The following is a 115343-nucleotide window of genomic DNA, read 5'->3' as shown; positions in this document are numbered from 1 at the left end:
TAGTCATCCAGACTGTTTGTACCGGTGGAACCTGCAAACTCTTTGCTGTATCCGGTTGTATTTTCCGCGCCATCATTTCCACTATCGGCGCCCATGGCGGCCCACATCCATTCCATTTCGGTCGGCAGGCGGTAACCGTCCGCGTCCCAGTCGGCCGTAACGGCGTCCCAGTCGGCGTCATTCTGGATAGAATCGGAAGGCAAAGGCAGCCAATCGTCAGGATCGGTCGAGTTTTTTATGGTATACACAGGGGTCTTATTCTCAAGCAAACTCAGTCTGTTGCAGAATCTAAGGGTATCATACCAGCTCACCTGTTCAACCGGGGCATTCTCAATCTTGACCAAACTGGGATTGGTCCCCTGCCCCATGACTGCTTCCCACTGTTTCTGGGTTACTTCGGTTTTTCCCATTCTGAAAGAGCTGGTAATCCGGGTGATGTTTTCAGAAGCGGAATCGCGCTGGAAACTGCCTGCGGGGACAGTTACCAGACCGAGATATTCACGGGTAATTGTCAGGGTATATGTCTTTTGTGAAACCTGTCCGGCCCGTATTGTTATTGCGGTCTGCCCTTCTTCGAGAGTGATGGTATACATATTATTGGAGCCTTCAATTTCATTGAAATATACGGAATCAGAAGAATCAGCGGGAGAAGCGGAAATTATAAGGGTCGAAACATCGGCGGGTATGGTCAGGGTATAGTCCGTCAATTCAGAATTAAAGGCCGGCGTATATGCATAAGACGTGGTGGAACCCAAAACGGTCAGATTTCCGAGGAGTCCGCCGGAGGAGGTCCCGCTGATGTTAATATCAATCCAATAGGTATTTATGTATCCATCTGCGGACGTCAGTTTTATGTAGACCGTTCCATCGGAGGGACTCACAGTCTGTCCGGGTTCATAGATAACGGTGGTGTCTGTCTTTTCAGGGGTTCCTGACACCAGGATTCCGTTCACGCCGGAAGGCACGGTTATTGTATAGCGGGTTATATAGGGATCAAACGGAGGAACAAGCGTAAAAGAATCCCCCGAACTGCCCACCGCGGAAGCTTCAAGAGCAGTAAGGCGGGGCGCATCAGGAGAAATATATTTTTCCATTTTCAGGCTTACCAGGTTTGTTCCCTGCATAACGGTAAACAGTCCTGTTTCCGCGGAATAGGAGTCCTGGGTTATTTCGTCCCATATTGAAGCATATATCATGATACGGTCGCCGGCCTCAACGCCGTCGATGGTAACGGACATTGTTGTTTTTCCCGCCGGCCAGGTATAGGTATATTCCTTAAACCGCTCGGCGTTCCCCTGTCCGTCCCAGAGCACGCTTATGAACAGGGTATAATCATATTCCGCGGGGTCCACCGCCCTGCCCGACAGGTCCCGTACAAGGCCCTCGGGCAGATCAATATTCATCTCCATAGAATTGCCGCGGGGCGGAGGGAGCAATCCCGAACAGGACGCGGCCATTATAACAAGCATTATGGCTGAAAGAAGCGAAATTCCCGGAATAATCTTTTTGAACGGATTTATCATATTCATACTGTACCCCCCGGCCGGCGCCGGAAACAAGTATTGTTTAGCCAAATAATTCAGATTATTCGGCTATTTCCGATTGTACGTGTTTCTGATATAACGAACCAGCTGATTCTTTATATCAGAAATGTAACTTAAAGGAGTATAACCGGAAAAATCAATTCCCGGCAATCAAGATTGTGCCATAAAACCATAGTGTATGCAAGAAAGGATTTCCGCCGGTCTTTTTAATTATAGCACATATATGACTGATTTTCCCGCATTCAGTGAAAAAAAATACACAGCTGCTTTCGCCTGGCCAGAGAAAATCGGCGGGGAAGGAAAACAGATACTATTTTTCCGGAAACAGTACAGAAGCAGACAGGCAGGGTAACGCTTGTTAACCTGTATATTAACGACTGTTCATATATAAACCGCGGAACGGCACTATTTACAGGTGCAGTTTGTATCCCACAGAAGGCATAAAGCGGATAAGATGTCCTATGCGGACAGTTTCCCAGCCGTAAAGGAATTGTCTGTTCAGAAAGTCAAAGGTAAGTCTGAGATCAGCCACTATGCTGCCCGGTCCTATTCGCCAGCAATAGTCAGCGCCGGCAGTGATTCCGACATTGACAACAGGCCGGAGGAAATCACTTTCCTGTGATTCCGAATCATCTTCATATTTCTGCCCGGCAAGGAACATGGTAATATGGGGGCCTATGAATAAGTGAGCGTTTCCCTGGCCAAGTAAAAATGAAAAACGGGCCAGGACAGGAATGGAAAGGGTCATGGCTGAAAAAGCTGCGGAGCCTTTCCCGTACAGATCGGATATGGGAGTGTAGGAATACTTTTCCGCGCTGAATTCCACCTCAGCCTGAAGGGCTATCAGATCGGTAAAAGTATAGGCGCCGAACAATGTCCCGCCGAAGCCGATGCTTGCCTTTGTTTCCTTAACCTCTTTTCCTCCGGCGGCTGTGATAAGACTGAAATTACCTCTGAGTCCGACTTCAAAATTTTCCGCAGTACCGGCCTGGAATATAAAAAATACCAGTAATAATATGACTGCCGTTTTTTTCATAGTTCCTCCAGATGTTGACGGAATTATAATATATCCGTCTTATTCCTTCCGCCATTTGATGGTGACCGAGCAGAATTCAAGTTCGGGAGAACGGATAGTATGGAATGAAGACAGATTTTCGCCGGGAGAATCGGGAAACAGAGACAGCAGTTCGGCGGTCATACCAGCCAGCATTTCCTTCTTATACTGCACGACAAGCTGGTCCGGCACATATCCCTTAAAAATATTTTCGGGAACGCTGTTAAAGGCCCAGCTGATGTACCGGATATTATTGACATGACGGTTTGTATCTATATCCCCGTAACCGACAGTAATGGGCTGGCTGATCAGTGAAAAGTCAGCAGGTATGTCATCCCTGCTGACAGCGGGAACGTCATCTATGGTAACAAAGGAAGCCGCCGTTTCGGGAGAAACATCATAGTTTGCGGCTATTTCTTCGGACACGGAGATAGGCCGTCTTTTTTCAGTATCAAAATAAAGCCAGTTTGAACGGCCTTCGGCCAGAAGAGTACCGTCAGCCGAGGTCATGGAAAAAACGCGGTCCGACATAAAACGCTTCATCGCGTTGACCCGGGTGGAAACCTTTACAGTATCGCCAAAAACGGGAAAACGGTGGATTCTGATGTCCCATTTGAGCATAATCCATACGGAGTGATTTGTTTCATAAAAATCGAGCGAATATCCCCGCTGTTCACTGTCCAGAATCGCAACATCTTCAAAGTATTGCACAACTCCGGTCAGCGGGAGCCGCTGTTTTATATCCGCTTCATAATAATGCACAAAATAATCACGCGAAAAAGGCATATATTAAACTCCTGTTTTTTATACTCCGTTAAGTTCCGTTTCTGATATAAAGAATTAGCTAATTATTTATATCAGAAACACGTACAATCGGAAATAGTCAAATAATGCGAGATTATTTGACTATAAAAATATACGGAAGAACAGGCGGAAAACAAAACCGCCTGTGTAAAACGTACCATAATAGAGAAAAAAAGTACAGGGAAGGACCGTATCAGTAAAAGTATCCGGAGATTTTTTCAGCTGCTCCCGGGATATCAGCGTGAACGGTCAATTATACACTGTTTTTTCAACCGGAGTATTTTCCTTTATTTCAAGCAGGGCCCGTTCAGTCAGGAACCCCCTGCCGCCTCCCTTTTCGCCGATTTTATAGGAAGCAAAAACAATTGCGTTTTCCATAGCTGTATAGGGATTTTTGTCTTTGTTATAAAAATATAAAAAGGCTGAAAACAGGGCGTCGCCGGCGCCGACCGTGCTCTGTATTTCACGGACCCGGACGGAGGAATAGAGAACCTGCTTATCGTCACTTCTGGAATACAGGAGCGCACCCCGCTCACCCATACCGACAACAATAATGGCGCAGCCGAAAGCCTTGCCCAGTTCCCGCAAAAACGCGGATTCCCTGCCCTGAATATATTCATTGCTCAAAAAGAGGATATCGGCCGCGGCCATAAAATCCCTGTTAAAATCATCTTCGATACTGCTGACCACATGGACATCTGTCGCAATAAGTTTTCCCTGGTCCTTTGCGATACGCAAAAGTCCCCGTGAAAAATTGATGTTGCATAAAACCGCTATATCGCAGGGTTTTAAAACCCTGACAAAGATTTCCTCAGGATACAGATTTTCCTGTATATCTTTTAAATCAAGTATGATTTTCCTTTTTCCTTCGGAATCGAACATTACCACCGAGCAGGGAGTATTATTAATCTGTTTCAGAATGGCGTCGGTTTGAATATCGAGCGCATTTACTTCACTTTCTATTATATCGCCATACATATCGCTGTTTCCTATAAGCGAACACAGGCGGGGCTCCGCGCCAAGGGTTTTCAGGGCCTTTGCCACATTGTATCCGACGCCGGACACGGACGCGTCTATTCCGTTAAACTGGAAATCAATCGGCGCATATTCTATGGGAAACTGCCGCACAAAAACGCTTGTTTCCACATTTATCATTCCCGAAACCAGTATCTCTTTCATTATCATTCCTCCTTGTTTCCGGAAAAAGAGGATGTTCCCAATGTATTCCGGACGCGCGTATTCAGTATACTCCTTTAACTTAGAATCGGAAATAGTCAAATAGTTCAGATTATCTGACTTTATATCAGCTTTTCAGCAAAAAAGGGAGTTTTTCGCCGCGAACCCGATTACATTTGCGCTTTTTACCAAAAAGGTTTATATTAATATTATGCAGGATGAAACAATTATTTCGACAAGCAAAATCGGGCAGCGGCTGGACGCGATTTCAAAGAACGAGCAGGTTTCCTACCTTATGTTTGAATCAAAAAAAGTTCCTCTTGTAAGCAAGATAAAAATAGGCAGGGCGCCTGATAATGATGTGGTAATTGACAGCAAGCTTGCGAGCCGGTATCACGCGGTTATCCAGAAAATCAAGGATGATTATTTTATCAGCGACCTTGACAGCACCAACGGGACTTTTTTGAACGGACAGGCAATTCCCAAGGGGAAATATGTAAAGCTCGGTCCGAATGACAGGATAACAATCGGAAAAACCAATCTGAGCATTACCTGAGTTTGTCTACAATGGATACGGTCCGCCAGCAGATTTCTTCAATTTATTCCAGAAGCGCGATCCCCGACGGAACGCAGTATATGGACCTGGCCGGAAAAACCGCGGAAATACTCCGGTCCGAAGATGAAAGGCTCCGTCCGCAGGACCGCGGCGGTGAATCCGGCGGACTCCTTCTTCTGGGAGCCATCATATCTGATATTCCCACAATTATTGTTCCCGATCTTCACGCGCGGATGGAATTTATAACCGCGCTCCTCGATTACTGTCCGGAAGAAGAAAGCGTGCTTTCTTCTCTTTCCGGAAACAGTATTCGCATTGTTTTTCTCGGAGACGGGTTTCATTCGGAACGCAGGGGGATAAAACGCTGGAACAGGGCCTACAGGGAATTCCTGGCCGGCAATATTCTCAGCCCCGGCATGCATGATGAAATGAGGGAAAGCCTGGGACTCATGGAAATGGTGATGGTCCTGAAATGCTCTTTTCCGCAGCAGGTCCATTTTCTCAAGGGAAATCATGAAAACATAAAAAATGAAGAAGGCGGAGGAAACCATCCCTTTTATAAATTTGCCGATGAAGGAGAGATGGTCAGGGATTATATACTGGAACAGTACGGCCCGGAATTTCTTGATACCTATTCCATGTTTGAAAAGGCCCTTCCTCTCTGCGCGATTGGAGAACGGTTTATGGCCTCCCATGCCGAACCGCGTTTTTTTTATGATGAAAAAAAACTGGTAAACTGCCGTTTTTTCCCCGAAGTTGTCGAAGGCCTGACATGGACAGGAAATGATGAGGCTGAACCCGGAAGCGTGCAGCGAATGCTTGAATATTATCTGCCCGGTGTGGCGGACTCGCTGTATTTCGGGGGACACCGGACCGTTGACGCCTGCTACGCGCTGAGGGCGGAGGACCGTTTTGTCCAGATACATGATCCGAACGCTTACAGAATCGCAATTGTTCCGTCAGACAGAAGTTTTGATTTAAAAACTGATATCAGGAGTGTCCGATAATGGCGAATTTACCGGAAAAAATCGGAAAGTACAAAATTGTTTCCCTTGTTGCAAAGGGAGGGATGGGAGCCGTTTACAAGGCCATACATCCGGAACTGAAACGGTATGTAATTATAAAAAAACTGTCCATACGCGCAAACCCTGCAATCATTGAACGGTTCAAGCGCGAAGCAAAAATCATGCTGGATTTGAACAATCCCCATATTGTACATTTTTATGATTATTTCAGGGAAGGAACATCCCATTATATTGTACTTGAATTTGTCGACGGCATGTCTCTTGATATTCTCCTCAAGCGGAAAAAAAAGTTTTCCGGCGAAATGGCCCTGCTGATCCTGCTCGATATAAGTCTTGCGCTGAAATACGCCCATGACCATGGTATTGTACACCGCGATGTAAAGCCGGGAAATATTCTCATTTCAAAAAGAGGCGAGATAAAACTCGCCGATTTCGGAATTGCCGCGACTGAATACGGGAACGGGGATGATGTTCCCGAAGGAAGCGGACTTGCCGCGCGCGCAGCCGCGGCAGCGGGAAATGAAGATTTAACTCTCGCTGGTTCAACGCTCGGGACCCCGTCCTATATGCCGCCGGAACAGTTCGATGACAGCAGTACAGTCGATAAGCGGGCTGATATCTATGCGGCAGGTGTTATGCTGTATGAGATGGTGACCGGAAAAAAACCGTACCCCGGAGGTTTTAATCCTGAAACGCTGGCGCGGATCCGCAGGGGCAGATATCCTTCACCAAAAAAAAGCAATCCCAAACTGCCCTCTCTTGTATGCCGCCTGATTCATAAAATGATGAGGCCGGACAGAAAAAAGCGCTATCAGGATATGTCCCCTGTAATAAAAAAATAAAAGCCTTTCTCAGACATTACCCGGTCCATGATATACGCGTGACCATGGTAAGGAATATGCTTACATCCAATGTTGAAGAGCCGGTGTTTTCCCAGAAAAAAAATCCCTTACAGCGGGCCATACTCATTTTTTTCCTTGCGGTTTTTATCGCGGTATCCGGCTGGTTTTTATGGGACGCGGGTATCATACACCGGATATTTTTGTGGCCCTGGTTCTCTCCGGTGACTGTTTCCATGCAGCTCCCTCCGGCGATCCAGGACCCGGAAGATATGCAGTTCCGTGTTTTTTATTTTATTGACGATGAAAATACGATTCCTGAAATCGACAAGGCGGCGAGATTACTCATATTACGGAATAACCCGAAAGACAGAAAAAGGCAGGACACTTCACCGCCGGAACGTCTCGTGTTCTCCAGCAAGCCGCTCTGGCTGCGCCCGGGAAAATACCGGATAAAAATTGTTTCAGGGCCGCGGATATGGTGGCATTCCTTTGTTCTGGGAAAGGAAGGAATGACAATCCAGCCCGATTTCGGCGGGATAACAAAACGTACTCTGGGTGTACGGATACATACGGCGGACGCCCTGACCGGAAAAGATATCACGGCAAAATCCCGGTACAGTATTTTATATAATGGCAGATGGGTACAGCCGGAAACCATACCGGCTGAACGCCTGCTGACTGACGCGGTATGGAAGTTCAGGCTTGAAGCCGACGGGTATGTTCCCAGTGTGTTTTCACTGAAAATAGGCTGGTTCCAGGATGAACTTGCCATTGAGGCGTCCCTTACACCGGAACAGGAGTAAGTCCGTCTTCAAAAAAACTAACAGACAACAGCTGCAAAAACTGAAGCATGTGTATGATATTGCGGTTTTATGTGTATAAGCTTACACAATAGTATGTGTAAGCTTATATCTGATATATGACGGATACAAATATCGGAAAAATATCTATTACAGCACATCAGGCCTCCCGAAGGATAACACCGTTTTTTTTCTTCCCTGTTTACATTTGGAATTCAGATGTTTATTTACAGAAGCGGGATGCCCGTTTTTTCACATTCCTCTTTCATGCTGTCAGGCCATACAGATACCTGGGTTTCGCCTATATGGGCCTTTCTGAGAAAAAACATACAAAGCCGGGACTGGCCTATACCGCCGCCGACAGTCTGCTTCAATTTTCCGTCAAGCAGTTTTTTATGAAAGTACAGGGAAGCGCGTTCCGGACAGCCTCTGTATTCAAGCTGTTCCTTAAGGGTCTGAGGACTTACGCGGATACCCATTGAAGAAAGTTCAAAAGCCTGTCCGAGAATATTGTTCCATACAACAAGATCGCCATTAAGGCCATGATAGCCGTTTCCTGTATCGGTTATCCAGTCGTCATAATCCGGAGCCCTTCCGTCATGCAGGGTTCCGTCGGGCAGGGGATATCCGATGCCAATAATGAAAATTGCTCCGTATTTTTCAGCGGCGGCGGTTTCCCTGGCTTTCGGGCTTAAATCCGGATATTCGCGGTAGAGGTCTTCGGCATGGATAAAGGTTATATTTTCCGGGAGAACAGGGGCGATCTGCGGATAATTATCATAAATGAAAAATTCAGTCCGTTTGAGTGTTCCGTAAATACGTTCTACTACTGTTTTCAGAAAAGCAAGATTGCGGCTGGTTTCTTCCATGGCCAGTTCCCAGTCCCACTGATCCACATACAGGGAATGGATATTATCCAGTTCCTCATCAGCCCTGATTGCATTCATATCAGTATAGATTCCGAAACCTGAGGCAAGCTGGAGTTCCGCGACCTTGAGACGCTTCCATTTTGCGAGGGAATGAACTATTTCAAGTTCCTGCTCATTCATGTCTTTTACGGGAAAATGGACCGGCCTCTCAATACCGTTCAGGTCGTCATTAATACCCTTGCCCCTCGGCACAAAAAGCGGAGCGGTAACGCGGGTAAGATTTAATTCAGTAGACAGTGCAAGCTGAAAAAACTCCTTTATACGGATAATAGCCTGCTCCGTTTCTTTGACGGTCAATATCGGTTTATAATTCGGCGGGATAAAAAGCTGGGACATCAGTTACCTCTTTACATTGCGGATAATTACGCCGACAGTTTACTGTTTTTTGCCTGTATAAGTCCAGCAGGTAAGAAAAAAATGATTTAAAATTCCGCCGGGATTTTTAACCTTCCGGTTTTGAAAAACAGTTCACTGTTTTTTTCTGAGGGTTTTTGCCATTCCATAGGCAAGAAGGCTCAGAACAAGCACAGCCAGAATGAGTACAGACCATAAAATGATCTGCTGATAATCCGGTCCGCTGTGTCCGGAGAGTTTTTCAGGACGGTAAATTTCTTCACCTATAATCACGGAGGGAAGCGGGTCACGGTCTGCAAGCGGACCAAGGTAGGAATTTTGCACAGGTTCATAATCGCTGTTTCCGTATGCCAGAATCCAGGGCCCCTCTCCCCGGGCAAAGAAAACCAGACGGTAAGGCTCCCACTCAAGCAGCATATCCGGAACAACGGCAAAGGGAATATCAGCCATCGAGCTGATCTGCCAGAATGGGGCATTTGATGAAATTTCAAAGGGTTTGTTTTTTTGTTCAACACCGGAAGCGTCCGCCTTTAAATAGTAGATAGTGCCTTCCCGCCGGTATGCCCAGGGATCTTTTTCAGAAAATCTGTTTTTTATTATGATACCCATTGAATCAGGGGCCGGAAGAAGAAAGTCTATATGCGTCACCGGAAAGTATCCGTCTGAATCATATTGTATTGACAGGCTGTCTCCGCTTTTTATTCCGTGGACCATGGTTTTTCTGAGATTTCCGGCATCTTTAACAGGGGCAAATACGGCTCTGACTTCTTTCAGAGGCGGGGTGTTTGCTCCGAATTTTAAAATAAGATACTTTGAGTTTTCAGGAATTTCAACAGTATTGCGGCTTGATGAAGGGGAATTTTTATAACGGGCTATTGTCTGGCGTTTATCGGTTTTCCGCCATGAATCAAGATCATTGCTGTACTGTATTTCGATAAAACTGTTAAACTGTTCTTCTCCTGTGCCGGTTTCAAGAATCAATGAAGTAACCGGCGCGGGAAGCCCGGTAAGATCAATAAGATAGGAGTTATCCTGCCCCGCTGAAAATGACGACTGGATACCGCTTCCTGTCACCCGTACTACGGTACCTTCCGCATCAACCTGTATATCGGTTTTTCCCGGCAAATTATTTTTCTGCTCAGGGAGCCAGGAGAAAAAGGGGACGGGCGCCGGCGGATGGAGAATTGTTTTTTCTTCGGATTTCAAAAGCTCGAAAGGTACCATAACGCCGCCGGAATCAAAAACCCTGATATCTCCAAGATCGCTTCTTTCAACATGCCGATATATATTTTCGGGAAGCTCAAGGAACATAAATTCTCCCGCAGTTCCGTCTATCAGCATTTGTCCCGCAAAATTCTCAGGAGACTGCGCCGTCTCCGCAGAAAAAAGTGGAAAAGCGAATATAATAAAAAGGATATATAAAAGACGTTTAAAGTTTTTTTCATTTTGTTCTTTCTCCAACTGCTGTTTTTTTGCCGAAGGCGGCAGAGGGGCTGCCCAGCCGATAAAAAGCAGTAATAAGCCTGCGGCAAAGAAGGAAATAATTCTGGTTACTGTTCCGGTGTGGGCAAGATCGACCACAAGAAGTTTTATAATATCCGCAACGGTCAGCACCGCGCCAGCCAGCCATATCCCCCGGATTTTCTTTTTATGACCTGCAAGAATATGAATGATACCGTACACGCCCCAGACTATTAAAAGTATCAGATGAAAAGTCCCTGAAGCAGGAATTCTGTAAAATGGTACATGGAACAGGTAGTGGCAGGAACGCGCGGCCATTGCCGTCAGCCACAGAAAAACCATGCCGTCAACAATTGCAAACAGTGTCCATTTTCCGAATGAAACGGAAACCCCGCTCTTCCGGACTGAAAGCTGCCACAATGCTATAATTACAATGCAAAAAGCCTGCATAAGTTCAAGCGGATTCAGAACCGGTATATATAAAGGAAGAGGACTCGGATTGCCCGCAGAAAAAAGCGTACCGATAAACCAGCATGAGGTCGCGGCGCATAATATGCCGGGCAATACGACAAAGAGCAATCGCCTGCGGTATTCGGAAGCTGCTGCCAGATATTTTGCGGTCACGGAAATGGCTGCAACACAAAGCCAGGAAGGAAGAATGCCCATCAGACTTGTCCATGATTCGGAGAGCTTCCACATCTGTGTATATGAACGGCCTGTGCAGGTAAATACAATCACTGATAACAGAATGATGAGCAGCATCCAGACTGAATGAATGCGGACTGGTAATTCTTTTACAGTAAAAACCAGCATAAAAATCTGGCCTGCAAAAAACAAAAGCCAGCCCCACACATATATATGCGTAAAAAAATTGAAAGTCAGTATTTCCAGCGGTTCGCGGAAAAGATAATGGCCTATACGCCAGAGTAAAATTCCGGATACTCTGAATACCGCGAAAGCAAGCGGGCCAATAGCCGCGAATCCGAGAGGAGGAAACCGGAACAGTTTTCCCAGCCCGAAAGCCGCAAGCGCCGACACGGAAGCAACTATAAAGAAAACTTCAGCGGCTTCTGTTTTTGAGGATGAACCGAAAACAGAATGAAGTTCCGCGTACCAGATAATAAACCACCATAAAAGTCCCCAGCAAAGGAGTACTCTCTCCCAGAAAACTTTCCCTGATATGCTGTTAGGTTTTTCCGTATTGTCCGGCTTATCTTTGAGCGCTTCGGGCAGTGTAGTTGACGCAGTTGTCTTACCCGATATAACAGCCATAAACAGGGCTGATACTGAAATAATCAGGCCCCCGATAAACAGCGGATTTCTGAAATAAGCCGCATTTCCCGGCGTATATGTATGGCCGGAAATAAAAAACAGAGCCGCGATAATATGAAGAATAATTCCGGTTACAGTGACCTTCCGGCTGCTGAAGCGGACCCCGTAATAAAAAACCAGAGCTCCTTCAGCGGCCCATATTGCGCCGGTTATTTCCGGAGACAGCTCAAGGGGAATCGCCAGGTTCCCGAGGAATACGGAGATTCCCAGATATACTTCAGCAAGACGGCGTATACCGGGACCCTTGATTTTCCAGATTATAAAGGTAAACAGGAGATACAGCGCTGAAAATATAATGGAAATAATGGTCAATCCATGATCAAAGCGGGAAAAAATCTGCCAGTGCAGTATCGCCCCGACAAGAGGAGTTCCAAGTGTCAAAGGTAAATCAATATATTTTTTTACATCCAGTTCATTATGTTTTGCCGACCGGATTCCAAGAAAGGTAAACAATAACATATAGGCAAACATAAAAGGTTCAACACTGAAAAACAGCGGAGCGGTATAATAACGTATAACCCAGAACAGCGACATCCCGAATGTACAGATAAAGGCAAGAAGATTCAGTCCTTTCCAGTGGCGGAAGCGGCTTATTACAAGGACGGCAATGTCGAGTATCAGATAATATGAAAATAATGCTATATGACTGCCGCTGCCGTCTGAGATGAGGACAGGGGCAAGGAAACCGCCAAGCAAACCGAAGACCGCAAGAGGCTGCGCGTTCTGCAAAAGCGCAAGTATAATGGTAGGAGGAATAAGGAGGCTTATTAAAACAAGCGCCGCAGGGGACGATAAAAGGGATGTCAATTTAAATGCCGCGAAAAAAGACAGATATAAAATGCCGATTCCCCCGCCCTGCATAACAAGGGCGTACACCGGTTTTCGCAAGCGGAAACGCCAGCCGAAAACAAGCATCAGCAAACCTGCAATAACTGCCAGGGCTATGCGCATTTCAACTGAAAAAAGTCCGCGGCTCGCCATGTAAGTCAAAAAGAGGACAAAAGCTATAAAAAGCAGAATGACTCCGCCCGCCACCCACAAATTTCCGCCCCTGATAAAAGAACGCAATGATTTCAGTAAAGAAGACTCGTTTTGTTTTTTTTCTGCCTTAACCGCAGCCACAGCAGGGAGAGCCTTTGTTACAGGAACCTGCGTTTCAGGCTGCACCGGGGCGGCTGCAGATATGGGATCCCCCGTTTTCGCAGCTTCGACTTTTTCCGCAGCAGGAAGCGGGCTGTTTTGCTCCGCCCGGGCCTCCTTTACATCCTGTCGCGGTAACTCAGGCACAGGTTCATTATTCTCTGCGGCGGGGCCTGCTATAATATCCGTTAAATACTGTATTTTAGCAGCCTGTTCTTTAAACAGTTTTTGGAGCCGTTCTATTTCCCTGCGGTTTGAAATACTCCTGCTGTAATTTCCTTCGGCTCTGATTATGAGGCATATAACGCCAATAAAAATAAAGAGGAATATTCCTATTGCTATAAACAGTATAATTTCCATGTATTGTCCTAAAATTGAGACTGTGATGTCACCGCCTCATTGACCACGGCGGCCCGCCCTTCAGTATAAAGTATCTCATTTTTACTGTACCCTCACTATCCGGAATCGTCAAGTTTTCTTTTCAGGAAGTTCTGACGGGCAATATTGATTTTAAGATAAAACTGTACTATAAATTAAAAAATTAAAAGTTATGGGATATAATAGTGAGAAAGTTATTTTTTTATTTTTTTGATATCAGGTGTATACGCATATTCCCTTGATTTGATACAGCAGGAGTCCGGAGGTGGAACCATTTCACTAAACCGGTTATCACTTTTTTCGTCCCTTCTTTCTTATGTGTCACCGCCCGAAAAAGCACGGAATGTGTGGTTTATATTGATGCCATTAGGGTTCAATATTGATTCACGCGGAAATATCGGCGCGGAAATTAATATTGCAATGGTAAATATAACGCCATTCCCCTATTCCTCCCTGGGCATTGCGGGACATTTGACTTTGTCAAACCCAAAAGCTCAAATGATGGTGAAGGTTTCGGTTTTTTTGCCGGAGTAACAGCAAGCATAGGAGGACTGTATCCGGTAACAAACAGTATACGGCTGTTTGCGGATTTTCTGATTGGATTCGGAGCCGGTACGTCGCCGTGGCGAAAAGATATGGCTGTTTTCCGGCCCGGTTTTGACGCCGGAATATCTTTCAGGTTAGGACGAGTTATAATTGAATTGAAATATGCAGGGAAATGGCTTGAAAAGGACTGGTACATGAATACCATTTCTGCAGGAATCGGCGGAACAATGTAGCCCGGAAATTTTCTATCCGGCTTTTATAGCTTCAATTATTTCCTGTACAATTAAATCGTTTTCCTGTGAACCGTCAATTATAATTTTCGCTGCTGATATCAGCGTGTTTTGCATATGAAGATAGACGCTTCTCCCGCCCGAGAGATATTCCTGCAGTTCAATGAGAATCTCTCCTACACTTTCTTCTTTATCATATTCGTGAAGAATGCGCCGCGCCATGGCAATATCGAACGGAGTATCAATAAAAACATTCAGATCAATAAGTTTCTTGAGTTCGCTGTTTTCCCCGCCGAAAGGATATTCAATAAGAAGATATTCACAGTCGTTATTTTCATCCGCAATAATTTTCCTGATATCCTCCGCTAAAGGTCCGGTATCCCATTCATCATAATTACTGCCGCGCAACATCCATTCGGTAAGATTCTCCGGCCCATTAAATGTATAATCGGCGGCGAACAGAGCCTTTGAATTTTCCAGAGAGTTATTCAAAAGTCCGGTTATTTCCGTTTTTCCCCCGCCGGGAATTGATGACAGGGAAATAGTCCGGGTTTTCTTCATATAGGAATCCTCCCGTTTCAGTACTTAAGAAGTCGGATATTTTCTATGAATAATATACATCTATCAGATTAGCATAAGCAAATTTTCATACGGATTTTTTCAGGCTTTATGGAAACTATTTTTTTTCCTTGCCTGAAAAAGAATTCACCTGTAAGCGAAGCACCGTGGTTTGTTCCAGTATTCTGTTTTCATAATTATACGGCCCGGCCTCTCCCGCATAATGTTCCATCAGCAAATTCATTCCCCTGATTTTCTCATCAGGATCAGCCACGAGTTCCAGCAGTCCTGTTCCTACAAGGCTTTTATATTTCATACTCCAGCCGCAGGCATGCTTCGCTGAAACAAGTTCATGACCGGTATCAATCGAAAAGCATACCATGGGGTGTTCCGGAATAATGTCTATTTTTCTTCCTTCCTTCGCACTGTGAAAGTACAGGGACAGTTTTTCATCCCAGAAAAAACCGTAATTCATGGTTACTATATAAGGTTCTGTGCCGTCAAAAAATGCAAGATGACAAACATCACCTTCTAAAAGAATTTTTTTTATTTCATTTTTATCTGTAACCTCACGATCATGTCTCCGCACTTTTGCGCCTCCTTATTCAGAATTATTCATATACCTGTTATCAGGACTGTTATATAATATTGCCGGTCAATATACAATTGCCTTTCCATTTTTTGTTCCGGTGAAATCAGCATAAACGCAGATAACCGCCAAGGCATTTTCATCGACTTACAGAATTACATCATTTTCCCTAGTGTTAAGCCCCAGGAATTTTCTTTCAGGATTATGAAATCTTTTTTTCTGTAAAATTCAAGTGCGGCAGCATTCGCAAAGTCAACATTGAGATGTACGCCGGGACATTTTTTTTCGCGTAAAGTATTGAATACTGTATTAATAAGAACAGTACCGTACCCCCTGCCCTGAATATCGGGAAGCAAATCGATATGCAGATGCGCAGGATAGTCCGGAAACCAGAGGTCTTCGGGCGCTTTTTTTGTCCGGTGAATATTTTGAACATGCGCATGTTCGGCATCCGATTTTGTTTTCATACCGGCAGGATACCTCTTTCTGAGCGGAGGCAGCCATTCGGTTTCAAACCACTGTCTGAAGCCCGCGGTATCCGCCGCAGCAACAATATAACCCTTTGGGATCAGTGAATCTTCCGCAATAAAACACAGCTTCCGGTCAAAAAAAGATAGGGCGCCGCATAATATTGCCCTAAAATATAAGGGTCCGAAAAAAGATGAGAAGCATCCTTTCCATTATTACCTGTTTTAAGGCAAATACCATATAAATACGGAATATCGGACAGAAGAGCTGGTCTGATTATTATAGACATGAGATTTCCCCTTTTTTATTTTATTCCCTGTTTCTGAATAAAACAAGCGTCTGCATAATATCCGGGGACAACAAAAAAAAAGCAAGAAATGTTCAATTTCAGTTTGGTTTATGTGCAGAATATATATGGTATTGAGGAGGCTTCAAATGAAACAGAAATTATATGTGATTATGGCTGTAAGTCTTGCGCTATTTCTGGGATGCACGTCAGCGCCGGATAAACAAGTCAGGCAGGAAAATCCTGAATCGCGGCTGGAAAGATGGGCATATGATTTTACATCTCTTAAATCAAACAGGATCGGTGACCGTTCCATAAAAAATGTTAAAGTATATCTCCCGCCTTCATATTACACATCCGATAAATCCTATCCTGTTGTGTATTTTCTTCATGGATATAATGAAGTTCCGGGAGAGCTCGTGCGTTCGCTTGAATTTGCGGACGAGGCTTTTTCAGGGCAGGATGCAAAAGAAATGATTATTGTTGAACCGGAAGGAAGCAATTTGTACAGGGGATCATTTTACGTTAATTCGCCGGCAACAGGCAACTATGAAGATTATATCGCAAAGGAACTTGTTGCGCTGATTGATTCGAAATACCGGACTATAGCAAAAAAAGAAGCAAGAGGAATCGCAGGTTTTTCTATGGGCGGTTTCGGGACTCTGAATCTTGCCCTGAAACATCCCGATGTTTTTTCATGTGTCCAGGCCCTCGGCCCCGGAGTTTTTCCGAATTCAGAATTGACACCGGCTATTATGCGGACATGGGACTCAGGCTTTCTGACAGCATATGGCATTGTATTTTCTCCTGACATGACTGGTGAAAAACCCAAAGCTGAAATCCCAGTACTCGATGGATCGGAAATAGATAATGAAATTCTTGCCCGCTGGAACAAAGGTTTCGGTGACTGGGATAAAAAAATAGATGATTATAAATCCGGAGGAATCTCACTGAAAGCAATTATGATAATGTATGGGACCAGGGACTATTATCCCTGGATCAGGGAGGGCAGCGAATATCTTCACAAACTTCTGGATTCTTACGGAACTGAAAATACACTGAAAACTTTTGAAGGCGGACATCTGATTCCTCATACCTTTTTGAAAGAAGACTTCGTTCCTTTTTTCAGCAGGAACTTAAGTATCAATTAGTTATCTGTCCGTGTTTCACACAGTATACCGGAACCACTGAAAAGCTGAATATCAGAAAACAGATATTCAGCTTTTTAATGCCCGTTATATAATGGGATAATGAATTCCCATTTCACAATATGGTTCATACGCGGGCGGGACTTCCATTTGTTCAAAATGAATTTTGCTGAGGCTGCGGTCAATTTTGTCCGCCCATTCGCCTTCTATGAATCCGTATAGTTCCGCAAGTTTCTTCATATCAACCTCGGCGGCGCTGTGGAAGCCTATATACACAAATTTCGCATATTGTCCGGCAGGCAGATATACGGTTTCCCATTTTCCAGACACAGTCTTGCCGGCTGTAATATGAACGGCAGGCATATAGGTATTATAAACATAGGTTTCTTCGGAATCCTCCACATAGCCATAATAATCCGTATCCTGCAAATCAGGAAAGTCAGCCAGCAGTTCTTCATAAGTTTGTCTGCCAACGATATTTGCGGTACCTTCATTATAGTTTTCATCACTGTAAATAATAAACCGTTTACCTGCGAGGGTTATGGCAGGAAGTCTTACGAACTGGGGCATAAAAAGAATTCCATTTTTGAATTCAAAGTGCCTCAGACAGTCGTATTGTGTAATAATGCGCAGAGGAACCGGATTTGCCCTGTAAGCAGAGGGTGTCATGCCGAACTGGGATTTAAAGGCCCGTATATAACTCTGTTCAAAACCGTATCCATATTCGCAGGCGATATCGACTACTCCGAGATTTGTATCAGACAGATCTTTTAAGCTTTCGGTCAGCTTTCTGCCCCGGACATATTCAATCAAAGGCAAGCCTGTCGCCAATTTAAACGCGTGGTGCAGATAATATTTATTCCAGCCGCTCTTTTTTTCAAGTCGCGCAAGGTCAAGCGGACCCCGGAGATGCTTTTCAATAGTTTCAATAATATCATTCAGCATTTCCATACAGAGTTTCCCCGATTTCCGAATAGACTAAAACATAATATGTTGAAAATTTCTGCCATGTCTTTTACATATCACGTACTTTACCAGCAGTCAACCGGATTCATTCTCTGCACACAAACTCCATAAAATTATTCTTCCCGTATTCGTAAAGCTTTTACAGGCTGTCATATCCCATAATCTTTTATGATTGTTTTTTACTTTTTTCATTCATGTTTATAATTACAGGTCTTAGTATTCGCAGATAATCATAAACATGAATGGCAATAGCCCTATACGAAGGCGATATGCTTACTCGCTCTGCTTCTTTTTATTTCTGCTGAAAAGTCGCATGCACAGCTTGACCAGTTCAACAATCGGAATAATCATAAATGCGAGCCCATTAGCAATAAGCAAGTGAGAAACAGACAGGGGCGTAAGGGCAAACAGGTCATTCAAGCCGGGAACATAAATAACAGTCAGCGTCAATACAAAGGATAAAATCATTGCGCCAAGAAGATATTTATTATGGCCTTTCAGAACAAAAAGGGATTTTTCCCTTGACCGCATATTGATTGAATGGAAAATTTCACACATGGAAAGGGTTAAAAAAGCCATTGTCATTCCGGTAAGATGAGATGTCCTGACCCCTACAAAAAAGGAACCGAGTGTCAGCAATGCAATAATTATACCCTGGTAGATAACAGCGATGCCGAGTCCGTCCGCGAATATTGTCTCCTTCGGATTACGGGGAGGTTTTCCCATGCTGTCCGGTTCAGCATTTTCCATCCCCAAAGCCATCGCGGGGAAGGTATCGGTAATAAGGTTAATCCAAAGAATATGAATAGGCGCGAACAGGCGGAATCCGGCGACTGTTGCAACAAAGATTGATATTACCTCACTGAGATTGGCGGAGAGCAAAAACTGAATGGCTTTGCGGATATTTTCATATATACGCCTGCCTTCCTCAACTGCATATACAATAGTAGCAAAATTATCATCAGCAAGGACCATGTCGGCCACATTCTTGGTAACATCCGTGCCGGTGATTCCCATACCGATGCCGATATCAGCCGACTTAAGGGCAGGCGCATCATTAACCCCGTCGCCTGTCATCGCAGTAATCTTACCCTTTTTCCTCCAGGTCATTACAATCCGGACCTTGTGTTCCGGCTGTACGCGGGCATAAACGGAAATATGTTCTATGCGCTCTTCGAATTCCGTATCCGAAAGCAGCGACAGTTCAGACCCTGTAATTGCCTGGCTTTCATCAGTCAGAATACCGAGTTCCCTGGCTATTGCGACCGCCGTATCCCGGTGGTCACCTGTAATCATTACAGCCCGCATTCCGGCGTTGTAACATTTTTCTACCGCCGCTTTCACCTCCGGACGGATCGGATCAATCATGCCGGCGAGGCCGATAAAAATCATATCCCTCTCCAGTTTTTCAGGCGAAAGCTCCAGGGGTTTCTTGTCGTAATCCTTCCATGCCGCGGCCAGGACTCTGAGAGCCTTTCCCGCCATATTTCTGTTTTCAGAGGCTACCTGATCCCGGAGTTCAGGGGTAAGCGGAATCACTTTTCCGTTAACGAAAATTCCTGAACATCTTGCGAGGATTTCATCAGGAGCGCCTTTCGTATATTGCCGTACTGTTCCGTCAGGCATGGAATGAATGGTTGACATCATTTTGCGTATTGAATCAAAAGGAGCTTCTCCGATTCGGGGACAGTCTTTTTCCATATCCCTTTTATCCAAATGCAGACGGACGGCATATTCAACCAAGGCCATTTCTGTAGGTTCCCCCAGCAGATTTCCGGAATCATCAACCTGCACATCCCCGCAGAGCGCCATAGCAGTCGCAAGCAGTTTTTCATCTCCGGTGTTGTCCACAACAGTCATTTTATTCTGGGTAATGGTCCCTGTTTTATCGGAGCAGATAACCTGCGTACTGCCGAGTGTTTCTACGGCTGTCAGCCGCCTGATAATTGCATTCCGTTCCGACATTTTGGTAACGCCAATAGAAAGAAGAACAGTAACCACAACAACCAGTCCTTCGGGGATGGCGGCTACCGCAAGGCTGACCGCAGTTAAAAGCATTTCAAAAACATGACCGCCGTGGAACCCGCCGTTTTTGAATACACTGAAGAAAAAAATGAAGATACAGATAGCCAGCACCGCAATGCTGAGGACCTTGCTGAGCGTCGCAAGTTTTTGCTGCAGGGGGGTTTTTTCTACCTTGGTATCGGCAAGAATTTCCGCTATTTTTCCCATTTCAGTTGACATGCCTGTGGCAATCACAAGTCCTTCACAGCGGCCGTATACAACGTTTGTTCCCATATAAGCCATATTTAGCCGGTCGCCCAGAGGAATATCCGTTTCCGATTGAGGGAGGGCTTCCGCAGTTTTTTCGGCGGGAACCGATTCGCCGGTCAGCGCGGCCTCTTCTATTTTGAGACTTGCCGCTTCTATAATACGCATGTCGGCAGGTACGGAGTCTCCGGCCTCAAGCAGAACAATATCACCAGGGACAACCTCTTCCGATTTTATTTCAATAACCGCGCCGTCTCTTTTCACCCGGGTATGCGGAGCGGACATTTTCTGCAAGGCTTCGATAGCCTTTTCCGCCTTGCTTTCCTGAAAAATACCGAGAACTGCATTCAGAACAACTACAATCAGAATAATAACCATATCCGCGATTTCGCCGAAGGCGCCTGACAGGATAGCGGCGCCAATGAGTACTATAATCATGGGGTCCCTGATCTGTTCCAGAAAACGGACAAAAAGGCTTTTATGTTTTGCAGCCGCAAGTTTATTCGCGCCGGCCCTTTGCAGACGCTGGAAAGCTTCATCAGCGCTCAATCCATCCCAAGATGTTTTCATTTCATTCATAACATCTTTCGTACTCTGCGAATAATATTTCATTTTTACTCCTCTATAGATTGCCTGGATGCCGGCAGAACTGATGACACTTACAGTTTACAGCTGTGAAATTTCATAAACTGCGCAGCCTGCTGTTAAAAAAGACTGTTTCGCAAACAGTACATGATAAAAGCATCCCTCCGTTTTTATCATGTTCCTTCCATAGTTTTAATATATACATAGTTTCCGTCAGCGTAACCTGCCAAAAGAAATAAAATCGAATATTCGGTTATTTTTTTGACGGGCCGAAGATAAAGTGAAACAGAAAAAATTTGCCAGTTGTATCATTTTTCTATCATTGGTATCCTTTCCCGGACACACAAACCAATGGGGCTTCAGGTATGTTCAGGATAGGAGAATTTTCAAAACTCATGCAGGTTTCAATCAGGATGCTGCGTTATTATGATGAAGAGGGGTTATTAAAACCAGCGCGTACTGATTATTATACCGGATACCGCTATTATTCTACGGACCAAATTGTGACTCTGCAGAAAATACTCTTTTTGAAGGACACAGGCTTCACTGTTTCCGAAATAACGGAGGCGCTGCATAACTGGAACGGAACTTTTATTTCGGCAAAGATGGAAAATAAAAAGGAAGAAATCAGGAAAACAATTGAAGCGGAAACATGGAAACTGAAAAGAATAGAAACGGTCATGGAAACCATTACCGATGATACCGTCTCGGTCCGGCACGATTTTATTATAAAGAAAATACCTGCATATCAGGTTCTTTCGTTGCGGAAAATTATCCCTGATTATTTCTCAGAGGAGTTGCTTTGGAAAGAACTGGGAGAATCCGTTAAAAAAGAAAAGATAAGGCTGCCCCAGAATACTGAAAATTTCGCTATTTACCATGATGAAGAATACAAGGAACAGAATGTTGATGTGGAAATCTGCGTCAGGGTAGACCGAAGGGAAGCGGACAGGCCGGGCATAGTCTGGAGAACAACTGAAGCCGTAGAATCAATGGCAAGTACATTGGTATACGGGCCTTTTGAAAATATCGCAGGAGTTTACCTGTCCTTCGCGCATTGGCTTTCAGCGCATACAAATTTCAGTATGGAAGGAAAAAACAGGCAGATTTGCCACCGAGGTCCATGGAACGAAACCAGTCCCGAAAAATATATTACTGAAATTCAAATTCCGGTAAAAAAATACTGTAATTTCTTGACCCTCACATGATGTCAGACTCTACACTGAATACGCTTCTTGATAAATCTATATACGGAGGTAGGAAATGAAGCAGTATTGTGTAAAGCCTATAGGCTGGATAAGGGTAACCGAAACAGGTATGAGTATTGAACTTGAAAAAGCATACCGGCCTGCTCTTGAGGCGATTGACGGATTCAGTCATTTGAATGTCATCTGGTGGTTCAGTGATTTTGATACGGAAGAAGCCAGATCAGTACTGACAGTTCCCCGCCCGTACCGGAAGGCGCCGGAGCAAATGGGTATTCTGGCAACACGTTCACCGGTCAGGCCAAACCCGATAGCCCTGTCGACAGTCCAGGTTTGCGGCCTGGATCACAGTACGGGGACCATAGAAATTGCGTGGATAGATGCGCATGACGGCTCTCCTGTTATTGATATTAAACCCTATACGCCCAGTATGGACAGGGTTGAATCTCCGGGGGTCCCGGATTGGTGCGCCCACTGGCCCGGAAACATAGAAACATCGGGTGAATTTGACTGGTCGGACGAATTCGAGTTCTAGTATCTGCTCAGGTAAAGTGTCCAGGGCCGGCCTGTTTCCGGCCCTGAACGGCGGAAATTCCGGAAGGGTTGGTTCCGGCAGTTTTAGGTGTTCGGAACGGTCCGCTTTGAGGCCGGTCCCGAACAGGCGGGATAAAATAGATTTTCACAGAAAGGATGAATCAGACAATGCAGACTCTGTACCGACCGGTCGGTATATTTTTGTCCTGTGAACCCGTATACCAACCGGGAATCCCTGAAACGAACAGATAATTTGCATTTACTGTCCATTATAATGGACAATATCAAGATAAAGTAATAAAATTTTTTGTCGAAAACCACTAAAGAAATCCATAATTTGCCGGTAGGCCCGGCAAATCACTTAAAACAGAGCAAAATTTGATATATTGAGTTTAAAACTGTCCATTATAATAGACAATACGAAGCAGAATTTTAGTAATATACGTTCTGTGCATAAACCAGCATATAATCGTCCATAAGAAATGAATACGATATCGTATATATCTATACAGAACGGTCGGTATAATGGTTTTCAGCACTATCAGAATATCAGAACCCGGCGATACTTTTTCCCATACAAATTGTTATCAAATATGATCATATCTTCTTATTAGGGATATTTACCCTAAAAACAAGCCGAAATAACTGAACCCTCTAGTTATTTTGCCGATTATAAAAGCGGGGGATTTTATGACTGAAAAAATGTTACGAAAATCTGTTTTGTTATTAACAATTATTATTGCAGTATATGCGGTATCATCATGTACAACAACACCGGCTCCGGAAAAAACTGATTCCAGCCTTATCGACCTTATTTCCAGCGGAAGATCAGCCGAGGCAAAAAGAAGGCTGACCGGGTCCGAATCCGTCGATCAGAAAAACGCCCAGGGACAAAGCCTGTTGCACATAGCGGCGCTGAGAAATGACGCTGAAATGGTTCAGTTTCTTTTAAGTATGAATGCATCGAAAGAAACAATGGATAATGAAGGTGACACGCCCCTTGCGGCCGCGGTTGACGCAGGATGTCTTGACGCTGCCAGAGTTCTGGCTATGGCCGGATCCAATGTTTTTTCCGTAAACCTGCATGGTGTGGCTGTTTACAGAATGGCCCTTGACAGGGGAACTGATACATTTAATTCCATTATTACACAAAATACCGTGAACCAGAGAGACAGTAACGGCAAGACCCTCCTTCATTATGCGGTGGCTGATCTTAACGAAGACGCAGTGACACTTATTCTGCGGTCTGACGGAAATGTTTCGGCGGCCGATTCCACGGGGATGACGCCCCTTGCGGTTGCATACACAGACCCCTTTAATGACGCAAGCGCCCGTATAGCCGCGGCGCTTCTGATCGCCGGAGCGGAACCTCTGCTGGGTGAATTTGCATATTTTGAAACAGCTGTCCTCAAGAGAAACCCCGGTATGCGCTTTGAGGAGGGAAAAACACCCCTTCACATTGCCTCCGCAAACGGCCACACGGGTTTTGTGAACTATCTGATTGAGAGAAGGGTACAGGTAAACGTAAAGGACGTTTCCAGCGCGACGCCCCTGCATGAAGCAGTCCGGAATGGCCATATCCAGTGTACCTTCATTCTCCTGAAGGCTGGGGCAGACCCCAATCAGCAGGACTCAGCCGGAAATACCCCGCTCCATCTGGTTATGCCTGCCGGCTCCCGGTCTGAAATATTTTCAGCCCTTCTGAATGCCGGGGCCGATCCCAATAAAAAAGACAGTTACGGAGAAACCCCGCTCCATATAGCGGCCCGTCTCGGAATGAGTGAAAACATTATCCGTACCTTGATTTCCCATGGCGCGGATACAAATGAAAGAAACAAAAAGGGAGTAACCCCTCTTTCCCTCGCCATAGAACGGAATCAGATTGCGCAGGCGAATCTGTTTGTCAGACTGGGGGCAGATATTCACGCCGAAGACATTGATGAAAATACGGCCCTGATTAAGGCCCTTAAAAGCGGTCTGGTAATGACACAGGCCGTAATAATTGATTCAAACGTACAGTCACGGGATTCACGCGGAAGGACCCCTCTTCATATTGCAATTATAAATCAGAGTGAACCGGATATTATAAACTATCTTATAGAAAAGAAAGCTGATGTGAATGCCAGGGACAAAAACGGCGATACACCCCTTCATATAGCGGTAAGAAATAACACAAGGGATACCGGAGAAATCCTGCTCGCCTATGGGGCCGATGTATTCAATCCCAATGTCGCAGGTGAATCAGCCCTGAGGGCCGCGCTTTCCCGCATGGGAGGCAGGCAGGACTGGGTTCTCAATTCAAATGTTATAAAATCATCCGACGGAGCGGGAAATACTCCGCTCCATTTGGCCGCCGAATGGCAGCTTAACAGCGTGGTTTCCCTTATTGTGGAAAAAGGAGGCGATTTAAACGCCAGAAATTCAAACGGCGAGACTCCTCTTTTCAATGCGGTAAAGGCAGATTCAAGCGCCACTGTCAGAACTCTTCTGTCGCAGAATACTGCGGAACGGGCGGCAGATATAAACGCAAGGGATTTTCTCGGAAATACGGCGCTCCATGCCTGTATCAACTGGTCCGCGGAAAACGCGGCGAATATGCTGCTTTCATATGACGCGAGAACAAACGGACGCCGCCTTATAAATGCCCGAAACCTTGCGGGGAAAACAACCCTTCACGAAGCAGCAAGAACAGAAAATATCACCTTCCTTCAAATGCTCCTTGCAAACGGCGCCGACATAAATGCGGTTGATGAAACAGGAAAAACTCCGCTGACTGACGCCATTCAGGGAAACAGGCCCGATTCGGTACGGCTTCTTCTTGAAAAAGGAGCTTCTCCGGTCATGCAGGATATGTACGGACGGAACGCCTTCCATGAAGCCGTAGAATATTCCGCGCCGGAAATCATTTCCCTGATCCGAAAGGCCGGAGGAAACCCCATGGCCCGCGATTCATACGGAAGAACTCCTCTTTCCCTGGCCTTCCGCAAAAACAGGGAAACTGTTATGGCTGTAATCGGCACAAACACGAACCTGGTCGATTCCGACGGAAACACTCCTCTTCATATCGCGGTAATGGAACACAGCAGCACGGAAATACTTCAGTCACTTATAGACGCAAAAATTCCGGTCAATAACCGGAACAGGACAGGGACAACGGCCCTTCTGCTCGCAGTAAAAAACAATGATGAGACCGCGGCCCGGATTCTGCTTGCGTCGGGAGCGGACCCCTTTGCTTCGGATAACTCAGGTGAAAATGTGGTAAGTCTTGTACTTACCAAAATACCGGCTTTTATTCCCCTTCTGGCTGAATATGCGGCGGGGAAAACAGATACAATTGGCGACGGACTGCTTCACTATGCAGCCCGGCTGGGAACCGCGGACAGCGTAAAAGAACTCCTGAATATGCCCAGAATTGACCGCAGGGCGCGGAATATTGCGGGAGAAACCCCTTATGATATTGCTGTCCGCTGGCAGCGGCCTCAGATCGCTCAATTGCTGGAATAGCCGGCAGGTACAATCAAACAGAGATGGCCCGGGTTTTGCACCCGGGCCTTTTTATATTCGGGCAAGGTATATCGAATACGGGGGTAATCCTCTGAAAATAAAACCCGGATATCCCGGGAAACTATGTTTTTGACAGCCGTATCATCTGCCGGAAAGCCGAATTTTCCTTTTTAAGCTCTCTCGAACCCCTGGTTATTTTACACAGACTCAAACCCAGCTTTCGCGCAATCTCCCGCTGGGTAACGCCGTCTTCCAGTTCCCTCACCAGGGCCCAGCGCAAAGCCATTTCCTTCAGTTCTGTCGGAGTAAACAGTTCTTCCAGGAATTCCCCGATCAGCTCGGGATCAGAGGCCTTGCTGAGCGCATAGCTTAATTCTTTGAAGGAATCATTTATAATGATATCCATTTCTTCTTTTCGAGTATCTTCTTCCATAATATAATAAAATACCCCTCCGCAGAGCAGGCAGGCCTTCGGTCTGGAGTATTTTGCTCTCCCGTGGAATTGGTCTCGGGTATAAAACCCTCACCTCTAATAAAAATTATACTTGATAGTCATCAAAAAAACTACTATATTTTTACTAATGTGTGAGACAACCAGTGCATTTGACGAAAAATACCGGCAGATTTTTGAAGAAGAAACCAGAGGTCTGCACCGACGGAAAAATCATGATCCCGAATGTACTATTGAAGATATTGAAGGCATTTTGCGCAGTCTGTACATAATCGATGGAAATGATGTAGAAGGACGAGGCCAGCTTCAGGATACCGCCGTCTCGGCGACCATAGCGGCCTACGAACACTTTCTGGCGGAATGGAAAAAGGAATTAACCGTATGAGAAAAGTTTTTTACCTGGCGTTGACTGTATTCACAGTAATACTTGTTTCGGGCTGTTCAATCAAAAAACTGGCGTTTAATTCCATAGCCGATATGCTCGCGCCCTCTTCGGAGAAGGCAGCCGGAATAAATGAGGAATCAAATCCCATGATAGCCCTTACCGGCGAAAACGACCCCCAGCTTGTCAGGGATTTTTTCCCGACCGCGCTCAAATTATATGAAATCATGCATTTGCAGAACCCCGGACATGAGGGACTGGCCATAATGACCGGCCAGCTGTATATCATGTATGCGAATGTGTTTGTCCAGCAGCCGGCTTCCCGGCTCCCCTATGACAAATTTGATGAGCAGGATGCGGCCTATCTCAGGGCCCAGAATTTCTATGTCAGGGGAAAGGACTATGTCCTGGTCGGCCTGAATCACCGGTACCCGGCGTTTACCGAGGCCGTCTTCGGAAAGAATGAAACGAATGCGCAAAAAATGCTCGCAAAATGTAACAAAAATGATGTTGCGGCATTATATTGGGCAGGAAGCGGCACGCTGGCGGCATTTTCCCTTAATCCTGTTGAACCGATATATCTGGAAAACGTGCCGGGAGGGCTTGCCATGCTGGAACGGGCAGTGGAACTTGATCCTGCCTTTAATAACGGCGCGATATGGGAAGTCCTGACAGCATTTTACGCAGCAGCCCCAGAATCGCTTGGCGGCGGTTTTGAAAAAGCCGAAGACGCCTACCGGAACGCATTGGAGTACTCCAGGGGGTTAAGTCCCTCAACCTATCTGGCCTATGTACAGAATTTCTGCATCCCCACTCAGGACAGCGCCGGATTTGATGAATATATTGACAAGGCTCTGGCTATTGATCCGGACCTGCAGCCTGAAAACAGACTAGCCATTATCCTTTCCCAGGAGCAGGCGTACTGGATGAAACAAAATAAAGAATATTTTATTCTTGAGTAAGGAAACCATTATGAATATGAAAAAGATTGTCAGCATCACTTTTTTCTGCAGCGTCCTGTTTTTTTCTGTTTCGGCACAGGCTAAGGTCCATTTGAAAATCGCGTCGGTGGCGCCGAGCAGGTCGCCCTGGGATATTGAACAGAGGGCGCTCGCTCAGGAATGGGCAAAAATTACCAACGGCGAAGTACAGATAACCTTTTATGACGCGAACTCCCTCGGAGGAGAAAAAAGCGTTATACAGAAATTCCGTTCCGCCCGTCCCGGTCAAAAGGCACCTCTGGACGGGGCTATTCTGACCACCATAGGATTATATGAAGTAGTGCCTTCAGCCTCGATCTATACTTTTTCAATTCCCTTTCTTATCCAGAACCAGAAAGAACTGAATGCTGTTCTGGATACAGTGGGTCCCGAGCTTGAAAAAGAATATGAAAAAAACGGCTTTCAGATGATAGCCTGGACAAATGTCGGATGGCTTTCCTTTTATACAAAGGACAAATTTTCAGATCTGAGCGAGCTGAAAAAGATAAAAATTGCATCTGCGGGAATTGACAGCCCCATTCTCGGCGACGCCTTCAGGACAGCGGGCTTTACAATTGAAGACATGCAGTCGGCAAAGGTTTTACAGTCGCTGAAAAGTAACGGCGGAGTCCGGGGTTTTTTCGGGGTTCATATGTATGCATATGTAACCGGCTTCTCAAAGGCAATCAGTTACGCGCTGGACACAAAATTGTGTCCGGTTATGGCCGGCTTCGTTATTTCAAATGAATCGTGGGCGCAGGTGCCTGATAAATATAAACCGGCCATGCTGGAAGCCGTGGATAAAATGAGAAAGCGCCTTGATGTTTCGCTTGATGACGCAGACAACTATTACATTGAAAAAATGGAAGCCGACGGCGTAACCATGATTCAGCCGACGGCGGCGGAATTAAAACAGTGGGAAGCTGAATTTGATAAAGATGTGGAAAACATTTCAAAAACAATTCCGGGAGCAGTCAGTGTTCCGCTTTACCATAAGATACAGGAAACCGTAAAAGGACTCCGGAACTAATTTATGCTGCGCAAACTTGCAGAAGCTACCGGGGTAATTCTTCTTATTTTATTGGCACTTTTCCCCTTTGTGTTTAAAATGCTGTCGTTAAACGACAGCATTACACTGCGTTCTTCCGACATGGTTATTGTTCACCTGGTTTTTATATTCGCCAATATAGCGGGTATTCTTACCTGGGCGGAAAACAAACATATCAGTCTGGATGTGATTAACAGGATACTTCCCGATAAAATGCGGCGTTTTACGGAACCGGTAATATCGGGGCTGACGACCGCAATTCTGACAGCCCTCTTTTTTACTGCCTTCTCCGAACTGTTTATGGCTTTTCAGCCCGGTGACAGACTATGGGGGATACCCTACCCTGTCATTTTCCTGTCGCTTCCGCTCATGTATTTTGCCATGCTGTTTATGGCGGTAAAACGCCGGCCGAAAAAAATCGCGTCAATACTTGGTATTATTTTCGGCATACTCATTTCGACCGGACCTCTTTCGGGAATTTTATATTACCTGCATCTGCCCAGTCCGGAATTCTTACAGACGATATTCAATGCCTGGATTTCTGCAACGGATATTCTGGTCTGGCCTCTGGTCATTATTCTTATTATCGGCGCGCTGTTTGGTATGCCTATTTTTCTTGTCTTCTCCGGAATAGCATACGTTGCGTTCAGTAAAAACGGCGGGTATGTGGAAGTTATTGCGCTTGAATCATATAACATGCTGATAGACAAAAACATTGCAACCATTCCCCTTTTTACGCTGGCGGGATATTTGCTGGCGGAAGGAAGCGCGGGAAAACGGCTGCTGGAAGTCGTTAAAAGCAGTGTGGGCTGGATAAAGGGTGGACCGGTAATTGCCACAGTTATTGTAGCGACATTTTTCACTACCTTTACCGGGGCTTCGGGAGTAACAATTCTTGCACTAGGCTCCCTTCTCACGATTATATTAACCGGCAGCGGTTATAAGCAGGAAAAGGCGGAATCTCTGGTAACCGCCTCGGGTTCCATTGGGCTGCTTTTTCCTCCCAGCCTTGCGATAATTATTTACGGTTCGACCAATATTTATTCCGTTGAAATGTTTGATTTATTCAAGGGAGGTATTATTCCGGGAATTCTGCTGGCCCTTTCGATGATCATTATCGGGATAGTTCAGGGAAAATCTACTGTCGAGAGGACCAGATTTTCCGGCAGGCAGCTCTGGGATTCCCTGAAAGGCGGGTTTGCCGAGCTGCTGATGCCTATCGGCATTGTTATTCTGTATTTCTCCGGGATATTTTCTCTTATTGAAACTGCCGCGTTCGCGGCTCTGTACGCGTTTATTCTTGAAGTTGTAATCAGGAAGGATCTCACGCTTAAGGCATCTCTTCAGGTTATATTAAAAAGCATACCGGTCGCGGGAGGGGTGCTGATAATTATCGGCGCGGCCAAGGGCCTTGCCTACTTTATGATTGACGCCGGAATCCCCTATATGCTTACAGAATTTGTTATTTCTTTTGTTCACTCAAAGTATCTGTTTCTTTTCCTGCTTAACATTCTTCTTCTGGTGGTCGGCTGCATCATGGACCTTTACTCGGCCATTCTTGTAGTGTCGCCTCTGATAATACCTATTGCGGAATCTTTCGGAATTAATTCCGTTCATTTGGGAATAATTTTTCTGTCAAACCTTGCCCTGGGATTTTTGACACCCCCGGTTGGACTGAACCTTTTTATCGCAAGTTATACCTTTGACAAACCGGTTATGAAAATTGCAAAAAATATCCTGCCCTATCTTCTCGTACAGTTTGTAATTCTCATGCTAATTACGTATGTTCCCTGGTTCAGTACAGCTCTGCTTTAAAAACAGGCCGCAGGCATTTTCATATACAATATCCGCGAGCCTTTCTATTGTTATACCGAGAATATCGGCGGCGCAGGCATATGTATATCTGATTAACAGAGGCGTATTCGGTTTACCCCGGAAGGGGTTCGGCGTGAGATATGGAGCATCGGTTTCGAGGAGAAGCCTGTCGCGGGGAACAAACCTGAGCAGGGAAGAAACCCGGCCTTTGTCAGCTTCTTTTTTTGGCCAGGTAATATTCCCTGGAAAAGAAATATACCAGCCCCGATCAAGGAAGGCCCTCGCCTCGGCAACCCCATAACTGAAACAGTGTATTACCCCGCAGTCATAGCCTGCGTTTTTATTATTTCATATGTCGGCTCAAAGGCGTCCCGGGAATGGATAATCACTGGGATATCATATTTACGAGCCAAATCAAGCTGGCGTCCGAAAAGATCTTCCTCTCCTTTTATATCGGTTGTCCCGGGACCGTCATCGTCCGGAGAAGTTCCGCCGCTATTCCGCAGGGCGGCGATTCTTTCAGCTGCCGGAGGACCGTTCCAGTAACGGTCAAGTCCGCATTCACCGAGAACCGCAGCCTTCTGTTTTCCGGTCAGAATCTTTATATCCTCTTCAAGAAGAAAAAGTGAATTGTCACGGTCCGCAATTATATCCGCGGCAGGCCAGAGTCCGCAGGAAAAATGCAGAAACCCGGGAATTTCCCCCGCTTCATTAATAACGGTTTCGATCCGCGGCTGCAGATCTCCCGGCTTTGTTCCTATGTCCTGAACAAAACGGAAAGATTCCTTTTTCATTTCCGATATGTGCGGAGAAATATTTTCGCCCCTGTCTTTTATATAGGTAAGATGGCAGTGCGTGTCACTGAACATTGTTGACCTCCGTGAAATAATCGGATAATATACTATCATAATTGCCGGAGTGGTGGAATTGGTAGACACCAGGGACTTAAAATCCCTTGCTGAGTGATCGGCGTGACAGTTCAAGTCTGTTCTCCGGCAATAGCTCTTAAGTTTCACCTGAAATACATCAGGTATATCAAATATAGTTCAGGGCTTTTCAAAAGGTTTATTCCACGGAACTGAGGAGAAATAAATGCCTGTAAAAATAAAGCTCAGCACGGTAATTTTCTGGACTCTTATTATAGCATTTCTTGTCGGCGGATTTATTTACTGGTCAAAGGGCGGTTATGAAGCCAGAGTCCAGAGAAGTATGGAAAATCTTTTGGACCTTCCCCATGACGATACCCCGGTAAGCCCGCCTGTTGATACGGAAATTTTTCCGGAAAACGAACAGGTGGTCCCGGAAGGTGAAGAATTTTATCAGGAACCTTTTTAAGAAATATACAAAAAACGGTACTGCCTGCAGTATAGCAGAACAGTACCGTTTTTTGTATGCAGGGCGCTCAGACCCGGCAAATAGATTTTCCTGTTTTCAGTTAACGCTAACGCGCAGAACCTTTCCCGACATTTTAAAAGTCTTGACCTGTGAACCGTTCAGCGCTATTGAATAACTTGAACCGGACACGAGCTGAAGTTCACTTATCAGAATGGAGTTATACGCCCGCGCTGCGGTATAGTTTACAAGGGTTGTTCCGCCCGCATTTTTAAGTTCAAGAACATCGCCCGCGTTTACCGCGGTATTAAATGTAACAAGTACGCTCGGCTGTTCCGAATTCTTTGCCGGAATAATAACGTTTCCTTCCGGACCGGGAGCGGCAAGTGTACCGCCGTTAATAACCAGGCCCGCAACTGAAAGCGGCTCATCCGCCGGATCAACAGGAGCGTGGACAGACACCTTTCCCCCGGCGATTTGCAGAACGCCCGGAGAATAAAAGGATTCCTGGACGGCATTGACTGAAACATCTCCGCCGGAAATAACGGTAAAGCTCGTAGTGTTTTCGGGGTCCGCCACGTTTGCCCCCGTATTATATATTCCGTATCCGGATGAAATTATGTTTGCGTCACCGTCATTCATGACAATTTTCTTTGCCCTGAATCCGCCCGTTGATTTGGTAATGGTAATATCCGCGCCGTCTATCAGCAGGAGGTCTTCCGCGCGGACAGCGGCATTGGCTGAAGACAAATTCATCGTGCCGCCGGAGAGAACCATTGATCCCTTGGAACGGAGCGCATCTTCATAGGCATTAATATTGAAAGTCCCGCCTTCAATGAGCATGTCCATATCGCTTTTTATTGCCTTTCTGCTGTCATCGTCGGCATGGACAGCATTGCTGCCGCCGCCTGTGGTAATATCAAAAACGCCGCCCGCAATGCGCACCGAGCGGAACGCATCTATGCCGTCATTTACCGCGGTTATGGTTACGGAAGAATTATCAATATAAACATATCCGAGGCCGTCGTCGTCACTGTCGGATTTCATGCCGTCGGCATCCGATGTGAGGGTAACATCCGCGTCCTTTATTATAATCGAATCATTTCCCTTCAGGGCGTTATTGGGAGAAGATGCTATAACGGTCGCGTTGAGTATTACAAGGTTGTCCTTACAGGATATACCGTTATTAAAGTTACCGTTAACATACAGGGTTCCCGTACCATTTATGGTAAGCGCCTTTTTTGCAAAGAGGGTTCCGTTCGGTTCATCATTTTTGCTGTTATAAAATACGGTATAGACGCTTCCGTCGGTTAAATAATTGGTGGTTCCGGGGGCAAGAGTTACTACCTTTTTCTTGCTCCCGAAAATGGCGAGGGGAGCGCTGTTTGAGCAGGTTATATTAGCGCCGTTAAGTATCAGATAAACATTGTCGCCAACATCATTAACATGAACCTGTCCGTCGGTCAGGGTCCCGCTCAGCATATAGGTTCCCGGATCTGAAATAGTAATCAGGTCGCCTGCGACTGTTGCCCCGGTTCCGGTTATCACCGTAGCGCCGTCCGCCAGAGCTATATCGGTGTATGTTGTCCATGTTTCCGTTGTATCGACTCCGGAAAGGGAAACTTTCAGGGCCGTTATGGTATCAAGAATATCGGCCGCGTCGGGAACCTGGGAAACCGAGGGAACGGTATCACCTCCCTTATTATTCACAGGATTCTCTCCGGAATCACCGCCGGTATTGCAGGACGCCAGAAAAACAATACCCAAAGCACATAGCAGCATTTGAATGAACCTGTTTGTTTTCATAAAACTTACTCCTTCCATCATACATTTTCCGCTGTTCATACAGGATACAGTATAGCACATAAAGCGTAAAAAACGTGTAAATTCAGGTAAAAACCGGTGTTTTCTCATGACATATCCTCTCCTGCTATACCAGGCCCCTTGAATATTGCCGGGCCGCGGGTGTATATTATAATCAGGTTGAAAGGGAGTAGTTGAAACGCACAAGTCAACATACTGGCGGAAGGCCTGGCTGTGCGGCTTACGGAAGAGCAAAAGACAATCTTCCGGGTAACGAGACTTTTAACAAAGCGGATAATCCGTTTTGTTAAAAGTCTTTTTTATTACCCCTTAATGCCGGGATAAAATAATCCAAAGGAGGATTCCAATGCTGGAATTAAAGAATATTTCATTTACGGTCACTGTTTCAGGTGAGAAAAAAAATATTCTGGAAAATATTAATCTGCTTCTTCCCGACAGTATGTTTGCGGTTATTACGGGACCGAATGGGAGCGGCAAGTCGACTCTGGCAAAAATCATAGCCGGGATTGAATCACCTACAGAAGGAAGTATTCTGTTCAATGGAAAAGACATAACCAAGATGAGTATAGCGGAACGCGCAAAGGAAGGTATCGGTTTTGCGTTCCAGCAGCCGGTACGATTCAAGGGAATCACTATCAAGGATTTAATTGAACTCGCGGCCGGGAAAAAACTAAATACTGAAGAGGCATGCGCCTATCTGTCAGAAGTCGGCTTATGCGCGGCGGAATACGTAACCCGTGAAATGGATTCAAGCCTTTCCGGCGGAGAACTTAAGCGAATAGAGATAGCCATGCTCCTCGCGCGGAATGTACAGCTTTCCATATTTGATGAACCGGAGGCCGGGATTGATTTATGGAGCTTTCAGAACCTGACAGGTGTTTTTGAAAAAATGAAACAAAAAAAGGGGACTGTAATTATTATTTCCCATCAGGAGAGAATTCTCAATATAGCGGATACAATCATTGTGGTGACATCAGGAAAAATAACCGCGCAGGGACAGAAAAACGATATACTCCCGGCGCTGCTGAAGGATATTGATACCTGTAAATTTTTCAAATGAGATGATGTATTCCTGTCTTCATCAGGAATGACGGGAATTCCAATTCTAAGTACCGTCAGGCAAGGAAGTATAATAAACCTGCCTGACAGGCAATGCTGATTCAACCTTGATGGCTTAAATCAGTATTGTACCAAGTCTACGGAGTATATATGAATGACATACAGAAAAAAATATTGCAAAAGATTTCCGGTATAATGAATATACCGAAGGGCGCCTATAACATCAGAATAAACGGAAGCAGTATAGGTTCAGGCAGTACGGAAGATATTTCAATCGTGCCGAAAGAAAATAATGCGGGCATGGATATTTATATAAAACCGGGAACAAAACACGAACATGTACATATTCCCGTTATTATCAGCCAGGGCGGGATCGGTGAAACCGTGTACAATGATTTTCATATCGGTGAAAATGCGGATGTTACGATAATAGCCGGATGCGGAATCCATAATAATGAAAAAGCTGCCTCCCGGCATGATGGCATCCATACTTTCCATATTGCGGAAAATGCGCGGGTTGTATACAGGGAAAAACATTATGGTGAGGGAAGCGGCCAGCGCATACTCAATCCCGTAACAAATGTATATATGGAACCCGGAAGCTATATGGAAATGGATACCGTCCAGATAGAAGGCGTTGATTCAACAAAAAGAATAACAAGGGCCGAGCTTAAGGACGGAGCAAAACTTGTTATAAAAGAAAAACTGATGACCCATGAACGCCAGACTGCGGAAACTGAATTTCTGATTAATCTGGACGGAAAGGAATCAGCCACAACAGTCAGTTCACGCTCCGTTGCAAAAGGGGATTCCAGGCAGATTTTTCTCTCAAAGATAAACGGGAACGCCTCCTGTATGGGGCATTCCGAATGTGATGCAATAATCATGGATAATGCAGGCGTACAGGCCATTCCCGAAATAACCGCGAACCACAGCGAGGCGTCCCTGATCCATGAAGCCGCTATCGGAAAGATTGCGGGAGAACAGATTATCAAACTTATGACATTAGGCCTGGATGAGGAAGAGTCCATCGAACAGATTATAAACGGATTTTTAAAATAAAATACTCCGCCGCAGAGCAGTCAGCTCGAAGAGCTGCAGACCTTCGGCCTGGGGTATTCGCAGGCCGCGGAAGCGGCCATTACATACCTTACAGACCCAGCCGCAGGCTGATTAAACCCTCGCCTTGAATAAGGATTATTTTTTCTTTTGCCTGAACAGGGCAATAGATTTATAGCCCTGTTCAAGAATATCTACCATTTCCGCAAACCGTTTTTTTCTGGTCGCGTCTGTCCGGGCGCTGTAAATGTACCGCGCCCAATCCTTTTGGTATCCGGGCGCGAGGTTTTCATACAAAGCCAGAACGCCGGTATTGCCCCTCAGTTTTTCCGCGATCCCGGGGACCTTACCGGCGTAATCAGCGGACCGCTGGCTTGGTCTTTGCTTTATGGTCACACTCCGGTCCGTATATTTTAAACCTACTATGGTAAATACATTATCAAGGCTGACCATGATATTAAACTTATATAAAGTATTTTCAAAATAGCCGTCATCATCGACTGAGAGATTTTCCATAATATTGTCCCGCTCAATATAATCGGAATAGACCCCATTACCTTTCTTGGGATATGCGAAACAGATACGTCCGTTTTTTTTCAGCAATAGTATTCCCGACGACCATTTGATTTTTTCCGCCATTTCTGTTACTGAAAAAACAAAGGCAAGCACAAAATCATAGGGCAGGTTCGCAGGAGTTACATCATAACTGACTCCGTTAAAGGCCTGTACAAAATCAGGTTTTTCAAGAATCAGAATATTTCCGCCGTCCGGAATTCTCAGTTTGGCTAGAAGCTTTTCATCCATATTCTTTTCGCTTAACATCTCTTAAATGCAGGAACACATCCGGCATGTTATTGATTTCTTTTCGCTTTCATAAAACTAAAAGAACCCGGTTTAACGTCCAAAGATAATTCAAGCATATTCTGGATTGCCAAAAGACGGCGTATGTTCTTTTTCCCTGAACAGGGAAAAAGAACTTCATCCAGAAGAAAATTTGAAGCAAGCATCGATATCTCCGCGACTTCCGCCGGATAGTCAGTGTGAAAAATATTCTCGGCTATTCCCTGTTTTATAATCAGGGTAAGGAGCGGTGAAAGAAGTTCACAGGAACGCTGATGAATTTTATACAAAATGAGTTCATCCATCGGTCCGATAACTTTAAATAGTTTATACCCGTTTGATACTGAATATTTGTACAATAGAAAAAACATCTTTTCCAGCTTTCTGATCGCATTGGTTTTTTCCTGTAAAATAGGATTTACCAGCTCAATGCTTTCATCTGAAACTTTTTTCAGAATCACATCAAACAATTCCTCTTTACTTTTAAAATAGTAGTAAAAAGTACCTTTTGCGATACCGCAAGCTTTTACAATAATATCAACAGAAGTCTGCGCGTATCCCTGTTCCGCGAACAGCTGAAGGGCAGTCTGTATAATATTACTTTTTGTTTTATCACCTTGTTTTTCTTCAGTCATATATTTATACCCCTTCAATAAATGACTGTCCATTATGTCAAATCCAGTATCCTCCGAAAACACTTCTTTTGTCAAGATTTTTTTCACTGCACGGAAACGCCGGAAGAAATAGCGGGAAAAACTGCGCGCCTATAATGGGCATACGAAACAGGAAATATTCCGGTTATAATAATTTAACACCGTGTACTTTTTGTTTTCCGTACCACTCCGTGGTACAGTATAAAACTATCGAAACGTGTATAACAACGATACAACGGATAAAGATGAATGACTGTGTCACATGACCTCTGAGTATTCATGAGGCTGTAATTCCCTGACTGTTTTTCTTCAGCGCGTCCGGCGGTCAAGCCTGTTCAAGGTTCGGATCACGGTAGTTACCATTCCAGTGCATATCCTTTGTCGTAATATACTCATCCTTGCCAAATTCTTTTTCCGTATGCGTACCTGATGTTATATTGCCGCACTGCCTGCAGCTATATGTGTCATTATAGGTAGCTTCAAAAATATCGTACTCATAAACCTTGTATGTTGTCGATTTCAGAGTGCTTTTTTCTTTGGCCCCGGTACTTCTTGATATAGTGTCTATATACACATTCTTTATGGGAACATACTTTTTCTTTCTGTCGGTTTTAACCCTGTTTATTTTAACCGAACTGGTTGTCTTGAGAATATCCACACCGGCCCAGCCGCACTCATCACAGTAGCACCGGGCGTCCGTAAAAGTCTCAATATTGTACGCTGTTGTTTCATCTCTTCTTCTGAAGAACGTAATAAAAGGAACTATAATGCCGAGAAACAGTATTCCGGAAAGAATCGCGTTAAACAGATTAGAGGTAAAACCGGAAATCTCATGACTGCTTCTGAATGTTTTATGCAGAAAATCAATGACCATTGCCACCGGATTTCCGGGTCTGTACAATCCTGTTAAAGTATCCAGAACAGGCCCTCTGAACAAAACAAGCGAAATATAGTAGACCACTATCAGCATAATGGAGGTGAACAAAAAAGAGGTTTTCGCTTTGCGTTCATAAGCCTTGTTATCTCTTGCATCCTGCATGCTCTTTTCATACTGGGGGTCCGATTCAAGCAGTTTATAAAACTGTGATTTATCAAAGTTGACATCCATCGGTGTATAGAATCTTGATGGAATTTTTACATTGATTACGGTGGGAATTATATATTTTCGGAACAATCCCAAAAAAAGAAGCAGCAGGGATATAAAACACAGAAACTGGAAATGTACGGGATTAAGGAGTATTTTTTCCGCAAGCAGCCTGTCTGCCTCGTCTGTTGAAATTGTACCGGCCTGTTTCAGCAGCTCAAAAAAAGAGGCAGCGCGGGAGCAAATGATATTATCATATATACCGCTTCAGCTATAAGAAGGCATAAGGCCGCCCTGAAAATAAACTTATTATACTTTAGTGAAAAACTCTGGTCCCTGCTCATTGAAGATACTCCTGTGTATGGTTAGATACTGATAAAACCTTTTTCAAATTATACACCTTATACATGAAAAAACAATGTCTTTTCAAAAAAACATATCTATTCATGCTGTGGAAGTATATTCGGACAGCCGGAAAAGAAAACAAGCGGAAAAAGGAGTCACAATATAAAACTGATATTATAGGCCTTCATTCAGGACTGCACAAAGACTTCATCAGACCAGTCCGGAAACTTGACGGGATCGTCTGTTTCTGTCCCGGACTGGTTCCTGTTTATCCCGGAACCGGAACTCAAAAGACAAGTCTGTTTCCGGTCATTTTAAAGAAACTGACCGCCGGTCAGTCGATTGGACCGGCAAGCCCCGATTTATGAATTCTTTCCCTGGATTTGTTTTTCCATAGCCATGCCTACATACTGAATGGGATCTTTTACAATTGAATAGGGAGGGGAATAGGCAAGGTCAAGATGAAACAGGTCTTCGACGCGGGCCCTGTAAGTAATGGCTGTAGCCAGCACATCGATACGTTTATCCACCCCTGCCCTTCCGGTAATCTGGGCGCCGAGAACAAGGCCGGATTTTTTATCCGCGATAATTTTTACCACCATATTTTCGCCGCCCAGATAGGGAGCGTGATCGGGATAGGTATCGCGTTTGCTGATACAGTCATAACCGTGGTCAGCAGCCTCACGTTCATTCAGTCCGGTAAACGCAACAGTAATGCCGAACACACGGACAATTGCGGTACCCAGTACCCCCCGGTGTTTGAGACCGCCGCCTGTCACAGCATCCCCTGCTATCCGTCCTGTTTTATTGGCCGTTGTTCCGAGGGGACGGTAAACAGCCTTGCCCGTGATAACCGAAAAACTCTCCGCTACATCACCGGCAGCATAAATATCCGGAACAGTTGTTCTCATATACGCGTCAACTTTTACGGCACCAGTCACACCTGTCTTAATGCCGGTGCCTACGGTCAGTTCCGTATTCGGACGAACTCCCGCGGCGAGAAGGACCATGTCTGCTTCCAGTTTTTCTCCCCCGGCCGTTTCCAGAATATGTATATTATTGCCCGGGCCCCGCTGAAATCCGGTCACTTCAGTCGCGAGTTTCAGATGAACGCCATGCTGTTCAAGCTCATACTGCACGGGCAGGATCATATCTTCATCCATCTGATATAATATATGAGGGTGCCACTGTACCAGAGTGACATCAATATCCAGTTTTCTCAGCTGCTCCGCCATTTCGAGTCCTATCAGTCCGCCCCGATTATAACGGCGCGTTCCGGTTTTGACTCCGTTATGAAAGTCCGTATTTTTACCGCGTCCCTGATCGTTCTGACCGTAAATATGTTTCCGGCGTCAAGCGCCGTTGCGAACGGAGCGGGAATGACCGGCAGGGCTCCGGTTGAAAAAATGAGTTTATCATACGAAACCGTACTGCTTTCACCGGTCTTAAGATTAAGAACCTCAACCGTTTTTTTATCGGGATGTATTGCGGTCACACGGTGAAAAATACGGACATCAATATTATATTTGTCCTTAAACCATGCGGGACCCCGGGGAGTCAGGGATTCGGCTTTGGGGATTTCTCCCCCACATAATACGGTATGCCGCAGGCTGAATATGAAATATCCCCATCCTGTTCGAAAAGAATAATTTCAGCGGACTTGTCATTCCGCCTTATCTTTGTCGCGGCAGTCGTGCCGCCCGCGACTGCGCCGATAATTACTACTTTCATTTCAGCCTCCCTGTCCTGCGGTTATTCTCAGGCAATCTGTTTCAGCCGGTTACCGGAATTTAAAACGGAGCTTCATCAGGATTCATGCCGTCTCCGCCATGGTTCGGCATATTAGTCAGTATGTCCATTTCGGCGGGCGACAGCGTAAAATCAAAAATATCGGCATTTTCCTTAATCCGGGAAGCGGTAACCGATTTCGGGAGAGGAAGAAATCCCATCTGCAGACTCCAGCGGAGACATATCCGGGCGGGAGATTTTGAATATTTTTCCGCTATTGGAACAAGTTCAGGAGCGTCAAGCAGCTTCCCAGTCCCCAGAGGACTGTACGCTTCAATAAGAATATTTTTCTCCCGGCAGTAACTTACTGTTTCCTTCTGGGTATACCCGGGAAACAGTCGGATCTGGTTGACCATCGGCATAATCCTCGCCGTCTTCAGCAATGATTCAAGATGATGCGGAAGATAGTTGCTCACACCGATAGCCTTTACCTTTCCCGCCTGGTATAATTCTTCCATTGCCTGCCAGGTTTCGGCATTTGTCCGCTCGAAGCTGCCGCGGAATTTTATCGGATTGGGCCAGTGAATCAGATACAGATCGATAATATCGACGCCGAGCCTTTCCAGTGAAACGTCACAGGCTTTTAACGCGGCTTCATATCCATGCTCATCATTCCATAATTTTGTTGTGATAAAGATATCATCCCGGGATACCGTACCGGCGCGGACAGCCTTCCCCACACTTTCCTCATTTCCGTAAACCGCGGCGGTATCAATATGCCGGTAACCGCATTCAATTGCGCTTTTGACCGCGTTAACAGCGACCTCTCCGTCCGGGGTCTGCCAGGTGCCAAAACCGACACAGGGTATTTTAAGCCCGTTGTTCAATTCATATGTATCGGATAGTTTTTTGACCATACTATCCCTCCTTTTGTATTTATTGATAATTAATTACGATACTAGTACTAAAGTACGCAAGTTTTTGTGAAAAAGCCACTTCTGGGGGAGTTTTTTTACAGACATTGAAAATCACCGGCGGATACCGGATGAGTTACAAAAGCATGGAAACAAAAAGCCATTGTTTGCATAAACATACCGGTCAGGCGACCGGCTGATTGTATGCATACCGGGTTTTATGGAATGTCCCTGCTTATAAAGGAATTCCACGACTTTGACTCCCTGATTTCCGTTCTGAGCATATCAAGTGTTTTCAGGTCCGCCGAAACAGTATTCAGCAGATGCTTTGTATTCATCAGAAGTGTAAAGTTGGCGCGGCTGCCCGTCTCCATATGATGGATCCGTTTTCGGAGAACAGCTTCCTTTTTTTTCAGCTCCGTATATTTTTCACCCAAAAGCTGGGAAACATCCCGTTTCGGCAGATGACAGAGAAAAAGTGTTGCGGTAGATAAAGAGGAATAATCATCCGAATCTCCGGAAAGGAGCAGACGGAGGTTTTCCAGAAAAACAGCTTCACCTTCGGCTGTACTGCTGTATATAACTCTGGTCCGGTCGCTTTCCGCTTTTTCCTGTTTTCCGGCAATATAGCCTTTTTTTACAAGGGCGTTTACCGCGGCGTAAATTGATGAATTGGCCCCGGTCAGCCATTCGGAAAGCCTGAGTTCTTCAAAAATTTTCAGTATCCGGTATGGATTTACCGGATTTTCCCGTACTATGCCAAGGACCAGAAAATGCAGTTTCGTAAGCATTTGTTTCTCCGTTTTATATGCTATGAGTATATAGTATATTATTATAGTAATATATCAGTATAGTAGTATAACGTTATAGTAATGTCAATATTGTTTACAGAAAACAGCATATTTTATTTCCGTCAAAATAAAATATACACCGTGAAAAAGACATGGTATACTGATCAGCAAATATATATGAATCTGTTTATCCGGCACAGTGGCTGCTGCAGGACAATAAAACAATAGCCGGTTCAGGAGGCTGATATTGAAAATGAAAAAGGCTGTTATCAGGCAGCAGGAACATTATATTGCCGGTTTGAAAAAGAAAACGGAAATATTTCTTTCGAATATTGATAAAAGCGGCATAGAAACCATTCTGCTTTCCGGGAGTGCGGCCCGCGGAGATTTCTGGCCGGGAAAATTTGGCGGCATGATTGACCTGACCGTTTTTAAAAAGCAGGGTTCAGGAATAACACCGGAAGAAATTTTTGGCGGGAATGAGGAGCCTGAAATCCCCTTCCATTGTGTGCGGAGGGGAAATGAATGGTTCCAGATCCTTTTCCAGGATAAAATGGATGCGCAGGTTTTCAGAAATTCCGGTGAACCTGCCAAGTCCGCGCTCATGGAATCCGTTGTTCTGTATGATCCGGAAAAACGCTATGAAAAAACCCTCGCGGAAATATATGAGTTTGCCGGGGAAGACCTGCCGATGGCGCTGGCCAATGCGCTTGGGTATATCAATTTTCTGCTCTCCGAATATAAAACAGACCGCTGGGAAAGGCGGGAAGCGTATCCCCAGCTCCATCAGAACCTGGACTCGGCTCTCAGGGAAGGGATAAAAAGCCTGTATTACCTGAACGGAAAATACGCGCCCGCCGAGGACAGAAGACTGTATTACAGTTATGATCTTGAAAAACTTCCCGTCAACTATGAAAAACTCATGAAGAAATTGTACAGACAGAACATTGCTTCACTGAAAGATTACAGGCGCCGGGAGAAAATTTTCAGAAAAGAATTTCTGGGGTTTATCATGTATAAAGCCGGAGCAGATACTGCCGGGGATGGACCGGAAGGGAAAACGCAATCAGGCTGAAACGAAGGAATATATTGACTGTTCCCGTCGCCTTCAATACCATAAAGAAAGTCCTGTTCACGCGTTTCTTTCGGAAATGCCTGTCGGATACATAAACCTAAAAGGCCGGGGAAAAGAATGAATGAACATCCGGAAACGCTGGAATACCGGGAAGAACTGAAAAAGGACTTCACAAAGAATTATATCCGGATAGTCTATGACGGAAAAACCGGGGTGTTCACGGAAATATATTTGTACAATTATGAATACGGAACAGTAACTGTCAGCGGCGGAAAAAAGTCAGTCCACAGATGGGAAGATGAGGATGAAGCGAAATCCCTTTCCGGGATAAACCGGAGATATACCGGTATATTTTTGAATGGTCCGGCAAATGACGGCATGACTGAACAAAAGATTATCAGTGCCGCCAGCGGTTTTCTTAAAGCGGTAAAGCCGGGAAAAAGTGAAATGGAAATCATACGGAAGGCAATTGACGCAATCCGTTCGGCGGCGGAAGAAAAACCTGAATAGCAGTCTTTTCCGTTCCGCGCTTATGCCTCTCCGCTCACCTGCTCTATTTCCTCCGCGGCGGAAAATTCCGGCAATGACTGTTTTTCCGGGCGCCAGGTTTTCATAAGCAGAAGATGGATGGTAACGCCCGTACCGACAGCGGCAAACATGATGGTTGACCAGACCTTTGCCATCGCGAACGCTGACACGGCCAGGAGCAGCCACAGAGAAACAATCCCTCTTACCTTCGCAGCCACCGGGACTCCTTTTTTTGTCCGGTAATTTTCGATGTATGGACCAAAGAACCGGCTTTTCAGGAGCAGATTATAGGCTTTCTGCGAACTGAAGGAAAAGCAAATCCCGGCGAGAAGCACAAATGGCGTGGTCGGCAGAATCGGAAGAAATATCCCGACAGTCCCGAGCAAAAGCGCGAGGACTCCCGCAGCAAGTAGCAGTATTTTTCTCATAATATATTTTTTATCCCCTTTTGTTTTTCAGGCAAAATAAAGCAGATCCGGGCATAACGCCCGGATCTTTGTTATTCATGTTCTTTTGCCTTAGTTGCGTCCATTAATGCCGCGTGATCCAGCTTTGAAAGCTGTTCAGCTTTGGCGGCGTCAAGTTCCATGGCCTTGCATATCCGTTTACCGTAATCAGGATCGGCAAGGAAACAGTGGGCCGCGTGCCGGTATTTTACGTTATCCGTGCAGCCTCCCATGTTGCGCATGGTGTTCTCGGCAAGGACCTGCTTCTGGTCTTCGCTCATAAGCCTGTACAGGTTGCCGGCCTGATAAAAACAGTTATCGGTTTTATCATCCTTCGGTTCATAATGGTCTATGGGACCGTCAGGATCATGGGGAGGCTCACGGAAAGCGTCCTGCTGTGCCCACTCTCCGTAGCTGTTAGGCTCATATCCGATGGTTGACCCGTAATTTCCGTCCACCCGCATCTGGCCGTCACGGTGGTAAGCATGGACAGGGATCTTTGGTTTGTTGACCGGAATAAGGTCGTTATTGACCCCGAGCCGGTAGCGCTGCGCGTCTCCGTATGAAAAAAGCCTGCCCTGGAGAAGTTTGTCCGGCGAAAAACCGATGCCGGGAACAATATGCGCGGGATTGAACGCGGCCTGTTCAACATCGGCAAAATAATTTTCAGGGTTCCTGTTCAGCTCAAGAAGCCCGACTTCAATCAGCGGAAATTCCTTCTGGCTCCACACCTTGGTAATATCGAAGGGATTTTCCTTATGGTTCTTTGCCTGCTCTTCCGTCATAATCTGGAAATACATTTTCCACTGGGGGAAACTTCCTTCATCAATCGCGTGGAAGAGGTCCTTCTGGTGGCTCTCCCGGTCTATGCCGACGAGTTCCGCCGCTTCCTGATCGGTTATAGTTAAAATTCCCTGCTGTGTGCGGAAGTGGAATTTTACCCATACCCGTTCATTCTTCGCGTTGTACAGACTGTAGGCATGGCTTCCGTAGCCGTGCATATGCCGGTAGGACGCGGGAATACCCCGGTCGCTCATGGTTATGGTCACCTGATGAAAAGCCTCAGGCAGGGAAGACCAGAAGTCCCAGTTGTTCTGGGGCGAGCGCATATTGGTTTGCGGGTCACGTTTTATGGCGTGGTTCAGATCGGGGAAACGGAGAGGATCACGGAGGAAAAAGACGGGAGTGTTATTTCCGACAAGGTCCCAGTTACCCTCTTCAGTATAGAATTTTATGGCAAAACCGCGGATATCCCGCTCCGCATCGGCCGCGCCCCGTTCTCCGGCGACGGTTGAAAAACGGACAAATACCTCTGTCTTTTTATTAATTCCGGAAAATACTTTTGCCTTGCTATACTTTGTAACATCGTGGGTAACTGTAAAGGTCCCGAAAGCTCCGCTCCCCTTGGCGTGCATCCGCCGCTCGGGAATAACTTCCCGGTCAAAGTGGGCCAGTTTTTCGAGGAACCATACATCCTGGAGCATCATGGGTCCGCGGGCGCCGGCTGTCAGCGAATTGGTATTATCCGCGACAGGAGCCCCGTTCTCATGAGTCAGTTTCTTGTCCTTCATGAAATTTCTCCTTCTTTCCGTATTTTTGGGGTGTGATCCTGTTTTCCCCTATATATAGTATAAGAAATGCTTTTGCCGGGGAGCAAGTTAAATCCGGCCTGGGGCGCTTTTTTTATGTTTTTTTGTATTTTTTCAGGCCGACGGACGGAGAAGCCGCTTTACTTTGCGGCAGTCTGCGCGGTTTTCTCCGGGCGCGGTAAAAAATGAAGCAGGCACGGGATAAATATCCCTTATCATTTATTCGGGCGCGGAATCAGCAGGGGAAGCAATTCGACTACATTGGAAATTATCGCGTCAGGGACAGCGGAAGAAATTTCGGGAAGGCCCTTTTTCGCGTAATCGTTCCATACTGAAAAGATTCCCAGTTTTTGCGGGGTTTCAATGTCCCAGACAAGATTATCACCGACCATCCAGACTTCTTCGGGCCGCAGCCTGAGCATCTGAAGGGCTTTTTCAAATATCCTCACATCAGGTTTTCCGTAGCCGACTTCGCCTTCTATCAGTATTACTTCAAAAAAACCGGCCAGATTAAACCGGCCCAGCTTTGCCCGCTGTTCGCCGGTAGTTCCGTTGGAAACAAGGCCGAGGCGGAAGCCTTTATTTTTCAGGACGGAAAGCGTTTCAATTGATCCGGGAAATACGCACAAAAGAGTGTCCTTGTACGCGCTGAAATTATCAGCCAGTTCATTTACCAGTTTTTCATCGGAAACGCCAAAGTGATTCAGGGCAAGGGCTGTAATCTCGCGCCGGGCTTTTTTCAGGTCTTTTCTTCCGGCAAGGTGCCGGTCCGCGTCATTCCAGTACCAGTTCCTGGTTTCATGGACTTTTTCAAAAAGTTCTTCGGCGGAAAAATCAAGATCATAATCTTCCGTAAAGTCGCCGCAGCTTTTCCGCCAGGCGTGGCCCGATACATCTTCAAAAGATATGAGCGTATCATCCAAATCAAATAAAACAGCTTTGGGAATTTGAGATATATTTGGTTTCACTGCTATAAGCATAACACATAATGACCCGGATATCAAAGAAATATATAAAAAAGAATAAAATACTCCGCCGCAGAACAGGGCAGACCTTCGGTCCGGGGTATTAGCAGGTCGCGGAAGCTGCCATTACATACCTTACAGAACCAGCCGAAGGCTGATTAAACCCTCGCCTCGAATAAACATGAGGTAAAACCATATATTTTCCTGTATGACTTCCCGGATTTTACGCATCAGCTCAATATTTATTTAATTTTTTTTTAAAAAAAATATTGACATATTGTACTAGTGCATTTATGATTGTACTAGATGAATAGTACAATCATAAACAGAGAAATTACATTTACTCTGGACCCGTCAAACGGGGTGCCGATATACCGGCAGATTATTCAGCAGATCGAACACGCTATCCTGTCCGAACGGCTGAAAACCGGGGACAGGCTCCCCACCATCCGGGCGCTGGCTATCGAACTGAAGATCAATCCGAATACTATCGCAAAAGCGTACGGGGAACTGGAGATCAGGGGAATTCTGGAAACCCAGGTCGGCAGCGGCACCTACATTTCAGATAAACGGCCCGTGCTTGAAGATGACGGAAGAAACCGGCGGATAAGGGAAATTGTCGCCCGGTTTGTCACAGACATGGAAGAACTTGGCGTTGAACGCGCGGAAGCGGTCAGCCTTATAAAAAACTTTAAGGAGGAATAGTATGGAACCACAGAAAAAAAATAATGATAAACCGCGAATCAAGGATTCAAAATATACAAAACGGCGGAGCGATTTTTCAATCAATGCCGCTGGAATAATCCTGTTTATACTGTTTATCAGTTTTTCCGTTATTGTTCTGCTTTTGACAGGGGCCTTGCCGCCGTTAATAGATTTCGGATTACTGCTGGGGGTCCCTGTCGCGGCCCTTCTCCTGATGGTGCTTTTTTCACGCTGGGCGGCCGCGATAAAAATATGCATTATTGCGGCCTGTGTGCTTGCAGTATGCGCGGTCCCGCAGCTGGCGCTTACCCTCCTCTTCGCGGCGGCGGCTGTTCTTATTGCTCCATCCATACAGAAGATGGAAGAATGGGAACGGGCCATTGTACTCCGGTTCGGACGCTTTCACCGCATACAAGGCCCCGGCCTGTTTTTTCTTATTCCGGTTGCGGACCGTGTCGCGAAAATTGTTGACCTCCGCATACGTGTAACTGATTTCTCTGCGCAGGAAACCCTGACCCGGGATTCGGTTACAGTAACTGTTGACGCGATATGCTTCTGGCTGGTATGGGATCCGGAAAAGGCGGTCTGCGAAGTACAGAATTACGAGGAAGCTGTAATTCTCTCTTCAAAAACAGCCCTCCGCAATGCCATCAGCAGTCACGATCTTTCCACCTTTCTGGAACGGGGAGATGTAATTGAAAAACAGATCAGAACCGATGTTGACGGAAAAACAACTGAATGGGGTATTACCGTGCAGCATATTGAAATTACCGATATCCAGATACCGGAACATTTGCAGGATTCCCTGAGCAGGCTGGCCCAGGCGGAACGGGAGAAAAACAGCCGCATCCTGCTCGCGGAAGCCGAAATCCAGATAGCGAACAGACTAGAGGAAGCTGTCAAAATATATTCGAAGAACGAACCAGCCATGAAACTGAAGATTCTTTCAATACTGAATGAGGGACTGAAAGCAGGCAATTCCATGATGCTGGTACCCAATTCAATTACCGAGGAACTGCAGGCAAATGATATTTTCGGCCTCCAGGCTCTTTCGGAACTGAAAAAAGAAAAGGAAAAGAAAGGAGAACAGGAATGACTGTTGTAAAAACGAATAATCTGGTCAAGGATTACAGTCTGAATGGAATAACCGTACACGCGCTGAGGGGAGTAAATCTCGGTTTTGAAGCGGGAGAATTTTCCGCAATCGCCGGCCCTCAGGAAGCGGAAAGTCAACTTTTCTGCACCTCGTCGGATGCCTTGATGCGCTCAGTTCAGGTTCCATTCTCATTGAGGAAACGGATATAGCCTCGCTCAGTAAAAAGGAACTTGCGCTGATACGGCGGAACAATATCGGTTTTATCTTTCAGGCTTATAACCTGATTCCCGTTTTGTCTGTTCTGGAAAACATATCCTTCCCGCTTGTTTTGCTTGGGTTTGATAAACATGAAATCAGAGAACGCTCCATGGCAGCGCTCAGGGATGTCGGACTAGAAGGAATGGAAAACCGGCGGCCAAAGGAAATGTCGGGCGGGCAGCAGCAGCGTGTCGCTATTGCGCGGGCACTGGTAAAAAAGCCGGCGCTCATTCTCGCGGATGAGCCGACCGCAAATCTTGATTCAACAACAGGAAAGGAAATCCTTGAACTCATGCTTAATCTAAACCGCAGCGCGGGGACCACCTTTATATTTTCCACCCATGATCAGATGGTTATGGATTACGCCCGGCGTATTATTATGCTCAGGGACGGACAAGTCGAGTCGGAGACAGTCAGGTAATGAAAACATCATTTTTTTCCATTGCAGGAATGGCTTTCCGTAATCTTTCCCGTCACCGGGTTAAAACGGTTATTACCACTCTGGCAATAGCAATCAGTGTATCCATGTATATTTTTGTGGACGGCTGGCTTTTGGGGATCAATCTTGACTCGGAACGCAATATTGTGAGTTATGAAATCGGGGCCGATAAAATACAAACCCATTTGTATTTTGAAAAAAAGGATGATCTTCCCATGTATGAAAATTTTTCAGGCTGGGAAACCTATGCCGAAGTCCTGAATGAAAAAGGTTACGATTCCGCGCCCCGGTTTGTATTCACCGGAACCCTTTATTCGGCGACCGGGTCCGCGCCGATGGAATTCAACGCGGTCGATCCGGAAGCGGAGATAAGACTTTTACGTTACGCAAACTATATGGAATCCGGACGTTTTATCGAGCCGGACGGTTTTGAAATTGCGCTCGGAACAATGGCCGCCGAAAAACTGAAAACAGGAATTCCCCAGCGTCCGGCGGAAAGTGAACTGAAAACGGATATTCTGAATTACGCGAGGGATCAGGAAGAACGCGATTTTATCCTGTCGCTCTATGAGCCTGCGTCTTCAAGAAAAAAAGGCATGGAATTTTTTGCGCAAAAAGAAGATCCGTCTGAAAACATTGAAGAACGCTTTATCCTGAAGGAGACGGTTTCCGCCGCCGATCTCAACCGCTTCTGGAATATACTCGCGGAAGGCGGACGGATGGATGTACGGATTTCAACCGTCATTGATATAAAAGCGGCGCCGGAAGTCCTGCGCAGTGAAAAAATAGAAAACGATCTTTCGGAAATAGTAACGCCGGATGAATTACGCACAATTTTATCCGCATATGAACAGGACCCGCTGACCGGGGATTTTTATCTTGTAAATGAAGATGAGGCCTTCCTGAAAAAATCCTCGATATAATGATCAGGGCTGATTATTCCGGGGCGGTCAGGCATGTCAATCAGCTGGTCGATGCGGTTGTTGTCGGGGTCATAAATTCACCGAACCCGAAAAACAACGCCAATGTCGGATATCTTCCGCTTAATGTGTTGCAGGATGAGGCCGGCCTCATGCTTGAAGGGCATATCACTGAATTGCTCATCCGTGAAAAAGGGGCAAACGACGCATCCCTCCCCGGTAAAAAGGAGTCCCCTGGGGCTGTGCAGGCGGCCCTTGTCTCCGGACTCGCTGACAGAGGGCGGACACTTCCTTCCGAACTCGGCGTTTACGGCTGGAAGGATTACGCGGCGGATTATCTCGCGGTATCAAATGCCGACGCGGTTTCCACACAGCTTATGATTATTCTTCTGTTCATTCTCTCCTTTATCGGAATAGCGAATACCATGCTCATGGCTATACTGGAACGGACCAGGGAAATCGGGATGCTGAGAGCCCTTGGAATGACTGACGGTCAGCTTCTCCTTTCTTATATGCTTGAGGCGGGGGCCGCAGGATTACTCGGATCGATCGCCGGAGTAATTATAGGCTGTCTGATTAATATACCAATGGTCAAATACGGTCTGGACTTTTCTTCGATTACGATGGAAGCCGGCGGAGATTTCGGTTACCGGGTAGCGTCCTATTTCAGGGCGGCGTGGAATGTCCCCGTCATTATCGGTACGGGTATAGTAGCGACGCTGCTGTCATCTGCTATGGCGTTTTTCCCGACCAGGCGGGCGTTAAAAATGCCGGTCACGGACAGTCTGCGGTTTGACTGATATATCAGGAGTATAGTATGGAACTTTCAAAAAAAAGAGAGGCGGGTTTCTGACCCTGAAAAAAATAGCATACAGAAATATCTGGAGGAACCTCCGCCGGACTATTCTCTGCATCGCTGCCGTTGGTATCGCTGTTTTCTTCAATATATTTATGCAATCGATGATGGACGGAATGATAAAAGGAATTGAAGATGTTGTCCGTGTTTTTGACACAGGCCATGTGAATGTAGTATCATCGCTGTTCGAAGAAGACAAGGAATACTATCCTGTCCAGTTTCCGGTAGCTGACGGAAGGAGTACCGGAGAATTGATCCGGGAAATAGAAGCTGTTCCCGGAGTAAAAGCAGTTCTTCCGAGAATCAACGCCTACGCTACCCTGTCCGACAGTTTAATCAAACACGCGTTTTTATGGGGAATCGATATAGACCGCGAAAAAGAAATCAATAATTTCAATCTGACTGACAGGAGCGATGGTCTTGTGACCGGAAGATACCCGCAAAAAGGAAGCAATGAATGCGCGATTGGTGTTTATATGGCAAAAAAAGCGGGGCTCGCCATAGGCGACAGAATCCCGCTCAAAGTAGTGTCCGCCCAGTTTTCCGATAAATACTGGAGCCCTGAAATTGTGGGGATTTTTGAATACGATTACCGCAAATATGACGAACAGGTAATCATGGTATCCTTTGACCGTCTTCAGAAACTTCTTGTTCTTGATGAAGGTACCCAGCAGCTTTTCATATATGCCGACAATGAAAAGGATACAAGAAATATTGCCGGAAAGGTAAAAGCCCTGCTGGGGGACGGCAATGTTATAAGGGAATGGCAGGATAATTACTGGGTTGTCGTAATGCAGCAGAGTACAATTATTTTTGTTATCATCTTCCTGGTATTTCAGATTGTCGCAAGTTTCCTGATAATAAATACGGTGGTTATGATAATCCATGAACGGATCAAGGAAATTGGAATGATGGGAGCCCTCGGGATGACACGATCGGAAATTGTTATGGTATTCTTTTTTGAAGCTGTGTTTCTCAGTATAATAGGTTCTCTGGCCGGCTGTATTGTCGGGGGTCTTTCTACCTGGATCGGGTCATTCTTCCCGATCAGTTTTGACACGTTCACCGGCGGAGGCTTAAAGGAATTCCCGATGGCGGGAACTATCTTTCTCAATTTTTCGCCGGTATATATTGTACAGGGATTTCTTTTCGGTGTGATTATTTCAGCGATATGTACAATAATCCCCTCCCTGAAAAGCGCCTTTATTGAACCGGTGGAAGCCCTGAGGCGCTGAATTGTTTAATCGGAGCGAACTATGAAAAATCGAAAATCGGAATTATTCTGCCGGAGAAAATTATTTATTGCCTTTCTGATTGTCCTGCAGGCGCTTTTTCTCGTGTACGCAATAATCAGCACAAGCAGAAGTTCCGAACTCATCGGATGGGCTCTCTCTCTACTCAGTGTTCTGGTCGCGCTGTATATAATAAACAAAAGGGACAAGGACGCATACAAACTGACCTGGGTTTTCCTCATCCTGCTTTTTCCGATATTCGGCGGGCTGTTTTATCTTTTTTTTACCGCGCAGACTTCTACAAAAAAGTTTGAAAAGAAGCTCGCTGTCATCGAATCGCAAAGCAGGGACCGCTTTCTGCTTCCGGGCAACCATTTTGAAACAGCCTGCAGGGACGCCCCCGAGCATATTCCCCAGATACGGTACCTGCAGGATTTTGCCGGCTTTCCCATATACAGCCGCACCGCGACAAAATATCTGACGCCGGGTGAAATGAAATTTGAATATCTGCTCGAAGAATTGAAAAAGGCTGAAAAATATATTTTCCTTGAATACTTTATTATCAGGGAAGGCATCATGTGGAACGCGATCCTTGATATACTTAAGGAAAAGGCCGCGAACGGCGTGGAAGTCAGGGTAATGTATGATGACGTCGGAGTTTTTTTTGATCTTCCTCATAAGTACCCGCAAAAACTGCAGAGCCTGGGAATACAGTGCATCGCGTTCAACCCATTCAAACCTTTTCTGACAACCAAGCAGAATAACAGGGACCACAGAAAAATCGCGTCAATCGACGGAAAGGTGGCTTTTACCGGAGGCATAAACATTGCCGATGAATATATAAACGCGATAGACAAACACGGCCACTGGAAAGACGCCTCAATAATGATAACGGGCGAAGCCGCGTGGAGCCTAACTCTCATGTTCCTGCAAATGTGGGACTTAAGCACACCTGATACGGAAGATTATTCAAAATACTATCCCTGGAAGGAAGAAGAATGTACGGTTTCCGCTGATGGCCTTGTCCAGCCTTACGCTGACAGTCCGATGGACACGGAAAATGTCGGCGAACACGTATATCTGCAGATCATAAACACGGCAAAAAAGTATGTGTATATAAACACACCCTACCTCATAATAGATAACAGTATGCTCTCGGCCCTGCGGCTTGCGGCAAAGAGCGGTGTCGATGTGAGGATTGTTACGCCCCACCGCTGGGACAAACGCATTGTTCATATCACAACACGGTCTTACTACAGGGACCTTATTGAGGCGGGCGTCAAAATATATGAATACACGGACGGGTTCATTCATTCAAAAACTTTTGTTTCAGATGATACTGTTGCGACAGTAGGAACGACAAATCTTGATTTCAGGAGTCTGTATCTGCATTTTGAATGCGGAGTATGGATGTATAAAACTTCATCGGTAATGGAAGTAAAGGATGATTTTCTGCTGACTCTTGAAAAATGCCATCAGATTACCGAACAGGACTGCAAAAGCAGTTTTTTTCCGCGGCTGCTTCAGGATGTACTGCGCATCTTCGCGCCCCTGATGTAAGCGGACAGACCGCTGAATACGCAGGGAATACAATTCAGAAGACAGGTGTCTTTGAACTATTGCATTATATAATACGGGAATTAAAACTCCCTGCAGAAAAATACAGGAGGTATTTTCAATGAAAAAAAACATCTGCATTGCAGTATTACTCTCTCTCGCCGCCGTTTCAGTTTTTCACCTTTTTGGACAGCAGAATTTATCAGCGCCGGATATTCTCAAAAAATTGATGATAATGAAGTATATGACACTATTCAGTATGAAGGCGAGATGATAATTGAATATCAGAATAAAACCTATGTAAAAAAAATGAAGGCATCAGCAAAGGGTAATTCCGACAGCTTTATCGAATTCACAAACCCGGAAGACAGGGGCACCAAATATCTCAAAAAGGGCGGGCGCCTGTATGTATACTCGCCGGATAATGAGCAGGTTATGCTCATATCGGGACACATGCTCAAGGAATCAATGATGGGCTCAGACCTCTCCTATGAGGATACGATCAATAATGAAAAACTCTCGGACCGCTATACTCCCGTTTTAAGCGGAAGCGAAACATGGAACGGGAGGGAAGTCTGGGTACTTGATCTGACCGCGAAGAAAAAAACGGAGAGTTATCCCAAACAGAAGCTTTGGGTTGACAAGGAAAATTTTGATCTCCTGCATTATGAACTGTACGCGCTCTCGGGAGCAAAGCTGAAAGAATATACACTGATCCGGGCGGAAAACTTCGGCGGCCGCCGGTTCCCGGTAGAATCTGAAATGCGCGACCTTCTCCGCAAGGGGAGCAAAACAACCTTTGTCATGAACAGCATTCTTCTTGATGAACCCATTTCCGATTCCGTTTTCAGCATGAGGAATCTTGAACGATGAAAAAAACGCCGCTTCTGCTCTTGCTGCTTCTCTGTCTGTCCGCGGAGGTTTTCGCTCAGGCGCCTGTCCTGTCAGGCTTGCTTGATACAAAACTCACGCTTGCCGGCGGAAGCGATCCGTCCGAGATCAGATTCGGCGCTGAAGAATATGCGAATCTCCGCCTGAAGGTGAATGTCGGCGAGCGCGCCTCGGTTTTCACTTCATTCAATCTGACCGCAGCGGCGGGCAGCACGGCCCTTGTCGCTTCAATGCTGAATAACTCGCCGGCGCACTCTTTGCCCCTCACGGCGTTCAGCGGAGGAGAAAACTATATTGCCGCGCTCGAGCTGGAACGCCTCTACTTCAGAATAAACAGCGAACTGCTTGATGTCGAGGCAGGCCTCATGCGGCTTGCCTTCGGATACGGACAGGTATGGGGTCCGTCTGATTTTCTGAATCCGAGAAATCCGCTCCACCCGGACGCGCGGCCGCGCGCAATCCTCGGAAGCTCAGTTTCGCTGTATCCTTCCGATACTTCAAAAATACAGGCCTTTGCAGCCGCCCCGAAGAACGCGTTTGAACAGGACGGCAACGGAGCGCTGTTCGGCCTGTCCGGCGACAAACACTGGGACAGGGCAAGTGTTCAGCTGCTATACACTTATGAAATTCCAAAAGCGGAAACTCCGGACGGACTGCATTACGCGGGCCTTTCGGTAAAGGCGGAAGTGGAACTTGGCCTCACCGCGGAAGTTTTCTATATGTACGATAACCGCGACCGCGCGGGCTTTGACGGAATCGCGGCAAGCGCGGGCTTTGATTATTCCTTTTTTGACGGCAGCCTGTATATTCTGGCTGAATATTTTTTCAGCGGAAAAAAATCATTTTCATCAGCCGTTTATGAAAAAAGAAATTACCTGTACGCGATGCTGATGTACCGGTTTAATGATTATACGAACGCCAGCCTTTCCTGCGTAGCGGGGCTCGATGATATTTCCTTTTCGCCTGTTATCGGGTTTGAGCATGATCTTTTTCAGGGAGCGACCCTGAGCTTTACGGGACGCGTACCGCTTGACCGTGACACCTTTTCCGGGAACGAAAAACACGGGGAACTCGGACCTGATTCGACCGATACCAGCTTTGAAATCACCGCGAAACTCAGAATGAGGTTCTGAAACTGTGTCCGCAAATGGAACCGACTGTCAGTCGGTTCCACCGCTTCCGCTTTCTTACTAACTGACCGCAAGTCGGTTCAGTCCTTCAGGACTATGTTTCTTATTCCGCTGAATCATCCTTTCCGTCATCCTTTTTCTTCTGGCCCGACACGCCTGTAATGCGTTCCCATATAAAGGTTATACCCAGGCCTGCGAAGCCAAGCGCCAGAACAAAAACAAGGGCAATAAGATAAAACGAGACGGTCCATTCAAGGGCATACCACGCGCGGCTCAGTATAAATGAAAGCGATATTCCGCCCGTCTTTTTCTGTTCCTGTGTTTCCCGCAGGGTAAACTCAACCGTACACAGGGACAGGCTTTCATCAAAGACGCCCAGGGACACGTCGGCCAGCATAATCTGTTCCTCGGTTTCCAGGATCATGCTTTCAAGGGCGAGAAAGTCCGATATGTCCCCGCCCCTGGTTTTAAGGGCGCTGTAAGCGTCCTTTGTTTTTATCAGAAAATCCCGGTGGGAAAGCAGAAACCGGAAATCTTCCGTTTTATCGGTTTTTGTGACGGAAAAACCGGTGGGCGTCCCGATTTCCTTAAGGCCCTCTACCAGCTCGTCAAATTTCGCGGGAGAAACACCGGCTGAAATCCACAGACTCCGGTAGCCTTCCAGTCCCTGGGACCTTTCCGTCTGAATAATTCCGCTGAAACCGGCGATTCTCTCTCTGATGAGGTTTTCATCGTTTTCAAAATCAGTACTGTCTGAAGTCATATTTGAAACCATTTCATACTTCTGGTCGTAGTTGACCGACGCCCCAGCCGCGCCCTCAATCTTTTGCCTGGCGGTTGCGTAATTCTGGGTCTTTCCTGTCATGTTTGACATATCATAGTATGAAGCGGTGCTGTATGATGATTCATAACTTGTTGCGCCCGAATACCGGCTTCCGTAAAGTTCGTAGATAAACCTCAGAATGAAAACAGCGGCAAAAATGACAATCAGAATCAGAAAAACACGCTTTAATAACTTGACTTTCATATGTATACTCCAGTAAAAATATTGCTGTCCGGAAAGAACCGGATACTTCAGTATACAGCAGGAAAAACACCGGCGCAATAAAATACTCCGCCGCAGAGCAGGCCTTCGGTCTGGGGTATTCGCAGGTCGCGGAAGCGGCCATTAAATCATTTCCTTACAGAACCAGCCGAAGGCTGATTAAACCCTCGCCCCGAATAAATATGGAGTTTATTCTTTATAAAAGGAAAGGATAGACTTGCGGATCGGCAAAAATGGGTTATAATTACAGAAACTGCGATAAAATACCCCGCCGCGGAGCAGGGCAGACCTTCGGTCTGGGGTATTCGCAGGCCGCGCAAGCGGCCGTTAAATCATTACCTTCGCCCCGAATAAAAGGATCCGACATGAGCAAGATAACAAACGAACCGAAAAACAGGAATGTCCTGATCCGCAAGGTCCGGGAACTGCTGGAACACCGCGCCCTGTGGATGTATTTTCTGTGTGATGAGGCTGAAAAAAAAGGCCTCAATCCCGATGAATATGCCTCCGAGGCAATCCGGCGGTGCGGTCTGTACCAGGGAAAGGGGCTGATTGAAAAGGGAAAAACAACCAGTCTCAAAGGCCTGAAAAAGAAACAGTTCTCAAAACCGGCGCGAATGATCTTTGAAATGAAAATTCTCAGAAGTACGGATGATAATCTCGATGTTGATTTTCATTACTGCCCGCTGGTTAAAGCCTGGCAAAAACAGGGCTGCGGCGATGAACAGATCAGCAAACTCTGTGATTTCGCAATGTACGGTGACCGCGGAATCGCCGAGAGCTACGGCTGCGAGCTGGAACTTCCAAAGACTATTGCCCGCGGCGATGAGGCCTGCGAAATACGGTTTATCCGGAAAAAATAATTTTTTGCGCGGCCCCCTCTATCAGAAAATTCTCCGGGGGCTGTCCAATAAGTAACAAACTTACTGGACAGCCCTGTGCTTATCTTTTTTCTTCCGGCATGATATACTTATATAATGAAATGCAGCAATGGAATACATACGGAATCGGTATCAATGGAGTCTTATGACAGAATGGCAAAGTATTACGCGGGCTTTGTTGACACCAAGGCTTACAATGCCTATTACGAACGCCCCGCGATGCTTTCGCTTATGCCTGATGTTAACGAAAAAAAAGCGCTCGACGCGGGATGCGCCGGCGGGTGGTATACGGAATGGCTCCTCAATCACGGCGCCGAGGTAACAGCGCTGGACTTCAATGAAACAATGATTGAAATAACCCGGGAAAGAACAGGGAACAGGGCTGCTCTGTTCAGGGCCGATTTAAATAACCCCCTGCCCTTTCTTGAAAACGAATCAATGGACCTGATTGTGGCTTCCCTTGTGCTTCATTATCTGAAAGACTGGACAACCGCGCTTGGAGAATTTTTCAGGATTCTGAAAAAAAACGGCCGTCTGCTTTTTTCCGTCCATCATCCCTTTGCCGATTATCTGTTATTCAACCGTGAAAATTATTTTACCACCGAGTTAATCACCGACACCTGGTCAATGGGTGAAGAAAGCATAGAAGTAGAGTTTTTCGCGAGGCCGCTGAACAGGGTTCTGCAGCCCGTCGCCGACGCGGGCTTTACGATCGAAACGGTAGCGGAACCCTTTCCAACGGAAGATTTCAAAAAAAGCAGCAGTGAAGCCTACGAGCGGCTGCTGAAAAAGCCCCAGTTCCTTTTTATCAGCGCCGCGAAAAAATCATGCTGAAATAATCACAGATGTATTGCCACCTTGAAACCATACTGGTCAGGCATGATGACCGGTTCGATCCCAATAGTGATTTTTGCTTTTTGGGAAAGGGCGCTGTTTAATGTTGAGTTCCATTTGCTGGCGTGTGTCCATGGTTTTACGCTCCCAAAAATCCGTGAGGCAAGCATTAAAACACCTCCGGCAATAAATAAACCGCTGTATTTTGCCGCGTCATCAACCGCCGCAGAAAAATCTTTTGCCAAATCACTGTCAGGGTCCGCCATGGCAATTACCGGGAGGATCAGGAAATAGGCAAAAAACCTGCCCATATGCACCACAAAAGGAATCATCATGGCAATACTCGCGATATCGGCGCCGAGCATGATAAACCCGCCTACAAGGTCTTTCTGGACAAAAGAACCGATCCCGAAACCGAGGAAAAAATTGAGAAAGAAAGGACCCACGCCGCTTTTTTTGTTATCCGCGATCAGAGACAGCTGGTCTTTTTCCTGAAGAAACTGGGCCTTTTCAGCTATCGCGTCCTTATTCTTGAAAAGCCCTTTTTTTATCAGCTGGTTAATATCAAAAACTATGTCGGATGAACTTCCGTCCGTGGCGGCCGCGTCAACGGCGGCATCTTCGCCGAGCAATGGAAAAAAACACATGCCGGCCAGAATGACCGCAAGACAAAACTGTTTCATATACCCCTCCTGTATCTGCATATAATTTACTATAACACAGATACGGGAAAAAGCAATATTATTATGTTCCTATCAGGTCGCGGGCGGTTCGCCGGGGGCCGTGTCAGGCCCCGCTTCCGTTTCAGTGTCTTTTTTTATTTCTTCACGGTACAGTTTTATGCTCCCGTTTTTATGCAGGGCTATGAGTATCTGGGCGAGCATAGGGAAAAAAATCATACCAAGCACACCGAATAGCCGGTAACCGACATAGATGGCCATAAGTGAAACAACCGGGTTCAGGCCAAGCTGGTCGCCGACTATTTTCGGCTCGATAATATTTCTTACAACAGTTACAATCCCGTATACAATGGCGAGGGCCAGCGCGTAGGAAAAATTCATTTGAATCAGTTCAAAAATTATCCAGGGAATCATAATACCGCCGGTCCCGAAAATCGGCAGGGCGTCAAAGAGGGCGATTCCGGCCGCGACCCCGATAGAACCCGGGGTCCGGATTATTGTCAGCCCGATGGACAGCTCAATGAAAGTTATAGACATTAAAATGAGATAGGCCCTGATATATTTGACTACCGTATCTTTCATCAGTTTTTTCAGGTCTTTCAGATAAACCGTGGTCTTTTCAGGGAGCTGGGCTTTTATAAAGACAACTATCTTTTCATAATGCACGCTCACAAAAAATGAAAACAGAATAACAAATATCAGGCTGATAAGAAATCCGGGAATACCATTAATAAAGTTGGTAAGAAAAGAAACCCCTTTCTGTGATACTGACAGGATAAAATTCTGGAGACCGTCCATGATGCTTGACTGAACGGTCTGGGCGGCTGAAGCCCAGGACTCGGGGACCTTGTTAATCAGCCCGCTCATCCAGTCATACAGTTTTGTCAAAGCAGGGGCAATTGTCTCCCTGTAATATGCAGGCAGAGTGGTAAACACGTCCTTCAGCAGAAAAACAAGCTGTGTAACAATAAAGAAAATAAGACCTCCCGCAAGTATATACAAAAGGGCCATAAAAACAATTGAAAGAAATTTCTTATTTATTTTGAGCTTCCGGTGGATAAACATTATCATAGGGTGCAGCAGACGGACGAGAAGGAGGGCAACGATAAAGGGAAAGATCAATCCGATAAGTCTGAAGCTGGCGTAAGCGATGCCGATAATGAACAGCACATAAACAACACTGATGATAAAATTCATTCTCTTCTGGATTTTTTCAGTCACATCTGTACTCCGTTAATTTTTTTCATACAATTTTGCAAACTGCTCGGTATGCGATTTCAGTTTCCTCTGCAGCATACGCCCATCGCCGCCGGTGTCATAATCGGAGCAGAAAAGAAAAACAGGAGAGTAAAACTGAACGGCCGCCGTTTCAGGGTCACACGGGACAAAATATCCGGTCTTTACAAAATCCGCAAAAAGCTGTTTCTGTTCTTTTATGACGCCGCCGACAAAATAACCCCGGTACAGGTTTCCTGCCTCGGGATCGGCGAACTGTTCGATTGTCAGGAGTTTCCTGAATTTTGATATAAAATCGTCCTGGGTATAAAACAGGAATAATTCAAGGGCAAGCCGCGAATAACTTTCCCGGATACCTGGAGTGTTTTTTTTCTCCGGATGCCGGACAGCGCGCCTGTGGAGAGACTGCGAAAACTCGGCAATTTTTTTTACCGCTTCCGCGGCAAGACTCTCCATGATATTGCGTTTATTTGTAAAATGATTGTATACGGCGCTTTCCCTTATTCCAACAGCGGAGGCGATTTCGCGAATTGAAACGGCCCTGTATCCCCGTACTGAAAATAAATCGAGAGAGGCGTTCAGCAGTTTTTCCCTTGTTGTCATTCAGGACTCCCTGTCAGGAATATGCGGAACTAACAATTGTTAACACGCATAATCCATCTATTTTCACAGCATATTAACACTTGTTACTATTGTCAACCTGGTCCGGGGAAAACGCATTTATCCTGCGCAGGATAAACGCCTGCTTTGAAAGTATTTTACTTCTGCCAGCCGGCCAATGTTAACAGTCGTTCATATACCGGTTAACAGTTGTTCACATATATATGAACACTTGTTAATATGCATAAAGGAATCTCCAGCCGATCGGAAGAAAACATCCGGAGGAATCCTTCAGCGGCCCGGCTATTTTTTCTTTTTCAGGCCGGCCGCCTTTTCCCTGAACACGGCGGCCATATCGGGGACATTTTTCTTTTCATAAACCAGGGCTATTTCTTCCCAGCCCCGTATGTCTTTGGGCCAGGTGTCAATTATTTTTCTAAACACCGCGAGGGCCCGGTCAAAATCACCTGAGCGTGAATGAAGCCTGCCCTCAATCAGAAGCCCGTCCGCGTCCGGCTTCAGGACCCGGTTAGCTTCCTGTATGAGCAGGCGGGCGGATTCCTCCTCCCCATCCGGTCAAGGCAGAATACAAGGTTCGCGAGAATGGCGCGGTCATCGGGCTTCTTTCTCAGTATGTCGCGGTACAGAACGGCGGCCGTCCGGTACTGCCCCGCCCGCCTCCGGTACAGGGCAAGTTTTCTGATATTCGCCGAAGAAGTATTATAGGCTTCCAGCTTTTCAAGCTGGTCCGCGGCCTCGCCCCAGCCGCCGGTGTTTTCAAGGAAAGAAATAAATTCCCTGCGGATATCCGAATTGTCTTCCCAGCCGTCCAGATAGTTCCGGTAAGCTTCGGAAAGTTCTTCATTCATTGCCTGGTCCTCGCAGCAGGCAATATAGCCCAGCCAGGCTTCCTCGAGGTCTTCGGCTCCGAGTTCGTTTTTCTGCCCGAACCCGATTACTTTCCGGTACCAGCCGATCGCCAGCTCTGAAAGACCCATCCGGAAATAGGTCCGGGCCAGGGCAAGCAATAAGGGAGGAGCTGCGCCGTAGGTTTTAACCTGTTCCTGGACAGCGGGCAAAATCTCAGCGGGATCGGAATCGAGGTTTGCCTCGGCAAGCACCCGGTAAAACTGTATTGCGGAAGGATCACAGCCGGCCCGGTCGGCCCTGGCCAGAGCGGCCTTCAGCTCCTTCCAGTTCCGGGCGGAAGCGTACACCATCAGGATTCCGTAATAGGGCGCGGGGTTCTGCCGGTCCAGTTCGATGGCCCGGTTAAAATGGTTTACCGCTATATCATTATTTCCGAGATTTCTCTGGGCTTCGCCCATAAGGGCGTGCGACAGTCCGTCGCTGCCATAGTTTTTTATGTAAGCCCGGGCCGCCTGTGCGGCGCCCGTCCAGTTTTCATTTTCAAGGCTGGTTTTAATAATCTGCAGATCAACAAAACGCTGCGAGATAGCTTCAGGGTTAAAGGACTCGTCAAGTGAGGCAAGAAGAGCGACAGCTTCTTCGGTATTTCCCATCATCAGGTATATTGATACAAAATACCACAGCAGGGAGGTATCGTCAGGGGCGAACTGGACAGCGGCCTCATACTGGGTGAGGGCCTCGGGCAGATAGCCGAGGTCCCTGAGCGCGTGGGCAAGATACAGCCGGGGCGCCACGCCGTCTATTCCATTGTTGATAAGAAAGGTAAGCATCTGCCTCGCTTCTTCGGCACCGCCTCGTTTGTAAGTCCGGACAGCGTCGATAAAAAGAGCGTTCAGATATCCCTGGTTCAGACGGGGGTCGTCAGGCGCAATGGAAAGGGCGTCCTCAAATACCGAACGCGCGAGCCGGAACCTCTTCTGTTTTAAATACAGGGCGCCCAGCAAGCCCCTCGCGTCCGCGGAATCAGGGTTCAGCTCAAGGCTTTTTTTTATGGCGTACAGGGCCCGGTCATACAGCCCGCCTGAAAAATAGGACCTGGCAAGAAAAAACCAGCCGGACGCGTCCGAAGACCGCCGCCGGAGAAAGGCCCTTGCGTAAGCGGCCGCCCTCGCGTATTTTTTCTGGGCGTGCCATGAACGGGCCAGATATAAAAAGATTTCGGGATGGGACTGGCCGCCGTCCTGCAGGGAGGGGTCACCTTCCGCGAAACCACAGGCCGCGAGATACTCGAGAATGCGTATAGCCTGCCGGTAATCCCGCTTCTGACCGGCCCGGAGGGCAGCCTTAAACTGTCTTTCAAATTCGCCTTTTGCCATAACTATCCCTGTATTATACCACAGTTTTCCGCAAAAGGAAATAAAGGATCAGAGTAATACAGCAGGCGGGACTCCGGAAATAAAAAAAGCCGGACAGGCCGGCCGGGTGTACAGGATACATACAGCGGAGGGCGGGAATATTATTCTGTCCGGCTCCGGCCAGGCGCGTTTCTTCCTGATACCGGACCTCGGCGTATTTTCCTATATCTGTTTGAGGTACCCGCTGGCTGTCAGCTCGGTCAGAATCTCGACGGCAAGTTTTTCTCCCCACTTCTGTCCGATCGCGTACGAATCCTGGGTAATATAGGGGCCATTTCAGTCATCTTTTTCCCGGAGGGGCTTTCATAAAAAATGATAATGTCCCTGATTTCATCATGCGTAAAATAGGTATCATACACAGGAACAAAAAGTTCGGTAAATTCATCCAGGTCAAGTTTATTTTCAAAAGCTGCCCAGAAACTCATGGGGGCGTCGGGAGCTATTTTTATCAGATCAGGCAGCATTAAATTGAACATCTGGGCGGCCTGTTTTTTCGCGCCGGAAAGTTCGAGCAGGCGCCTGATGTCATCAGACTTGGTCTGCGCGAAACCGTTTCCCGCCAGCGCGGCCAGGCTAATGATGACAAAAAATAATTTTTTCATACGGGGTCTCCTTGTCTTCCATATTATATACGGAGACAGGGTAAAAGCAACAGGCCTTTCTTTCCGCCGGACAGGTCAACAGGCCGGGCCGTTTGACCTTATATAAAAAAGAATCTATATTATTCTTTAGGCGGGGAGGAATTCGCGTCACGCCGGCCGCAAAAGGAGATGTTATGAATAAAAAGGCTGCAATCCTGAAAAATGTTTTTTTACCGGCGGCCCTGCTTGTGCTGTTTTTTTCCTGCGCGACCTCGGTCCGGGTCCAGGTCACAAAGCCTCCCCTGACCGACATGAGCGGGGTCCAGCGTATCGCGGTCGCCCCCTTTGATCTGGCCTATAATAAAACGGACAGCGGCCAGCTAAACACAGTGTATCAGCGTTTTTTTTCTCCGGCGAATAAATACAACACCCGCCTTGAAGAGCAGGCGGCCCAGGCCCTGACAACTGCAGTCACGGACAAACTGCTTGCCTCAAACGCCTTTGTTGTTATCAGCCAGGACCAGCTGGCCAGAGCGGGAAATACGCAGGGCGGTTACGCCTCGGTAGTCGACGCCTACCTCACCGGCGAAATCAATCTTCTTTCGGCCCGTACTCTGGAAAACGTCAGCGAAGTTTCCTCCTCGAATGATTCCCTCACAAAAATCTATACCGCGGAGCGGGTCGTTACCCTTGACTTCACCTACCGCTTTATCAGAGCCGACAACGGCAGGATCATAAGCCAGGTAACAAAATCGGGAACTGCCTCCGACCGGAAGGAAGACACGGACATTCTGAATGTCAGGACCTCCCTCATGTCAGAACTCGATCTGGTCAGGATGATTATAAATGACGAACTCGCCCTGTTCAGCAGGGAAATCGCGCCCTGGACAGCAGTCGAACACAGGTATTTTGAAAAAGACAAAACAAAAGACCCCAGAATGAAGGAAGCCGACACTCTGGTAAAGAACGGTTCCTACGCGGACGCCCGCGAAATATTCAGCGAGGTATACGCCGAAAACGGAAACTTCGCGGCAGGCTATAACGCGGCGCTCCTGACGGAACTGCTCGGAAACACCGGAGGCGCAATCGCCCTCATGCAGGACCTGTATACTTCGACAGGAGATTCAAAGGCAAAAAGCGAACTTGACCGCATGACCGAAAGCCTCAAGGACGAGGAAACCCTCCGCAGGGAATATTCCCCGGGAACACAGGACGGGGAATAGGAAAAGATGGCGTGCCCGGACACAGCGCTTTGCCGGACACGCCTTTTTTATTTTAAAGGGGGAACGCCTTCCAGCCGGAACAGCCGGCCGTCAGGCTCCGGACAGGAGCACCGCAGACGCGGCACCCCCTCGCTCCTATGATTATTGTCAAGCGATTTTTGACTCCCATCCCTCATAATGTATGTGATAATAACGAAACTTCCGTTTGAGTTGTTCCGTTGATATATCTGCATAGAATTCTTTCCGCCGTACCAATATCCACATAAGGGTAACCATCCTTCGCGCAATCGCAACAGCACTTTTCGTCTTTCCCATCCGTTCATTAAGCGCGAAAAATTTTGCTTGTAATCGGCCGCCGCCTTCTTTACATCGTACTAATGACCATACCGATTGTAATATCACCCTTCGTAAGGCCCGGCATCCTTCTTTAGTAATATTGCCATACCGATTCGTTTCTCCCGAACAATCTATTCGGGGCACCAGTCCTACATAATTGGCTATTTCACTTGCTTTTGAAAACCGACTCCCATCCCCCACATAGGCAAGAAATGCTGCCGCTACACCAATTCCTACCCCAGGAATCGACATCACATACGGCGCCAATTCATGGCCTTTTACGTTATTTTCTATGATTCTCTCTAACTCTTTTAATTGCTCTTCGGTCGTTTTTAATTCTTTTTCTAATAGTTCCGCAAATATCACCAGTATTTCCGGTCATCCTTCCTTTTGTTTCATTCTTCCTTCGGGTGTATGTAAATGACTCTTTTTTATGGTCGTTATTCCTGCTTGGACATATACTACATGTAACCGATTAAGGACACTGGTCCGCAGTTTGGTCAAATAACTTTTCATTGATACGTATTTCCGCAGCATTTCCTCTTCTTCACTTGGCATTACTACTATCGGTAATTCTTCTTTCGGATATCTTTGAATAAATGAAGCTATTTTACGTGCGTCTTCCTTGTCTGTTTTTCGTGTCGAGCGCCATATCATTTGTAACTTCCCTGGGTTTAGAATATATACCGTACACCCAACAGCTTGTTCTATATATCTCCCCAGTACAAATGCATACGCACAGGCTTCCATTCCCACAATATCTGTTTGTTTCAAGATGTTTGCCAATTGGCTCCTTCCGGTTTCGTCAGTCTTTACCCCGCTTTTACTCAGCTCTGTTTTTCCGCAGTCATTAAGAATACATACTTCCATTGTTCGTTTGGCTAAATCTAAACCAACATACCGTTTTGCCTCTTCTTTCATACTTTTCTCCCATTCTTATAAAATAAGGGATGGAAGTCTTCCCTGCTTTTTCGGGGTACACCGAGCTCCTATTCGCGATAATAGCCATAAAAACTATTTCGCATTCGTTTATTCGGCGGCCGGTATTGTTTCTCTCCGAACCGAGGTCTTTCTTTTCAGAATGTTCCCTCTCCGCGAGGGGCCAACCGGTCCCGGCTTCCAATTCCCGTCGGATTCAGATTACCCTTTCCTTCAATAATCATAAAGTCTCCAGCCTCCTGACTTTGGCTAATAGCCAAAGTCAGGGGTCTTACGCTGCCCCCTCGTCCTTATTCCTGACGAAAGTTTTAGTGTATAGCGATACGGTAAAACCAGGCCTGATACGATGGGCTATCGTATTTGAGGCAAAAAATTATGTAACGCTATGTTTTTGCGGCGGGATATGGTTTCAGGTATTTTTCAAGAAGAAAAAAGATTACACAATGCAGTGTGTAGAAAAAGGAAAGCTTACACAATAGTGTGTGTAAGAAAGGGAAAGTTTACACATTGGGATGTGTAGGAAGTAATTTGGTTTGGAACTGCCGCGTGGATATGGAAGGCTGTTATAGCGGGTTTCTTTCTCTTGGTGACTGGCGCGCTTGCCCGACAGTCAGCGTCTATGGAAAAACAGAGGCTATCTTACACACCGATATGTGTAAAACTGTCCCGGGCTACACGCGGTAATGTGTAAGGTACAAACTGCCGTAGTTTGGCAAAAAACAAAGCCCATCAGAGAACTTCCAGATTAACCTGCTCAGCGACAAATTCCTGAACGGCTTTCCGGTAGAATTTCTCTAAAATCCAGTGTGCCGTGTCGTTACTCCGCCTTACTCCTCTGGAGACAAGTTAGGCAAGTCGAAGAATCAAGTAGGGAACGACTTGCACAGCAACTCGTTCCCCTTTAGAATGCCAGTATTTACTGCTTAAGCCAAGGCATAAATCATAGTAAAAAAACATTTTGACCGCCTGCCAAGCCTCCGCGGTTCAAACATTTAATAGTTAAAAAGCCCGGCAGGCCCGTACGTAAAATGAAATATTCCTGTTGTCCATCTGGTCTCCACTGTTGAAGTACTGACTCCACGCTACGCCGTATTCATTAGGAGAGTACTGAGACGACGACCAGTACCCATGGTTCGTAAAACTGCCCAGGCTGTTCTTGTGCAGATTACTGTACATCAGATTAAGCTCGTCTTTGCTCGGCATATACCAGTCAGTCCTCCCAGCGCCGCTGTATGCATCACACAGCAGTGCTGCCCGTCCGCTTTCTCCCGCTGCCGTAAGCGCACTCACCAGTATCCCTGTGTTTCCCTTTCCGCTTCCTATACTTGTCACCGTTTCGCTTATGCGTACTCCGGATAAGCCCCATTCCGCCGTACCTGCATCCGCAGTCGCAGCCTCAAGGTATTGCCAGCCTCCGGTGCTATTTCCTTTGTCGTAGAATACAAGGCCTGCCTCGCCCGTGTAGCCGACAAGCATACAGGTCACCGTGTATATGCAAGTTTCGCTTCCGTTTGTTACCGTTATCTCAAGCGCTTGAGGGTTCCCGCGACTTATTCCACTTACGACTCCTCCGGCAAGCGAATAGCTCACCGTTCCGCTGGCAGATGTCGCGTTTATCGTTACGCTCTTCGTTTCACCGCTTGTTCCAGCTATCCCCACTATATAGTCAAGTGCTGCCGATGCAAATCCAGTAGTTGCGAAATTCGTTTCCGACGACGCCAGAGTCAGCTGACCCGCACTGGCTGTCAATGCACTCAGGCTCGCGCTGCCCTGCCGCGTCACCGTTACGGTGTAGGTCTTTGTTGTCACACCGTCCTCGGCGGTCACCGTTATTGTTTTGGGCGTTGCCGTCCCGACCGTAAGCGTGTCAGTTGAGCCGCTGCCACTCACAACAGCCCCACTGTCCGCCGCTATCCCCGTTATCCTGACGCCGCTCACGCTGTTAGCCAGGCGTACCGTATAATTAAGTACATCGGATGTAAACACAGGGCTCAGGGTTCCCGAAGTTAACGATATGCCACTAAGGTTTGCGTTGGTACTGGGTACCGATCTCGTCACCGTTACCGTGTATACCTTGGTTGTTCCGTCCTGCGCGGTCACTGTTATGGATATGGGATTCGTTCCCAAGGAAAGCGTTTGAACCTCTCCGTTGTTAGAACTCAGACCTGCGGTGCTGTCGGCTTTTGTACCGGTTACCGTTATACTGGTCACGCTGTTCGCCACGCTCACCGTGTAGCTTGTCGTGTTCGTGTCAAAGACAGGGGTCAGGGTTCCGTTGCTCACCGTCAGGGCGCTTAAGTTCGCGTTATTGCTCAGCACGGTCACGGAGAAAGTTTTTGTCACGGACGTACCCGTCACGGTTACCGTCACCGTTTTTTCACCCGTCGTCGCGCTATTGAAGCCTGTAAAGTCGCATGAGGAGGCAGGTATTGCCACACTGTTCCCTGCGCTGTCCGTCCCCGTAATTACCAGTCCCGAGGTGTCAAGACTTTCACCAATTTTATATTGAGTCTTGTATGCGCCGCTCAGAGTTATCGACACAAGGGAGGCGACGCTCACCGTTACCGTATAGATCTGCGCACTGCTGTCAGCTGCGGTCACCGTGTATGTTACCGGGTTTGTAAAGTCCTCCGCTTCGCCGGACGCGGGACTCACGCTCACACCGGTGTGCGTTATATCGGGTACGAGGCCTGTTACAGCCGTCCCGTACGGCGCTGTGAGCGTGACCGTTTTTTCATTTTCATTTATATTGCCTTCCGCAAGTCCGGTAAAACTGAAACCCGTTATGGTTTTCGCGGTGTCGAGCCGGACTATGGTTACCGTGTAGTCCTTTATGCTTCCGTCCGCCGCGGTCACCCGTATTGTTACCGGAGTGCTGTCTCCGCTCAGTGTTTGGGGCGCTCCGCTGTTCGCGCTGAGTTCCGCCCCGCTGTCCGCCGCGGCGCCTGTCACCGTCAGGCTGTCCGTGGTGTCGGGTACTTCCACCGTGTAAGATATGACGCCAGGGTCAAAGGCAGGGGACAGGGCCCCTTCACTTACCGTCAGATTGCTTAAATCAGCGTTGCCGCTCACCCACCGGGCATATAATGTAACAGGACCGTCCCAGTCAGCCGTCACGCCCGTCCCCGCGGGGTACGGTGTCCCGCTCCCGTCAGGTTCCGTGTTCCAGCCCGCGAAACTGTGGCCGGTTTTTTCGAGACCGCCCGGCCCGGCAAGGCTGTGGCTTTCCCCGTACACCGAGTCAGCCGAGGCCGGGACCGCGCCTCCCGTGTGGCCGTTTCCGTCATAGGTTACCGTGTAACTGTTCCCGGCCCACTGGGCGTAGAGTTTCAGGTTTCCCGTTATCTTTATCTTTGAGCCCGCCGCATAGGAGACGCCGGTCCCGTCGGCCTTTGTGTTCCAGCCCGCAAAGCCCATGCCTGTTTTCGACAACCCGGTTCCGTCCGGAGCGGTTATCACATCATCTTTTTCAGCCTCAGCCGCCCTAGGGACGGCGCCCGCGCCCCCGTTCGCGTCTCAGGTAACGGTAACCGGTTTTTTGAGGAAGTCCCGGTAAAAGGGGTTTTCACAGGAAACGGCCAGAAGCACGCCCGCGAGGACAGCCGGCAGAAACAGGGCGCAAGACAGTCTCTTTTTCACTTTTTTTCTCCTTATTATCAGCAGTAAAACGCCGGGATCTTTCCGTCACGCGAAATACTTACACATGACCATGTGTAAAGTTTTTTTCCTTACACACGGCAATGTGTAAACTTTTTCCGTCTCACACAGCACTTTGTGTAAACCCGCTTTCCGCCCGCTCCCGGGAACAGGGCACTTTACCTGGATAATGCGGGTACAAAAAAAACACTGATACGGGATGAGGAACAGTGCCTCATCCCGGCTTTGGAAGATACATATTTTCGCGGTTTTTCGCGGATTTTCAGCCGGAGCGGGTGTACAACAGGTTGTACTGATAATTCAAGTATGTACCGGAAAGTCCGGTTTGTAAAGGAAAAACCGCGGGGAAAATGACTTTTTTATTGGGGAAGGAACGGCCCTTCCAATGGAAAAATAAGGAGTGTAGTTCCGGCACCAAAAACAGGCTTCAAAAAAGAATGTGAGAAAGCCTGCGGGCCGCACCTATTCCGGGCAGAAAAACAGAAATCCGGTATGATGCGAAGGGGCCTGGTTCCCGTGAAAAGAAAACCGCATACCCCATATTCCGGATTTTTTCAGGACATTTTGAGCAGATGGCAGTCACATCAGAGGTTTCCGTATGGACTGCCGCGGCCCTCTCCGTTTTTCATGAAAACATCAGAACCCTGTCCTGAAAGGCAGCAGATAACGCTGTCTTTCAGGTATATCAGGGAGCGGCTGCTATAATACCATTACCGTCAGCGTTAAGTTCAATTTTGTAATCTGATACCGGATCGCCGTTCTCATCACATAACACGAATTTTGCGACATCACTTGCTGCCAGTGTATAACCATCGGTTCCCTGGAGGACAGTTTCCCCTACGAATGGGGCATACTCATAATAATTAGTGGTATCTGGAAGCTCCCCTATCCTGTAAGAACTAAAGGCTCTTATTTTTATGGTGCTGCCAACGGATGGCAAAGTGACTGTACCTGCCATGCAAATAGGAATCAAGTTACTGGCAGCAATGAGAGGATCAGAAGACAAGGTTATCATATCAATATCTATTTCTCCGCTGAGTTTAATAGTAACACTATTACGGTCCCAGTCACTTACAGTCCAAACTGATATTCCTCCAAGACGTCCGAGAGTACCAGTAGCGGTAGCTGCCCCTGATATTGTGCCACCAGTCATAATAAAAGTACCGGTACCGCCGAAGCCCATCCCTCCATAAGTTGATTCTGAAATACATCCATCAACTAAAGTAAAGGTCCCTCCATTTATATATACACCTCCAATTTGATTATTTGTAGTGTTCGCAGTAATATCTCCGCCTGTCATGGTAAATACCCCGTTATTCTGAACTGCAACGGCGCCATTAATTGAATAATTTCCGGTAATTTTCCCTCCGCTCATTTCCATTCTACCATTAATTATATCGACAGCACCCCCATATGATGAATCTGTACGATTATTATTCTGCAACGTCACTCCGTCATTAATAGTCAGAGTTCCATTGTTTACAATGACTAAGGGAGCGTCAGCGGAAATATTATTTCCGTCCATGGTCAGTGTATTCATACTGCCGATCTCGCCCAGCGTCAGGGAAGCGCCGCCGTCAACCGTAAAGAAGGAACCGGTGAAACCGGAAGGCCTGCTCAGGGTAAAATTTCCGGAGCTGAGGATGGTTATATTTTTGAATCACTGATTGCGATGGTATCTTCCATTTCGAATGTACCGACGATGAGCAGAATAGCGGTTCCGCCAATGTTGGTAGTGTTTATTGCATTTTTGAGATCATCAAAGTTAGTAATGGACTGACTTTGAATCTTGTCCAGCTTCCCTTCCGTGTCCACCTGCCAGTATATCGTGTCAATCCCGTCAATCTGCGGGGTAACGCCGAACTTCGAGGCGTTTGCCGTTATCAGCCCTGTGTCACCGTCCAGCACCTGAACAGTGTCCGTTCCGCTGGGGTAACTTGCCGGCGTAATGACTGCGGCCTTTGAAGCGGTGAGATTACCGCCGACCGTTAGCATGGCTCGGTAGTTTCCGGTGCCACCAAGTGACAGATATACGTCATTATCTGCAGTCACCTGGGCAGGACCGCTCATGGAGAATATAGCAGGGAAATTCAGCTGGGGCGCTTCGACATACACACCCGCGCCGGGTTCGGAATAGGATGTATTTGTAAGCAGATTTCCTGTTATTGTCCCGCCGTTCATATTGAAGGTTGAACAATAAATATTCACACCGCCGCCCTGTCTGTTTGCCTTATTGTTTCTGATTACCGCGGTCCCGCTCATGGTAAACTGCGATCCACTGTCCAGGTATACTCCTCCGCCGAAGCTATTAGAGAGATTGACGGCATTATTATCTTCTATGCTTCCGGCAGTCATGGTAAACTCAGTTTGCTGCGTAAAAAGCCCGCCTCCCTGACTGTTCGCGGTATTACCGCGGACAGCTCCGCCGTTCATCGTAAATTTGTTTTGGCCCTGCAGATACATCCCGCCGCCGCAACCGCCACCGCCCAGCGCTTCATTTTCACTTATTTCCGCGGCTTCACTCAGGATAATGGTTCCGCCGTATGCGTAAATTCCGCCGCCAAAACCGTCAGTTGCAGTATTATGGTGTATCTGTGCGGAACCGGACAGATTGACGGCTGTATTGGCGTCTGCCTCAATATAAATGCCGCCGCCTGCATATAATGATGCGTTTGCCTCATTATAGCAAATTTCCCCGCCGCTCATGTTAAACCTGTGGCCTGTTCCGGTTATATACACCCCGCCGCCGGAATCCGCGGTATTGTAACTGATTTTTCCATCGGTCATTGCAGCGGTGACGCCTCCGGCAGCATTATTGATATACACGCCGCCGCCTTCCTCCGCTTCATTATAACTGATTTCCCCGCCGGTCAGGGTAAAGACAGCGTCATCATACAGGACTATGCCGCCGCCGTATACCGCTTTGTTGGCATCAGATGTTGAACTGCCGCCAATGGTTCCGCCGCTCATATTGAAGGTCCCGCCCATAACCAGTACACCGCCGCCGTTCAGTTCCGACTCGTTTTGTGTTATTTGTCCCGCTTCAAGGTTAAAGCTCCCTCCGGTATATACCAGCACACCCGCGCCGGCGCCTGTGAGCAGAGAAGAGCCGTCATAAACAGCGGTGTTTCGGGTGATAATTCCGCCCTGGAAGATATTGTCCTTCATTGTAAAAACGGCGTTATTCAGGACCAGCACGCCGCCGCCCTTGGCGGCCTCATTGTCAGTGACGGTTCCGTTGGTCATCTCAAGGGCCGTTCCGCTTCCCGTAACATACAGGCCGCCTCCGTTTACCGCCTCATTTTCGCTGACGGTGCCTCCTGTCATAAACACCTTAGCGCCGTTTCCGGCGTATATGCCTCCGCCGCCGTTTGCATCGGCGGAACCGGTTGATTCATTTTCCGAAATTTCCCCGCCGGACACCGTGAATTTCGCGTTTGGTCCGGTCACGTACACGCCGCCGCCGCTTTCCGCGCTACCGCCTTTCAATGTAAGGTTTTCGCCCAGGGTAACGTCAGCGTTGTTTATATACAGCACGCGGGCCTCTCCATCCGCGTCCAGGGCGCCCGGGTATGAAACGCCTTTGCCGCTGAGCAGTATGGGAGGATATGAACCGGCGGCATTGTCGATAACAATGAAACCATTGGGATTGGCGTCATCTGCAGTTGGAGTAAGGTCACCGTTGATCCGGATTTCGGCGGTTTTTTGACCAACAGATTCATTATTAACAAAATCATGCGGCCATGTATCGGGATCATACAATGCGGCTATGCGGGAAAGTGCCGCGCTGACACTGGCAAGAGGATATGTAGCCGTTCCGGTGTTGTCATCATCCCCTATGGTTTCATCCACATACCAAATCGGAGGAGTTGTATATATCAGATTATACGTTTTTGTTGTTTGTTTGTCGGGTGCTGTTACAGTTAGCACAAATTTATTCGGACCGGGAAAAAGGGAAATATTTGAAACACTGAAAACACCATCAGAAGTCTTATCCGGTTCAAGCCCAGCGGAGGAACCTTTGGCATCTGTAATCGTGAACGACTGACCGTCGAAACCAATGGTAAAAGTTAATGATACTTTTTCTGCAGAAACTTCGTGATAATAGTCAATGTTTAGCACAAGATCAAGCACAATTCCATTATCATCAAATTCTTGTTTTACGCTCTCCAGCGTCACCGTAGCATCATAAAAATCATCTTCAGTGAGTTCAAGGTATTCCGCGAGCTCATACACACCGGTTGTTGTATCGGTAACTTTAAGCCAGCTGTCCGTGCAGGTATTTGCCCAGACATTCAGGCTTTCGTATACAACGCCGGCCGGAATCCCGTCCTCAGGATTTGTGGTTTTCCACCGGTAAAACGTGAGTTTCAGGCGCAGAATGCCGGCGGGCGCGGAATCGTACGCAACGGTTATGGAACTGCTTCCGGCATCCGGCTCTCCGAATGAACCTGAGAGAATTGTCTGCGCCTGGCCGGCCTGGGTGCCGTCACTCCGCAAGAGTTCAGCTATGACCCTTGTTACCGGACTGCCGTCATCAAATTCCTTCGGGAATTTTATTTTAAGATCAACTGAACCTGTTCCGCCTGTTGTAACAGGATATATCTTAATTTCCATCGTCCCCGCGGTGATATGGGCCTCAGTAACAGCAGCTTCGCCGGAGACAAGCTCTTTGCCGGAAGAATCTTTTCCGGCCACGGTTATTGTATATCCGGCCGAGGCAGGATAAGTAATACTGACAGCGTTACCGGACGCTGTTTCAGTGATTGAACCAATTACTTTTCCGGCCCCGTCCTTGACGGTAAACTCGTATCTGCTTATTACGATATTCGGAAAGGCGGCCCGTCCCGCGGACAAAGCGGCGGATGCCGTGATATCAAGCATTCCCTCAGCGGCCGGAGCCGGTCCGCGCGAGGGGACCCGCTCAAGAAAGGCGTTGCTGCATGAAACCGTCATATATAAGGCGGCAAGAACAGCCGCGGCCAGTAAAACGCAGGTATTCCGTCTCATCATTCCCCTCCTCACATTCTCACGGTCAGCACAAAGCTGCCGGAATAGGCGGTTTTTCTGCTGTCCATGTCCACAATGATTTCCACAAAAACAGTGTGCTGCCCGGCCGTATTTGGCGCGGTAAAGGGGATCATATTGCCTGACAGCAGCTCCGCGGAGACATCAGGTTCACCTTCTATCAGTATGGTATATGAAAGCCCGGCTGCTGTGGGAAGAGACGACCGGTTAACAGTAATATTGACAGTATCCTCTTTATCTACGATAAGTCCATCCGAGGGCGGGGTAAAGGCAAGCCCGTATATACCATCCACAAAATCGCAGCTTATCCCGATGGCTTTAACAAGGTACCCGTTTTTATCGACAGCCCAGCTGAGGTAGGAACCGCTGTTCTCCTGATCCTCAACCGCGAAGCTGGTATGGTTGTCCGCAATGTATCCGGCCAGCCCGTCAAGCACCCGGACATTTATATCGTACATTTCCGGCTGTATCTTGGCGATAGCATCCCGGTACTTGAAATCACCTGAAAGGGTTATCGTTTTTCCGGACTTGAGATACACGGGGTTTTCCATAATAACCTTCGCGTTGCCCTGCATGGAGAAGGTCCCGTCGTTTACACACACACCGGCGCCGTTTACCGTGGCCTCATTGCCGGTAATAACCCCGCCGGTCATATTGAAAGCCCCGAGCTCAATATGCACACCGCCGCCGTTCTGCGCGGTATTTCCAGTGACTAAGTCGCCGTTCATGTTGAATGTATCTCCGCCCACATATACTCCGCCGCCGTTTCCGGCTGTCTCATTGCCGGAAATGGTCCCGCCGTTCAGGGTAACGCTCCCGCCGCCGCCCGCTACTATGCAGATACCGCCGCCGCGCTGATCAGCGTTATTTTCTGAAATGGTCGCATTTTCAATATTGACCGCTCCGCCGTCATTGTATATGCCCCCGCCCATTGAGGCGCCGTTTCCGGAAATTGTTCCGTCTTCAATATTGACAGTCCCGCCGCGGTTATATATTCCGCCGCCGTTCGCGGCTGTGTTCTCCGTGATCCGGGTTTCGCCCTTTATATTAAGCGTCCAGTTACCGTTTAGGGCAATCCCTCCGCCTGATCCGAAACCATTACCATTGTCTGTAATGGTACAGTTGTCCAGAGTAAGGGTCCCGCGGTTCACCAGCAAAATCCCATGACCATAATCGGAGGAAAGACTTCCGCCCGTTATTATCAGGTTTTTCAGGGTAATGTCCGGGTTATATGTGCTGGATATATACATTGTCCTTCCGCTGTCAGCCGCGTCAATAGTTACGGTATCATTCTCTGCCATCGGCTGTATAACAAGGGTTTTGTCATAATTTACTATTTCAACCAGCGCGCTGGTGTTTCCGGAATTGCCGGAAGTAACATCGGACATAAGCAGGACATATCGCGGGACGGCCGTGCCGGAAGCGGAATCTGCCGTTTTCAGCAAGTCTATGGCGGCCTCTATTGTAGGCGCGGGAAGAGCCGGTACAAATCCATAATTATCATCCGCCGCCGGGGTTGAGTTTTCATCCACAAACACTACGGTATCGAGCATGAGGGTTCGCGAGGTTTTCCGCGAGGGTATCCGGCCGCTCTTTGTCGACCAGGCAACAAGTTCCGTTCCGATGGCGGCCTCAAACGGATTTCCGTAAGTATGAACCGTACTGTCGCCGCCCAGCGTATACAGTATTTCGTCGGCCTTCAGGCTGCCGTCCTGCGCGATCAGAGTGACTTTTACCCGGGCGGGGTTATCATCCGACTGGGCAATGCCGGCCAATACCGCGGGAGATACGTCCCAGCCGAAACCGGGCGTTGCGTTCCGGGCCTCAAGCCCGTCGGAATTTTTCAGAACAACAGCGAAATTATAGTATTTTTCAAATTCTTCCGTATCCATAGCCCCTGTTTCCTGCGATATCATACCGGCAGGAAAGGCCAGACTGGCGGAAGGATCAGTATAATCAAGCTCTGTCCCTCCGGCGGTTTTCCAGGGACCAGAATCTGTCTCCCTCGTATACATATATGTATTAATCGTATTTTCGGCCTTGAGGTATACCGTAACTTCATTCACGTCAATATAATCATCCGCGGTATTCATGTTCCAGTATACGGTGGGCGTCCCGGCTTCATTCCGCACCTCAAGATTATCAGCGGAAGCGGGGGTGACATTGCAGCGGATAAGGGGAAGGTTATAGTCGGCAAAGGTCCGGAGATTGTCCTGTGTTTTCATCGACAGCCGGAACCGGAACTCGTCCCGGATGGAGGCATCTTTAACCGTTATTGTTATATAGTCGGCTGAAGTCTGTTCCGCTTCGGCTTCACCGGCAACAGAAACATATTCCCCCTCGGCTGTGTCATAACGGGAAAGCCCCAGCGCCAGCGGGTACTTTTTCGGGTTCCTGAGCCGGACGCTTATAAGGGTGTGGCTGCTTTCTTCCGCCGGGTCAGAAGGCGGTATAATAATTTTTTTACTGTCGGGTCCGGTCTGGGAGCCGGTGGTAATCCGCCAGCTCTCCGCCGCGGCGTTTGAAGTATATTCTTCAAGATATTCGGGCACGGAAACATTAAAGGCGTTGCAGGCGGTCAGCAGGAGGGCCGCGGCCAAAGCCGGTATAAAAGCTGCGTGCAAACAGGATAACTTTTTTTTCATGAATGCCTCCGGTAACGGACAGGTCCCGGTTTTTCCTACATTGACCGGTTCCCTGACGCGGCAGAAGCTCGTATAAACTTGCGCTGAAGTTTTTTGCCGCGGATAGTTTTATCAGGAGCAAGGTTTGCTGAACCTGCGCTGATTTAAAGTATATACCAAGCCGGACATTTCACTGCCTGTTAGACTGTTTTTACAGACCGTTCCTTCAGCAGAAAAGTCCGGATTATGCGCACCATCAGCCGGCGTCAGGTCCCCTAGAACTGCCAGCCGACGGAAATGACGGGCAGCAGATAACCGCTCGGCATTTCCTTCGAGAAAAAGTGCATATATGTTACGCCAAGGTCCGCGTAAAGACGTTTGAATACAAACCACTGCAATGACAGGCCTCCGCCTGCCGTTGGAAACCATGTATTAAGCGGCTCCGATTCCAGACCGCCGCCGAAGTCAAAATACATATTGAGGAAGGCAAACACGCCGCCGCCCGCCCTGACATTCAGGACAAGCCGCTTCGGTATCAGGGGCTTCTGGTACAGCAGATTAAAATGTCCCCCGATCAGATGGGTCGAAACCGTATAACCGTCGGCCTCGTTTTTGATAAAATTCCAGTAGCCGTCAATTTCAAAACCGAAATATCCGTATGTCTTTTTTATGGGGACAAGGGACATACGGATATTTGCCCCGAGGGGGTAAAACCTTTTTTCAAAGTAGGTCGACATGTCCGACCCGTAAAGCAGTATCATGGGAGCGTAGCCCGCGGAAATATTGAAATCTACCGGTTTCTGGAATTTGACAGTCAGGGTCCCGGCGGAAGACCAGAGTCCGCCCGGGTTCTGCACAACAACATCATAGGAGCCCGACTGCATGGCGTCGCCGAACACAACCTCCGCGCGTCTCTGGGAGGAATCTATTGTTTTTTCAACGGGGAAAATTTTTCTCCGCCGCCGTATATCGCCTGCAACCGGTTCGCCCGGAACATCCTGCTCAATAAGAAAAATTTCCGCGCCTTCGACAAAGCTGTCGCCCGAAAGCACCATGGAACGGTCAAAGGTTTCATCAAGGTAATAATTACGCGGAGCAAAGTTTTCCAGCTCCGGCTGAATGGCCCGGAATACACTGAAATGCAGCCAGTCCGACTCGCCGTCCGCACGGTTAAGCAGATTATACACCACAAGCCGGTAACGGTACTCGCCTGCCGGAATTGAAATTTCTATATAGTTTGTTTCAACAGATTCCCTGAGAAACTCGGTATATTCCCTGCTTTCATCATCCTGCCGTTCCACAATTATTTCATAGCGGCGGACATGACTCTGCCGGGGCCATTCAAGCATCTGGATAAAACGCCATCCTTCTTCTGTTTCTTCTATATAATACGCCTGTTTTTCCGCGGCTGTTTCCGCCGGAACATCTCCTTCCGCCGGGGCCGGTGTACCGGACGCAGTCTGCGCAGCCAGCCGGAAGGACAGAAAAAACAGAACCGCAAAAAGGCCGGCGGAAAATCTTTTATCTGCCATAGAGGGCCCCGGATTAGTGACCTGCGGCTTTGAAGGCTGCGGAATATCAACAATAAAACGGTTCTCGCCGGCGATACCGGGCTGTTCAATGTATCCGTCCTCAGCCGTGAACACGGCTTCTACCCGCCACATAAAGGTTCCGCGGTCAAGAATGGACAGATCTTCCAGCGTGAAAGAATTATCAGGCAGAGGCTCTGTCCGGAGAAGGAGTTCACGGGAAGCGTCCCGGGACAGGGTCCTTGTCTGCGCGGCCTCACTGTCGGGCTCATGGAACAGGGAGAAAACATAGGCGTTCGCGCCGGCGACACTGTTCCATCTGAATACAATATTCCGGCTGTTCATAAGATCGTCCGGGCCGATCACATACTGGTCGGCAGGCAATCTTCCGCCCGGAGAGGGAAGCGGCGGAATGGGCTGTACGGTGAACCACGAGACACCGGGAGCGCTGACATCAAGCCCGTCTACAGTTTCCGCAAAGACGGTCCAGAACCAGGTACCCTGGGAAAGCCGTATCAGCTGTATGGTTGTGCCGGGATCGGCTATATCCATAACAGTCCCGGTTGATGAAGACCCTATGTCCTGGCTGGACGAAAGAACAAAGCGTGAAGTCCTCAGGACATCCACGGATGACCAGGTGACTGTTCCCGGATTTCTGATGGCGGTCAGTCCGTCAAAGGAATATCCCTCGGCGGGAGACTCAAGCACAACAGGCCGTAACCGTTTCATTGAAAAACGGAAGCTGGCAAGCAAACCGCTCCTTCGCGAAGAAGTGGAACTCTCATTGGTAAACGCCTGGATACTCCAGTTATAAATACCGTCTTCCATATCGTCCATGGATACTTCAAGCGAAGTACCCTCAACATAGGGATTTTCAAATACCGGACGGTCGCTGTCCTCATCCGAATAGAGTTTGAAATGATAATATTCGGCCAGCGGCACCGGTTCCCAGTTAAACTCTACCGGTTCATTTTCCCTCACGACTACCCGTATTCCCTGAGAGGGCATTCCTCCCTCGGACGCGGCGAGGGGCGGGACCGTGGCAAAACGTTTGGGCGCCGTAACAAAATTCACCGATTCGGAACCGGTCACCGCGACCAGCCTCCAGTAATACTCCCCGAGCGGGAGCTGAAGCCCCTGGGCCGAAGAAGTAGACACCGTATCGTCAAAAAGCAGTACGGAAAAATCGGGCGTATTTGAAACCTGAAACCTGTTCTGGAAAGGAAGGTTTGTCCGCCAGGTAAAGCGCAAATCAGGGAGCCTGGCGTCCGCAATGGTATAATTATCAGGAGGAAATATTGTCCGGTGTATAACCTCGCCTTCCATGGCAAGGAAGGACCGCACATCCGACACCGGAGAACGGTTACCTTCCATATCGGTTAAATATACGCCCCAGTAATACTGTCCGTCCCGTATAATATTCCTGTCGGCATTGTATGAAAACCAGTTTTCGGTCACGATCTGCTGTAAAACAGGATCAGAAAGATTTTCATTCCGTGAAACCTGAATGGTATAGGAAACAGCTTCCGTGTCGTTTTTCCATGAAAAATACACATCCCGCCGGTTCCGGGCAATATTGACAAAACCGGAAGGCTCGGGCAAAAGAAGCTCGGGCGCGTAAAGCGAACCGCTCTGCCGGATTACAAAGGTCTGCACACCCGACGGAAGGGCCGACCCCGCGTACTCATCTGAATAAACGGGAGTTATTCTCCAGTACCAGGTTCCGGCGCCCAGTCCCTGATACACGGCCGAAATATCCCTGGTACGCCTGGAAAACAGGGGGTTATCCATTTCGGGATTATCAGCGGCCTCCAGCAGATAGGAAGAAACCTGATCAAGCGAGGACCACAAAAAGCGCACTGCAGGCAGACGCGAGCAGTAACTGTATTCATAATCCACTGCCGGCGCAATAAGCTGGGGCGCCGGAGCATAGGTAATCATAAGACGCCCTGAAGCGGCATTGGCTAAATAACGGTCTTCACGGACAGAGGAACCCTCTTCTCCGTATTCAATGGGATACATTCTCCACCAGAATATGCCCGAAGGCAGATCAACGGAAGCCGTCCGCGCGCCGCTGATATCAACGGACTGTACAACGCGGGTAAAATTCCGGTCTTCAGAAACTTCAAGACGGACATAGCGTTCATCGGTAAAATTGACATTCTGCCAGACAAAGTCGACAGACATAGGGTCCCTGGAATTATTCAGGAGTCTGGTTCCCGGCAGGGGAGATGATACGGAGACCGCAGGTTCTGTCCTGAGTTCGCCGGAACCGGTCATATTGAAAACTGACCCGGCCGAAGCGCTGTAATTGCCCGCGGCGGAATCAAAGTTCGCGGTCCCCTCAAGAACGCGGAGCATGAATTCCTGTCCGCCGCCCTCGCCGGCTGTAGCGCTGCCCGCGTTTATTACGCCGCCCGCGGCAACCTCAACACGGTTTCCGCCTGAAGAAAGAACCATAGTAGTTCCTCTGGCGTTCTGGGTATTTACACTGATATCTCCTGCCCCGAAGTCTATAAAGGCCCCGGTATCACTGACAAAAATCTGGGCCAGACTGTTTTCAAACAGTTCGATAATCTCCCCCGAAGGAAATATTATTGTGGCCTCAGAGAGTTCAGCCGTGCGGATAGTGTCCCCATTATACACGGGAGATTCCTGCTGCAGACGGTCCCATATAACCCGGTCAATAAATTTCCGCTGGGCGGACTTGTATTTAAAACTGATAGTGGCAATGGGCTTCTCATTCAGTCTGGTCATGGTCCTGTTCAAATCCTTCCAGAAAAGCCTGATATTCAGGATGACTCCGAAAAGACAGATCAGAATAACCAGAACATCAGGAACCCTGGATCTTATATTTCTTTTCTTCAGCATCTGTATCTACCTTATTAATATCGGGAGCCTGAATACCCAGAAGATTTCTTACATCGGCCATTGTCTTCGGACCTTCCGGGCCGGCGCCGGGTATGTCGGACGCCGCGGGAATATTTATAACGGCAAACATCCGGACGGGTTTTTCTTTTCCCTTTACCGTAACGGAAGGCATTTCTTCTACAAGAAGATGCTCCTTTATCAGATCATAGGTATTTTCGGTAATAAGAATGTCCGTACCCATGGGTTTGTTAAGGGCCTCGGTACGGGACGCAAGGTTTACGGCGTCGCCTATAACGGTATACTCCATACGCTCGCTCGATCCGATCTGGCCTGCGACCACGTCACCGGTATTGACGCCGCAGCCAATTTTGATAATGGGTTTCTTGTCTCCGCCCCTTCCCTTATTGAATTCCAGAAGGGCGGTACGCATCATCATGGCGGCTCGCACACAGTTCAGCGCGTCCGACGCCGGAGAACCGGAAGAAACAGGAGCGCCCCAGACTGCCATAACGGCGTCTCCGATAAACTTGTCAACAACACCGCTGGTGTCATTAACACACTTGACCATCTTGGTCATATACTCATTCAGGAATTCAACGACCTCATGAGGTTCGAGTTTTTCTGAAATCGCCGTAAAGGAACGGATATCGGAAAAGAAGATAGTGACATGCTTGGTTTCGCCTCCGAGGGTCAGTTCGCCCTTCATGGCCTTTTCCGCAATGTCCTTGTTGATAAAACGTCCGAACGTATCCTTCAAGCGCTCGCGTTCGGCAAGGCCCTTGCCCATGTGAACGAAACTCTCGGTCAGAAGCCCCAGTTCGTCTCTTGTCTTCGGCTTCAGATCGATTTCGAATTCGCCCTGCTCTATCCGACCGGCTGCGTCGGCAAGCTGCCGGATCGGCTTGCTGATTGTCTTTGAAAAAAACCACACAAACAGAACCGCCGCGAAAAGAACGGCGGCTGTCAGGAAAATATTTCTGCGGGTCGTTGCCGCGATACCTTCAAAAACCACATCATACTGGATATTGGTAATGACCGCGGTGTCCCGAGCGGAATCTTGTAAAACGCGCTGAAATAGCGGACCCCGTCGCGGTCGGTATACATAAGCTGGCGGTTCCGGTCCCCGCTTTCCCTCATCTGCTGGATAACGGGCAGACTGGACATATTGCCTCCCGCCCTCACCAGATCAAAATCGGCATGGACCAGAAGGTCGCCTCTGCTGTTAACCATAAAGGAAGAGTTAGCCCCGGTACCGAATGTTTCGGTAAGGCTCTCCGAAGAAAAGAAGATGACTACAGTCTGCTCAAGCCCGCTTTCCTGCCAGGGATACATAAGGGCAAGAACCGGAATCCCGAATACCGGGGCCGCGTTCAGAACCATGGATTCCCCGGCTGCAGCCTGGCGCACGGCGCCGGACTCCATATTCAGGAACACATTGATACGGGAAGTATCAACCTCATTTGAAAGAAAGAACCTGTTGTTGATAAGCTCCTGTTCCCCGTGCACAATCACGGCGGCAATGTCGGGGTTTCTCTCAAAGAAAAAGGCCGCGGCCTGCCTTGACAGTGAAACCGAAGACCCGGCCGCGTTGAGCATATCAAGCAGAAGGAAAACATTTGACCTGACCGTATTCAGTTTGTTTTCAGCCTCGGTCCCCGACCGTTTGTTAACCGTGAAGTTATTGTCTTCAGCTGTAATGCGCACATCTGAGGAGACCATCACCGATACAAGTACGGTAATGGTTACCAGGGACACAAGCAAAAGAACGGTGATAATTGTTACGAGTTTTGCCCCAATGGGGAAAGCCACTTTCGCTGTCTTTAAAACATCTCTTTCTTCCGACACGTTTTTCTCCATACATTATGCCTGAGCAGATTTAAAACATCAGTCCTAAACATATCCCGGCAAAAAATTTGGCTTTTTCAGGCTTTAGTATTATATATATAGTATACTTTGAAACAAAATTAGCTTTCGCGCGGTCTGAACAGCAGGCCGGAAAAAAATCCCGGTGAAAATCACAAAAAAACGCGCAGGATAGCATCATTCACAATATATTCTAGCACAGCGGCCCTGATTTTACAATGCTTTTTCCTGAGATCAACTATATTATTGTCTAATCTCATCAAAATTTAACATATTGTCAGGGGACTTTTTACCGATTTTTGAAAACCAGGAAGCGGCGGGCGGCCGGGACCATTACCTGTAGAACGGCAATCCGCAATAGATTTGTACGGCAGGGACAGAACGCGTTTCCTGGCCGGGGAACTATTCAGACGGAAAAGGGTCTCTAACCGGTGATACATATAATTTCCGAAGGCTTCCTGTAAGTCCGGGCCCTGCGCAAAAAAAACTCCGGTCAAACTTACACAAACTGTTGTAAAAGTTCAGAATATTCACACATACCTGTGTGTAAAGCGGCCCGGCAGATTTCCGGCAGAACCGGAAACATATAAGATAAAGCGGGCGTATATCCCGTATTCTGAAAAGCCCCTTCGTAAATAAATACAGCGGCAATTATCTTGCACAATACTATGTGTAAAAAAACATTCCGGCCGGACCATATACGTTCGCCGTATTCCTGAGCCGGACAAGGCGAAAACGGCGCGCGGCTGCCGTGTCCTGAGAAAGCGTTACAGTGAAAAAATCCTGCCGGAACAGCGGGACTTATCCGCACAGTAATTCATGAAATCGCGGGGTCCCATTATTACGGAAACCATGTGATCGCACCAACCCGCTGAAAAAACAAAGCGCGCCGGAATTATTTTTTTCTCCGGCACGCCAGTGTGAATCCTGAAAAAGGGCCGCATTCGGCAGCCATCTGCGCTTACTTTTTTCCCGCCTGGACCAGAGTAACCGCCGAGGTTATTACAATATCTTCAACCGAAGCGCCTCTGGACAGATCTGAAATGGGTTTCGCAAATCCCTGAAGGAAGGGTCCGAAGGCGTTCGCGTCCGCAAGCCTCTGGACAAGCTTGTATCCTATATTACCTGACCCGAGGTCAGGAAATACCAGGGTGTTGACCTTTCCGGTAACGGGACTCTCCGGCGCTTTTGTCCGGGTCACCGAAGGAACGAGAGCAGCGTCAGCCTGGAGTTCACCGTCAAAGATAAAATCCGGGTTCTGTGACTTAAGCAGGCTGACCGCGTCCTGGACCCTTACAACATTGGGGTCGCTCCCGCCCGAACCCTTTGTTGAAAAGGACAAAAAGGCAACGACGGGCTCCGCTGAAATCATATCGCGGCAGCTCTTCGCGGCCGAAACGGCAATATCAGCAAGCTGTTCGGAGGTCGGGGTGGGAATAACGGCGCAGTCTGAAAAAATCATAAGCCCGTCCGATCCCCATGCGTGGTCTTTCATTTGCATGACAAAACAGGAGGAGGCCGTTTTCATTCCGGGTGTCGTCCCGATTACGGTAAGACCGGCCCGGAGAACATCGGCCGTGGTATTTTCAGCGCCGGCGACCATTGAATCGGCAAAGCCCCTGCTCACCATCATGGCGCCGAAACGCAATGTTCCCTGAATATCAGTCCGGGCCTGTTCCGGGGAAAGGCCTTTTGCCTTCCGTTTTTCATAATAGGCTTCAGCAAATTCATCGAGCCATCCGGAGTTCTGCGGATTTACAATTGCGATTCCCTCAAGGCTGGTCCCTGTTCCTTCTGCGGCCTTCCTTACGGAAGATTCATCACCGAGGAGGGTAACTTCCGACGCCAGTTTTTCATCAAGTATAATGCGCGCGGCCTGTATTGTACGCGGCTCGGTCCCTTCCGGCAAAACCAGCCTGTTTCCGTATTCAACGGCCTTTTTCTTCATAAGATCAATAAAATCCATAGATATACTCCTTTTAGGTTCGCCCTGAAAAATATTACTCCGGCAGCACCGAAAATTATATAACTGAAACTTTTCGGGAACAGTATACCATACTCTTTCCGGTTTGTATTCCCGTATTCATCAGGATTGACATCAATTCCGGTTGTAAGCGCTTATCAGGTAAGGGAGTACAAAATAAATTTTTTCTTTTTTTGCCAAAATAAAAAAAACATGCTATACTGGTGCCAGTCTGGAAATTGAGGGTTCAGGACAGCAGGCGTATTTTTTTTGCCCTGTACTGCGCTATTCAGTCAGACAGAAAACTGCCGATAATTAAATAAGAAAAAACTAAGTATAATGTAAGTTTCAGCATCGAAAGTCCTTGTAAGCAAAAACTTTAAAAAACAGAATTTGTAAGGACTTTTGTATGAAACAATGCTTTCACTGCCACTTTTTCACCTGGGAAGCCCGCATTTTTAACGGCTTTATCTGTGCACAGCTTTCAAAAAAAGAACGGTTTATTCTTTCACGGAACCTGAATTTCGCGCGGACTGGAAAAACGCCTGGAATCCTGAAGTGCTACAATGATTTCTGGAACGCCGAAGACCTGATTACCCAAAAGGAAATCCTTGCTGAAATTTTTGAGCAGGACAGGGAAAACTGCGCGTTTTTTGTCCAGCAGGAAGAAGGAATGAGTCTGTCTTCAATGAAGAGCAAGATGACAGTCTGATAACCGCAGGAATTTTACGGATACTTCACCGAAAATATTAAGCGTCTGTCCGGCGGGAAAGGCGGCATTCCGTCAGGTCCATGCGATACAGTTTCCGGTATGAGGCCATCCCATTCAAAACTTTTTTATATTTTCCTCTGCGCTGCGGACATTCCTGCCGGCCGCGAAAATATACAGGGCAGGGTTTTAAAGAAAAAAATATCCTGCAATAAATATTACAGGATATACCGGTTTTGAGCCACGATGGATTCGAACCATCGACCCACGCCTTAAAAGGGCGTTGCTCTACCTACTGAGCTAGTGGCCCGGAAAATAACAGTGTTAGAAAAATATACTATACGGGAAATTTTGTCAATAGCGCAGGAACCGGCCGCGGATAATTTATAAGAAGCCCCGGCTGTTTCCCCGGCATACTGAAAGCTCAGTATTCAAATGAAAGCGAAAGCAGTATATTCAGGAGCGGCCGGGTCCCGGGATCAATGCCGAGCTCTTTTCCGTACATCGCAAGATCAAGTTTGAAAATGGAAAAGTTAAGCCCTACCCCGGCGGCAAAATACATATCGCTGATACCGCATCTCAGGCTTATAACATCAAGAAGGATGAGTTCAGTACCCGCCGCCAGATTCAGTATGGGATTTTTGTAAAGGGGCTCGAGGAAAAACAGTATATCGCGGTAATCCAGCATAAAGGTCCATTTGGTTATGGTTGTCCAGTAGGTGGGCAGCGGCAGGGTAAAAACAACTCCCACGGTCAGATCAGGGGAAAGAGTGTCATATATAGTATCGGAATTACGGTTGCCGTCCAGAAATTCCTGTCCGGAGGCGTAGCGCGTTGAAAAGACAGGGGTATAAACGTCCCGGCAGACAATAGCCGCGTCAAACCAGTTGCTTAACCGGTACTGGATACCCAGATCAAGCCCGAACCCGGTTGAAAAGACAGCCGGAATGGAATCAAACATACTCCCAAAATCAAAATCAATGAATTTATTCAGAATATTGAGCGAAGTCCCGGATTCAATAAGGAAAAGCTGGAAAAAACCCTTCAGCTGAAGTCCGACTGAAAGAGAGTGAAAATCGGTTTCAAATACCTTGAGACCGTAACCTCCGACCAGCAGCAGTTCTTCTCCGGCATATGCGGTCACCCAGTTGAGCGAAGGAACATTGCCTACAACCACGGTCCTGTTAAAAATACCAAAACCGAAGTTCTTGTCCACTTTTCCGAAGGCAAGGGGCCTGTCATATCAAGTCCGAGATATATCCCGTTATTCTTTCTTGTCAGATCGAGAATGGAATTTGCCAGATCATCAGAATCCATCAGCGAGGCGAGATCAAACAGGGGACCCGATACATTTGCGGAGATACGCGCGATCGACCATTTCTCTGAAACATACGCGAAAGCGGCAGGATTTGTCAGAAGAGTATCGAAACCCGCCTCAAGCGCGGCATAGGGACCGCCGAAACCGGCCATCCGCGCCGAATTTACCTGGGGTTTTACCGGCGTAAAATCAAAACTCTGGGCAGGAAGGGCATGCATAAGGCACAGGACGGCCAGCATAATACCTATCCGTTTCAACAACGGGGCGCGGACGGTAATAATTGAATATAAGCTGTTCATTTTCCTGCAATCCTTTTTACAGAGCCGGTCAGGCTCTTTTAAAATTAACTCCAAAACAGAAGCTATACCCGATCCCGGATACGGCACACATGCCGTCCATTACAAATATCGGCAGTTTGCCTGTTTTTTTTATATCATATGCCGGACGTGTTCATTAAGGGTTTGGGGTATTGACTTTAGGCAGCAGTTCCATCAGGTCAAAACCGAGTCCCGTACCCATATCCGTTACTTCCTGGGCCCGGCTGTTTACGAGAACATCCGAAACAGCAATAACGTTTTCCACTCTTGCTTTCTGTTCCGGCGTAAGGGAATAATTATCGATTGTACTGGGATCAGCTACAATATCTTTTATGGTCTGTTCTCCTACCTCGGTGGCTACATCCGCCAGAACGACAACCGATGCAAATACGAGCGTATCAACCGGAACCGAATTCTGGACATCGGAATTTGCAAGGAGCGTATCAACCGCGCCTAAATCCACATTCGTATCAAAAACATTCAGAATGTCCGAAATGAGCTTGTCCGTATCTGAAGTGGATGAATCATAGCTTTTCAGAATATCAAGGGCTTTCCCGGTATCAACTGTCGCATCAGTGGCGGCGTTCAGAATCGTTGTTTTATCCTCGGTTGACAGGGAATTCAATTCCGCGGCTGTTTTCGTGCCGAGCGCATCCATTACTTCCCTTGCGACACTGGAATCTCCCCCATAGGGTCCCTTAATGATGCTTATCAAATCATCTACAGATGTTGACGATGAAATTCCGTAACCTGAGCGCGAAAGTCCGCTTGCCAGTGAAGTTGTAAACATATCCTGACAGGAGGCAAACGGAAAAAGAAGGATGCCGATAATGAGCGCCGCAGGCAATAAATTACGCATATAAACTCCTAAAAAGCTGACTGTTTTCAAACAATCTGTTTACAACAGCCAGCCCCAACCGCATACGGTTTTCAGTCAAGCCGTATAGCCAGTTCAAATGTAAGGTGGGGTACCGGACAGTCGCCGAGATATCTGCCGTATTCGGTTGTCCCGTAGGCGACTCCTATTTCAAATACCCCTATATCAAATCCGCCGCCAAAGGAAGGATATCCTCCGTCAAGGCCGGCCCAAAGCAGAACAATACTCTTGAAAAGGGCAACCTCACAGCCGACCTTTAATTCGCGCCAGAAGCCCGTTTCCTCGGCTATTATTCTGTTAATATTTGAAAGCTCCAGGGAAATTGTAGGCTTTATGATATTGGCCGCGGCCTTGAGATCAGGCTGCCATGCAGCGCCGAAATTAAGCCCCCAGTTCACATAATAATCGGTATCTCCCCCGAAATATTTTCCAAATATGTCATTCGCCGACATCGATACAACAAAACCGAGCGGAAGCTCCACTTTTGCCCCTATGTCCACGGGAAACGCAAAGTATTTGTTTTTTAAAATATCGGTAAAATATTTCATTACATCAGCATTATCTTCAAGAAGCAGCTTCTCAACCATTCTTGCGTCAATTGCGCCCCGGAGTTTCAGGGAAGGCCTGATATCGGCCCCGGCAGTCACTTTCATACCAAACGGAAGGGGAATCGACAACGCGTACCCGAACATAAGGGATATGGTGTTGTCAACATAACCCTCTACTCCCGCCGGGAAGGGATCGCCCTGCATATAAAGATCAAAACTGTTGAAAATACCTGCGCCGAAGCCCTTCCCGATCCAGGAAAAACCGCCGCCGGCATTCAGACCCACGCCGCTGCCGGTAACGACCTGTTTCAGGCTTGACAGAATATTCGATCCTCCGTCCGCATCAAACATGCTCTGGCCCGCGGAAAAGACGTCCCCGGGATTTCCAAGAACAGTCACAGCAAGATTAAAAAAGTTTATTTCAGTCTTTTCCGTGCGCAGTCCGGCCGGATTAATCCAGAAACTTTCATACCCGGTTGAGATGGCGTTATAGGCATTTCCCATTCCGATTGAACGGGGCGTATGTATACGGAACGGCTTTATTTCCACTTCTTCCGCAAATCCGAACGAAACTATACATGCTAAAATCAGGACAATGCCTGTAATTCTTTTTTTCATCTTCAGCCCCCTCAATTACCGGTGTTTTCAAACATATCGAGAATCGCATCCGACAGATTTTTCAGGTCCGCCAGGTTTGCCAGATTTTTCAGGACACCGGCCTTACCGTTCAGATCGGTAATCATATCGGCCAGATCGTCTGTGGTCTTCCCCGGAGGAAGGATTTCATTTACATCCGTATTCTGGGGGTCCTGAAGGAAGACTGAAAGCGCAGCGCCAGCGGCGGTTTTATTTCCGCTGTATAAATCAAGGATTGAGTCAAAAATAGCGGCGACTATATATACCTGTATGTCACCTCCGCCGAGAGTTCCCGAAGAAACCTCGCTGTACGCGTCGGCAATGGTGTGCATATTATCAAAAAAGTCCTCAAGGGCATCCTGGTTATCTTTTATAGAAGAAACAGGCTTGGTGAAACCGTCAATTACCTGGGACAGGATGTCATCGGCATTTCCGCTGCCGGTAGTAAGATTGTCAATAATGGCGTCGATTGAATTGATTGTATCATGAATAATCGGCTCCGTTTTTACCACAAATTCGGCGAGCAGGACGGCAGCCTCGCTTGCCAGTTCAGTATCGGAAGTGGGCGAAATGATAATATCCGTAAGGGAATCTTTTATCATTGTTTTTTCGGACCCGGTCAGTTCCGAATAAAATTTCGGGGAGCCTTTCTGCGCTTTCAGGCTTTCCACCAGATCGGCGTCCCGTTTTTCAGCGATTTTCGCTGTATCCGGTTTATCAAGGGATTCAAAAATACTGACAGGTTCACAGGAAATGCAGACAAATGCAATAAGAACTGTGATCAGAATCGGCACAAACTTGGAAATTAATCTCATAAAGGACCTCCCGGCACATGGCCCAAAGTATTCATAGTACAGACAGTTTTATTATACACTAGTTATACAAAATTTTCCAGTTTTGCCTTATGTAAACCGATAAGTTTTACATAAATTTCACTGCCCGGGACTGTTCCGGCGGGCAGTTCTTCGCCGGAATCAAGAAACAGCTGAAGATAATTCGCTGTCAGAACAGAAGGAGCTTCTCCGGCCGTATTCCGTTCGAGTATCGCCGGGAGGGCCCTTCCGGTCCAGTACCGGATATATTCTTCATAATTTCCTTCGGCAAGGGTTATTAATTCCGACACCCGTTCCCGGGCAATCCGTTCGGGAATACGGGGTTTCATGGTATAAGCTGAAGTCCCTGCCCTGGGAGAAAAGGAAAACGCATGAATACCCGCGAAACTGATGCCCTCGCAGAGAGAACGGGTTTTTTTAAAATCCTCCTCTGTTTCGCCCGGAAATCCGGCAATAATATCGCAGGAAAGGAAGGGGTTTTCCTTAACGGAACGGAGTTTTTCCGCCGCAATATATACAGTTTCCGGCGTATATGTCCGTCTCATGGCTTCCAGTATGCGGGAACTTCCCGATTGTACCGAAAGATGAAAAGACGGCCGGATTCTGCTGTCGGCGGCCACGGAAACAAGGCTGTCATCAATATGATCCGGGTACAGACTTGAAATCCGCACCGCGATATGATCTGTTTCCCTGAGGATCCGCTCAAGGAGACGGGCAAAATCCCCGTCGCGGGAACGGTACTGGGACAGATTAACGCCCGTCAGGACAACTTCATTCCATCCGGCTTCCTCGATTGATCTGATACGGCTGATGACTTCATCAGCCTCAAGGGAGACCGCCCTGCCCCTGGCCAGCCGGACCCGGCAATACGAACAGTTATTATTGCATCCGTCCTGGATTTTGACCGAAGCCCGGGAGTGAAAAAGGAAATTACTGGTTGAAAGAACAAAAGATTGTTCCCCCGGAATACCGGCTGCGTCCGTTTCCGGGAAGGTTCCTGAACAGAAGTTTTTCAGTATGTCCTGAACGGACTGTCCCGGACAGGATTCCATTGATGCCAGCAGGAAAGAAGGGAGTTTTGCCAGATATCCCTTTTTTGAGCCGGGATATACACATATCCGGGGATCGATTGCAGCAATGCTGAGGGCATCCAGTTCCGCGTAACAGCCGGTCACCAGGATTACCGACTCGGGATAGTTCCGGAGCAGCAGTCTGATGAGCCGCCGGGCCTTTTGTTCGGCCTTTCCGGTGACGGTACAGGTATTTACAATGCAGAGTTCCGGCGAAGCGGACGGGGAAATCAGGATACCGCCTGATAAGGAAACAGGTTTTTCAGATATATCAGGTTCCGCGGAAGTTCCCGTTCTGATTGTAAAACCGGCAGATAAAAAAGCCTGCGCCAGAGATTCGGTTTCAATCTGGTTCAGTCTGCACCCGAGTGTTTCAAAGTAAACAGGAAACATTACCGCAGCAAACCTGTCACCCGGTCGCGCCCTCGGATAGCATCCTGAAGATTGCTGTTCAGGGCAAGGGCCCTGTTATAGGCTTCGAGGGCATACCGGTATTCTTTTGCCATCTCCCGGGAATAGGCAAGTCTGACCCACCACGCGGCGTTCAGGCTTTCCAGCTGCAGGGCTGCCGAAAATGACATATCGGCATGGCGGTATTTGGCCTGCCGCAGGTAAATTTCACCCATAAAATAATAAGCCTGGGCTATTCTGGAACCGTTCGGGGCGTATGAAATATAATCCTGAAACAGGCGGAGAGACTGGTCATTATATCCGAGGAAGTATTTTGCTTCAGCCTGAATTTCGATCAGTCTTGGATCATACCGCGAGATATTCCGGCCTCTTTCACTCCAGGCATCGGCTTCCTCATACCGGTCGGCCCGGACAAGAGACCAGCACAGTACTACATAACTTTCAACATTCCGGTCGTTTTCGGAAATTTCACTCAGGCAGACTTCAATTGCTTCGGTATATTTTCCCTCGCGGTATAAAACAAGCGCGTCCCGCCTGGTCTGGGAAAAAACCGGAAGAGCGGATACAATAATACATATAAAAGCAATACAGATTTTTTTATAGCGCATACATAAACCTGCCTGTGAACTACCTGTTCATAGTACAGACACCGGAAAAAAAACAGCCGGTATCAAGTACAACCTCCGGGGCTGTTACATCACCGGTAAGCTTTCCCGAACTGAAGACATGGACTACTCTCGAAGCATTGACATTTCCCATAACCGTACCCTTTATAACCACACGGTCTGCCCTGATATCGGCCCGGACAACAGCGTCCGTATCAACCATCAGATCACTTGTTGCTTCTATTCTTCCTGAAACACGGCCTTTTATCATTAAGGGTTCCGCAAACTCTATCATTCCGTCAAAATCAATGTCGGCAGCGAGAACCGTATCATAGTCTTCTTCATCCAGATCGAGCAAATCATTGTCTCTATTATCTACCATAAAAATACTTTACCCGCGACAAGTACCTTCGGTCAAGACATAAACAAGCAGAAAATACGGACGGCGGCGCTTTGTCCGGGGACCTTTACGGATAACCGGACAGGGAAAACCGGCTGTCGGCCGCTGAAGAATGGCGCTGCGGGGGAAATATGGAATCAAAAAGACTGTATCTTATAGAAGAGAAACCGGGGATATTTCCTTTCATCAGGAAATATATAGTCAAATAATTTAAATTATTTGACTATTACCGATTCTGAGTGTTTCTGATATCAAGAACCAGCAAATTCTTTATAGCAGAAACGTAACTTAAAGATATATAAAATGTATCCGCGGGGAACAATTTCCGGGGAGAAAGAATAATGATTGCTTTCGTTCCGATTATGCTTTATATTTAATAGAATAAGTAAAGGAGGCGGAACCCATGCTTAAGGCAATGGATTTATTTGAAGCATACACACAAAACAAACTCCCGATGGATGAAGGATATATTGTCACTTCTTTTTTCAGGGAGGATTCATCCTACAGTATATATGAGATTGTTTCTTATTCTGCCGTAAAGGATATTTTCTCTTCGGGGGACAGCATCACCTTCCAGACCAACGGAAAAAAAATATATATTCTGGTTGAGCCGCCTTCATATCCCCAGAAGGCAATGGAGCCCTATTGCCGTCCGAGGGAATTCATGGTTCCCTTCCGTTTCAGTGAAACAAACAGTATTGTTGCAAAAAACCAGAGCAGAATTTTCTATAACAAGGAACCCCAGCAGGCGATTACCGCTTTTACGGTACTGCGGCCGGAAGGGGTAAATTTCGCCTTCCTGTTCTTTACCCGCGACGACGTATTCCAGTCAATGGAGCTTTTTTCTCAAAAACACTGAACCAGGAAGCGGGGGTCAATCAGGCCGATGCGGTAAAAGCGGCCAAGCAAATTGCCGATCTCTGTTCAAAAACACTGACCTGGCCCAAAGACAACGAAGAGGAATAAGTTTTTTTGTTCCCTGCAAAAAGCCCCGGAATTTTATGGCCGGGGCTTTTTTATTCGGGGCGAGGGTTTAATCAGCCTGCGGCTCTGCGGCGGTGTATTTTATTGGAAACTGCCCGGCCTATTCTCCCAGGAGCTGTTTCAGTTCCCTGATTTCCGCGGCAAGTTTTGACCGTTCAAGTTTCTGGTATTTTGCGGGGACCATTTCCCGGCTCGTACATTCGAGGACAGCGACCAGATTCTGGAGCTCGATTTCATAGGGATAGGAAGGCGGAATAAAATCATGGATGGTTTCTTCCATATCGGCGCGTGTAATCATGGCCCGGTTGTCCATTGTGGCATTCATTTTTGCCCTTACAAGAATAGCTTCAATATCCGCCCCTGATATGTCGAATTTAATACTTTTGAACAGATCCGCAACCGGAAAATCCTTTATCTTTATCTCCAGTTTGCGCTGAAGGGTCCGGAACAGCTCAACGCGGGCTTCCAGCGTTTCCGGATAGAAGAGAGCGAGATGCTCCTCCGCCCGGCCCTGGCGTTTAAGGTCGATCGGGATCAGATCGGGACGGCAGGTTATTAAAAACCATATTATTTTTCCCCGGTATTCGGTATTTCCCATAAAATTGGCTATCTGGGCAAAAACGCGGTTCGAAGTGCCGGAATCACCCACACTGTCCCGGTCGCCCAGAATGGCGTCAGCTTCGTCTACCATAACGGCAACGGGAGACATTGCTTTCAGGATGTTGAGGACTTTTTCAAGGTTCGATTCGGTGGCGCCCTGCCATTTTGAACGGAAATTCCGCAGTTTTACCATGGGCACGCCTATTTCACCGGCAAAAGCGGAAACCATAAAGGTCTTTCCCGTACCGACTGGGCCTGAAATCAGATATCCCATGGGAAGCACATCGGTCTGCCCAAGCTTGAGCGCGCGGGCCGCCTTTTGAAAACGGTGTTTTACAAATTCATGCCCCGCTACATACGAAAGATCATGTCCGGTATCAATGAATTCGAGCAGGCCGGCAGCCTCATTTTCAATGATACTGCGTTTCCGGTTTCTGAGATATTCCAGGGTAATAGGCCGGTCTTCCTGATAGGACTCGGAAACGAGCTGGTTCAGGTTCAGAAGATTCAACCCGGAAGTCAGGATACCGACCCGTTCAGGATTCAGGCCCCGTTCCAGCAAAAGCTGGTCCTGCTGGTTAAGGAATTCCAGAAACTGGGTCCGCACCGCTGTGTCCGGAAAGGGAACGGAAATCTTTACGGTTGAAGGCGCGCTCGAGAGCCGGGGATTTATATCGGTCAGGTTTTCGGTAAGCATGATAATGGACACATCGCCGGTTGTAAACTGGGGTTCATGGGACCAGCGGTTCAGACAGACCAGGGAATAGCGGTCAATCTCATCCAGATTACTGATTTCATCGGCCGGAATAATAGTTTCGGCATAATCAATGATAAGAACGATCCGGCAGTCATCATTCTGCCTGATATTATATACAAAATAGCGTTCAAGATAATCGAAGGCCTTCACCGGATCCCGGGAAAGAAAGTCTTCAGGCGGAACGGAAGGATATCGGGAGGTCATGGTTTTCAGATAGTCGCTCTGCATTTTTGATGTACAGAAGGTAACCCCGCCTGACTTATCATAATACACGATAATATCACGGTTGCCGAACAGGACTTCCGAAATATAATCCTGGATTTTGACAAACATGAATTTGCCTTCTTCCATCTGGTGCGGCAGGAAATCACGGATATTTCCGTGGACAAAATACAGATTCGCGGTTTTTGAACAATATTTTACGGACAGTTCCTGGGCCCAGCCGGTCAGGATATTGATATAGTCAAGATTTTTTTAATGAGCTGCTGATTGTACTGCATACTCCCCTCCACCTTCTGTATTTTATCATAGAAAAGAAAATGACAACAGATGTTTTACGTGTTATAGTAAAAAAGGAAATATTGCCCGATTTATATATGCGCGTTTTGTAAAAACTGACAGCGGAACGAAGTTTTGGCGTTGTCAAACAGGTCTATTGCATATATATTTTTCAGGTACTGATTTATCATACCTGAATATACACCTTTAATGTAAGTTTCTGATATAAAAAATCAGCTAATTCTTTTTATCAGAAACACTTATAATCGGAAAGAGTCAAATAATGCGAGATTATTTGACTGTAATTCTCAAAGTTAGCAGGGGTAAAAAAATGAATATGCTGGTCTTTTTCTGCATTGCGGCAGCAATTACGGTCCCGGTTTTTACATTAATGACAAGATTTTTTTCAAACGGTCTCTTATCGGGGCTATTCTGGTCCCGTTTATGCTGCTGATAATCATTATTTTTATTTTCGGCATTATTCTGGGCATGACAGGCAATTTGAGGGATATATTCTGGGTTTTCCCGCTTGCCATTATTGCCTGCCTGGGTTTTCTGTATGTTATTATAAAAAGAATCAGCGACCCGGTTAAAAAAGCCTCCGCGGTGGCAAATGATCTTGCGAACGGCGACGGAGATTTAACCATAAAACTTGCCGGCAACAACAAGAATGAAATAGGGGACCTCGGAACAAGGCTTAATACCTTTACGGATTCCCTTTCACGGATAGTCACCGAAATACGGAACGGAGTTTATGAGAGCAAATCGAACAGCGAAGAAGCCCAGGGGGCCGTGAATACGGCGCTGGAATCGGTTTCCGAAATCAGTGAACTTATTGAATCGATCAAGGAATCCATAATCGGCCAGTCAGGCAGCTTTATTTCGGTTTCTTCTACTATAGAAGAGATGGTCCTGATAACAAAGGAACAGGATGAAAAAATCGGCGTCCAGTCGGTTAATGTAAGCGAAAGTTCTTCGGCAATAGAGGAAATGATGGCAAACATTAATTCCATAGCCGGAAATCTCCAGAAGAGTGAAAATGAATTCAACAGACTGAATACAGAAGTCGAACATGGACGCGTTAAGGTCCAGAGCCTGAAAGACGCTGTTGTCATGCTGAACAATCAGTCCGACAGTGTTTTCGAGGCAAACAAAATAATACGGAATATAGCGAACCAGACTAACCTGCTGGCAATGAACGCCGCGATCGAGGCCGCCCACGCGGGGAGGCGGGAACAGGCTTCGCGGTTGTTGCCGATGAAATAAGATCTCTCGCCGAAGTTTCAAACAGCCAGTCAAAAATAATCAGCGATAACCTTAAAAAACTCAAACAGTCGATAGATTTCGCAGTCAAAAATACCGATGAAACAGGGCTATCCTTTGATACAATCTATTCATCCGTGGATGTTGTTACCAGCGTTGAACGGGAAATAAAATCCGCAATTGATGAACAGTCGGCCGGGAGTACCCAAATTCTGGATGCCCTGGGAAATATCCGCCGGATTACCGAGGAAATTCATGAGGGGTCCGGAAAAATGACCCGGGGAAGCTCCGCGATTACAGGCGAAATGAACAAACTGCTGAATATAACGGAACATATAAAATCCTCCTCCGTAGATATAGACCGCAGGGCAAAGGATATCGAAGGTATGGTATACACATCCTCAAAGAAGATTGATGAAAGTCTTACCCATATTGCCGGCGTTGAATCCCAGGTTGCTGTTTTCAAAACGGTTTAGGACTGGTTCCGCAAAATAAAACCTGGCGGCCGGAACGCTGAGGCTTGTTTTTTGTCAGGTTTTAGGCTATTTTATAATAACATGCGGATGGAAAATCCGCGCAATGTTCAGAAATTTCAATATTAAGTCTAGAGGAGTATTGTATGGCTTACATAATTTCAGACGATTGTACAAACTGCGGCGCCTGTGAAGGCGAATGCCCGGTAGAAGCAATCAGCGAACAGGCTGACAAGCGTGTTATTGACGCTGACACCTGTATCTCCTGCGGCGCCTGCGCAGCTGTTTGCCCGGTAGAAGCAATCTCCGAGGAATAAAATACCTCGCCGCAGAGCGGCAAGGTATTTTGTTCTCCCGTGGCATTGGTCTCAGGCCTAATACCATGGAACCTATAAAAACTAACGTTTGTATAGGTTTTTATAAAAACCGCCGCGGCGGGGTATTAAACCCTCGCCACGAATAAACTATGTTCCGGACGCGAATAATATCGTTCCGGAAAGGACTGTCCCGGGAATATACCGGGGCATCCCGCTGAAATATCCGTAACTATTCCCGCGAAGGAAAGATTTTGATAAAAAAATCATTAAAGGTTATATAACTGTTTTCACAAATATTATTCGTGTTCTGTGTCTGATGGCCGTTTGTATTGTACTGGGATTTTTAATTGTATATCCGTTATGGTACATAGCAGACTCAAATCCTTCCTTGTATACCATTATTTTTTCCGTTATTTTTATTCTCCTGCTGCTGATTATCTTCGGATACAGAATCAGATCATCCTATAGAAAAACCCGAGAAAACTCCTGTTTTCCGTACTCCGCAAAGTGACAATTGCGGCCGGCCTGTGTGCTGCGGTTATACAGGTCCTTAACTGGAACCGGATCGGCGCAGGAATAACAGTCCTTTTAACCCTCGCCGTATACGGATTTCTCGCCTTCGGACTTTCTCCCGAAAGGCAGCCAAAACCCGATACAAAATGAAGCCGGCAAGGGCCTGCCTTCTTTTCATATTCCTGAATATCCTGGCTGTTCTTTTTCTGACAGGACAGAGTTATCCGCAAAGCCTGTACCCGCTTATTCCGTCCCTTTCTTCCACTGATCCTGTTTTCCGGCAGTATTCCGAAGATGTGCTTGAGGGACGCAAAGCCCTTGCTCTGGGCGGAAAAGGTTCTTATCCCGTCAATTTATATGCGTACAGAGTAAGGGAAAACGATACGCTGCTGGCCATTGCTGCCCGCTGCGCCATTCCGTATGATGCTATTGCTACGCTGAACCGCATTTCCTCAATGACGGAAAAAATTACCGGAAGGATCCTGGTTTTGCCTACCCTGCCCGGACTGTATTTGCCGGAGGAAGCCGATTCCTCCATTGAAACCCTGCTTTTTTCTTCTTTTGACCTTGAAGCTGACCGGGCCGTTTCTTTTACATTAAGGGAACGGCGGCAGGATGGAACCGTTTCGGCAAGGACAGTCCACTGTATTCCCGGCGCGGTGTTCAATGGAACAGTCAGAAATTTCTTTCTGGTACCCTATTTCCGGTTTCCGCTTCCGGAAGGCCGGTATACTTCAGCCTTTGGTATGCGGAAAAGCCCTATTACCGGCCAAAATATCTTTCACAAAGGCATTGATATAGCGGCTCCTGAGGGAACCACGGTATATGCCTGCGCAGACGGAATAGTCAGGATTTCAGACTCAAACCCGGTATACGGAAATTATATTATTCTCACGCATTCGGAAGGGCGGGAAAGCCTTTACGGACACCTGCAGACAAAAAAATCGAGTTGCATCAAAAAGTGAAATCCGGTAATATTATAGGTACGGTCGGGTCAACCGGTCTTTCAACCGGGCCGCATTTACATTTTGAAATACATGAAAATGGCGCGCCCATAGATCCTGAAGGCTATTTTCGCGGGAAATTAACGGAATGAAAAAAATACAGAGTTTCAGTATTATATTTTTCCTTTTTTTACTGCCGTTTTCAGTATGCGCAGAGTCTTTTCGCGTCAGATCAGTAACGACTCTTGTCCTTGACACTGAAAAATCCGAAGGGAAAACCGTAAATATAGGCTATAATGACGCGGTCGCCGTTTTTTTTCCGGAAAATATTATTTTCCTGAAGGGTGTTGAAATTGAAGTGAAAATCCCTGCGGAAATTCTGGAATACCGGAACAGCATAGCTTACGGGCTGTATCACCGGATTAAACCGGCGCCTGTAAAGAATGTCATAGATTATCAGGCTGACCGGATTGAACTGGCTCCGCTTCCTTCCCGTCTTACGCTCATTCTGCAGGTGCCGCTGATAGAAAAACACAATCTTAAAAGCGGTCCTTACGGCACAGTGATATCCTACATGCATAATCCGGCCTCAGGCCCCCTGCTCTTCCGGCTGCTTCCTGTCATGAAGGGATTGCCGGACGATATAGAAAACGTGGTGTTTTCAGTTAAAATAAAGCCTCTTTTTATCAATGAAGGCGGGTTTATTCTTACGCTCACCTATCCGGACGAAGAACAGTATCCGGTCAGCGTGCGCCTTGATGAAACGCTCCTGCAGGAACCGCATTCGCTGCAGCTTCTTTCTCCGGGAAACCATTATCTTTCCGTAGTCTCGGAAGAATACCGGAATGAGGTCCGGCAGTTTACGGTTGAGTCAGCGCGGACGACCGAACTTGAGGTACAGCTGCAGGACACTACCCCGCATCTTTTTCTGATTGCCCCTGAAAACGCGGATATTTACCTTGACAATGAGCTTCTGGAAAATCCTCGGGAAGAAAGGGCCATTGACCCCGGTGAACATGTTATTCTGTTCAGACTGGGTGATTATGAGCTTGTCCGGCAGATTACGATTGAAAAAGGACGCGACTATACCGTTTCAATGACAATTGATATCCAGGTATCGGAAACTCCATAACCGGTCCTTGCAGTCTGTTTCCGGAAATCCGCCATAATAAAATCAAAAAACAGTTTCTCCGCTCTGTCCGGAAAGCCCGATTTTATGAAAAAGGTCCCTACTTTTTCATTTTTCCGCTCAAGGAATAGGAAAACTCACCGAAAATATAATATCGGGCAGTCAGTTCCCCTCCCACCCACTGGCTGTCCGAGCCTGATAGGCGGGCCGGTAGTTTCTACCGGCTCTTTTTTTTGTATTTGCGTATACCCTGAGCTTCTTTCAAAACTCGGTTAGTTTTGAAAGAAACTTTTCAAAGAAAAATCTATTTCTTTATATTTGATAGAAATAGATTTTTCTTTTGTTACGTCTAAGGTTGCAATTTCAAAACTTTCTCAGTTTTGAAATTGCTCTCCCCTTCTTGTAACAAAAGCCGGTTTGTGATTTTATTATATATATGTCTAAAGGTAATCGAAAGCGAATTATTGCTTCCATCTTTTTTCTTGTTGCCGCTGTGTTTTGCGGGGGAATGCTTGGATTTGCCCTGGCAAAAACAACAAATCTGAAAAATTCCGAGAATTTTACCGATTTCAACCCTGATCTGCCTACAAAAATTCTTGATATACGGGGCGATCTTATAACGGAATTTGCTTCAGAGGAAAAAAGGGAAATGATAACTCTCGAAGAACTTCCTCCCCACATGATTAACGCCCTTATAACAAGGGAAGATCAGATTTTTTATAAGCATAAGGGATACAGCATAAAGGCCATAGCCCGGGCGGTTTACGGTAAACTGACGGGCAGATCGCTCGGCGGCGGGAGCACCATTACCCAGCAAATAGCCGGTACCCTGTACTGTGACCGCGCGGAAAGATCGCTTACACGAAAGGTCAAGGAGCTCTGGTGGGCGCTTCAAATGGAACGCCGGTACTCAAAAAACGAAATTCTGGAACTGTATCTGAATAAAATGTACTTCGGCGGGGGAACCTATGGAGTGAATGCCGCCTCAAGGTTTTATTTCGGGCATTCCGCAACGGAAATAACTCCGGCTGAGGCCGCTATACTGGTTATTCAGCTTTCAAACCCGTCATTTTACAATCCTTTTGATCACCCCAACCGCGCAATGGACCGCCAGAGGGAAGTTTTGCGCCAGATGGTCCAGCTGGGATACCTTGAAAGGGAAGAGGCAGAAAATTCCTTTGACGAATACTGGGCAAATTTTGATTATACCAGAACCTCTTCTTCGGCATGGCTTACCCGTGACGATAAGGCCCGCTGGTTTTCGGAATATGTGAGGCGTCAGCTGGTAGACACCATGATGTACGGAACCATGGATATTTATTCCGGCGGCTATACGGTACATACAACCCTTGATTTAAATCACCAGGCTGCGGCCGACCAGGTGATGCAGCGGCATATAACGCTCGCAAATAACCGGTTTCAGAGGTCAAGTTCGACCCATTTTACGAAGAGCGATCAGTATGCCCAGATTACGGAGCTGATAGCGCTTACTTTTAATCTGCCCTCACTTGCCGTATCGGCGGAACGCATTCAGGTAAAATCGGCCGCCCAGTACCGGTCAAAGATTAATCCGGTTGTTGATATGATGACGCTTGTATTCGGGCTCGATTCCCTTAAAACCACAACGAACAAGGTAAATGCGAAAACCCAGCAGGCTGCGGCCCGGACAACTATTGAAGGGACCCTTATAACACTGGAAAACGATACAGGGTATATAACAGCGCTTGTGGGCGGAAGTAAATTCGACCAGTCGAACCAGATAATCCGGGCGACGCAGGCGTATGTGCAGCCCGGAAGTACGTTCAAGCCGCTGTATTACTCCGCAGCCATTGATTCGCGGAAGTTTACGGCGAGTTCCGTTATAAATGATACGCCGGTAGTTTTTTACAATGAAGATAAAATTCCCTACACCCCCCTTAATTTCAAGGGTGAATGGAAGGGTACGGTTCTTTTCTGGGAGGCGCTTGCCCAGTCACTGAATGTTCCGTCTCTGAGAATTCTTGACGGAATAGGTTTTGACGCTGCAATAAACCGGGCGGCCGCCCTGCTTGGATATACCAATAAGGCGACAATTGAAAGGGTATTCCCGAGGGTTCATTCCATCGGGCTGGGAGTTATCAGTGTGGCCCCGATCCAGATCGCGAGGGCATACAGCACTCTGGCAAATCAGGGGAAGGAAGTAACACCTATTGCAATCCGTTCCATAGAAGACAGGAACGGCAGGACCATTATTGATCCTGAAAAGGAACTTCGTCTGGAACAAAAACGCAAGGGAAACAATATCCAGATAGTCAGTCCCCAGAACGCGTACATTATGAATGACCTCCTGAAGAACACGATCAGAACAGGAACCCTGGCCTGGGCTTCGGGATTTACACAAAAACTTACATTCAGGGACAAGGATACCGGAAGAACCTTTGTTATGCCGGCCGCAGGAAAAACCGGAACAACCCAGAACTGGGCCGATGCCTGGGCAGTCGGTTATACGCCTTATTTTACCACCGTTATCTGGTTTGGTTTTGATCAGCCGGGATTTTCTCTTGGGCTGGACAATACAGGAGCGACGCTTTCCGGAGTTGCCTGGGGCGATTACATGGGTTTAATCCATGACGGACTCCCCTACCGCGATTTTGTGAAACCCCAGACAGGTCTGGTGCAGGCAACTGTCTGCAGAAAATCAGGGATGCTGGTCACAGAAAACTGCTCCAACGGATCAATACAGCTTTATTACCTTGAGGGAACCCAGCCGACGAGTTACTGCGAATATCATGAACTCAATCTGGAACTGAAACAGCTTGCGGTAAGCCGGCTCGAAACGGAAACCTTTATAGTGGGCCAGAGACCGGCCACAACCGATACTTCGGCGCTTATGCTTGATCCTGATATTTTTGTCGATCCCGCGCCGAGTCAGGCCGCCCAGAGAAGGGCGAACCAGCTTAACCGGAACAACAGACGGCCTCAGGCCCAGAGCGAGGTTCCCGATGCTGGCAATCAGGAAACGGTACCGCAGCCGCCCGAAGAATTTATCATTGAAACAGCTTTTTCCGGTGAAAATGTTGAGCAAATTCCGGCTGAAAGTGATATATTTATAACAGAAACAGATATTATTGATGATAATGAAGATGAGGCGGTTTCCGAACCTGCATTCAATCCGTTACTGGAATAATTGGAGGCCTTATGCAAATACCTCTTGAGAAAATAAAAATAAAGCACCGGGTACGGCATGAACTTCAGGATATTGAAGCCCTGAGGGACAGCATGAGAAGATACGGGCTTCTTAATCCCATTACCGTAAATTCAGATTATGTCTTAATAGCCGGAGCCAGAAGGCTGGAAGCCGCCAGACAGCTTGGCTGGCATACCATAAACGCGGTTATTCTGGAAGAAACTGACGCGGTAAATGAACTCGAGATAGAAATAGAAGAAAATGTGCAAAGGTCAAATTTTACCGATGATGAACTGATGTCGGCCTATATGAGGCTTGAAAAACTGAAAAACCCCGGCTTTTTTACCCGCCTGTGGCGGGCAATTGTCGCTTTCTTCAAAAGGCTGTTCGGGAAAAAATACTAGGCGGCGGCCGGATAATTCAATCGCCTGGAAATGCTGCGATTCCTCCGGAAACACCGGACAGGAATTGCAGCATTCTGCGCAGCTTAATAACCGCCCGGCTACGGCAAAATTTCATCTATATCCTGTCTGCTTTTTCAGGCTCTGAAACCTGCGCCGCCAATTCTTTCATTTTTTTCATTTCCCTCGACACAAGGTAAAAGGCAAGAACAGCGGCAATGCCGTCGGCAATGGGACCGGCGTACATAACGCCGTCAATGCCGAAAAACAGCGGAAAAATCAGAATCAGGGGCAGCAAAAACAGAATCTGGCGGGTCATGGAAATCAGGATACCCATTTTCGCCTTTCCGATGGAAGTAAAAAAGTTTGCCGTTACCGGCTGAATGCCATTAATAAACATCATGGCCATGTATATGCGGAAAAACCGTTCCGCAAACCGGAAATATATTTCACTCCCGTCTCCGAATATGCTGATAATCTGCCGGGGTAAAAACTGAAAACACAGGAACGCAATGGTGGAAACAATTGTCGCCGCCGTTGCAGCCAGCCTGTAGGCTTTTTTTACCCTGTCGTAATTCCGGGCGCCGTAATTGAATCCTACAATAGGCTGGTTCCCCTGGGAAATACCCAGAATAAACGCCATAAAAACGATATTTACCTTGGTTATTACACCCACGCAGGCTAAAGGAATATCGCTTCCATAAACAGATTCGGCACCGTAATAATTCAGTGTATTATTCATGGTAATCTGGACAACGGTCATGGCCAGCTGGTTAAAACAGGAAGCCGCGCCGAGGGAAACAATCGCCCTGATATATGTTCCCTTCAGTTTGAAGTGTTCCGCCGCGAGAGGGACTGTTTTAAAATTAAAATAATAGCGGACCGCGAGGACAAAGGACACGGCCTGCCCTATTACAGTGGCCCAGGCGGCGCCCGCGATTCCCATATCAAAAACAAAAATAAAGATAGGATCAAGTATGGTATTAAGCACAGCTCCGCTCAGCATACAGATCATGGCATAACCGGGACTTCCATCCGCCCGGATCAGATTGCTTGATGCGGCGGTAAAAACGACCAGAGGTATACCCAAAGCGGTTATGCCGGTGTATGTAAGGGCGTGTGAAAGAACATTTTCCGTCGCCCCGAAAGCATGCATCAGGGGTTCCAGAAAGATAATTATAACAGCGCAGAGAATCAGGCCCGTTATGCCAAGCAGGACAACGCAATTTCCTATAATATGTGAGGCCCGTTCTTTTCTGCCCGCCCCCAGCTCAAGGTTAAAATTGGAAGCGCCTCCGATCCCCAGAAGAAGGGCGAGTGCGGTACTGATGGTGGTTACCGGAAAAGCAATATTGGTTGCCGCATTTCCAAGAATCCCTACGCCCTGCCCTATGAATATCTGATCAACAATATTATAAAGCGCGCTTACAAGAAAGCTGATAATAGTCGGAACGGCAAATTTTACAAGCAGTTTTCCTATTTTTTCAGTCGCGAGAATGTTTCCGGCTTCGGGCCGGTCCGCCGGCATTGTTTCGTCCATAATAGTTTCCAACTCTCCTGCTTTACTGTATACTATTGGCAGTTTCTGTCAATAGACAATTCCGGAGGTCTGATATGGAAATAAATCTTGATGTTTTGCAGTTTGATTTTACGCACAAGCCTCTGCTGATCGGCGGTCTGGCGATGGAATTTTATGGCCTCAGAAAGGCAGGCGCGGATATTGATCTGGTTGTTTCTCCGGAAGACCATAAAAAACTGATGGAAAAATATCCTGAAAACATTAAAGACCTGTACGGCGATATCGGTATTTGTGAATATGGGTTTGAAATCTGGAACCGGATATGTACTTTTGATTATGACTATCTAAGGGAAAACGCGGAAGAGCAGGATACCTTTCTGGTTGTTTCTCCCGAACGTTTATTGTTTTTAAAAGCTTTGGGAATGGAAATACCAAAATACCACCGGGATCTGGAACTGGTGGTTGAGTTTATTCTTAATAAGGCCTATGGAAAAATATGATACGCGTCGGACCGCTGCGCAAAGAAGAGATACCTGATTTTGTCCGCCTGGTAAATACGGTGTTCGATGAATACGTCGGAGGAGATTATTCCGAAGAAGGAATAAGGACGTTTAAGGAATATACGGACCCGGAAGCCCTCGGAGCGCGTTTTGCCGGGGAAAGCAATTTCTATGCGGCAAAGGAAAATGGTATTATTACCGGAGCGCTTGAAATCAGGAATATGAACCATATTGCATTATTTTTTGTTGATAAAAAACACCAGGGCAGAGGCGTCGGCGGACAGCTGTTTGATTTCTATCTCAGCCGGCTTGCGAAGCCCGGAAAAATTGCGGACGTAACCGTTAACGCGTCATTATATGCCGGAAAAATATATGAAGCCCTGGGGTTCAGAAAGACAGGCGAGGTACAGGAAAAAAACGGGATAAAATATATACCCATGAAATTCGAAATCAGGTAAACGCCCGTAGCCTTCTTTTTCCGTTTTATCAGCCCCCCGCCTTCAGTTCAGCAGAGGGAAAGTCCGTACAGAATACAGGTCTGAGCCAGGATATACGGAAGCATAATATAAAAATTTCCCCGTTTCGGGAGTGAGCTGAATGTAAAACGGGCAAGAATGTAGTCGGAAATCATAAAGCAAAGGCTGCCAGCAAAAATAACGGCGGCGGCGAAATCTTTTCTGAAAAGTAAAAGCTGGAGCGCCGTGATACTCATAAGCAGGATAACAACTACATAGGCTATGGCAGGAACCAGCATTGGCTTATCAGGTTTTACTGTTTTAATTGTCACGATGCCAAACGCAATGCCGGCAAGTACGGAAACCACAAGCCACAGAATATTAACCGAGCCGGTAAAAAAGAGCATTGAAGGAATATAAAATATGTGGCCCAGAAGAAAACTGAAAAGGCCCGCAATAAAAAACCTTTTATCCGATATCTTAATCAGACAGCAGTCGCCAAGCCAGCCGAATACGGCGGCAAGCAGTACGGGAACAAGAAAGGTCCGGGTATTCAGGCAGTAATACAGCAAAAGCAGCGGCACAAGAAAAATCTTGGTCACTTTGCGGAGCGGCTGGATTTCAAGGAAAGCCGCCGCTAAATGTAATACGGCAACAAGCGCAAAAACCGCGATGATTACTGTGTTCATGCCTTCCATAGCCTCCTTTTGGTTGAAACGTACTCACCTTCAATTATATAACATGATTGGAAATAAAGCGAATTTATACTCCACGGAATTCCTGTTATTTATAATAAAAACGGAAATAAATATCTCACAGTAAAAGATACTTTTACTGTGAGATAAAAATGGCTGTTATAGTAATAAAGTGGTTAACCAGTTGTTATGCGGACAAATTTTTTCTTGCCCGCGCGGAGGATGACTTCTCCGTCCGGATCAAGAACATCCTGTCCGATAACAGCCTTAACGTCCGTTATGTTTCTGTCCGCGACATATATTCCGCCCTGTTCTACAAGACGCCGTATATCGCTTTTGCTCCCGCCCAGTTTAGCTTCGGCAAAGAGATCAATAACTCCGATCCCTTCGGTAAACCGTTTTTTTTCTACCTGAACGGTAGGCATTGCGTTTTTGTCGCCGCCGCCGCTGAATGCTGCCCTGGCGCCGGCAAGGGCTTTGTCAGCTTCCTCTTTTCCGTGAATTTCTCCGGTAACCTCATAAGCAAGACGTTCTTTCGCCTCATTGATATTCCCTGCCATAATGGTATCTATTTCGGAAACGGGAAGAAAGGTAAAGAGCAGCAGGAATTTGCGGGTATCGGCATCGGTAACATTCCGCCAGTACTGGAAAAAGTCGTAAGGGGTGGTTATGTCCGGATCAAGAAAAAGAGCCCCTTTTTCCGTTTTGCCCATCTTTTTTCCGTCCGAGGTTGTTACAAGGGGAAAGGTCAATCCGAATACCTGGTTTCCGTTAATTCTGCGGATAAGCTCTATGCCCGCAACAATATTTCCCCACTGGTCATCCCCTCCGATCTGAAGGGCCGCGCCGTGCCATTCATTCAGTTTCAGATAATCATAGCTCTGGAGGAGCTGATAGTTGAATTCGATAAAGGTCAGACCTGTTTCAAGACGTTTTTTGTAAGCTTCAAAAGTGAGCATACGGTTTACGGAAAAATGGGAACCTATGTCCCGGAGAAAATCAATATAATTGAGATCCGCAAGCCAGTTTTTATTATTTTCGCTCAGGGCTGTTTTTCCGTCAAATCCGATAAACCGGTTAAGCTGCGCAAGAATGGCTTCGGTGTTCCTGTCAATCTGTTCATAGGAGGAAACCTTTCTCATTTCAGTTTTTCCGGACGGGTCGCCGATCCGGGCAGTGCCGCCGCCCACGAGGGCAATTCCCCGGTGACCGGCCGATCTCAGATGCCTGAGGGCAAAAAAGGGAACCATATGACCGATATGCAGACTGGGACCGGTAGGATCACAGCCCACATAAAAAGTGACCGGGCCTTCATCCATAAGCCGTGACAGGCCGTCAATATCAGTACACTGCTGGAAAAAACCGCGTTCTTTAAGGGTTTCAAGTGCTTTATTCATGCCGAAGAGTATAACTATTTTACAAAATCTTGTATACTGAAAGACAGTCGGAAACAGTATAAAAACAGACATGGACGATGGTGATTTTTTTTGCTGTCAGCCCCGGAAGAAAATAAGGGATATATTTGTACTATCAGTTCTGAGGGAGATTACGTATGATACAGGGCTTTCTGAGAGTAGCGGCGGCCACACCGGAATGCGTGGTGGGAGACTGCGGAAATAACGCGGGGAGCATTATTTCGCTTATACATGAAGCGGCAGGCGCGGGAGCCCGGCTTGCTGTTTTCCCCGAGCTTTCCATAACCGCATATACCTGCGGGGATCTTTTCTCGCAGGAATTACTGGGAAAAGTATCCATAACTGCAGTCCGCCTGATTGCCGAAAGCACAAGGGAGCTTCCCATAACAAGCATAATAGGCTTTCCCATGAATTTCCGGAACAGCAGATATAATTGCGCCGCAGTTATTTCCCGGGGAAAAATTCATGGAATTATTCCGAAAACGTATTTGCCGAACTATGGCGAGTTTTACGAAAAAAGACACTTTTCTCCGGCGCCAAAAGCGATGTTTACAATACCGGCGGGAGTTTTCGGAAATGACCCCGTACCCTTCGGTACAAATATTCTGTTTACTGATGAAAAAAATGCGGATATGTCTTTTGCGGTGGAAATCTGCGAGGATTTATGGGCGCCGGTACCCCCTTCATCCGCCCACGTTCAGGCCGGCGCTGTCATAATTGCGAATCTGTCGGCAAGCAATGAAATTGTAGGAAAATCCGATTACCGCAGAAATCTGGTAGCGGGTCAGTCCGCAAAGGGTATGTGCGCATATGTTTATGCGAATGCCGGTCACGGGGAATCGACCACGGACATGGTATTTTCCGGTCATAATCTGATCGCGGAGAATGGGATTATTCTTGCGGAAAGCGTACTTTTTTCCACAGGACTCATCTGTACGGATATCGATATCACCCGCCTTCTTCAGGAACGGCGCCGGATGCAGCTGGTATCAAATGAAGAGGGTTCAGGATGCGGCGGTCAGTATGTAAGGATCCCTCTTGCTCTTGATAATTCTGCGGCCCCGCAAAAATCATCGGTAATACACGCGGGGGACAATACAAATACTGTTCCCGCGGAATCTTCACCCACTGCGGTTACAACCATTCCCCTGTTCCAGACAGGCCGTTCCCTTCTGAGGAAAATTGATCCGCTTCCCTTTGTTCCCGGAAACCCGGAGGAAACAGCACGCCGCTGTGAGGAAATCATAGCGCTTCAGACTGTTGCGCTGGCAAAGCGCCTGTCTCATACCAACAGCAAAACAGCGGTTATCGGTATTTCCGGCGGAGTCGATTCAACCCTTGCCTTTCTTATTACAGTCAGGGCATTTGACTGTCTCGGACTGCCCAGAACAGGCATCCAGGCAATTACCATGCCCGGCTTCGGGACAACCAAACAGACAAGAGGAAATGCTGTACAGCTTGCCGAAATTCTCGGGACATCGGTGTCCGAAATATGGATTCATAAAGCGGTTAAGCAGCATTTTGAGGATATTGGGCAAAACCCTGAAGTGTTTGATATCACCTATGAAAACGCGCAGGCCCGGGAACGCACACAGATCCTCATGGACAAGGCCAACCAGAGCGGAGGGCTGGTTATCGGTACGGGGGACTTATCGGAACTCGCGCTGGGCTGGTCAACATATAACGGCGATCATATGTCCATGTACGGAGTAAACTCGTCCATTCCGAAAACACTTATCCGGCATATTCTGGCATATTGCGCTGAAAACCCTGATTTTTTTGTGGATCCGCCCGAGGCGGCAGGAAACAAAAAATACGGCAGACCCGTAAAAGCCGATAAGGCCCTTATGAAATCATCATACAAGGAATTCAGTTCAATTCTGCAATCCATACTTGATACTCCGGTCAGCCCCGAACTCCTGCCGCCACGCAATAATGAAATTTCCCAAAAAACGGAACATATTATAGGACCATATGAATTGCATGATTTTTTCCTGTACTATGTAACCCGATGGGGATTTTCGCCGTCCCGTATTTTGTTTCTCGCGGAACAGGCGTTCACGGCGGAAAACACCAGACTGGCAAAAACCTATACCCGGCCGGAAATTCTGAAATGGATGAAAGTATTCTATGAACGTTTTTTCAGCAGTCAGTTCAAACGGTCCTGTATGCCCGACGGACCGAAAGTCGGCAGCGTAGCGCTTTCACCGCGAGGCGACTGGCGCATGCCAAGCGATGCGTCCATTTCCGTCTGGCTGAAAGAAGTAGAAAAACTGGAAGAGTAAAAAGCATTATTTTTCCAGGAAAGTCAGGTACTCAGCAAGCTGGCCGGGAAGGGTTTCATACGGTTTTAAGCCGTAAGGACAGCGTAATGAACAGTAGCCGCAATGGGTGCATTGTTCAATACGCATCATTCCTTCCTGCCACTCCGCGGTAAGCCACTGTTCCTTCGGCGAACGCCGGAGAAGCTGGCTCATGCGGTTTGCGTTATTTATCGGAATTCCGGCAGGACAGGGAAGACAGTAACCGCATCCTCGGCAAAAACTGCCACAAAGTTCTTCCCGGTCTTTTTGAATGGCCGCTTTTATTTTTTTATCAAGATGGGGTGGGTATCTGTTCAGCGCGAGGTAGTGGTCTATTTCGTCTTTTTTCTGAATTCCCCAAACAGGAACAGCGTTTTCAAACTGCTGCATCCAGGCAAAGGCGGCAGGAGTATTTGTTATAAGCCCTCCCGCGAGGGCCTTCATGGCAATAAATCCTATCTGTTTTTCAGCGCACAGATGAACGAGACGCTCATCCTCCTCGTCCGAAAGATAGGAGAATGGATACTGGACTGTTTCATACAAGCCGGAATGGATTGCCTCGAGAATTATTTTTCTGGAATGGTTTGTTATGCCGATGTGGCGTATTTTTCCGGCTTTTTTTTCAGCCAGAAGCGCGTCATACAGCCCGTCTTCTCCGCCCGGAACAGGAAGGAAAGGAGGATTATGGAGCTGGTATAAATCGATATAATCGGTTTGAAGGTTTTCGAGACTGGTTTCAATATCATGCCGTAAAGAAGATGCGTCCGGGGCCATTGTCTTTGAAGCAAAAATTATATCATCCCGCATTTCGGAAAAACAGAGTCCCAATTTTTCCTCACTGTCGGTATAAAGCCGGGCAGTATCATAAAAGTTAATGCCGCCTTCATAAGCCGTACGTAAAATAGCCGCAACCTCATCCATATCGGTTACACGCTGAATAGGCAGCGCGCCGAAGCCTATACGCGAGACAAACAAATTCGTTTTTCCCAGCGTTATATATTCCATACGGTTCCTTTTGCTCTCAGGTGTTCATATAAATCATAGCCGACTATTTCATGAAAATGATCGGCAATATCAGGTATTGAAAACAGTTTTTCAGCGAAAAGGCCGGCGGCGCCGCTGCATACCGCGCGGTCACCATACTCGGAAAACTCAATCACAAATTCCCGCTTGTTATCAAATGACCAGCCCCGCTCGATTGCCCTGCTCAGATTTTCGGCGAGATTTTCAGGATAGCCGGCAATATCCCCGGCAAAAACAACTTTCGTAAAATCCACGCAATTGACCAGGAACGCAAGGTTTTCCGCTAGTTCCTGATAGACCCTGTGCAGCATATTCCTGTCTTCAGGGATACTTTCCAGCTCGGTATAGGGGATACTGAACTGTCCGGTATCGTCGGACGCGTAAATACTCCGGAATTCTCCGGCCGTAAAATGATCTCCATGCAGAACCCTGTCGCGGAGGACCAGTCCAAGTCCGAGAGAAAAACCGTGTCTGCTTTTATCGCCGCGCGTGTCGCTGCGGAATTCGCCGAGAACCGAAATAAAGTTACGCGTCCGGTTTTCCGTGTGAAAGGCAAGCTCGCCCCAGCAGCAGCAGTTTGCATCATTCTCAATAATAACATACTCATTGCACTGTTTTTCAATCTCGGTCCGGAAATCAAATGGTTCGGATATCCCCAGGGAACGGGAACGCAGAATAGTTCCCGTATAACTGTCTACAATCCCCGGGAAACCAATGCCGATCCCCAAAAGGGTTCTGTTTTGAAGCGCGTCGCTTTTTTTCGCACGCGTAACAAGATCAAGGACTGTTTGTATCAGATTGTCTTTTGTAACACTGTGGGAACCATCAAAAAATCAAGAACCGAACCGTTTATCGTCATCAGTACAGCCGAGTACCGGGAATGCTGGATTTCGAGGCCGAGAATGAGTCCTATTTCTTCGTTTATTTCCAGATTAACCTGACGCCGCCCGACCCCGCTTTGCACCGTATTTTTGCCGGCAGTCAAAACGAGGCCTTTTTCAATAATAACTTTGATAATTTTAGTTACCGTCGAACGGTTTAAATCAAGAACGTCGGCCAGCTTTATCCGGCTGATGCCGGGATTAAGACGGATGGTACGCAAAATGCGGGAGGTATTTACACTATGAAGTCTGTTATTATCAGCCATAATACCTCCTTTTTGCGCCGGTTATGTTCTCTTGTAGTTTTTTATTTCCTCACGGATTCGGGCAGCCAATCCGGATACGGGAACACGCACCTGTTCCATTGAATCACGGAAACGGAGCGTGACGGAATTATCGTCCTTGGTTTCATAATCTATTGTAACACAGAAAGGAGTGCCGACTTCATCCTGGCGCCGGTAGCGTTTTCCGATTGCGCCCGACTGGTCATAGTCGGTCATAAATTCTTCTTTCAAACCCTGCTGAATATCCTTCGCCAGCTCGGCAAGGCCGTCTTTTTTCATCAAGGGGAGAACCGCCACGGTAACCGGCGCGATTTTCGGATGAAAATGCAGGACAGTCCGCCAGTCATCATCATTTCCCTTGTCTGCTACCTTCTGTTCGTCATATGAATCACACAGGAACATAAGAAGGTTCCGGGTAAGGCCGGCGGATGTTTCAATTATATAAGGGATATACCGTTCATTGCCGTTATCCTGATCAATATACTGAAGGTCCTTGCCGGAGTATTCGGTATGCCGGGTAAGATCAAAATCGGTCCGGTTATGGACACCTTCAAGTTCCCGGAAGCCCATGGGGAATTCGTATTCAATATCAAAGGCGTCTTTCGCGTAATGGGCAAGTTCGCCCGGTCCATGCTGGTGCCACCGGAGTTTATTCATGCGGACACCGTATTTTTCGTAAAACTGCCAGCGCTGTTCACGCCAGTAGTCGAACCATTTTTCATCTTCGCCCGGTTTTACAAAAAACTGCATTTCCATCTGCTCGAATTCACAGGTGCGGAAAATGAAATTTTTTGTCACAATTTCATTCCTGAAAGCCTTTCCGACCTGGGCAATTCCAAAAGGAATTTTCAGGCGGTTTGACTGGGCAATATTTTTATAGTTAACGTAAATACCCTGCGCGGTTTCAGGGCGCAGATAAATAACGCTGGCGCTGTCTTCAGCCGGGCCGATATGGGTTTTAAACATCAGATTAAATTTCCGGGTGTCAGTCAGCTCGCCCCCGCATTCCGAACATTCTTTTTTTGCCAGCTTTTCAGGATCTATCTG

General features: G+C 47.2%; 99 protein-coding genes, 2 tRNA genes and 3 pseudogenes (2 of these 104 running past the window's edge). 45 read left to right on the top strand and 59 right to left on the bottom strand.

Annotation, left to right across the window (positions count from 1 at the left end; genetic code table 11):
• The 4 genes from K7I13_RS14015 to K7I13_RS14000 all read right to left on the bottom strand — a co-directional run.
• Positions 1-1529 carry the 5' portion of an SUMF1/EgtB/PvdO family nonheme iron enzyme gene (locus K7I13_RS14015; protein WP_255946662.1) on the bottom strand. 310 nt of this gene lie to the left of the window's left edge, so 1529 of the gene's 1839 nt are visible here — the first part of the coding sequence; its start codon is at positions 1527-1529; the stop codon falls past the left edge of the window.
• Between the two features lie 424 nt (positions 1530-1953).
• Positions 1954-2580 carry an outer membrane beta-barrel protein gene (locus K7I13_RS14010; protein WP_255946651.1) on the bottom strand — a complete coding sequence of 209 codons (627 nt, stop codon included), beginning with the start codon at positions 2578-2580 and terminating at the stop codon, positions 1954-1956.
• A 39-nt stretch (positions 2581-2619) separates the two neighbouring features.
• Complete coding sequence (locus tag K7I13_RS14005; protein WP_255946649.1) at positions 2620-3384, bottom strand: acyl-[acyl-carrier-protein] thioesterase; 765 nt, start codon at positions 3382-3384, stop codon at positions 2620-2622.
• 267 nt (positions 3385-3651) lie between these two features.
• Complete coding sequence (locus K7I13_RS14000; RefSeq protein ID WP_255946648.1) at positions 3652-4581, bottom strand: carbohydrate kinase family protein; 930 nt, start codon at positions 4579-4581, stop codon at positions 3652-3654.
• Positions 4582-4789: 208 nt separating this feature from the next.
• Here K7I13_RS14000 and K7I13_RS13995 point away from each other — a divergent pair, with 208 nt between their 5' ends.
• Genes K7I13_RS13995 through K7I13_RS13980 form a run of 4 tightly spaced genes read left to right on the top strand, consistent with a single transcriptional unit; the run spans position 4790 to position 7804 of the window.
• On the top strand, positions 4790-5134 hold the full coding sequence (locus K7I13_RS13995; RefSeq protein WP_255946646.1) for an FHA domain-containing protein: 345 nt from the start codon (positions 4790-4792) through the stop codon (positions 5132-5134).
• An 11-nt stretch (positions 5135-5145) separates the two neighbouring features.
• On the top strand, positions 5146-6141 hold the full coding sequence (locus tag K7I13_RS13990) for a metallophosphoesterase family protein (RefSeq protein ID WP_255946645.1): 996 nt from the start codon (positions 5146-5148) through the stop codon (positions 6139-6141).
• Positions 6141-7001 carry a serine/threonine protein kinase gene (locus tag K7I13_RS13985; RefSeq protein ID WP_255946644.1) on the top strand — a complete coding sequence of 287 codons (861 nt, stop codon included), beginning with the start codon at positions 6141-6143 and terminating at the stop codon, positions 6999-7001. Before K7I13_RS13990 ends, K7I13_RS13985 begins: the two co-directional genes overlap by 1 nt.
• 56 nt (positions 7002-7057) lie before the next feature.
• Positions 7058-7804 carry a hypothetical protein gene (locus K7I13_RS13980; RefSeq protein ID WP_255946643.1) on the top strand — a complete coding sequence of 249 codons (747 nt, stop codon included), beginning with the start codon at positions 7058-7060 and terminating at the stop codon, positions 7802-7804.
• Between the two features lie 224 nt (positions 7805-8028).
• Here the strand turns inward: K7I13_RS13980 and asnA are convergent, their stop codons facing one another.
• Complete coding sequence (asnA, locus tag K7I13_RS13975; RefSeq protein ID WP_255946642.1) at positions 8029-9066, bottom strand: aspartate--ammonia ligase; 1038 nt, start codon at positions 9064-9066, stop codon at positions 8029-8031.
• A gap of 132 nt (positions 9067-9198) precedes the next feature.
• On the bottom strand, positions 9199-13377 hold the full coding sequence (locus tag K7I13_RS13970) for a DUF2339 domain-containing protein (RefSeq protein WP_255946641.1): 4179 nt from the start codon (positions 13375-13377) through the stop codon (positions 9199-9201).
• Positions 13378-14030: 653 nt separating this feature from the next.
• On the opposite strand from K7I13_RS13970, the gene K7I13_RS13965 reads away from it, so the two are divergent.
• A complete protein-coding gene (locus K7I13_RS13965; RefSeq protein WP_255946640.1) occupies positions 14031-14174 on the top strand; it encodes a hypothetical protein in 144 nt (47 codons plus the stop codon).
• 12 nt (positions 14175-14186) lie between these two features.
• On the opposite strand, the gene K7I13_RS13960 is transcribed toward K7I13_RS13965, so the two are convergent.
• The 3 genes from K7I13_RS13960 to K7I13_RS13950 all read right to left on the bottom strand — a co-directional run bounded on the left by K7I13_RS13960 (position 14187) and on the right by K7I13_RS13950 (position 15785).
• Entirely contained in the window at positions 14187-14732 is a 546-nt protein-coding gene (locus tag K7I13_RS13960; protein WP_255946639.1) for a nucleoside/nucleotide kinase family protein, read from the bottom strand.
• 115 nt (positions 14733-14847) lie between these two features.
• Positions 14848-15318, bottom strand: coding sequence for a pyridoxamine 5'-phosphate oxidase family protein (locus K7I13_RS13955; protein ID WP_255946637.1), 471 nt, complete (start codon positions 15316-15318; stop codon positions 14848-14850).
• A gap of 155 nt (positions 15319-15473) precedes the next feature.
• Positions 15474-15785: a GNAT family N-acetyltransferase gene (locus K7I13_RS13950; protein WP_255946635.1), complete on the bottom strand. Its 312-nt coding sequence runs from the start codon at positions 15783-15785 to the stop codon at positions 15474-15476.
• 436 nt (positions 15786-16221) lie between these two features.
• On the opposite strand from K7I13_RS13950, the gene K7I13_RS13945 reads away from it, so the two are divergent.
• Positions 16222-17223, top strand: a complete 1002-nt coding sequence (locus K7I13_RS13945) for an alpha/beta hydrolase (protein WP_255946633.1) — start codon at positions 16222-16224, stop codon at positions 17221-17223.
• An 84-nt stretch (positions 17224-17307) separates the two neighbouring features.
• Here the strand turns inward: K7I13_RS13945 and K7I13_RS13940 are convergent, their stop codons facing one another.
• Together K7I13_RS13940 and K7I13_RS13935 are read right to left on the bottom strand one after the other, a co-directional pair.
• The gene (locus K7I13_RS13940) at positions 17308-18171 is read right to left on the bottom strand and encodes a helix-turn-helix domain-containing protein (protein WP_255946631.1); all 864 of its coding nucleotides are present in this window, start codon (positions 18169-18171) and stop codon (positions 17308-17310) included.
• Positions 18172-18459: 288 nt separating this feature from the next.
• Positions 18460-21069 carry a cation-translocating P-type ATPase gene (locus K7I13_RS13935; RefSeq protein ID WP_255946629.1) on the bottom strand — a complete coding sequence of 870 codons (2610 nt, stop codon included), beginning with the start codon at positions 21067-21069 and terminating at the stop codon, positions 18460-18462.
• A gap of 338 nt (positions 21070-21407) precedes the next feature.
• Here K7I13_RS13935 and K7I13_RS13930 point away from each other — a divergent pair, with 338 nt between their 5' ends.
• The 3 genes from K7I13_RS13930 (at position 21408) to K7I13_RS13920 (ending at position 26285) form a co-directional block, all read left to right on the top strand.
• Positions 21408-22250 (top strand): MerR family transcriptional regulator, encoded by an 843-nt coding sequence (locus K7I13_RS13930; RefSeq protein ID WP_255946627.1) that lies wholly within the window; start codon positions 21408-21410, stop codon positions 22248-22250.
• A gap of 55 nt (positions 22251-22305) precedes the next feature.
• A complete protein-coding gene (locus K7I13_RS13925; protein WP_255946624.1) occupies positions 22306-22782 on the top strand; it encodes an SAM-dependent methyltransferase in 477 nt (158 codons plus the stop codon).
• A gap of 689 nt (positions 22783-23471) precedes the next feature.
• The gene (locus K7I13_RS13920) at positions 23472-26285 is read left to right on the top strand and encodes an ankyrin repeat domain-containing protein (RefSeq protein ID WP_255946622.1); all 2814 of its coding nucleotides are present in this window, start codon (positions 23472-23474) and stop codon (positions 26283-26285) included.
• 121 nt (positions 26286-26406) lie between these two features.
• Here the strand turns inward: K7I13_RS13920 and K7I13_RS13915 are convergent, their stop codons facing one another.
• Positions 26407-26718, bottom strand: coding sequence for a Trp family transcriptional regulator (locus K7I13_RS13915; RefSeq protein WP_255946620.1), 312 nt, complete (start codon positions 26716-26718; stop codon positions 26407-26409).
• Positions 26719-26866: 148 nt separating this feature from the next.
• Between K7I13_RS13915 and K7I13_RS13910 the strand changes: the two genes are divergently transcribed.
• From K7I13_RS13910 to K7I13_RS13895, 4 genes are read left to right on the top strand one after another with little or no spacing between them, the layout of a single operon-like run.
• Entirely contained in the window at positions 26867-27121 is a 255-nt protein-coding gene (locus tag K7I13_RS13910) for a hypothetical protein (RefSeq protein ID WP_255946618.1), read from the top strand.
• Positions 27118-28080 carry a TRAP transporter TatT component family protein gene (locus K7I13_RS13905; RefSeq protein WP_255946617.1) on the top strand — a complete coding sequence of 321 codons (963 nt, stop codon included), beginning with the start codon at positions 27118-27120 and terminating at the stop codon, positions 28078-28080. Before K7I13_RS13910 ends, K7I13_RS13905 begins: the two co-directional genes overlap by 4 nt.
• A gap of 10 nt (positions 28081-28090) precedes the next feature.
• On the top strand, positions 28091-29128 hold the full coding sequence (gene dctP, locus K7I13_RS13900) for a TRAP transporter substrate-binding protein DctP (RefSeq protein WP_255946615.1): 1038 nt from the start codon (positions 28091-28093) through the stop codon (positions 29126-29128).
• Positions 29129-29134: 6 nt separating this feature from the next.
• Entirely contained in the window at positions 29135-30961 is a 1827-nt protein-coding gene (locus K7I13_RS13895; protein WP_439647491.1) for a TRAP transporter large permease subunit, read from the top strand.
• On the opposite strand, the pseudogene K7I13_RS13890 reads toward K7I13_RS13895, so the two are convergent.
• Positions 30920-31830, bottom strand: a pseudogene (locus tag K7I13_RS13890) (TatD family hydrolase). The gene K7I13_RS13895 and the pseudogene K7I13_RS13890 overlap by 42 nt on opposite strands.
• Positions 31831-31873: 43 nt before the next feature.
• Here K7I13_RS13890 and K7I13_RS13885 point away from each other — a divergent pair.
• Both K7I13_RS13885 and K7I13_RS13880 read left to right on the top strand, forming a co-directional pair.
• A tRNA-Leu gene (locus K7I13_RS13885) sits at positions 31874-31959 on the top strand.
• 94 nt (positions 31960-32053) lie between these two features.
• On the top strand, positions 32054-32296 hold the full coding sequence (locus K7I13_RS13880; RefSeq protein ID WP_255946613.1) for a hypothetical protein: 243 nt from the start codon (positions 32054-32056) through the stop codon (positions 32294-32296).
• A 96-nt stretch (positions 32297-32392) separates the two neighbouring features.
• Here the strand turns inward: K7I13_RS13880 and K7I13_RS13875 are convergent, their stop codons facing one another.
• A complete protein-coding gene (locus K7I13_RS13875) occupies positions 32393-34099 on the bottom strand; it encodes a carbohydrate-binding domain-containing protein (protein WP_255946612.1) in 1707 nt (568 codons plus the stop codon).
• Between the two features lie 364 nt (positions 34100-34463).
• Here K7I13_RS13875 and K7I13_RS13870 point away from each other — a divergent pair, with 364 nt between their 5' ends.
• Together K7I13_RS13870 and K7I13_RS13865 are read left to right on the top strand one after the other, a co-directional pair.
• Positions 34464-35177, top strand: coding sequence for an ABC transporter ATP-binding protein (locus tag K7I13_RS13870; protein WP_255946611.1), 714 nt, complete (start codon positions 34464-34466; stop codon positions 35175-35177).
• A 149-nt stretch (positions 35178-35326) separates the two neighbouring features.
• A complete protein-coding gene (locus tag K7I13_RS13865; protein ID WP_255946610.1) occupies positions 35327-36238 on the top strand; it encodes a SufB/SufD family protein in 912 nt (303 codons plus the stop codon).
• Positions 36239-36373: 135 nt separating this feature from the next.
• Here K7I13_RS13865 and K7I13_RS13860 read toward each other — a convergent pair whose 3' ends face one another.
• From K7I13_RS13860 to K7I13_RS13825, 8 genes are all read right to left on the bottom strand, one after another.
• Positions 36374-37039, bottom strand: a complete 666-nt coding sequence (locus K7I13_RS13860) for a YdeI/OmpD-associated family protein (protein WP_255946609.1) — start codon at positions 37037-37039, stop codon at positions 36374-36376.
• A 47-nt stretch (positions 37040-37086) separates the two neighbouring features.
• Positions 37087-37710 (bottom strand): TetR/AcrR family transcriptional regulator, encoded by a 624-nt coding sequence (locus tag K7I13_RS13855; RefSeq protein ID WP_255946608.1) that lies wholly within the window; start codon positions 37708-37710, stop codon positions 37087-37089.
• 343 nt (positions 37711-38053) lie between these two features.
• Positions 38054-38836: a hypothetical protein gene (locus K7I13_RS13850; protein ID WP_255946607.1), complete on the bottom strand. Its 783-nt coding sequence runs from the start codon at positions 38834-38836 to the stop codon at positions 38054-38056.
• A 683-nt stretch (positions 38837-39519) separates the two neighbouring features.
• Positions 39520-40392: an FAD-dependent oxidoreductase gene (locus K7I13_RS13845; RefSeq protein WP_255946606.1), complete on the bottom strand. Its 873-nt coding sequence runs from the start codon at positions 40390-40392 to the stop codon at positions 39520-39522.
• Positions 40393-40403: 11 nt separating this feature from the next.
• Positions 40404-40652 carry an FAD-dependent oxidoreductase gene (locus tag K7I13_RS13840; RefSeq protein WP_369413682.1) on the bottom strand — a complete coding sequence of 83 codons (249 nt, stop codon included), beginning with the start codon at positions 40650-40652 and terminating at the stop codon, positions 40404-40406.
• A 62-nt stretch (positions 40653-40714) separates the two neighbouring features.
• Positions 40715-40888: an FAD-dependent oxidoreductase gene (locus tag K7I13_RS13835; RefSeq protein WP_255946605.1), complete on the bottom strand. Its 174-nt coding sequence runs from the start codon at positions 40886-40888 to the stop codon at positions 40715-40717.
• A 59-nt stretch (positions 40889-40947) separates the two neighbouring features.
• Positions 40948-41802 (bottom strand): aldo/keto reductase, encoded by an 855-nt coding sequence (locus tag K7I13_RS13830; protein WP_255946604.1) that lies wholly within the window; start codon positions 41800-41802, stop codon positions 40948-40950.
• A gap of 215 nt (positions 41803-42017) precedes the next feature.
• Positions 42018-42590 carry a PadR family transcriptional regulator gene (locus tag K7I13_RS13825; RefSeq protein ID WP_255946602.1) on the bottom strand — a complete coding sequence of 191 codons (573 nt, stop codon included), beginning with the start codon at positions 42588-42590 and terminating at the stop codon, positions 42018-42020.
• A 253-nt stretch (positions 42591-42843) separates the two neighbouring features.
• Here K7I13_RS13825 and K7I13_RS13820 point away from each other — a divergent pair, with 253 nt between their 5' ends.
• Both K7I13_RS13820 and K7I13_RS13815 read left to right on the top strand, forming a co-directional pair.
• A complete protein-coding gene (locus tag K7I13_RS13820; RefSeq protein ID WP_255946600.1) occupies positions 42844-43665 on the top strand; it encodes a hypothetical protein in 822 nt (273 codons plus the stop codon).
• A gap of 117 nt (positions 43666-43782) precedes the next feature.
• On the top strand, positions 43783-44175 hold the full coding sequence (locus K7I13_RS13815) for a hypothetical protein (RefSeq protein WP_255946598.1): 393 nt from the start codon (positions 43783-43785) through the stop codon (positions 44173-44175).
• 20 nt (positions 44176-44195) lie between these two features.
• On the opposite strand, the gene K7I13_RS13810 is transcribed toward K7I13_RS13815, so the two are convergent.
• The 3 genes from K7I13_RS13810 to K7I13_RS13800 form a co-directional block, all read right to left on the bottom strand.
• Complete coding sequence (locus tag K7I13_RS13810; RefSeq protein WP_255946596.1) at positions 44196-44621, bottom strand: YbaN family protein; 426 nt, start codon at positions 44619-44621, stop codon at positions 44196-44198.
• A 71-nt stretch (positions 44622-44692) separates the two neighbouring features.
• A complete protein-coding gene (locus K7I13_RS13805; RefSeq protein WP_255946595.1) occupies positions 44693-46210 on the bottom strand; it encodes a catalase in 1518 nt (505 codons plus the stop codon).
• Positions 46211-46443: 233 nt separating this feature from the next.
• Complete coding sequence (locus K7I13_RS13800; protein ID WP_255946594.1) at positions 46444-47196, bottom strand: HAD family hydrolase; 753 nt, start codon at positions 47194-47196, stop codon at positions 46444-46446.
• A gap of 303 nt (positions 47197-47499) precedes the next feature.
• Here K7I13_RS13800 and K7I13_RS13795 point away from each other — a divergent pair, with 303 nt between their 5' ends.
• The 10 genes from K7I13_RS13795 to K7I13_RS13755 all read left to right on the top strand — a co-directional run bounded on the left by K7I13_RS13795 (position 47500) and on the right by K7I13_RS13755 (position 56280).
• Complete coding sequence (locus K7I13_RS13795) at positions 47500-47898, top strand: GntR family transcriptional regulator (protein WP_255946593.1); 399 nt, start codon at positions 47500-47502, stop codon at positions 47896-47898.
• Between the two features lies 1 nt (position 47899).
• Positions 47900-48994 (top strand): slipin family protein, encoded by a 1095-nt coding sequence (locus K7I13_RS13790; RefSeq protein ID WP_255946592.1) that lies wholly within the window; start codon positions 47900-47902, stop codon positions 48992-48994.
• Positions 48991-49203: a hypothetical protein gene (locus K7I13_RS15785; protein ID WP_369413681.1), complete on the top strand. Its 213-nt coding sequence runs from the start codon at positions 48991-48993 to the stop codon at positions 49201-49203. Before K7I13_RS13790 ends, K7I13_RS15785 begins: the two co-directional genes overlap by 4 nt.
• Positions 49137-49673, top strand: coding sequence for an ABC transporter ATP-binding protein (locus K7I13_RS13785; RefSeq protein ID WP_369413763.1), 537 nt, complete (start codon positions 49137-49139; stop codon positions 49671-49673). Before K7I13_RS15785 ends, K7I13_RS13785 begins: the two co-directional genes overlap by 67 nt.
• Positions 49673-50614 (top strand): hypothetical protein, encoded by a 942-nt coding sequence (locus tag K7I13_RS13780; protein ID WP_255946591.1) that lies wholly within the window; start codon positions 49673-49675, stop codon positions 50612-50614. The genes K7I13_RS13785 and K7I13_RS13780 overlap by 1 nt, the downstream gene beginning before the upstream one ends.
• Complete coding sequence (locus tag K7I13_RS13775; RefSeq protein WP_255946590.1) at positions 50614-51411, top strand: ABC transporter permease; 798 nt, start codon at positions 50614-50616, stop codon at positions 51409-51411. Before K7I13_RS13780 ends, K7I13_RS13775 begins: the two co-directional genes overlap by 1 nt.
• Before the next feature lie 49 nt (positions 51412-51460).
• Positions 51461-52702 (top strand): ABC transporter permease, encoded by a 1242-nt coding sequence (locus K7I13_RS13770; RefSeq protein WP_255949349.1) that lies wholly within the window; start codon positions 51461-51463, stop codon positions 52700-52702.
• A 21-nt stretch (positions 52703-52723) separates the two neighbouring features.
• Positions 52724-54259 carry a cardiolipin synthase gene (gene cls, locus K7I13_RS13765; RefSeq protein WP_255946589.1) on the top strand — a complete coding sequence of 512 codons (1536 nt, stop codon included), beginning with the start codon at positions 52724-52726 and terminating at the stop codon, positions 54257-54259.
• 267 nt (positions 54260-54526) lie between these two features.
• Complete coding sequence (locus K7I13_RS13760; protein WP_255946588.1) at positions 54527-55129, top strand: outer membrane lipoprotein-sorting protein; 603 nt, start codon at positions 54527-54529, stop codon at positions 55127-55129.
• Positions 55126-56280 (top strand): hypothetical protein, encoded by a 1155-nt coding sequence (locus K7I13_RS13755; protein WP_255946587.1) that lies wholly within the window; start codon positions 55126-55128, stop codon positions 56278-56280. The genes K7I13_RS13760 and K7I13_RS13755 overlap by 4 nt, the downstream gene beginning before the upstream one ends.
• 100 nt (positions 56281-56380) lie before the next feature.
• Here K7I13_RS13755 and K7I13_RS13750 read toward each other — a convergent pair whose 3' ends face one another.
• Complete coding sequence (locus K7I13_RS13750) at positions 56381-57304, bottom strand: DUF4349 domain-containing protein (protein ID WP_255946585.1); 924 nt, start codon at positions 57302-57304, stop codon at positions 56381-56383.
• A 383-nt stretch (positions 57305-57687) separates the two neighbouring features.
• On the opposite strand from K7I13_RS13750, the gene K7I13_RS13745 reads away from it, so the two are divergent.
• Positions 57688-58185, top strand: a complete 498-nt coding sequence (locus K7I13_RS13745) for an L-2-amino-thiazoline-4-carboxylic acid hydrolase (protein WP_255946583.1) — start codon at positions 57688-57690, stop codon at positions 58183-58185.
• Between the two features lie 153 nt (positions 58186-58338).
• Positions 58339-59037 (top strand): class I SAM-dependent methyltransferase, encoded by a 699-nt coding sequence (locus K7I13_RS13740; RefSeq protein ID WP_255946581.1) that lies wholly within the window; start codon positions 58339-58341, stop codon positions 59035-59037.
• 5 nt (positions 59038-59042) lie between these two features.
• Here K7I13_RS13740 and K7I13_RS13735 read toward each other — a convergent pair whose 3' ends face one another.
• The 6 genes from K7I13_RS13735 to K7I13_RS13710 form a co-directional block, all read right to left on the bottom strand.
• Positions 59043-59720 (bottom strand): P13 family porin, encoded by a 678-nt coding sequence (locus tag K7I13_RS13735; RefSeq protein ID WP_255946579.1) that lies wholly within the window; start codon positions 59718-59720, stop codon positions 59043-59045.
• Between the two features lie 72 nt (positions 59721-59792).
• Positions 59793-60938: a sporulation integral membrane protein YtvI gene (ytvI, locus tag K7I13_RS13730; protein ID WP_255946577.1), complete on the bottom strand. Its 1146-nt coding sequence runs from the start codon at positions 60936-60938 to the stop codon at positions 59793-59795.
• 12 nt (positions 60939-60950) lie between these two features.
• The gene (locus K7I13_RS13725) at positions 60951-61556 is read right to left on the bottom strand and encodes a TetR/AcrR family transcriptional regulator (protein WP_255946575.1); all 606 of its coding nucleotides are present in this window, start codon (positions 61554-61556) and stop codon (positions 60951-60953) included.
• A gap of 300 nt (positions 61557-61856) precedes the next feature.
• The gene (locus K7I13_RS13720) at positions 61857-62048 is read right to left on the bottom strand and encodes a tetratricopeptide repeat protein (protein WP_255949347.1); all 192 of its coding nucleotides are present in this window, start codon (positions 62046-62048) and stop codon (positions 61857-61859) included.
• Between the two features lie 23 nt (positions 62049-62071).
• The gene (locus tag K7I13_RS13715; protein WP_255946573.1) at positions 62072-63799 is read right to left on the bottom strand and encodes a tetratricopeptide repeat protein; all 1728 of its coding nucleotides are present in this window, start codon (positions 63797-63799) and stop codon (positions 62072-62074) included.
• A 239-nt stretch (positions 63800-64038) separates the two neighbouring features.
• Positions 64039-64440 carry a DUF2059 domain-containing protein gene (locus tag K7I13_RS13710; protein WP_255946571.1) on the bottom strand — a complete coding sequence of 134 codons (402 nt, stop codon included), beginning with the start codon at positions 64438-64440 and terminating at the stop codon, positions 64039-64041.
• A gap of 173 nt (positions 64441-64613) precedes the next feature.
• Here K7I13_RS13710 and K7I13_RS13705 point away from each other — a divergent pair, with 173 nt between their 5' ends.
• The gene (locus tag K7I13_RS13705; RefSeq protein WP_255946570.1) at positions 64614-65642 is read left to right on the top strand and encodes a hypothetical protein; all 1029 of its coding nucleotides are present in this window, start codon (positions 64614-64616) and stop codon (positions 65640-65642) included.
• 147 nt (positions 65643-65789) lie between these two features.
• Here K7I13_RS13705 and K7I13_RS13700 read toward each other — a convergent pair whose 3' ends face one another.
• From K7I13_RS13700 to pta, 10 genes and pseudogenes are all read right to left on the bottom strand, one after another.
• Positions 65790-66344: a transposase gene (locus tag K7I13_RS13700; protein WP_255944850.1), complete on the bottom strand. Its 555-nt coding sequence runs from the start codon at positions 66342-66344 to the stop codon at positions 65790-65792.
• A 12-nt stretch (positions 66345-66356) separates the two neighbouring features.
• Positions 66357-66899 carry an IS110 family transposase gene (locus tag K7I13_RS13695; protein WP_255944851.1) on the bottom strand — a complete coding sequence of 181 codons (543 nt, stop codon included), beginning with the start codon at positions 66897-66899 and terminating at the stop codon, positions 66357-66359.
• A gap of 1017 nt (positions 66900-67916) precedes the next feature.
• Positions 67917-70376: a cadherin-like beta sandwich domain-containing protein gene (locus K7I13_RS15780; protein WP_439647447.1), complete on the bottom strand. Its 2460-nt coding sequence runs from the start codon at positions 70374-70376 to the stop codon at positions 67917-67919.
• A gap of 57 nt (positions 70377-70433) precedes the next feature.
• The gene (locus tag K7I13_RS13680; RefSeq protein ID WP_255946569.1) at positions 70434-70556 is read right to left on the bottom strand and encodes a hypothetical protein; all 123 of its coding nucleotides are present in this window, start codon (positions 70554-70556) and stop codon (positions 70434-70436) included.
• A 703-nt stretch (positions 70557-71259) separates the two neighbouring features.
• Positions 71260-72114 carry a hypothetical protein gene (locus K7I13_RS13675; protein ID WP_255946568.1) on the bottom strand — a complete coding sequence of 285 codons (855 nt, stop codon included), beginning with the start codon at positions 72112-72114 and terminating at the stop codon, positions 71260-71262.
• A 107-nt stretch (positions 72115-72221) separates the two neighbouring features.
• Positions 72222-75587: a right-handed parallel beta-helix repeat-containing protein gene (locus K7I13_RS13670; RefSeq protein WP_255946567.1), complete on the bottom strand. Its 3366-nt coding sequence runs from the start codon at positions 75585-75587 to the stop codon at positions 72222-72224.
• Positions 75588-75595: 8 nt separating this feature from the next.
• Positions 75596-78247 (bottom strand): autotransporter outer membrane beta-barrel domain-containing protein, encoded by a 2652-nt coding sequence (locus tag K7I13_RS13665; protein WP_255946566.1) that lies wholly within the window; start codon positions 78245-78247, stop codon positions 75596-75598.
• A 254-nt stretch (positions 78248-78501) separates the two neighbouring features.
• Entirely contained in the window at positions 78502-82626 is a 4125-nt protein-coding gene (locus K7I13_RS13660; RefSeq protein WP_255946565.1) for a FecR family protein, read from the bottom strand.
• Positions 82589-84483: pseudogene (locus K7I13_RS13655) on the bottom strand (adenylate/guanylate cyclase domain-containing protein). Before K7I13_RS13655 ends, K7I13_RS13660 begins: the two are co-directional and overlap by 38 nt.
• A 967-nt stretch (positions 84484-85450) precedes the next feature.
• Positions 85451-86455: a phosphate acetyltransferase gene (pta, locus tag K7I13_RS13650; RefSeq protein ID WP_255946564.1), complete on the bottom strand. Its 1005-nt coding sequence runs from the start codon at positions 86453-86455 to the stop codon at positions 85451-85453.
• A 406-nt stretch (positions 86456-86861) separates the two neighbouring features.
• Between pta and K7I13_RS13645 the strand changes: the two genes are divergently transcribed.
• Positions 86862-87164: a hypothetical protein gene (locus K7I13_RS13645; RefSeq protein ID WP_255946563.1), complete on the top strand. Its 303-nt coding sequence runs from the start codon at positions 86862-86864 to the stop codon at positions 87162-87164.
• Positions 87165-87398: 234 nt separating this feature from the next.
• Here K7I13_RS13645 and K7I13_RS13640 read toward each other — a convergent pair.
• The 9 genes from K7I13_RS13640 to K7I13_RS13600 all read right to left on the bottom strand — a co-directional run bounded on the left by K7I13_RS13640 (position 87399) and on the right by K7I13_RS13600 (position 94158).
• Positions 87399-87471: transfer RNA gene (locus tag K7I13_RS13640), tRNA-Lys, on the bottom strand.
• A gap of 114 nt (positions 87472-87585) precedes the next feature.
• Complete coding sequence (locus K7I13_RS13635) at positions 87586-88377, bottom strand: hypothetical protein (protein WP_255946562.1); 792 nt, start codon at positions 88375-88377, stop codon at positions 87586-87588.
• Entirely contained in the window at positions 88329-88778 is a 450-nt protein-coding gene (locus K7I13_RS13630; RefSeq protein WP_255946561.1) for a hypothetical protein, read from the bottom strand. The genes K7I13_RS13635 and K7I13_RS13630 overlap by 49 nt, the downstream gene beginning before the upstream one ends.
• Positions 88779-88932: 154 nt before the next feature.
• Positions 88933-89655, bottom strand: coding sequence for a hypothetical protein (locus tag K7I13_RS13625; RefSeq protein ID WP_255946560.1), 723 nt, complete (start codon positions 89653-89655; stop codon positions 88933-88935).
• 71 nt (positions 89656-89726) lie between these two features.
• Positions 89727-90839 carry a hypothetical protein gene (locus K7I13_RS13620; RefSeq protein ID WP_255946558.1) on the bottom strand — a complete coding sequence of 371 codons (1113 nt, stop codon included), beginning with the start codon at positions 90837-90839 and terminating at the stop codon, positions 89727-89729.
• 11 nt (positions 90840-90850) lie between these two features.
• On the bottom strand, positions 90851-91672 hold the full coding sequence (locus K7I13_RS13615) for a hypothetical protein (protein ID WP_255946556.1): 822 nt from the start codon (positions 91670-91672) through the stop codon (positions 90851-90853).
• Between the two features lie 62 nt (positions 91673-91734).
• Positions 91735-93153 (bottom strand): tRNA (N(6)-L-threonylcarbamoyladenosine(37)-C(2))-methylthiotransferase MtaB, encoded by a 1419-nt coding sequence (gene mtaB, locus K7I13_RS13610; RefSeq protein WP_255946554.1) that lies wholly within the window; start codon positions 93151-93153, stop codon positions 91735-91737.
• On the bottom strand, positions 93153-93779 hold the full coding sequence (locus tag K7I13_RS13605; RefSeq protein WP_255946552.1) for a tetratricopeptide repeat protein: 627 nt from the start codon (positions 93777-93779) through the stop codon (positions 93153-93155). The genes mtaB and K7I13_RS13605 overlap by 1 nt, the downstream gene beginning before the upstream one ends.
• Before the next feature lie 19 nt (positions 93780-93798).
• Positions 93799-94158 (bottom strand): bactofilin family protein, encoded by a 360-nt coding sequence (locus K7I13_RS13600; protein WP_255946550.1) that lies wholly within the window; start codon positions 94156-94158, stop codon positions 93799-93801.
• Positions 94159-94579: 421 nt separating this feature from the next.
• Between K7I13_RS13600 and K7I13_RS13595 the strand changes: the two genes are divergently transcribed.
• Positions 94580-95035: a hypothetical protein gene (locus K7I13_RS13595; protein WP_255946548.1), complete on the top strand. Its 456-nt coding sequence runs from the start codon at positions 94580-94582 to the stop codon at positions 95033-95035.
• 225 nt (positions 95036-95260) lie between these two features.
• Here K7I13_RS13595 and K7I13_RS13590 read toward each other — a convergent pair whose 3' ends face one another.
• The gene (locus K7I13_RS13590) at positions 95261-96967 is read right to left on the bottom strand and encodes an ATP-binding protein (protein WP_500789622.1); all 1707 of its coding nucleotides are present in this window, start codon (positions 96965-96967) and stop codon (positions 95261-95263) included.
• Between the two features lie 492 nt (positions 96968-97459).
• Here K7I13_RS13590 and K7I13_RS15770 point away from each other — a divergent pair.
• From K7I13_RS15770 to K7I13_RS13550, 8 genes and pseudogenes are all read left to right on the top strand, one after another.
• A pseudogene (locus K7I13_RS15770) lies at positions 97460-98754 on the top strand (methyl-accepting chemotaxis protein).
• Between the two features lie 143 nt (positions 98755-98897).
• Entirely contained in the window at positions 98898-99068 is a 171-nt protein-coding gene (fdxA, locus tag K7I13_RS13575; protein ID WP_255946542.1) for a 4Fe-4S ferredoxin, read from the top strand.
• Between the two features lie 507 nt (positions 99069-99575).
• Positions 99576-99731 (top strand): hypothetical protein, encoded by a 156-nt coding sequence (locus K7I13_RS13570; RefSeq protein WP_255946540.1) that lies wholly within the window; start codon positions 99576-99578, stop codon positions 99729-99731.
• Entirely contained in the window at positions 99728-100546 is an 819-nt protein-coding gene (locus tag K7I13_RS15765) for a LysM peptidoglycan-binding domain-containing M23 family metallopeptidase (RefSeq protein WP_369413680.1), read from the top strand. The genes K7I13_RS13570 and K7I13_RS15765 overlap by 4 nt, the downstream gene beginning before the upstream one ends.
• On the top strand, positions 100543-100677 hold the full coding sequence (locus tag K7I13_RS15760) for a M23 family metallopeptidase (RefSeq protein ID WP_369413679.1): 135 nt from the start codon (positions 100543-100545) through the stop codon (positions 100675-100677). Before K7I13_RS15765 ends, K7I13_RS15760 begins: the two co-directional genes overlap by 4 nt.
• Complete coding sequence (locus tag K7I13_RS13560) at positions 100674-101657, top strand: PEGA domain-containing protein (RefSeq protein ID WP_255946538.1); 984 nt, start codon at positions 100674-100676, stop codon at positions 101655-101657. Before K7I13_RS15760 ends, K7I13_RS13560 begins: the two co-directional genes overlap by 4 nt.
• A gap of 505 nt (positions 101658-102162) precedes the next feature.
• Positions 102163-104820, top strand: a complete 2658-nt coding sequence (locus K7I13_RS13555; RefSeq protein WP_255946536.1) for a penicillin-binding protein 1A — start codon at positions 102163-102165, stop codon at positions 104818-104820.
• Positions 104821-104831: 11 nt separating this feature from the next.
• The gene (locus K7I13_RS13550) at positions 104832-105224 is read left to right on the top strand and encodes a ParB N-terminal domain-containing protein (protein WP_255946534.1); all 393 of its coding nucleotides are present in this window, start codon (positions 104832-104834) and stop codon (positions 105222-105224) included.
• 115 nt (positions 105225-105339) lie between these two features.
• On the opposite strand, the gene K7I13_RS13545 is transcribed toward K7I13_RS13550, so the two are convergent.
• Positions 105340-106761, bottom strand: coding sequence for an MATE family efflux transporter (locus K7I13_RS13545; protein WP_255946532.1), 1422 nt, complete (start codon positions 106759-106761; stop codon positions 105340-105342).
• Positions 106762-106835: 74 nt separating this feature from the next.
• Between K7I13_RS13545 and K7I13_RS13540 the strand changes: the two genes are divergently transcribed.
• Together K7I13_RS13540 and K7I13_RS13535 are read left to right on the top strand one after the other, a co-directional pair.
• Positions 106836-107240: a hypothetical protein gene (locus K7I13_RS13540; RefSeq protein WP_255946530.1), complete on the top strand. Its 405-nt coding sequence runs from the start codon at positions 106836-106838 to the stop codon at positions 107238-107240.
• Positions 107237-107698, top strand: coding sequence for a GNAT family N-acetyltransferase (locus K7I13_RS13535; RefSeq protein ID WP_255946528.1), 462 nt, complete (start codon positions 107237-107239; stop codon positions 107696-107698). Before K7I13_RS13540 ends, K7I13_RS13535 begins: the two co-directional genes overlap by 4 nt.
• A 47-nt stretch (positions 107699-107745) precedes the next feature.
• On the opposite strand, the gene K7I13_RS13530 is transcribed toward K7I13_RS13535, so the two are convergent.
• Both K7I13_RS13530 and tyrS read right to left on the bottom strand, forming a co-directional pair.
• A complete protein-coding gene (locus K7I13_RS13530; protein ID WP_255946527.1) occupies positions 107746-108384 on the bottom strand; it encodes a lysoplasmalogenase in 639 nt (212 codons plus the stop codon).
• A gap of 182 nt (positions 108385-108566) precedes the next feature.
• A complete protein-coding gene (gene tyrS / locus K7I13_RS13525; RefSeq protein WP_255946526.1) occupies positions 108567-109787 on the bottom strand; it encodes a tyrosine--tRNA ligase in 1221 nt (406 codons plus the stop codon).
• A gap of 155 nt (positions 109788-109942) precedes the next feature.
• On the opposite strand from tyrS, the gene K7I13_RS13520 reads away from it, so the two are divergent.
• A complete protein-coding gene (locus tag K7I13_RS13520; RefSeq protein WP_255946525.1) occupies positions 109943-112090 on the top strand; it encodes an NAD(+) synthase in 2148 nt (715 codons plus the stop codon).
• A 6-nt stretch (positions 112091-112096) separates the two neighbouring features.
• Here the strand turns inward: K7I13_RS13520 and K7I13_RS13515 are convergent, their stop codons facing one another.
• The 4 genes in view from K7I13_RS13515 to K7I13_RS13500 are tightly spaced (at most 21 nt apart) and all read right to left on the bottom strand, a layout consistent with a single transcriptional unit that may run on beyond the window.
• A complete protein-coding gene (locus K7I13_RS13515) occupies positions 112097-113113 on the bottom strand; it encodes an aldo/keto reductase (protein ID WP_255946524.1) in 1017 nt (338 codons plus the stop codon).
• Positions 113101-113925, bottom strand: coding sequence for an ROK family protein (locus K7I13_RS13510; protein ID WP_255949341.1), 825 nt, complete (start codon positions 113923-113925; stop codon positions 113101-113103). The genes K7I13_RS13515 and K7I13_RS13510 overlap by 13 nt, the downstream gene beginning before the upstream one ends.
• Positions 113925-114278: a winged helix-turn-helix transcriptional regulator gene (locus K7I13_RS13505; protein ID WP_255946523.1), complete on the bottom strand. Its 354-nt coding sequence runs from the start codon at positions 114276-114278 to the stop codon at positions 113925-113927. The genes K7I13_RS13510 and K7I13_RS13505 overlap by 1 nt, the downstream gene beginning before the upstream one ends.
• Positions 114279-114299: 21 nt before the next feature.
• A protein-coding gene (locus tag K7I13_RS13500; RefSeq protein ID WP_255946522.1) for a glycine--tRNA ligase crosses the window boundary here: on the bottom strand, positions 114300-115343 show its 3' portion. 309 nt of this gene lie beyond the right edge of the window; only the last 1044 of its 1353 coding nucleotides appear in the window; its start codon lies beyond the right edge, outside the window; it ends in the stop codon at positions 114300-114302.

The organism is Brucepastera parasyntrophica (genome assembly GCF_022376835.1).
In the GTDB taxonomy this organism is placed as follows: domain Bacteria; phylum Spirochaetota; class Spirochaetia; order Treponematales; family Treponemataceae; genus Brucepastera; species Brucepastera parasyntrophica.
This window is presented reverse-complemented; position numbering and strand designations above follow the sequence as displayed.

What these genes read in the sequence shown, in the direction of transcription:
- K7I13_RS14010 (WP_255946651.1), bottom strand. Translation starts at nt 2,580, where the DNA reads ATGAAAAAAACGGCAGTCATATTATTACTGGTATTTTTTATATTCCAG.
- K7I13_RS14005 (WP_255946649.1), bottom strand. Translation starts at nt 3,384, where the DNA reads ATGCCTTTTTCGCGTGATTATTTTGTGCATTATTATGAAGCGGATATA.
- K7I13_RS14000 (WP_255946648.1), bottom strand. Translation starts at nt 4,581, where the DNA reads ATGAAAGAGATACTGGTTTCGGGAATGATAAATGTGGAAACAAGCGTT.
- K7I13_RS13995 (WP_255946646.1), top strand. Translation starts at nt 4,790, where the DNA reads ATGCAGGATGAAACAATTATTTCGACAAGCAAAATCGGGCAGCGGCTG.
- K7I13_RS13990 (WP_255946645.1), top strand. Translation starts at nt 5,146, where the DNA reads ATGGATACGGTCCGCCAGCAGATTTCTTCAATTTATTCCAGAAGCGCG.
- K7I13_RS13985 (WP_255946644.1), top strand. Translation starts at nt 6,141, where the DNA reads ATGGCGAATTTACCGGAAAAAATCGGAAAGTACAAAATTGTTTCCCTT.
- K7I13_RS13980 (WP_255946643.1), top strand. Translation starts at nt 7,058, where the DNA reads ATGCTTACATCCAATGTTGAAGAGCCGGTGTTTTCCCAGAAAAAAAAT.
- asnA (WP_255946642.1), bottom strand. Translation starts at nt 9,066, where the DNA reads ATGTCCCAGCTTTTTATCCCGCCGAATTATAAACCGATATTGACCGTC.
- K7I13_RS13970 (WP_255946641.1), bottom strand. Translation starts at nt 13,377, where the DNA reads ATGGAAATTATACTGTTTATAGCAATAGGAATATTCCTCTTTATTTTT.
- K7I13_RS13965 (WP_255946640.1), top strand. Translation starts at nt 14,031, where the DNA reads ATGGCTGTTTTCCGGCCCGGTTTTGACGCCGGAATATCTTTCAGGTTA.
- K7I13_RS13960 (WP_255946639.1), bottom strand. Translation starts at nt 14,732, where the DNA reads ATGAAGAAAACCCGGACTATTTCCCTGTCATCAATTCCCGGCGGGGGA.
- K7I13_RS13950 (WP_255946635.1), bottom strand. Translation starts at nt 15,785, where the DNA reads ATGAAAACAAAATCGGATGCCGAACATGCGCATGTTCAAAATATTCAC.
- K7I13_RS13945 (WP_255946633.1), top strand. Translation starts at nt 16,222, where the DNA reads ATGAAACAGAAATTATATGTGATTATGGCTGTAAGTCTTGCGCTATTT.
- K7I13_RS13940 (WP_255946631.1), bottom strand. Translation starts at nt 18,171, where the DNA reads ATGGAAATGCTGAATGATATTATTGAAACTATTGAAAAGCATCTCCGG.
- K7I13_RS13935 (WP_255946629.1), bottom strand. Translation starts at nt 21,069, where the DNA reads ATGAAATATTATTCGCAGAGTACGAAAGATGTTATGAATGAAATGAAA.
- K7I13_RS13930 (WP_255946627.1), top strand. Translation starts at nt 21,408, where the DNA reads ATGTTCAGGATAGGAGAATTTTCAAAACTCATGCAGGTTTCAATCAGG.
- K7I13_RS13925 (WP_255946624.1), top strand. Translation starts at nt 22,306, where the DNA reads ATGAAGCAGTATTGTGTAAAGCCTATAGGCTGGATAAGGGTAACCGAA.
- K7I13_RS13920 (WP_255946622.1), top strand. Translation starts at nt 23,472, where the DNA reads ATGACTGAAAAAATGTTACGAAAATCTGTTTTGTTATTAACAATTATT.
- K7I13_RS13915 (WP_255946620.1), bottom strand. Translation starts at nt 26,718, where the DNA reads ATGGAAGAAGATACTCGAAAAGAAGAAATGGATATCATTATAAATGAT.
- K7I13_RS13910 (WP_255946618.1), top strand. Translation starts at nt 26,867, where the DNA reads ATGTGTGAGACAACCAGTGCATTTGACGAAAAATACCGGCAGATTTTT.
- K7I13_RS13905 (WP_255946617.1), top strand. Translation starts at nt 27,118, where the DNA reads ATGAGAAAAGTTTTTTACCTGGCGTTGACTGTATTCACAGTAATACTT.
- dctP (WP_255946615.1), top strand. Translation starts at nt 28,091, where the DNA reads ATGAATATGAAAAAGATTGTCAGCATCACTTTTTTCTGCAGCGTCCTG.
- K7I13_RS13880 (WP_255946613.1), top strand. Translation starts at nt 32,054, where the DNA reads ATGCCTGTAAAAATAAAGCTCAGCACGGTAATTTTCTGGACTCTTATT.
- K7I13_RS13875 (WP_255946612.1), bottom strand. Translation starts at nt 34,099, where the DNA reads ATGAAAACAAACAGGTTCATTCAAATGCTGCTATGTGCTTTGGGTATT.
- K7I13_RS13870 (WP_255946611.1), top strand. Translation starts at nt 34,464, where the DNA reads ATGCTGGAATTAAAGAATATTTCATTTACGGTCACTGTTTCAGGTGAG.
- K7I13_RS13865 (WP_255946610.1), top strand. Translation starts at nt 35,327, where the DNA reads ATGAATGACATACAGAAAAAAATATTGCAAAAGATTTCCGGTATAATG.
- K7I13_RS13860 (WP_255946609.1), bottom strand. Translation starts at nt 37,039, where the DNA reads ATGGATGAAAAGCTTCTAGCCAAACTGAGAATTCCGGACGGCGGAAAT.
- K7I13_RS13855 (WP_255946608.1), bottom strand. Translation starts at nt 37,710, where the DNA reads ATGACTGAAGAAAAACAAGGTGATAAAACAAAAAGTAATATTATACAG.
- K7I13_RS13850 (WP_255946607.1), bottom strand. Translation starts at nt 38,836, where the DNA reads ATGGATGTCAACTTTGATAAATCACAGTTTTATAAACTGCTTGAATCG.
- K7I13_RS13845 (WP_255946606.1), bottom strand. Translation starts at nt 40,392, where the DNA reads ATGGCGGAGCAGCTGAGAAAACTGGATATTGATGTCACTCTGGTACAG.
- K7I13_RS13835 (WP_255946605.1), bottom strand. Translation starts at nt 40,888, where the DNA reads ATGAAAGTAGTAATTATCGGCGCAGTCGCGGGCGGCACGACTGCCGCG.
- K7I13_RS13830 (WP_255946604.1), bottom strand. Translation starts at nt 41,802, where the DNA reads ATGGTCAAAAAACTATCCGATACATATGAATTGAACAACGGGCTTAAA.
- K7I13_RS13825 (WP_255946602.1), bottom strand. Translation starts at nt 42,590, where the DNA reads ATGCTTACGAAACTGCATTTTCTGGTCCTTGGCATAGTACGGGAAAAT.
- K7I13_RS13820 (WP_255946600.1), top strand. Translation starts at nt 42,844, where the DNA reads ATGAAAAAGGCTGTTATCAGGCAGCAGGAACATTATATTGCCGGTTTG.
- K7I13_RS13815 (WP_255946598.1), top strand. Translation starts at nt 43,783, where the DNA reads ATGAATGAACATCCGGAAACGCTGGAATACCGGGAAGAACTGAAAAAG.
- K7I13_RS13810 (WP_255946596.1), bottom strand. Translation starts at nt 44,621, where the DNA reads ATGAGAAAAATACTGCTACTTGCTGCGGGAGTCCTCGCGCTTTTGCTC.
- K7I13_RS13805 (WP_255946595.1), bottom strand. Translation starts at nt 46,210, where the DNA reads ATGAAGGACAAGAAACTGACTCATGAGAACGGGGCTCCTGTCGCGGAT.
- K7I13_RS13795 (WP_255946593.1), top strand. Translation starts at nt 47,500, where the DNA reads ATGAATAGTACAATCATAAACAGAGAAATTACATTTACTCTGGACCCG.
- K7I13_RS13790 (WP_255946592.1), top strand. Translation starts at nt 47,900, where the DNA reads ATGGAACCACAGAAAAAAAATAATGATAAACCGCGAATCAAGGATTCA.
- K7I13_RS15785 (WP_369413681.1), top strand. Translation starts at nt 48,991, where the DNA reads ATGACTGTTGTAAAAACGAATAATCTGGTCAAGGATTACAGTCTGAAT.
- K7I13_RS13780 (WP_255946591.1), top strand. Translation starts at nt 49,673, where the DNA reads ATGAAAACATCATTTTTTTCCATTGCAGGAATGGCTTTCCGTAATCTT.
- K7I13_RS13775 (WP_255946590.1), top strand. Translation starts at nt 50,614, where the DNA reads ATGATCAGGGCTGATTATTCCGGGGCGGTCAGGCATGTCAATCAGCTG.
- cls (WP_255946589.1), top strand. Translation starts at nt 52,724, where the DNA reads ATGAAAAATCGAAAATCGGAATTATTCTGCCGGAGAAAATTATTTATT.
- K7I13_RS13760 (WP_255946588.1), top strand. Translation starts at nt 54,527, where the DNA reads ATGATAATTGAATATCAGAATAAAACCTATGTAAAAAAAATGAAGGCA.
- K7I13_RS13755 (WP_255946587.1), top strand. Translation starts at nt 55,126, where the DNA reads ATGAAAAAAACGCCGCTTCTGCTCTTGCTGCTTCTCTGTCTGTCCGCG.
- K7I13_RS13750 (WP_255946585.1), bottom strand. Translation starts at nt 57,304, where the DNA reads ATGAAAGTCAAGTTATTAAAGCGTGTTTTTCTGATTCTGATTGTCATT.
- K7I13_RS13745 (WP_255946583.1), top strand. Translation starts at nt 57,688, where the DNA reads ATGAGCAAGATAACAAACGAACCGAAAAACAGGAATGTCCTGATCCGC.
- K7I13_RS13740 (WP_255946581.1), top strand. Translation starts at nt 58,339, where the DNA reads ATGGAGTCTTATGACAGAATGGCAAAGTATTACGCGGGCTTTGTTGAC.
- K7I13_RS13735 (WP_255946579.1), bottom strand. Translation starts at nt 59,720, where the DNA reads ATGAAACAGTTTTGTCTTGCGGTCATTCTGGCCGGCATGTGTTTTTTT.
- K7I13_RS13725 (WP_255946575.1), bottom strand. Translation starts at nt 61,556, where the DNA reads ATGACAACAAGGGAAAAACTGCTGAACGCCTCTCTCGATTTATTTTCA.
- K7I13_RS13715 (WP_255946573.1), bottom strand. Translation starts at nt 63,799, where the DNA reads ATGGCAAAAGGCGAATTTGAAAGACAGTTTAAGGCTGCCCTCCGGGCC.
- K7I13_RS13710 (WP_255946571.1), bottom strand. Translation starts at nt 64,440, where the DNA reads ATGAAAAAATTATTTTTTGTCATCATTAGCCTGGCCGCGCTGGCGGGA.
- K7I13_RS13705 (WP_255946570.1), top strand. Translation starts at nt 64,614, where the DNA reads ATGAATAAAAAGGCTGCAATCCTGAAAAATGTTTTTTTACCGGCGGCC.
- K7I13_RS13695 (WP_255944851.1), bottom strand. Translation starts at nt 66,899, where the DNA reads ATGAAAGAAGAGGCAAAACGGTATGTTGGTTTAGATTTAGCCAAACGA.
- K7I13_RS13675 (WP_255946568.1), bottom strand. Translation starts at nt 72,114, where the DNA reads ATGAATACACTGACCATGGACGGAAATAATATTTCCGCTGACGCTCCC.
- K7I13_RS13670 (WP_255946567.1), bottom strand. Translation starts at nt 75,587, where the DNA reads ATGATGAGACGGAATACCTGCGTTTTACTGGCCGCGGCTGTTCTTGCC.
- K7I13_RS13665 (WP_255946566.1), bottom strand. Translation starts at nt 78,247, where the DNA reads ATGAAAAAAAAGTTATCCTGTTTGCACGCAGCTTTTATACCGGCTTTG.
- K7I13_RS13660 (WP_255946565.1), bottom strand. Translation starts at nt 82,626, where the DNA reads ATGCTGAAGAAAAGAAATATAAGATCCAGGGTTCCTGATGTTCTGGTT.
- pta (WP_255946564.1), bottom strand. Translation starts at nt 86,455, where the DNA reads ATGGATTTTATTGATCTTATGAAGAAAAAGGCCGTTGAATACGGAAAC.
- K7I13_RS13645 (WP_255946563.1), top strand. Translation starts at nt 86,862, where the DNA reads ATGAAACAATGCTTTCACTGCCACTTTTTCACCTGGGAAGCCCGCATT.
- K7I13_RS13630 (WP_255946561.1), bottom strand. Translation starts at nt 88,778, where the DNA reads ATGAACAGCTTATATTCAATTATTACCGTCCGCGCCCCGTTGTTGAAA.
- K7I13_RS13625 (WP_255946560.1), bottom strand. Translation starts at nt 89,655, where the DNA reads ATGCGTAATTTATTGCCTGCGGCGCTCATTATCGGCATCCTTCTTTTT.
- K7I13_RS13620 (WP_255946558.1), bottom strand. Translation starts at nt 90,839, where the DNA reads ATGAAAAAAAGAATTACAGGCATTGTCCTGATTTTAGCATGTATAGTT.
- K7I13_RS13615 (WP_255946556.1), bottom strand. Translation starts at nt 91,672, where the DNA reads ATGAGATTAATTTCCAAGTTTGTGCCGATTCTGATCACAGTTCTTATT.
- mtaB (WP_255946554.1), bottom strand. Translation starts at nt 93,153, where the DNA reads ATGTTTCCTGTTTACTTTGAAACACTCGGGTGCAGACTGAACCAGATT.
- K7I13_RS13605 (WP_255946552.1), bottom strand. Translation starts at nt 93,779, where the DNA reads ATGCGCTATAAAAAAATCTGTATTGCTTTTATATGTATTATTGTATCC.
- K7I13_RS13600 (WP_255946550.1), bottom strand. Translation starts at nt 94,158, where the DNA reads ATGGTAGATAATAGAGACAATGATTTGCTCGATCTGGATGAAGAAGAC.
- K7I13_RS13595 (WP_255946548.1), top strand. Translation starts at nt 94,580, where the DNA reads ATGCTTAAGGCAATGGATTTATTTGAAGCATACACACAAAACAAACTC.
- fdxA (WP_255946542.1), top strand. Translation starts at nt 98,898, where the DNA reads ATGGCTTACATAATTTCAGACGATTGTACAAACTGCGGCGCCTGTGAA.
- K7I13_RS15765 (WP_369413680.1), top strand. Translation starts at nt 99,728, where the DNA reads ATGAAGCCGGCAAGGGCCTGCCTTCTTTTCATATTCCTGAATATCCTG.
- K7I13_RS13560 (WP_255946538.1), top strand. Translation starts at nt 100,674, where the DNA reads ATGAAAAAAATACAGAGTTTCAGTATTATATTTTTCCTTTTTTTACTG.
- K7I13_RS13555 (WP_255946536.1), top strand. Translation starts at nt 102,163, where the DNA reads ATGCTTGGATTTGCCCTGGCAAAAACAACAAATCTGAAAAATTCCGAG.
- K7I13_RS13550 (WP_255946534.1), top strand. Translation starts at nt 104,832, where the DNA reads ATGCAAATACCTCTTGAGAAAATAAAAATAAAGCACCGGGTACGGCAT.
- K7I13_RS13545 (WP_255946532.1), bottom strand. Translation starts at nt 106,761, where the DNA reads ATGGACGAAACAATGCCGGCGGACCGGCCCGAAGCCGGAAACATTCTC.
- K7I13_RS13540 (WP_255946530.1), top strand. Translation starts at nt 106,836, where the DNA reads ATGGAAATAAATCTTGATGTTTTGCAGTTTGATTTTACGCACAAGCCT.
- K7I13_RS13535 (WP_255946528.1), top strand. Translation starts at nt 107,237, where the DNA reads ATGATACGCGTCGGACCGCTGCGCAAAGAAGAGATACCTGATTTTGTC.
- K7I13_RS13530 (WP_255946527.1), bottom strand. Translation starts at nt 108,384, where the DNA reads ATGAACACAGTAATCATCGCGGTTTTTGCGCTTGTTGCCGTATTACAT.
- tyrS (WP_255946526.1), bottom strand. Translation starts at nt 109,787, where the DNA reads ATGAATAAAGCACTTGAAACCCTTAAAGAACGCGGTTTTTTCCAGCAG.
- K7I13_RS13520 (WP_255946525.1), top strand. Translation starts at nt 109,943, where the DNA reads ATGATACAGGGCTTTCTGAGAGTAGCGGCGGCCACACCGGAATGCGTG.
- K7I13_RS13515 (WP_255946524.1), bottom strand. Translation starts at nt 113,113, where the DNA reads ATGGAATATATAACGCTGGGAAAAACGAATTTGTTTGTCTCGCGTATA.
- K7I13_RS13505 (WP_255946523.1), bottom strand. Translation starts at nt 114,278, where the DNA reads ATGGCTGATAATAACAGACTTCATAGTGTAAATACCTCCCGCATTTTG.